Annotated in this window: 112 protein-coding genes, 1 tRNA gene and 2 pseudogenes (1 of these 115 only partly in view); 87 read left to right on the top strand and 28 right to left on the bottom strand. The window is 54.2% G+C overall.

Annotated elements, in window-relative coordinates:
• The 25 genes from FLS37_RS07795 to FLS37_RS07680 form a co-directional block, all read left to right on the top strand.
• Positions 1–252: the end of a hypothetical protein gene (locus tag FLS37_RS07795; RefSeq protein ID WP_157669299.1), read on the top strand. Its footprint begins 327 nt before the window's first position; 252 of the gene's 579 nt are visible here — the last part of the coding sequence; its start codon lies off the left edge, out of view; the stop codon is at positions 250–252.
• 6 nt (positions 253–258) lie between these two features.
• Positions 259–2265 (top strand): phage terminase large subunit family protein, encoded by a 2007-nt coding sequence (locus tag FLS37_RS07790; RefSeq protein WP_157669298.1) that lies wholly within the window; start codon positions 259–261, stop codon positions 2263–2265.
• Positions 2266–2268: 3 nt separating this feature from the next.
• Entirely contained in the window at positions 2269–2457 is a 189-nt protein-coding gene (locus tag FLS37_RS07785; RefSeq protein ID WP_157669297.1) for a hypothetical protein, read from the top strand.
• Positions 2457–2663 (top strand): phage head-tail joining protein, encoded by a 207-nt coding sequence (locus FLS37_RS07780; protein WP_157669296.1) that lies wholly within the window; start codon positions 2457–2459, stop codon positions 2661–2663. Before FLS37_RS07785 ends, FLS37_RS07780 begins: the two co-directional genes overlap by 1 nt.
• 2 nt (positions 2664–2665) lie before the next feature.
• Complete coding sequence (locus FLS37_RS07775; protein WP_157669295.1) at positions 2666–2842, top strand: hypothetical protein; 177 nt, start codon at positions 2666–2668, stop codon at positions 2840–2842.
• Entirely contained in the window at positions 2829–4283 is a 1455-nt protein-coding gene (locus tag FLS37_RS07770; RefSeq protein WP_157669294.1) for a phage portal protein, read from the top strand. Before FLS37_RS07775 ends, FLS37_RS07770 begins: the two co-directional genes overlap by 14 nt.
• Before the next feature lie 25 nt (positions 4284–4308).
• A complete protein-coding gene (locus FLS37_RS07765) occupies positions 4309–6324 on the top strand; it encodes a prohead protease/major capsid protein fusion protein (protein WP_157669293.1) in 2016 nt (671 codons plus the stop codon).
• Between the two features lie 59 nt (positions 6325–6383).
• On the top strand, positions 6384–6716 hold the full coding sequence (locus FLS37_RS07760; protein ID WP_157669292.1) for a DUF2190 family protein: 333 nt from the start codon (positions 6384–6386) through the stop codon (positions 6714–6716).
• Positions 6716–7021 carry a hypothetical protein gene (locus FLS37_RS07755; protein ID WP_157669291.1) on the top strand — a complete coding sequence of 102 codons (306 nt, stop codon included), beginning with the start codon at positions 6716–6718 and terminating at the stop codon, positions 7019–7021. The genes FLS37_RS07760 and FLS37_RS07755 overlap by 1 nt, the downstream gene beginning before the upstream one ends.
• A complete protein-coding gene (locus FLS37_RS07750) occupies positions 7018–7428 on the top strand; it encodes a hypothetical protein (RefSeq protein WP_157669290.1) in 411 nt (136 codons plus the stop codon). The genes FLS37_RS07755 and FLS37_RS07750 overlap by 4 nt, the downstream gene beginning before the upstream one ends.
• Before the next feature lie 73 nt (positions 7429–7501).
• Positions 7502–8146: a phage tail tube protein gene (locus FLS37_RS07745; protein ID WP_157669289.1), complete on the top strand. Its 645-nt coding sequence runs from the start codon at positions 7502–7504 to the stop codon at positions 8144–8146.
• A gap of 93 nt (positions 8147–8239) precedes the next feature.
• Entirely contained in the window at positions 8240–8551 is a 312-nt protein-coding gene (locus FLS37_RS07740; RefSeq protein WP_157669288.1) for a phage tail assembly chaperone, read from the top strand.
• A gap of 59 nt (positions 8552–8610) precedes the next feature.
• On the top strand, positions 8611–8916 hold the full coding sequence (locus FLS37_RS07735) for a DUF1799 domain-containing protein (RefSeq protein WP_198314534.1): 306 nt from the start codon (positions 8611–8613) through the stop codon (positions 8914–8916).
• Positions 8909–14074 (top strand): hypothetical protein, encoded by a 5166-nt coding sequence (locus FLS37_RS07730; RefSeq protein WP_157669287.1) that lies wholly within the window; start codon positions 8909–8911, stop codon positions 14072–14074. Before FLS37_RS07735 ends, FLS37_RS07730 begins: the two co-directional genes overlap by 8 nt.
• Positions 14071–14973 carry a hypothetical protein gene (locus FLS37_RS07725; protein WP_157669286.1) on the top strand — a complete coding sequence of 301 codons (903 nt, stop codon included), beginning with the start codon at positions 14071–14073 and terminating at the stop codon, positions 14971–14973. The genes FLS37_RS07730 and FLS37_RS07725 overlap by 4 nt, the downstream gene beginning before the upstream one ends.
• Positions 14973–15902, top strand: a complete 930-nt coding sequence (locus FLS37_RS07720) for a hypothetical protein (RefSeq protein WP_157669285.1) — start codon at positions 14973–14975, stop codon at positions 15900–15902. The genes FLS37_RS07725 and FLS37_RS07720 overlap by 1 nt, the downstream gene beginning before the upstream one ends.
• Positions 15903–16412: a DUF4376 domain-containing protein gene (locus FLS37_RS07715; protein ID WP_157669284.1), complete on the top strand. Its 510-nt coding sequence runs from the start codon at positions 15903–15905 to the stop codon at positions 16410–16412. It abuts the gene before it with no gap.
• A 46-nt stretch (positions 16413–16458) separates the two neighbouring features.
• Entirely contained in the window at positions 16459–16779 is a 321-nt protein-coding gene (locus FLS37_RS07710; RefSeq protein ID WP_157669283.1) for a phage holin family protein, read from the top strand.
• On the top strand, positions 16763–17221 hold the full coding sequence (locus FLS37_RS07705) for a CHAP domain-containing protein (RefSeq protein ID WP_157669282.1): 459 nt from the start codon (positions 16763–16765) through the stop codon (positions 17219–17221). Before FLS37_RS07710 ends, FLS37_RS07705 begins: the two co-directional genes overlap by 17 nt.
• 92 nt (positions 17222–17313) lie before the next feature.
• Entirely contained in the window at positions 17314–17826 is a 513-nt protein-coding gene (locus FLS37_RS07700; RefSeq protein ID WP_157669281.1) for a lysis system i-spanin subunit Rz, read from the top strand.
• Positions 17823–18152, top strand: coding sequence for a hypothetical protein (locus FLS37_RS07695; RefSeq protein ID WP_157669280.1), 330 nt, complete (start codon positions 17823–17825; stop codon positions 18150–18152). Before FLS37_RS07700 ends, FLS37_RS07695 begins: the two co-directional genes overlap by 4 nt.
• Before the next feature lie 2 nt (positions 18153–18154).
• Positions 18155–19342: a hypothetical protein gene (locus FLS37_RS07690; RefSeq protein WP_157669279.1), complete on the top strand. Its 1188-nt coding sequence runs from the start codon at positions 18155–18157 to the stop codon at positions 19340–19342.
• Positions 19339–19704, top strand: a complete 366-nt coding sequence (locus tag FLS37_RS07685) for a hypothetical protein (protein WP_198314533.1) — start codon at positions 19339–19341, stop codon at positions 19702–19704. Before FLS37_RS07690 ends, FLS37_RS07685 begins: the two co-directional genes overlap by 4 nt.
• Positions 19682–19816 carry a hypothetical protein gene (locus FLS37_RS16980; RefSeq protein ID WP_255446428.1) on the top strand — a complete coding sequence of 45 codons (135 nt, stop codon included), beginning with the start codon at positions 19682–19684 and terminating at the stop codon, positions 19814–19816. Before FLS37_RS07685 ends, FLS37_RS16980 begins: the two co-directional genes overlap by 23 nt.
• Before the next feature lie 42 nt (positions 19817–19858).
• Positions 19859–21151: a hypothetical protein gene (locus FLS37_RS07680; protein ID WP_232522539.1), complete on the top strand. Its 1293-nt coding sequence runs from the start codon at positions 19859–19861 to the stop codon at positions 21149–21151.
• Between the two features lie 59 nt (positions 21152–21210).
• Here the strand turns inward: FLS37_RS07680 and FLS37_RS07675 are convergent, their stop codons facing one another.
• From FLS37_RS07675 to FLS37_RS07655, 5 genes are all read right to left on the bottom strand, one after another.
• Complete coding sequence (locus FLS37_RS07675; RefSeq protein WP_157669277.1) at positions 21211–21609, bottom strand: type II toxin-antitoxin system HicB family antitoxin; 399 nt, start codon at positions 21607–21609, stop codon at positions 21211–21213.
• A 55-nt stretch (positions 21610–21664) separates the two neighbouring features.
• Positions 21665–21847, bottom strand: a complete 183-nt coding sequence (locus FLS37_RS07670; protein WP_157669276.1) for a type II toxin-antitoxin system HicA family toxin — start codon at positions 21845–21847, stop codon at positions 21665–21667.
• 86 nt (positions 21848–21933) lie between these two features.
• A complete protein-coding gene (locus FLS37_RS07665) occupies positions 21934–23124 on the bottom strand; it encodes an integrase arm-type DNA-binding domain-containing protein (RefSeq protein WP_157669275.1) in 1191 nt (396 codons plus the stop codon).
• A gap of 444 nt (positions 23125–23568) precedes the next feature.
• Positions 23569–23659 (bottom strand) — tRNA-Ser (locus FLS37_RS07660).
• Positions 23660–23740: 81 nt separating this feature from the next.
• The gene (locus tag FLS37_RS07655) at positions 23741–24565 is read right to left on the bottom strand and encodes an SAM-dependent methyltransferase (protein ID WP_157669274.1); all 825 of its coding nucleotides are present in this window, start codon (positions 24563–24565) and stop codon (positions 23741–23743) included.
• A 362-nt stretch (positions 24566–24927) separates the two neighbouring features.
• On the opposite strand from FLS37_RS07655, the gene FLS37_RS07650 reads away from it, so the two are divergent.
• The 5 genes from FLS37_RS07650 (at position 24928) to FLS37_RS07630 (ending at position 31119) form a co-directional block, all read left to right on the top strand.
• Positions 24928–26277 carry a peptidoglycan DD-metalloendopeptidase family protein gene (locus FLS37_RS07650; RefSeq protein WP_157669273.1) on the top strand — a complete coding sequence of 450 codons (1350 nt, stop codon included), beginning with the start codon at positions 24928–24930 and terminating at the stop codon, positions 26275–26277.
• A 22-nt stretch (positions 26278–26299) separates the two neighbouring features.
• On the top strand, positions 26300–27409 hold the full coding sequence (locus FLS37_RS07645; protein WP_157669272.1) for an anhydro-N-acetylmuramic acid kinase: 1110 nt from the start codon (positions 26300–26302) through the stop codon (positions 27407–27409).
• Positions 27410–27561: 152 nt separating this feature from the next.
• Complete coding sequence (locus tag FLS37_RS07640) at positions 27562–28158, top strand: Rrf2 family transcriptional regulator (protein ID WP_232522537.1); 597 nt, start codon at positions 27562–27564, stop codon at positions 28156–28158.
• A gap of 273 nt (positions 28159–28431) precedes the next feature.
• Positions 28432–30714: a nitric-oxide reductase large subunit gene (locus tag FLS37_RS07635; protein ID WP_157669271.1), complete on the top strand. Its 2283-nt coding sequence runs from the start codon at positions 28432–28434 to the stop codon at positions 30712–30714.
• 78 nt (positions 30715–30792) lie between these two features.
• Positions 30793–31119, top strand: coding sequence for a DUF2249 domain-containing protein (locus tag FLS37_RS07630; RefSeq protein WP_157669270.1), 327 nt, complete (start codon positions 30793–30795; stop codon positions 31117–31119).
• A gap of 103 nt (positions 31120–31222) precedes the next feature.
• Here FLS37_RS07630 and FLS37_RS07625 read toward each other — a convergent pair whose 3' ends face one another.
• Positions 31223–32344 carry an HPP family protein gene (locus tag FLS37_RS07625; RefSeq protein ID WP_157669269.1) on the bottom strand — a complete coding sequence of 374 codons (1122 nt, stop codon included), beginning with the start codon at positions 32342–32344 and terminating at the stop codon, positions 31223–31225.
• Between the two features lie 108 nt (positions 32345–32452).
• Positions 32453–32845 carry a YbaN family protein gene (locus FLS37_RS07620; RefSeq protein ID WP_198314532.1) on the bottom strand — a complete coding sequence of 131 codons (393 nt, stop codon included), beginning with the start codon at positions 32843–32845 and terminating at the stop codon, positions 32453–32455.
• Positions 32846–33215: 370 nt separating this feature from the next.
• On the opposite strand from FLS37_RS07620, the gene FLS37_RS17140 reads away from it, so the two are divergent.
• Positions 33216–35783 carry a methyl-accepting chemotaxis protein gene (locus FLS37_RS17140; protein WP_198314531.1) on the top strand — a complete coding sequence of 856 codons (2568 nt, stop codon included), beginning with the start codon at positions 33216–33218 and terminating at the stop codon, positions 35781–35783.
• A 60-nt stretch (positions 35784–35843) separates the two neighbouring features.
• On the opposite strand, the gene FLS37_RS07610 is transcribed toward FLS37_RS17140, so the two are convergent.
• Positions 35844–36683, bottom strand: coding sequence for a carbonic anhydrase (locus FLS37_RS07610; protein ID WP_157669267.1), 840 nt, complete (start codon positions 36681–36683; stop codon positions 35844–35846).
• Between the two features lie 116 nt (positions 36684–36799).
• Between FLS37_RS07610 and FLS37_RS07605 the strand changes: the two genes are divergently transcribed.
• The 6 genes from FLS37_RS07605 to FLS37_RS07580 all read left to right on the top strand — a co-directional run bounded on the left by FLS37_RS07605 (position 36800) and on the right by FLS37_RS07580 (position 42402).
• On the top strand, positions 36800–37306 hold the full coding sequence (locus FLS37_RS07605; protein WP_157669266.1) for a hypothetical protein: 507 nt from the start codon (positions 36800–36802) through the stop codon (positions 37304–37306).
• A complete protein-coding gene (gene ung / locus FLS37_RS07600; RefSeq protein ID WP_157669265.1) occupies positions 37303–37998 on the top strand; it encodes a uracil-DNA glycosylase in 696 nt (231 codons plus the stop codon). The genes FLS37_RS07605 and ung overlap by 4 nt, the downstream gene beginning before the upstream one ends.
• An 8-nt stretch (positions 37999–38006) precedes the next feature.
• Positions 38007–38894 carry an ROK family protein gene (locus FLS37_RS07595; protein ID WP_157669264.1) on the top strand — a complete coding sequence of 296 codons (888 nt, stop codon included), beginning with the start codon at positions 38007–38009 and terminating at the stop codon, positions 38892–38894.
• Between the two features lie 51 nt (positions 38895–38945).
• Positions 38946–40727, top strand: a complete 1782-nt coding sequence (locus tag FLS37_RS07590) for a glycoside hydrolase family 9 protein (protein ID WP_157669368.1) — start codon at positions 38946–38948, stop codon at positions 40725–40727.
• 118 nt (positions 40728–40845) lie between these two features.
• On the top strand, positions 40846–41850 hold the full coding sequence (gene rfaD, locus FLS37_RS07585; RefSeq protein ID WP_157669263.1) for an ADP-glyceromanno-heptose 6-epimerase: 1005 nt from the start codon (positions 40846–40848) through the stop codon (positions 41848–41850).
• Between the two features lie 117 nt (positions 41851–41967).
• Positions 41968–42402 carry a DUF4124 domain-containing protein gene (locus FLS37_RS07580; protein ID WP_157669262.1) on the top strand — a complete coding sequence of 145 codons (435 nt, stop codon included), beginning with the start codon at positions 41968–41970 and terminating at the stop codon, positions 42400–42402.
• Between the two features lie 54 nt (positions 42403–42456).
• Here FLS37_RS07580 and FLS37_RS07575 read toward each other — a convergent pair whose 3' ends face one another.
• Positions 42457–44367: an MFS transporter gene (locus FLS37_RS07575; RefSeq protein ID WP_157669261.1), complete on the bottom strand. Its 1911-nt coding sequence runs from the start codon at positions 44365–44367 to the stop codon at positions 42457–42459.
• Positions 44368–44609: 242 nt separating this feature from the next.
• Between FLS37_RS07575 and FLS37_RS07570 the strand changes: the two genes are divergently transcribed.
• From FLS37_RS07570 to FLS37_RS07560, 3 genes are read left to right on the top strand one after another with little or no spacing between them, the layout of a single operon-like run.
• A complete protein-coding gene (locus FLS37_RS07570) occupies positions 44610–45416 on the top strand; it encodes a DUF1338 domain-containing protein (protein WP_157669260.1) in 807 nt (268 codons plus the stop codon).
• The gene (locus FLS37_RS07565) at positions 45413–46567 is read left to right on the top strand and encodes a saccharopine dehydrogenase family protein (RefSeq protein ID WP_157669259.1); all 1155 of its coding nucleotides are present in this window, start codon (positions 45413–45415) and stop codon (positions 46565–46567) included. Before FLS37_RS07570 ends, FLS37_RS07565 begins: the two co-directional genes overlap by 4 nt.
• Positions 46564–48141: an aldehyde dehydrogenase family protein gene (locus FLS37_RS07560; protein ID WP_157669258.1), complete on the top strand. Its 1578-nt coding sequence runs from the start codon at positions 46564–46566 to the stop codon at positions 48139–48141. The genes FLS37_RS07565 and FLS37_RS07560 overlap by 4 nt, the downstream gene beginning before the upstream one ends.
• Before the next feature lie 62 nt (positions 48142–48203).
• On the opposite strand, the gene dcd is transcribed toward FLS37_RS07560, so the two are convergent.
• The gene (gene dcd, locus FLS37_RS07555) at positions 48204–48779 is read right to left on the bottom strand and encodes a dCTP deaminase (RefSeq protein ID WP_157669257.1); all 576 of its coding nucleotides are present in this window, start codon (positions 48777–48779) and stop codon (positions 48204–48206) included.
• Positions 48780–48933: 154 nt separating this feature from the next.
• Here dcd and FLS37_RS07550 point away from each other — a divergent pair, with 154 nt between their 5' ends.
• The 3 genes from FLS37_RS07550 (at position 48934) to FLS37_RS07540 (ending at position 51367) form a co-directional block, all read left to right on the top strand.
• Positions 48934–49392: a peroxiredoxin gene (locus tag FLS37_RS07550; protein ID WP_157669256.1), complete on the top strand. Its 459-nt coding sequence runs from the start codon at positions 48934–48936 to the stop codon at positions 49390–49392.
• A 56-nt stretch (positions 49393–49448) separates the two neighbouring features.
• Complete coding sequence (locus FLS37_RS07545) at positions 49449–50852, top strand: PhoH family protein (RefSeq protein ID WP_157669255.1); 1404 nt, start codon at positions 49449–49451, stop codon at positions 50850–50852.
• Between the two features lie 158 nt (positions 50853–51010).
• Entirely contained in the window at positions 51011–51367 is a 357-nt protein-coding gene (locus FLS37_RS07540) for a carboxymuconolactone decarboxylase family protein (RefSeq protein ID WP_157669254.1), read from the top strand.
• A gap of 119 nt (positions 51368–51486) precedes the next feature.
• Here the strand turns inward: FLS37_RS07540 and FLS37_RS07535 are convergent, their stop codons facing one another.
• On the bottom strand, positions 51487–52269 hold the full coding sequence (locus FLS37_RS07535; RefSeq protein ID WP_157669253.1) for an RNA methyltransferase: 783 nt from the start codon (positions 52267–52269) through the stop codon (positions 51487–51489).
• A 71-nt stretch (positions 52270–52340) separates the two neighbouring features.
• Between FLS37_RS07535 and FLS37_RS07530 the strand changes: the two genes are divergently transcribed.
• The 3 genes and pseudogenes from FLS37_RS07530 to FLS37_RS17135 all read left to right on the top strand — a co-directional run.
• Positions 52341–53123, top strand: a complete 783-nt coding sequence (locus FLS37_RS07530; RefSeq protein ID WP_157669252.1) for an inositol monophosphatase family protein — start codon at positions 52341–52343, stop codon at positions 53121–53123.
• A gap of 221 nt (positions 53124–53344) precedes the next feature.
• Positions 53345–54784 (top strand): annotated as a pseudogene (locus tag FLS37_RS07525) (PAS domain S-box protein); the annotation flags it as partial.
• An 87-nt stretch (positions 54785–54871) separates the two neighbouring features.
• Positions 54872–55007: pseudogene (locus FLS37_RS17135) on the top strand (methyl-accepting chemotaxis protein); the annotation flags it as partial.
• Positions 55008–55197: 190 nt separating this feature from the next.
• On the opposite strand, the gene FLS37_RS07520 reads toward FLS37_RS17135, so the two are convergent.
• From FLS37_RS07520 to FLS37_RS07510, 3 genes are all read right to left on the bottom strand, one after another.
• Complete coding sequence (locus FLS37_RS07520; RefSeq protein WP_157669250.1) at positions 55198–55548, bottom strand: ArsC family reductase; 351 nt, start codon at positions 55546–55548, stop codon at positions 55198–55200.
• Between the two features lie 70 nt (positions 55549–55618).
• Positions 55619–56764, bottom strand: coding sequence for a PilT/PilU family type 4a pilus ATPase (locus tag FLS37_RS07515; protein ID WP_157669249.1), 1146 nt, complete (start codon positions 56762–56764; stop codon positions 55619–55621).
• A gap of 19 nt (positions 56765–56783) precedes the next feature.
• Positions 56784–58451 carry an AMP-binding protein gene (locus FLS37_RS07510; RefSeq protein WP_157669248.1) on the bottom strand — a complete coding sequence of 556 codons (1668 nt, stop codon included), beginning with the start codon at positions 58449–58451 and terminating at the stop codon, positions 56784–56786.
• Positions 58452–58686: 235 nt separating this feature from the next.
• Between FLS37_RS07510 and rimP the strand changes: the two genes are divergently transcribed.
• The 7 genes from rimP to pnp all read left to right on the top strand — a co-directional run bounded on the left by rimP (position 58687) and on the right by pnp (position 67578).
• Positions 58687–59121, top strand: a complete 435-nt coding sequence (rimP, locus tag FLS37_RS07505; protein ID WP_157669247.1) for a ribosome maturation factor RimP — start codon at positions 58687–58689, stop codon at positions 59119–59121.
• A 93-nt stretch (positions 59122–59214) separates the two neighbouring features.
• On the top strand, positions 59215–60687 hold the full coding sequence (gene nusA / locus FLS37_RS07500; protein ID WP_157669246.1) for a transcription termination factor NusA: 1473 nt from the start codon (positions 59215–59217) through the stop codon (positions 60685–60687).
• Between the two features lie 18 nt (positions 60688–60705).
• Positions 60706–63396 (top strand): translation initiation factor IF-2, encoded by a 2691-nt coding sequence (gene infB / locus FLS37_RS07495; protein WP_157669245.1) that lies wholly within the window; start codon positions 60706–60708, stop codon positions 63394–63396.
• A 163-nt stretch (positions 63397–63559) separates the two neighbouring features.
• Positions 63560–63952, top strand: coding sequence for a 30S ribosome-binding factor RbfA (gene rbfA, locus FLS37_RS07490; protein WP_157669244.1), 393 nt, complete (start codon positions 63560–63562; stop codon positions 63950–63952).
• The gene (gene truB / locus FLS37_RS07485) at positions 63939–64844 is read left to right on the top strand and encodes a tRNA pseudouridine(55) synthase TruB (protein WP_157669243.1); all 906 of its coding nucleotides are present in this window, start codon (positions 63939–63941) and stop codon (positions 64842–64844) included. The genes rbfA and truB overlap by 14 nt, the downstream gene beginning before the upstream one ends.
• A gap of 85 nt (positions 64845–64929) precedes the next feature.
• Positions 64930–65199 (top strand): 30S ribosomal protein S15, encoded by a 270-nt coding sequence (gene rpsO, locus FLS37_RS07480; protein WP_157669242.1) that lies wholly within the window; start codon positions 64930–64932, stop codon positions 65197–65199.
• A gap of 237 nt (positions 65200–65436) precedes the next feature.
• Positions 65437–67578: a polyribonucleotide nucleotidyltransferase gene (gene pnp, locus FLS37_RS07475; RefSeq protein WP_157669241.1), complete on the top strand. Its 2142-nt coding sequence runs from the start codon at positions 65437–65439 to the stop codon at positions 67576–67578.
• Between the two features lie 83 nt (positions 67579–67661).
• Here pnp and FLS37_RS07470 read toward each other — a convergent pair whose 3' ends face one another.
• The gene (locus tag FLS37_RS07470; protein ID WP_157669240.1) at positions 67662–68228 is read right to left on the bottom strand and encodes a phasin family protein; all 567 of its coding nucleotides are present in this window, start codon (positions 68226–68228) and stop codon (positions 67662–67664) included.
• Positions 68229–68438: 210 nt separating this feature from the next.
• Between FLS37_RS07470 and phaR the strand changes: the two genes are divergently transcribed.
• A complete protein-coding gene (gene phaR, locus FLS37_RS07465) occupies positions 68439–69101 on the top strand; it encodes a polyhydroxyalkanoate synthesis repressor PhaR (protein ID WP_232522535.1) in 663 nt (220 codons plus the stop codon).
• A 103-nt stretch (positions 69102–69204) separates the two neighbouring features.
• Positions 69205–69996: a tRNA cyclic N6-threonylcarbamoyladenosine(37) synthase TcdA gene (gene tcdA / locus FLS37_RS07460; RefSeq protein WP_157315519.1), complete on the top strand. Its 792-nt coding sequence runs from the start codon at positions 69205–69207 to the stop codon at positions 69994–69996.
• A 96-nt stretch (positions 69997–70092) separates the two neighbouring features.
• Here the strand turns inward: tcdA and rplI are convergent, their stop codons facing one another.
• The 5 genes from rplI to fdxA form a co-directional block, all read right to left on the bottom strand.
• Entirely contained in the window at positions 70093–70545 is a 453-nt protein-coding gene (gene rplI / locus FLS37_RS07455) for a 50S ribosomal protein L9 (protein WP_157315516.1), read from the bottom strand.
• Between the two features lie 21 nt (positions 70546–70566).
• Positions 70567–70794, bottom strand: coding sequence for a 30S ribosomal protein S18 (gene rpsR / locus FLS37_RS07450; RefSeq protein ID WP_157315514.1), 228 nt, complete (start codon positions 70792–70794; stop codon positions 70567–70569).
• Between the two features lie 10 nt (positions 70795–70804).
• Positions 70805–71110 (bottom strand): primosomal replication protein N, encoded by a 306-nt coding sequence (priB, locus tag FLS37_RS17130; protein WP_157315512.1) that lies wholly within the window; start codon positions 71108–71110, stop codon positions 70805–70807.
• Positions 71111–71120: 10 nt separating this feature from the next.
• Positions 71121–71483 carry a 30S ribosomal protein S6 gene (rpsF, locus tag FLS37_RS07440; protein ID WP_157315510.1) on the bottom strand — a complete coding sequence of 121 codons (363 nt, stop codon included), beginning with the start codon at positions 71481–71483 and terminating at the stop codon, positions 71121–71123.
• A gap of 108 nt (positions 71484–71591) precedes the next feature.
• On the bottom strand, positions 71592–71915 hold the full coding sequence (gene fdxA / locus FLS37_RS07435; RefSeq protein WP_157315508.1) for a ferredoxin FdxA: 324 nt from the start codon (positions 71913–71915) through the stop codon (positions 71592–71594).
• Positions 71916–72000: 85 nt separating this feature from the next.
• Between fdxA and gluQRS the strand changes: the two genes are divergently transcribed.
• The 13 genes from gluQRS (at position 72001) to FLS37_RS07370 (ending at position 86492) form a co-directional block, all read left to right on the top strand.
• Positions 72001–72948, top strand: a complete 948-nt coding sequence (gene gluQRS / locus FLS37_RS07430; RefSeq protein ID WP_157669366.1) for a tRNA glutamyl-Q(34) synthetase GluQRS — start codon at positions 72001–72003, stop codon at positions 72946–72948.
• A gap of 169 nt (positions 72949–73117) precedes the next feature.
• Positions 73118–75940, top strand: coding sequence for a FimV/HubP family polar landmark protein (locus FLS37_RS07425; protein ID WP_232522533.1), 2823 nt, complete (start codon positions 73118–73120; stop codon positions 75938–75940).
• Between the two features lie 3 nt (positions 75941–75943).
• Positions 75944–76573, top strand: coding sequence for a hypothetical protein (locus FLS37_RS07420; protein ID WP_157315504.1), 630 nt, complete (start codon positions 75944–75946; stop codon positions 76571–76573).
• A complete protein-coding gene (truA, locus tag FLS37_RS07415) occupies positions 76564–77355 on the top strand; it encodes a tRNA pseudouridine(38-40) synthase TruA (protein WP_198314529.1) in 792 nt (263 codons plus the stop codon). Before FLS37_RS07420 ends, truA begins: the two co-directional genes overlap by 10 nt.
• An 8-nt stretch (positions 77356–77363) precedes the next feature.
• Positions 77364–77993, top strand: a complete 630-nt coding sequence (locus tag FLS37_RS07410; protein WP_157315502.1) for a phosphoribosylanthranilate isomerase — start codon at positions 77364–77366, stop codon at positions 77991–77993.
• Positions 77994–77995: 2 nt separating this feature from the next.
• Complete coding sequence (gene trpB / locus FLS37_RS07405; protein ID WP_157315500.1) at positions 77996–79201, top strand: tryptophan synthase subunit beta; 1206 nt, start codon at positions 77996–77998, stop codon at positions 79199–79201.
• A 61-nt stretch (positions 79202–79262) separates the two neighbouring features.
• Complete coding sequence (gene trpA / locus FLS37_RS07400) at positions 79263–80066, top strand: tryptophan synthase subunit alpha (RefSeq protein ID WP_157315498.1); 804 nt, start codon at positions 79263–79265, stop codon at positions 80064–80066.
• Positions 80067–80117: 51 nt separating this feature from the next.
• Positions 80118–80984 (top strand): acetyl-CoA carboxylase, carboxyltransferase subunit beta, encoded by an 867-nt coding sequence (accD, locus tag FLS37_RS07395; protein WP_157315496.1) that lies wholly within the window; start codon positions 80118–80120, stop codon positions 80982–80984.
• Positions 80984–82282 (top strand): bifunctional tetrahydrofolate synthase/dihydrofolate synthase, encoded by a 1299-nt coding sequence (folC, locus tag FLS37_RS07390; RefSeq protein ID WP_157315494.1) that lies wholly within the window; start codon positions 80984–80986, stop codon positions 82280–82282. The genes accD and folC overlap by 1 nt, the downstream gene beginning before the upstream one ends.
• A gap of 4 nt (positions 82283–82286) precedes the next feature.
• Complete coding sequence (locus FLS37_RS07385) at positions 82287–83105, top strand: SPOR domain-containing protein (protein WP_157315491.1); 819 nt, start codon at positions 82287–82289, stop codon at positions 83103–83105.
• Positions 83102–83593, top strand: coding sequence for a CvpA family protein (locus FLS37_RS07380; protein ID WP_157315489.1), 492 nt, complete (start codon positions 83102–83104; stop codon positions 83591–83593). Before FLS37_RS07385 ends, FLS37_RS07380 begins: the two co-directional genes overlap by 4 nt.
• Before the next feature lie 27 nt (positions 83594–83620).
• Positions 83621–85156: an amidophosphoribosyltransferase gene (purF, locus tag FLS37_RS07375; RefSeq protein ID WP_157315487.1), complete on the top strand. Its 1536-nt coding sequence runs from the start codon at positions 83621–83623 to the stop codon at positions 85154–85156.
• A gap of 163 nt (positions 85157–85319) precedes the next feature.
• A complete protein-coding gene (locus FLS37_RS07370) occupies positions 85320–86492 on the top strand; it encodes an O-succinylhomoserine sulfhydrylase (protein ID WP_157315485.1) in 1173 nt (390 codons plus the stop codon).
• 154 nt (positions 86493–86646) lie between these two features.
• On the opposite strand, the gene FLS37_RS07365 is transcribed toward FLS37_RS07370, so the two are convergent.
• The 6 genes from FLS37_RS07365 to FLS37_RS07340 form a co-directional block, all read right to left on the bottom strand.
• Entirely contained in the window at positions 86647–87657 is a 1011-nt protein-coding gene (locus tag FLS37_RS07365; RefSeq protein ID WP_157315483.1) for a LacI family DNA-binding transcriptional regulator, read from the bottom strand.
• 134 nt (positions 87658–87791) lie between these two features.
• Positions 87792–88721, bottom strand: a complete 930-nt coding sequence (gene rbsB, locus FLS37_RS07360) for a ribose ABC transporter substrate-binding protein RbsB (protein ID WP_157315481.1) — start codon at positions 88719–88721, stop codon at positions 87792–87794.
• A 103-nt stretch (positions 88722–88824) separates the two neighbouring features.
• A complete protein-coding gene (gene rbsC / locus FLS37_RS07355) occupies positions 88825–89775 on the bottom strand; it encodes a ribose ABC transporter permease (protein ID WP_374756834.1) in 951 nt (316 codons plus the stop codon).
• Complete coding sequence (locus tag FLS37_RS07350) at positions 89772–91247, bottom strand: sugar ABC transporter ATP-binding protein (RefSeq protein ID WP_157315479.1); 1476 nt, start codon at positions 91245–91247, stop codon at positions 89772–89774. The genes rbsC and FLS37_RS07350 overlap by 4 nt, the downstream gene beginning before the upstream one ends.
• Before the next feature lie 9 nt (positions 91248–91256).
• The gene (gene rbsD, locus FLS37_RS07345) at positions 91257–91655 is read right to left on the bottom strand and encodes a D-ribose pyranase (protein WP_157315477.1); all 399 of its coding nucleotides are present in this window, start codon (positions 91653–91655) and stop codon (positions 91257–91259) included.
• Complete coding sequence (locus tag FLS37_RS07340; RefSeq protein WP_157315474.1) at positions 91652–92554, bottom strand: ribokinase; 903 nt, start codon at positions 92552–92554, stop codon at positions 91652–91654. The genes rbsD and FLS37_RS07340 overlap by 4 nt, the downstream gene beginning before the upstream one ends.
• Positions 92555–92795: 241 nt before the next feature.
• Between FLS37_RS07340 and FLS37_RS07335 the strand changes: the two genes are divergently transcribed.
• The 19 genes from FLS37_RS07335 to FLS37_RS07245 all read left to right on the top strand — a co-directional run bounded on the left by FLS37_RS07335 (position 92796) and on the right by FLS37_RS07245 (position 109258).
• Positions 92796–92996, top strand: a complete 201-nt coding sequence (locus tag FLS37_RS07335) for a hypothetical protein (protein WP_157315472.1) — start codon at positions 92796–92798, stop codon at positions 92994–92996.
• 111 nt (positions 92997–93107) lie between these two features.
• Positions 93108–93602, top strand: coding sequence for a low molecular weight protein-tyrosine-phosphatase (locus FLS37_RS07330; protein ID WP_232522532.1), 495 nt, complete (start codon positions 93108–93110; stop codon positions 93600–93602).
• Between the two features lie 306 nt (positions 93603–93908).
• Positions 93909–94478, top strand: a complete 570-nt coding sequence (locus FLS37_RS07325) for a TMEM165/GDT1 family protein (protein WP_157315470.1) — start codon at positions 93909–93911, stop codon at positions 94476–94478.
• Positions 94479–94579: 101 nt separating this feature from the next.
• A complete protein-coding gene (locus FLS37_RS07320) occupies positions 94580–95872 on the top strand; it encodes an NCS2 family permease (protein ID WP_157315468.1) in 1293 nt (430 codons plus the stop codon).
• A gap of 9 nt (positions 95873–95881) precedes the next feature.
• Positions 95882–96445, top strand: coding sequence for an adenine phosphoribosyltransferase (locus tag FLS37_RS07315; RefSeq protein ID WP_157315466.1), 564 nt, complete (start codon positions 95882–95884; stop codon positions 96443–96445).
• A gap of 25 nt (positions 96446–96470) precedes the next feature.
• Entirely contained in the window at positions 96471–97019 is a 549-nt protein-coding gene (locus FLS37_RS07310) for a hypoxanthine-guanine phosphoribosyltransferase (RefSeq protein WP_232522542.1), read from the top strand.
• A gap of 44 nt (positions 97020–97063) precedes the next feature.
• Entirely contained in the window at positions 97064–98719 is a 1656-nt protein-coding gene (locus tag FLS37_RS07305; protein WP_157315462.1) for a hypothetical protein, read from the top strand.
• Positions 98720–98815: 96 nt separating this feature from the next.
• Positions 98816–100063, top strand: coding sequence for a serine hydroxymethyltransferase (gene glyA / locus FLS37_RS07300; RefSeq protein ID WP_157315460.1), 1248 nt, complete (start codon positions 98816–98818; stop codon positions 100061–100063).
• 308 nt (positions 100064–100371) lie between these two features.
• Positions 100372–100839 carry a transcriptional regulator NrdR gene (nrdR, locus tag FLS37_RS07295; RefSeq protein ID WP_157315458.1) on the top strand — a complete coding sequence of 156 codons (468 nt, stop codon included), beginning with the start codon at positions 100372–100374 and terminating at the stop codon, positions 100837–100839.
• Between the two features lie 2 nt (positions 100840–100841).
• Positions 100842–101984, top strand: a complete 1143-nt coding sequence (gene ribD / locus FLS37_RS07290) for a bifunctional diaminohydroxyphosphoribosylaminopyrimidine deaminase/5-amino-6-(5-phosphoribosylamino)uracil reductase RibD (protein ID WP_157315455.1) — start codon at positions 100842–100844, stop codon at positions 101982–101984.
• Position 101985: 1 nt separating this feature from the next.
• On the top strand, positions 101986–102168 hold the full coding sequence (locus FLS37_RS07285; protein WP_157315453.1) for a zinc-ribbon domain-containing protein: 183 nt from the start codon (positions 101986–101988) through the stop codon (positions 102166–102168).
• Between the two features lies 1 nt (position 102169).
• Positions 102170–102802: a riboflavin synthase gene (locus FLS37_RS07280; protein ID WP_157315451.1), complete on the top strand. Its 633-nt coding sequence runs from the start codon at positions 102170–102172 to the stop codon at positions 102800–102802.
• Positions 102799–103893 carry a bifunctional 3,4-dihydroxy-2-butanone-4-phosphate synthase/GTP cyclohydrolase II gene (ribBA, locus tag FLS37_RS07275; protein WP_157315449.1) on the top strand — a complete coding sequence of 365 codons (1095 nt, stop codon included), beginning with the start codon at positions 102799–102801 and terminating at the stop codon, positions 103891–103893. The genes FLS37_RS07280 and ribBA overlap by 4 nt, the downstream gene beginning before the upstream one ends.
• Positions 103894–103969: 76 nt before the next feature.
• Positions 103970–104440: a 6,7-dimethyl-8-ribityllumazine synthase gene (gene ribH, locus FLS37_RS07270; protein ID WP_157315447.1), complete on the top strand. Its 471-nt coding sequence runs from the start codon at positions 103970–103972 to the stop codon at positions 104438–104440.
• Between the two features lie 38 nt (positions 104441–104478).
• The gene (nusB, locus tag FLS37_RS07265) at positions 104479–104925 is read left to right on the top strand and encodes a transcription antitermination factor NusB (RefSeq protein WP_157669358.1); all 447 of its coding nucleotides are present in this window, start codon (positions 104479–104481) and stop codon (positions 104923–104925) included.
• A gap of 115 nt (positions 104926–105040) precedes the next feature.
• Positions 105041–106018, top strand: a complete 978-nt coding sequence (thiL, locus tag FLS37_RS07260) for a thiamine-phosphate kinase (protein ID WP_198314528.1) — start codon at positions 105041–105043, stop codon at positions 106016–106018.
• Between the two features lie 5 nt (positions 106019–106023).
• Positions 106024–106542, top strand: a complete 519-nt coding sequence (locus FLS37_RS07255; RefSeq protein ID WP_157315445.1) for a phosphatidylglycerophosphatase A — start codon at positions 106024–106026, stop codon at positions 106540–106542.
• Between the two features lie 233 nt (positions 106543–106775).
• Complete coding sequence (locus FLS37_RS07250) at positions 106776–108692, top strand: ATP-binding cassette domain-containing protein (RefSeq protein ID WP_157315443.1); 1917 nt, start codon at positions 106776–106778, stop codon at positions 108690–108692.
• 80 nt (positions 108693–108772) lie between these two features.
• Positions 108773–109258 carry a TIGR02281 family clan AA aspartic protease gene (locus FLS37_RS07245; RefSeq protein ID WP_157315440.1) on the top strand — a complete coding sequence of 162 codons (486 nt, stop codon included), beginning with the start codon at positions 108773–108775 and terminating at the stop codon, positions 109256–109258.
• Between the two features lie 31 nt (positions 109259–109289).
• Here the strand turns inward: FLS37_RS07245 and FLS37_RS07240 are convergent, their stop codons facing one another.
• Both FLS37_RS07240 and adhE read right to left on the bottom strand, forming a co-directional pair.
• Positions 109290–109598, bottom strand: coding sequence for a hypothetical protein (locus FLS37_RS07240; RefSeq protein ID WP_157315437.1), 309 nt, complete (start codon positions 109596–109598; stop codon positions 109290–109292).
• Positions 109599–109623: 25 nt separating this feature from the next.
• The gene (gene adhE, locus FLS37_RS07235; protein ID WP_157315435.1) at positions 109624–112233 is read right to left on the bottom strand and encodes a bifunctional acetaldehyde-CoA/alcohol dehydrogenase; all 2610 of its coding nucleotides are present in this window, start codon (positions 112231–112233) and stop codon (positions 109624–109626) included.
• Positions 112234–112656: the final 423 nt, after the last annotated feature.

Here is a 112656-nt window from a genome sequence, read left to right as displayed (position 1 = left end):
CTCGATGAGCGCCAGCGGCTGGGCCAGCTGGTCGATATCAATATCGTGATGCAGGCCATCACCGATCTGGCTGCTGCTTTTCGCGCCGCTATCGAGCGCTTGCCTGATCGTATCGCGCCAGTGCTGGCAGCAGAGTCTGATCCAAAGATTATTTACCAACTGCTCGATGATGAAGGTGCCCGCATGCTTGATGAGCTGGTTCGTAACACCGAGCAGTTGCCCGCCACGATTAGCGCGGCCAAAAAATCATAAGCCACCATGAACCCACACGACCTGCCCGATGCCTACAAGATCGCATGCGAAGCTTGGGCGGCCGGATTGCGTCGTCCGCCTCGGGTCTCGGTCAGCCAGTGGGCTGATGAAAATCGCGTACTGACCGAATCAGAGACCAGTGAGCCGGGCTTGTGGCGTACCGATCGCGTGCCGTTTATGCGCGAGATCATGGACAACCTCAGCCCATGGTCGGATGTTGAGCGCACGGTATTTATCAAGTCCACGCAGGTGGCGGGTACCGAAGCGCTGATCAACTGGATCGGTGCGGTGATGGATCGCTACGGCGGCCCCATGCTCGTGGTCGAGCCGACCATTGAAGTGTCCGAGCTGCTGAGTCAGCAGCGCTTGAGCAATATGCTCTCTGCGTCGCCTTCGCTGTCCAAAAAATTTGCCCAGCAAAGCCGCGACAAGAAAAACAAAGCGCTGCTCAAAGAATTCCCCGGCGGTATTTTGCGGCTAGCCGGTGGCAATTCCGCTGCCAGCCTGCGCTCGATGCCGGTGAAATACCTTGGCCTCGATGAAGTCGATGCCTATCCGGGCGATCTGGACGGCGAGGGTGATCCGGTTGGTCTGGCTGAAGAGCGGACCAACAACTTCCCGCGCCGTAAAGTACTGCTGGTTTCAACGCCCACCATCAAGGGCGCCAGCCGGATCGAAGTTGAATACGAGCGCTCAGATCAGCGCCGCTACCATGTGCCATGCCCGCATTGCGGCGAAATGCAGCATCTGGAATGGGGCAATCTGCGCTGGTCGCAAAATGCCGCGGGTGAAGTAGACCGCGCTTGGTACATCTGCCGCGAATGTGGCTGCCACATTGAAGAGCACGAAAAGCCCAAGATGCTGGCCGCCGGGCAGTGGGTCGCCAAATACCCTGAGCGCACCACCCGAGGCTATCACATCAATTCGCTGTATTCGCCGCTGGGGCTAGGGCGTACATGGCGGGAACGGGCGCAGCAATGGCTGCACGCGCAAGGCGATGTGGTCGAGCTCAAGCGCTTTGTAAACACCTGCTTGGGCGAAACTTGGGAAGACCGCCGCGGCGCGCTTGATGCCGATGAGCTCAAAGCCCGCGCAGAGCCGTTCAAATTCCGCACCATTCCGGTCGGCTGCTTGCTGCTCACGCTCGGTGTCGATACGCAAGATGACCGCTTGGAGCTGCAGCTGCTCGGCTGGGGTCGTGATGAAGCTAACTGGGTGATCGATTACCACATCATTCACGGCAGCCCAACACTCGATGAAACATGGGACAAGCTCACCGAATACCGCCAGCGCGCTATTTACAACCAGTTCGGCATCCCAATGCGCATCATGGCCACGGCCATCGACTCAGGGGGGCATCACACGCATGACGTTTACAACTATTGCCGGAAATGGCAGCACGAGCGCGTATTTGCAATTAAAGGCAGCTCAACGCCCAATAAAGCCATCCTCGGCAAGCCCAGCTTGCAAGATGTCGATTACAAAGGGCAAATGCACAAGCAAGGCGTGCAGCTGTGGCTTGTCGGGGTCGATACCGCCAAGTCTACGCTCAGTGAGCGCCTGAAAGCCGACGCAGAAATCGAGATCACGCGCCGCAAGGTGCATTTCTCGATTGATCTAGGCGAGGATTACTACAAGCAGCTCACCGCAGAAGCCTACGACCCCGAGAAAAACCGCTGGGTCAAACGACGCGGCCGCCGCAATGAAGCGCTCGATACCTGGGTGTATGGTTACGCCGCCGCGCTGCACCCTGATATTCGGATTCACGCCAGCCGTGAAGCCGACTGGATGCAGCTGGAAAACCTATTGCAGCCGAGAGTTGGCGATTTATTTGCCGCATTACCTAGTCAGGGTATTGAGCCAGAAGGCAATAGAGAATTAGTTCAGAAAGATATACCCAAAGAAATAACCCCAAGCAACCCGCCCGATGGCGGGTTTTTTAATGCCGCCGAGAATAGCGAGCCAGAAACCGACTGGCTCGCGGGTCGGGGCGATGACTGGTTGGAGAGATAAATCATGTTCGGGCTTTTGAATCGCGCTGTCTCTGTTGCGGTGAATGTAGCGGTAGTACCTGTTGCCGTGGTCGCTGATGTGGTGACGCTAGGTGGGTCGCTAACTGACCAATCAAAGCCATATACGGCTCAGCGAGTCGGTAAGGCGTTTGATCAGGCAATGAAAATGGCTGATGAGGTAGGTAAAGACTGATGGCCGCCACTCAAGCCCAGCTCGATGCGCTGAACGCCACGATTGCCAGCGGTGAGCTGGAAGTCGAATACGACGGCAAGCGCATTCGCTACCAAAGTACCCAAGCCCTGCTGCTGGCGCGCGCTGATCTTGTAAGTCAATTGGCCGCGCAAAACGCTCAGTTTTATACACCGACCTCGGCCGTGGCCGAATTTTCGAGGGATTAACCATGTTCATGCGCATTCTGGCCGCCATGGCCTTCGCATTTCGCGGCGCTTTGCCGGTGTTCCAAGTGCCAGCTGGTTACCCGCTTGGCTCGTCGCGCCGTTCTGGTGCGGCAACGTTCAAGCGTGCGGCCAGAAAGCGCCGTAATCAGTTAAAGGCGCGTCGTCATGTGGCTCGATAACGTTATTGGCTACTTCTTGCCGCGTGCTGGGCTAGATCGCTTTGCGGCTCGGCAGGCCTTGCAGCAAGTGCGCGCTTACGAGGGCGCAAAATCGGGGCGGCGCACCTCGGGCTGGAACACCACGGGCGGCTCGGCTAACGCCGAAATCAGCGCATCAGCCCCAAAGATTCGCGAGCGTAGCCGCGATCTGGCGCGCAATAACCCGTATGCGGTGAGCATCTTCGACAAATTTGTCGCGCATGCCATCGGCACCGGCATCAATGCGCGCTGGTCGGACGATGGCGTCAATGAGTTGTGGAAGCGCTGGATGAAAGTCGCCAGCGCTGAAGACGGGCTGGATTTCAACGGTCTGCAAGAGCTGGCTGCCCGCACGATTGAAGAATCGGGTGAGGTCATTGTGCGCTTGCGCACCCGCCGCCCCGAAGACGGCATGGAGGTGCCACTGCAGATTCAGTTGCTGGAGCCAGATCACCTCGATCACCTCAAGACCGAAGATCTGGCGGGCGGTGGCTACATTATCAACGGCGTCGAATTTAACTCGATTGGCAAAGTGGTTGCTTACTGGCTGTTTGACCGTCACCCCGGCGAAGTGGGGCGGCTGTTCAAATCCATGCAGGCCAAGCGGGTCGATGCCGCCGATGTGTTGCTGGTGTTTCGCAAGAAACGCCCAGGGCAAGTACGCGGCATGCCGCGCCTGGCGCCGGTGATTATGAAGCTGCGTGATCTGGATGATTACGAAGACGCCGAAATCGTCCGCAAAAAAATCGAGGCCTGCTTTACCGCCTTTGTGACGACTTCCGACGCTAGCCGAGCGCTCGGGCAGCAAACCGATGATGGCAAAGGGGGTGGTCCACGCAAAAGCCGCGTGGCGCCGGGGCAGATTGAATACCTCAAGCCGGGTGAAAGCGTCGAATTCGGCCACCCAACGCCATCCGGTGATGGTGAATTCAGCCGCCGCCAGTTGCGGGCGGCATCGGCAGGCGCGGGCTCAACGTATGAAATGACCACTGGCGATCTCTCGCAAGTCAATTACAGCTCGGCACGGATTGGGCTGATCGATTTTCGGGCGCTCACCGAGCAGTGGCGCTGGTTGATGTTTGTGCCGCTGTTTTTAACGCCGATTGCCGACCGCTGGCTATTGCTGGCCAAGCTCAGCGGCAAGATTAAAGCCCCAGCCAAGATCACGGTCGAATGGTTTACGCCGCGCTGGGAATACGTCGATCCGGTCAAAGACGCCAAAGGTGAGCTGATGCTGGCCGCAGCGGGCGTGTATGACCTGACCGACCTGCAGATTGGTCGCGGTCTGGATCCGAAAACCCAATGGGCCAAGATCGTCGCCACACACAATCTGGCCAAAGCCGCAGGCATTACGCTCAATTATGGCGGCGTGCCGATTGCCGAATCAGCGGCCGAGCCAGATCAACCTAACAACCCCGCCTAGTGCGGGGTTTTTTATTGGAGTGGGTATGTCGCAAAGCAATACGACACAAGCCAACACCCTGCCACTCGCCACCCGATCCGCGCCGGTGCTTAGCGTCGATGGTGATCAGCGCAATTTGACATTGTGCTGGACCACGGGCGCCGCGGTGCGGCGTTACGACTGGTATCGCGAGCGCTATTACACCGAAGTGCTTGATGTCTCGCCGGATGCCATTGATATGACCCGGCTGAATGCGGGTGCGCCGCTGCTCAATTCGCATTACAGCTGGTCGCTTGAATCGGTGTTGGGCTCAACCCAACGCGCCTGGCTTGATGAGGCAGAAGGGCTGGCCGAAGTTAAGTTTTCCAAGCGTGAAGACCGCACCGGCCTGTGGCAAGACATTCAGGACCAGATCATTCGCCATGTTTCGGTTGGCTACGTGATCAACCGGGTGCGCATGGAGCAGGACGAAGAAGGCAACTGGACTTACACCGCCACGCGCTGGACGCCCTACGAAATCAGTCTGGTGCCGATTCCGGCTGATGTGGGTTGCGCCGTGCGCTGCGAGCCGCCACCCAAGCCCGATCAGCAGCTACGGGAGTTTCCCGTAGACATTGAAATCATCCAGCGTGCGGCGGATGCCGGACCTGATGAGCGCCCACCCAAGGGCGAAAACGCAGTAAACCCTCCGGCATCCGCCGATCTTGAATCACAACGTAATGAGGAAATCATGGATAAAACCCCAGAACAATTGGCCGCAGAGCAAACCGCGATTCGTGAAGCGGCTAAGCAGGAAGAGCGTCAGCGTTCCGCAGAGATTCGCGCCAATGTGCGCTCGGCAGGCTTGGATGCGGCTATTGCCGATGATCTGGTCGAGCGTGGTGCCAGTGTTGCTGATGCCAATACCGAAATCATCAAGCAGCTGGCCGCGCGTAGCGAGAAAAACCCAACGCGCACACCGCATGTGCAAACCACGGTCGATGAAACCGAAACCCGCCGCGCAGGCATGCAGGAAGCCTTGGCGCATCGTGCCGACCCGAGCAAAGCGCTGTCGGATAATGCTCGTCAATATCGTGGTATGCGCCTGTCGGATATGGCGCGCGCCTGCGTGGAAGCGGCTGGCGGCAATACCCGTGGCCTGACCGTCGATGAGATCGCCGCGCTCGCGCTCAATCAAACCCGCGCGGCAGGTATGCACAGTAGCAGTGATTTTGGCTTTATCACCGCCGCCACCATCAATCGCAGCCTGCGTGAGCACTACGAAGCAGCAGGCCAGACCTTCTGGCCGCTGGTTAATCGTGCTACCGCTACCGATTTCAAAGACAAGTACATTGTCCGCATGGGTGGTCAGCTCAAGCTGGAAAAAGTCGGTGAACACGGCGAATACAAGTACGGCAAGCTGTCTGATAGCGGTGAAAAATACGCGGTTGAGACCTACGGCAAGATCATCGCCATCACCCGCAAAACCATCATCAACGATGATCTGGATGCGTTCAGCCGCATTCCGCGCTTTTTCGCGCAAGAAGCGGCCGATCTGGAAAGCGATCTGGTCTGGGGCTTGATTACCGGTAATCCAACGATGATGGATGGCAAATCTCTGTTCCACGCCGACCACGGTAACGTTGCTGGCGCGGGTGGCTCACTTTCCGAGGCCACGTTGTCTGAATTGCGCCAGCTATTGGCGCTGCAGAAAAACGAATCGGGCAAGCCGATGAATCTGCAGGGTAATTTCCTGCTCTGCCCAGTGGCACAAATGACGACGGCGCAAAAGCTACTGACCGCGGTGGCCGCGGCCAAAACCGGCGATGTGAACGTATTCCAGAATGCCTACACGCCGATTTTCGAGGCGCGCCTGGATAACGCCAACAATAAATCGTTCTATCTGGCCTCCGGCCCAGCCCGTACCGACACCATCGAGATTGCCTATCTCGAAGGTCAGGAAGGCCTCTACACCGAAACGCGCGAAGGCTTCAACGTCGATGGCATCGAGATTAAAGCGCGCCTCGATGTGGGTGTGGGCCTTGGTGATTACCGCTGGATTACCCGTAACGTCGGCGCTTAATCGCGCATGAATCAGCCCACTTCGGTGGGCTTGTTTATTTCTACTCAAGGATATTGAACATGAAAAATTTTATTCAGCCTGGTGCAGTCATCACGCTACTGGCGCCAGCGGCATTGGCCAGCGGTGATGCGGTGTTGGTGGGCTCGGTGTTCGGTGTTGCCGCCACGGCGGCAGCCAATGGTGCGCCCGTCGAAGTGAAGCGGGAAGGGGTATTCACCTTGCCTGCGCTCAATACCGATACCGCCACCGTGGGTGCCAAAGCCTATTGGGACAATACCAATAAGCGCACAACACCCACCGCCAGCGGTAACACCTTGATCGGCGCTTATGTTGCCGCCAAGTCCAGCGGCGATACCACAGCCGCCGTGCTGCTTGACGGCACTATCCGTTAATGACTCCGGCGCGCTTCTTTACTGCGTTTGCGCGGCATGGGCTGTTGGAGTGGGTGCGCATTTTTACTGAGCAAGGCTCCGTCGATGTTCAGTTGGGTGTTAGCGAAGAAAGCCAGCCTCAGTTCGGCTTTCAGGCGTTGACGGTTCGTTTGGAATGGCCAACCAGCCTTGATGTCGTGATCGATGTGGATACCGAGCTGATTTTGCTGCACGAACGCTGGCAAAACCAGCGTTGGCGGGTGTCAACGCCGCCCGCAGGTAATGGTTTTTTAAGCGCCTCACTACAAAAGGTATCCCCCCCATGACCGCACTCGAACGCATCCGTAATGCCCTCACCGACACGATCCGCGCCACGCTGCCCACGGTGGCGATTGCGCCTACCGAAGACGCCGCTTTTGCGTCAACGGTACCGCTGGCGGTGATTGTGGTGCCGCTTGATGCCGAGCCATCGGCGCTAAAGGTGTGTGGGTATACCGTGGCCGATCAGCCTTATGCCATTTCAGTGCTGGCGCGCGGGGTTGATCCGGTCGCGATGATCGAGGCCGCTGATGCGCAGATTTATGCCGCGATTCATGCGGCTGATCGGCTCGGTGATGCGCGCTGGGTATGGAAAGGAGATCGCTGGGAACACTCGCAGATGGGTGATGGCAGCTATGCCATCAAGCGGGTGATTTTCACGGCCACCTACCAGCTGCCACTCGGCCAGCGCTAGTTTTTCCTGTTTTTTCCCTTCCAAACCGCCAGTTGATCTCGATTAGTTGGCGGTTTTTTTATGGAGTTTGAAAATGTTCTTCCCTGATGAAACCCGGATTTACTTCCAGTCTGCAGAATCTGCTGCGCAAAACCTCACTGCGGTTACCGCGGGCAATCCCGCTGTGATTACCTATGCCGGTACTGATCCGGTCAATGGCGATCTGGTGGCCTTGTACGATGTATTCGGCATGACTCAGATCGACCAGGCGCTGGTACAGGTATCGGCGGTCAACGGCACGGCCAATACCTTTGAAGCCAAAGATCAGGACTTCACTGGCTACGACGCCTTCACGTCCGGCAAGATGAAGGTGGTGACGCTGGGCAATGAGATCACCCTCGCCACGGGCTTCTCCAGCTCGGGCGGTGAGCCAGAGTATGCGGAATGGAAGCTACTGTGGGATAAGGTGAAACGCCGCAAGCAGATCTCCACCAGCGCCATCAACTTTGAAATCCCACTGTTGTGGAAGCCGCTCGATCCGCAAATGAAGGCCATCCAGCAAGCGGCCGATAGCGGCAAAACACTGGCGTTCAAATTTCGCTTCAAAGGCGGCATGGACATGCTGTTCTTCGGCGAGATTGCTTCCAATTCGCTGCCTACCGGCATTTCGGACGGCAAGCCAGTGGAAACCAAAATCAGTATTTCAATGAATAGCCGCCCGCGCTACGTGTCGTATTAATCCGCGACCCAAGCACAAATCCAATTCAATCCAGTTTAACCCCGCCCGCCCACTGATCGCAGTTGGCGGGCTTTTTTATGCCAGGAAAAAACCATGTTCAAACTCACACCAAACCCCACTTTTATCGCTGCTGTTGCGCTGTCTTTGCCGGGTGAAGCCAAGCCGGCCAATGTCAAGATCACCTTCAAACACCTGGTTCGCCCGCAGATCAAGGCCTTTTTTGAAGGTCTCGAAGGCAAGACCGATGGTGAAGCGCTGGCCGAGATTGTGACCGGCTGGGAAGGCTTTGATGCCGAGTTTAGCCCAGAAGCGCTGGCTGAACTGTGCAGCAACTACCCGAAAGCCGGGGGCGAGATTTTCACCGCCTTCAAGCGTGAACTTGTGGATGCACCCACAAAAAACTAAAAGCCATCGCGCGGCGCTTTGCCCAAAACCGGCTTAAAAAGGCGCCCGCCGCTGGCGGTGTGCCCGACGCCTTTGGTGATGTGCCGCCCCAGCTAATGGCCCTGTGGGCTACGCCGCGCGATGACGCCCCCGATCAGGTCGAGGTTTACCCCGAGCACTGGACTGCGCTGAGTGTGTTTTTAGCCATGCAAACCCAGTGGCGCGTGGGCTTTGGGGGTGAGACAGGGCTGGACTACAGCGCGCTGCCGATGGTGTACGACTGCATGGGCATTGAGCCCGGCGAGAAGTCCGCCGTGTTCGACGCCCTGCGCCAGCTCGAAATCGAAACGCTCACGGTCTGGGCGAAAGAGAAAAAAGATGGCTGATAATCAAGTCAAAATTAAGATTACTGCCGATACGCAGGGTGTGGAATCGGGCACCCGGCGTGCCAGTGATGCGATCAGCAAAATGGATCGTGATCTGGGGAGTGCCGGGCAGGGTGGGGGCGCTGTGGCGCGTGCTGCGCGCGAAATGGCAAACCAGCTCAATGGCTCTGCCGCTGCTGCTGCGGGCTTGGCCAATTCGCTCAGTCGTGTAGATGGCATGGCCGTGTCGGCGTTTCAAGGCAGTGGCGTTGCTGATTTTACTCAGGCTTTGCTTGGGGCTGGTGCCGCCGCTGCCGGCCTATCAAAGCTGGTGAGTGTTGAGCGCGAATTTGGCAATCTCAATGCCCAGTTGAAAACCGCAACCGGTTCGGCTGAGCTGGCTAAGGCCAAGTTTGCCGAGCTGCAAGGCCTTGCTGGCGATCTGCCCGAGTCGCTGGCTGATACAGTCGGTGCATTTGTTAAGCTGAAAAACCTGGGGCTTGATCCGTCTGCCAAGGCGATTGAGAGCTACGCCAATACCGCAGCGGCGGTGGGTAAGCCGCTGACCCAGATGATTGAAGCCGTCGCCGATGCCGCCACGGGTGAGATGGAACGGCTGAAAGAGTTTGGCATTACCGCGCAGAAGAATGGCGAGGAATTCCAGCTTACATTCCAAGGCGTCACCACCACAGTAAAAAACAACGCCCAAGAGATCGAGGGCTATTTGCGCCGCTTGGGTGAGGTTCAATTCGCCGGCGCCGCCGCCGAAAAAATGGCGACGATGGAAGGCGCGATTTCCAATCTGGGCGATGCCTGGGATGGTACTTTCCGCAAGATCAACGATTCTGGCGTTGGCGGCGCCATGACTGCGACCATTCGTGTGGTCGCGGATAATATGGATACCTTGGCTGTCGTCGCCGGAGGTCTGGCGGCTGTTTTGTCGGGGCGGGTGGTGGCAAGCATGGCGCAGGCAGCACAGGCTGCGCTGGCTACTTCAGTGGCGAGCCGGGAGGCGGCGCGTGATGCGGCCTTGCAGGCGCAATCGGCGCTGCAACGCGCCGCAGCTGAAAAGTCTGCGGCCGATGCAAAGCTGCTGGCGGCCCGTAATGCAACTCTGGCTACGCAGCAGCAAATCGCAGATGATCGTGCGCGCTTAGCTTCGACCATTCAGGTTATCAAGGCAGAAATAGAGCTTGAGCAAGTCCGTCTCCGGGCTCAAATATCTGACACTGGCCGTGCCGCCCGTGTGCGTGAAATGGCCGCGCTCAGTTTGCAGTTGGCTGCAGCTGAGCGAGCTCAGGCGTCTGTAGGGTCTCAGCTTGTTGCAGTGCGACAAGCGCAAACTTTGGCGACCGAAGCGGCAGCCGTGGCCTCTGGTCATCTTGCCCAAGCGCAAATTGTTGCGAATTCGACTGCGCAAGCCGCTGGTGCGGGTGTATCGATGTTGGGACGTGCGGTGGGGTTGCTTGGTGGTCCAATCGGTGTGGTTACCACTTTACTGATGGCAGGATCTGCTGCGTGGGCACTATGGGGGGATAGTAGCGAAGGTGCCATTGAACGGGCTGATGCGCGACTCAATGAGCTGCAGAAAGAGCGCAAATTTGGCACCGGTGTAGTGGGCGATCTCAATGAAGGATTGAGTGAGGTCAATAAGCAATTAGAAGCCCTGAATGAAAAGAAAAACCGCATTCAGGGATTAATCTCAACTGCAGATCCCGTCATGGCCGAGCGTTTGAAGGTCGGGCTTGCGGGGGTTGAAGGCGAAATCACAGCCGCTAGTGCGAAGCAGAAGCAATATAACGCTGAATTAAAGCTGGCTACCGATCAGGCGGCGGGTTTAAAAGCGCAGATGGGTGGTGTGGCAGCGGCAACTGGCAATGCCTTGTCTGCTTTTCTGGGGCTTACCCGTGCGGGTCGGTATGACGCTGCGGTGCAAGAATTGGGCGCGAAATACGGCAAGACGCTGGCCGAAGCTGCTGGTAATCCGGTGGCGATTGCGCAGGCCAAAAAAGCCTATCAGGAGCTGCGTGCCGAGCTGGATAATAGCTTCAAGCCTGCGGTTTCCAATGTTTCCAAGGGGGTGAGCGAAGCTCAGCGGGCATTTGAAAAAGCCACTGAAGCCGCCGCCAGCTTCGGCGAATCGCTATCCAAGCGCTTGGCTGAAGAGGGTTTAGATGAATTTGGCAAGCTGCGCCTCGAGGCTGAAAAGCTCGCTAAACCCTTGGCGGACAGCACCAAGCAGTTGGATGACTGGACCGCGCAAATCGACAAGCTGCGCAGCGCCAAGTTTGCGCGTGAAGAGCTTGATCGGTTGAACAAAACCTTTGCCGAGGCCGCCAAGGCCAATGCCGATCTGGTTGCGTCGGCGCGGCAGGAAGCGGAGATTTTCGGCTTGAGCAAAGTCGAAATCGCCCAGCTGAATTTAGCTAAAAAAGAGCTATTGCTCACCGATCTGCAGCGCGAAGCGGCCAGCGGCGCGGGCATTAATACGATGGATACCGAGCTGAAACTGCTCAAAGACCAGATCGCGGCAATGCGTGAGGCCTTGGGCTATCAGCAGCAGCTGGCCGATGCGGAATTTGGCGCTGAGCAAGCCAAAATCGCCGCCGATGCAGCGCGTAAATCACGGGAAGAGTGGCAAAAAACCGCCGATAGCATGACGCAAGGTATTAGCGATGCGCTAATGCGGGGATTTGAGAGCGGAAAAGACGCAGCCAAAAATTTCCGCGACTCGCTAGTCAATATGTTCAAGTCCACCGTGCTGCAGCCTCTGGTCAAGATTGGCGTGGTGGGTGGCATTAATGCGCTGGGGCTTGGGGGTATTGCGGGTACAGCAAATGCGGCCACGCAAAATACAGAAATGCTCAATACCCTGTCCAGTGGGCTGGGCACCTTGCTCACCAAGGGCGCTGGCTTGTTGGGTATCGGCCAGATCGGTACTTCGGCTTCCGCTTTGGGTTTAGGGCTGGGGACTGCATCAGTCGCTGGGCAGGGAGCCACAGCCGCCGCCAGCTCACTGGCCACTTCGCTGGGCGGCTTGGCTAGCGGCATTACCGCCGCAGTGCCCTATATCGGCCTAGCTATCGCCGCTTTTTCGCTGCTCAAAGGGGCATTCAAAGGCGAAACCCGCAGCGGCGCTGGCTTTAGCGCAAACGCAGCAGGGCAAATCTGGCAGTCAGAAGGCCCGAGTGGCGGCGATTTTACTGGCGGTGCGGCGGGCAAATCGCTGGCTGAAATGATCAAAACCGCCAACGGTATATTGAATGCCGTGGGTTCTACGGTTTCCGTCACCGGTGCTTACGGCGGGCTGGAAACCAGTACGCGCGGCAAAGGTGGCGTTTTTGCCGGGGGCACGCTCAGCGATGGCAGTGTGTTTGGTAAAACCTTTGCGCAGTCGTTTCGCGGTAATTTCAGCGCGGATGAGGCCGCCAAAGCATACTCTGCCGAGCTCAACGGCGCGATCATTGATGCGCTGAGCAAATCAGACATCCCCGCCGCGGTGCGCAGCATCATCGATGCCGGTGGCGATGTGGGCGAGATGGTCGCCAAGATCAGCGCGCAGGCCACGCAGGTGCAGCAGTTCAGCGCCCTGATTGCGCTGATGCCATTCGGCAATCTGGCCAATCTCGGCTACGACGCCAAAGATGCGCTGTTGGCGCTCAACGGTGGGCTGGAAGGCTTGTCGGGCAGTATCAATAGCTATTATCAGAATTTTTATTCTGAATCCGAGCGCAGCGCCCAAGCGCTGAAAAACATGACCGACAGCCTGTCCGGGGTCGGCGTGGCCGTGCCCGCGACCCGCGATGCATTCCGCGCGTTGGTCGATTCGCAAGATCTGACTAGCGAATCCGGCCGCAAGACCTACAGCACTTTGTTGCAAGTGGCAGGCACGTTTGCCGAGCTGAACCCGATCTTGAACGACACAGCCAATGCGGCCAAATCGTTTAAAGAAGTGGCCAGCGAGCGCTATGGGCTGGAAACTCAGCTGCTGCAGCTACAAGGCAACACGGTTGCGCTGCGTGAGCGGGAAAAAAACGCGCTCGACGCCAGCAATTGGGCGCTGTTTGACCAGATTACCGCGCTGCAGGATCAAAAAGCCGCACTCGATGGTCTGAGCGCTGCCGCCTCATCGGCCTTTGCTGGTTTAGAGCGCAGCGTGGCGGCTGAAAAAACCGCGGCTGGCAAAGCACTGAATGTGCGGCTTGATGCGCTGCAGGCGCAGAAAGACGCAGAGACCAAGGCGTTTGACGACCAAAAGGCTTTGCTGATCAAGCAAAACAGCGACCAGCTGCAGGCCATGCGTACGCAGGCCGACAATCTAGCTTCGGGTTATCGCTCGCAGATCGATGCGGCGCGGGGCGTGGCTGACCGCTGGCGCAGTCTGGCCGGGGAAGTGACGAGCGCTTACGACCGCGTGACTTCCGGCTCGGTGCAATTTGGCGAGCTGCGCTATGCGCAAGCCAAGCAGGCGCTGGCGCAAGCGCTGGATTTGTCACGCAAGGGGCAGTTTAACCCGAGCGAAGGCTTTGCCGATCAACTCAAGGGGCTGGACCGGCTCGACGAGGGTTTGTTTGGCTCGCAACAAGACTTTCTGCGCGAGCAATTGCGCGTGGCCGGCATGTTGCGTGAGCTGGGCAGCGCTGCAACTGGCCAGATCAGCAGCGCAGATCGTCAGATTGCGCTGCTGGAGCAAAGCCTATCGGCGGTGCAAAGCAGTGGCTCGGCCTCGATTGCCGCGTTTGAAAAGAGCTCGGCAGACCAGCTGGGCTTGCTTGATGCGCAGCACAAAGACAATCAGCAAAAGCTCGACGATCAAATCAAGCTGGAAAAAGACCAGTTTGACGCGAATATCGAGCGGCTCGATGGCCTGCTGGTCAACGCTAAAGAAGCCTTGGAAATCGCCAACGGCACCTGGCAAGAGACGCGCGATTTAAAAACCGCGCATCAGCAGTATGCCGAAGCACTGGTGGTATTGATGCAAGCCCAGGGCGAGCGCAGCAGCGCCGCCGAAGCGCGCATCGAGCAGCTGGCGCAAGCCAATGCCGATCTGCTGGCCGAGCTCAAAGCGCTGCGCAGCGATGCCGCCGCGCAAAATCGGGCGATTGCTGAAAACACCGCCAGCACGGCCAAAGTGCTCAAACGCTGGGAAAACGAAGGCCAACCCGAGGTGCGTACATGACGTTAAAAATTGTCGAGCCGCTGGCGGTGGTGGATAGCAAGCTCACCGCCAGCAATGTGCTTGAGACTGACTATCCCGCGTGGGTGTCGGGCTCGCCTTACGCCGTGGGCGCGCGGGTGATCCGCACGCAAACCCATTCGGTGTACGAGCGTGCAGCCGCAGGCGCGGGCACCACCGCGCCCGAGCTGGATACCACCAGCTGGCTGCGCGTAGGCCCAACGAATCGCTGGGCGATGTTTGACAGCATCAACAGCACGGCCACTACCCACGCGGGCAGTATCGTCGTCGAGATCACGCCGGGGCGGGTGTGCGATGCCATCGGCCTGCTCAATCTCGATGCCGATACGGCGCGCATTGAAGTGATCGACCCGCTGGAAGGTACGGTGTACGACCGCACGGTGCAGTTGATTGACAACAGCGAAGTGCTTGACTGGCGGTCATGGTTTTTTGCACCGATTCGTCGGCGAAAAACGCTGGTGCTCACCGATTTACCCGCTTACGCCACGGCCAAAATCCGTCTCACGCTCAGCGTCGCCAGCGGTAATGCGCAGTGCGGCACGCTGATTGTCGGGCGCGTCGTCAAGTTCGGCTACGGCGTTGAAGCCGGGGCGCGGCATACGTTGCTCGATTTCAGCCGCCGCGAGCGCGACCGCTGGGGCAATTACGATCTGAAAAAAGGCAATAACGCCCGCGAAGTGACGTGGGCCATGAAGCTGCCGAACAACCAGCTCGACGCCATGGATGCTTTTTTTACCCGGTTGCTCTCGGTACCGTGCTTGTGGATTGCCAGCGAGCAATACGATGTCACCGTGGTGTACGGCATTTTTGAGGATTTCTCGACCGTGATCCAGTACGCCGAGATCTCCGACTGCAATTTAACGATTAAAGGGTTGATTTAATGGACGAAATGCCAACTATTAATCCATTGCCGCCAGTGCCCGCGCGCACCGACGATGGGGATGTTTTTTCCGACAAAGCCAATGTGTTTGTGGCAGCGCTGGTGCCCTGGACAACGCAGATTAATGCGCTGGCCAGCTACTTGAGCGGTGCGTTTACAACGGCGATGACGGCGCTTAAAAACGCCGCCGCCGGTAGCGCCAGCGCCGCCAGTGCGAGCGAATTGGCAGCGGCGGGTAGTGCATCGGCGGCAGCGCAAAGCAAAGATCAGGCGCTGGCGTACAAAAATACAGCAGAAGCAGCAGCAGCGGCCGCCCAATCTGCTGCGGGCTTACCGAGTCTGACTGGTAACGCGGGGAAGGCTTTAGTCGTCAACGCCGCGGGTGATGGGGTTGAATTTTCTTTCCCTTACGCGGCAGCGGCCAATGTGCCATCAGCGGCCACCACTAATATCGGCGCAACGACTACAGAAAACATCACGATTACAGGCACGACAACCATCTCGTCATTTGGTGTGGCGAATGCGGGCCTGCGGCGTGTCTTGCGCTTTACCTCGGCTTTGACACTAGTTCGCAATGCAACAAGCTTAATTTTGCCAAACCCAGGGAATCTGGCCGTGGCAGCAGGCGATACGATGGAAGTGGTGTCTCTGGGGTCGGGCAATTGGTTGTGCCTTTGGTATCAGCCAGTGAAAGGTGTAGTCACTACCGACATTGGCTTTGGCGCGGTGGGCTCGTTTGCGCTTTGTTGTTGGAACGGAGCCTCAACTACGCTTGCCGCTGGCTCTGTCGTTGCGGGGAGTAGCCTTCTGACGGTTGAGTTGAATCAGGACCAGATTTTCCCATCTGGGGCTAGCTTCAGTGGCACGTGGCGTTTACTCAATGCCATTAGACCATCCTATCAGTTTGCACTCGCGCAAAGGATCGCATAAATGAAGATCAAAAATCCGAAACACAACAGCACGGGCGGGATTGATTGCGAAATTGAGCATCATTTATTGGGCTGGATTCCGTTCACCGCGACACCAGACGACACAGAAATAATGGGCCGCGAAATATACGCGGCGGCGGTGGCGGGTGACTATGGTGAAATTGCGCCGTACACAATATCCGACGAAGCCTTGCGGGCTGACTTGCACCGCCAAATCCAGCGCTGGCGCGACCAGCAAGAGAACGGTGGTGTTGATCACATGGGGCATCGCTGGGATACCGACCAAGCTGCGCGAGATCGCATTCAGTCTGCTTTGCTTGCGGGATCAAACCCACTGGGGTACTGGACGAGTGCCGACAATGTAAATGTGGCGATGGACATCGCTGGGTTGCAGCAGTTATGGAGTGTAGTCGTGCAGCGTGGCGCAGCGATCCATGCGCGGCAGCGAGAAATGAAAGATGAAATCGCAGCCTTGAGTGGGGTCGCCTTGCTCGACTATCAAATCAAGTAAACCCGCCCGCTCAATCGAGCGGGTTTTTTTACGTCCGGGAGGCGTAATGAGCGAAGAAATCAAAAATTTTTGGGAAACGATTGGGCTGCTGTTTGTGGTGGCCGCCATTGTGCCGGTCGCGCGGGCGCTGGCGACGGGCGCGGCGCCGAATTGGAAAGTGTTGCTCGGGCGCGCGGTGCTGAACGGCGTGCTGGGCATGACGGCACTGGCACTGCTGCTGTGGTTTGCTGCGCCATCACTCGCCCTGGTGGGGGTGGCTTGTGGGCTGGGCACGCTGGGTCAGTCTGGGGTCGAGCACTGGGCCCGGCTGTTTCTGGAAAAAAAAGGTTGGATCAACAAGAGGACAAGTGATGAGCAAGCTGAGTGATGCAGCATTAAAGCTGGCCGTGGCCGACGAGGGTAAGGGCGAAGTGCCCAAGGGCAGCAATTGGGGTGATTACGTCAAAGGTCTGCTGGCCGCGGTGGGGGTTGGTTTTCCGGCGGCGTGGTGCGCGGCTTTCGTGTACGCAAAATTTATGCAGGCGGCCAGCCAGCTCAAGATCAGCAACCCCGTGCCGCGTACTGGCGGCGTGTTAGCGATGTGGAACCAAGCCAAGGCTCATCGCGTGCAAGGTGCGCCACAGGCGGGTGATGTATTCATTATGGATTTTGGCGGCGGCAAGGGGCATACCGGCATTGTGGAAGCCGTGATCGGGATTTATGTCTTCACCATCGAAGGCAATACCAACGATGAGGGCTCACGCGAGGGCTTTGAAGTGGCGCGGCGCAAGCGAAAGATCGCCGATTGCAAGGGCTTCTTGCGGTTTTAACTCACAAAGCCAGTGGATAACTTTGCCCGCTGCATCGCAGCACCCGCGTAGGGCTTGGCGTCTATTGGCTTGCTTAAAAAGGTATCGAACGAATGTTCAAGATCAGCCTTATTCCCACGCCGTACAAAATCCTGCTCGGTGTAGGCCTGCTCGTCGCTGCTGCATTGGGCGGTGCGTGGCTGGGTTCGACGCAGACAGAAAAAAGCTGGCAGCTCAAAGACACCAAGCGCATCGCGGCTGAGCAGCAAGCCCGGCTAGACGCCCAAGCCGCGCAGCGCACGCGGGACAAGCTGCAGGCCAGCAAAGCGGCCGCGCTTGATGCCCAACATCAGAAGGAAATGACCGATGCACAGACCGAAATCGACAAACTGCTGCGTGATGCTCGCACTCGTGCTGTGCGGCTGTATGCAAAACCCGCAAAGCCCGCCACCCTCGGCGCCTTCGATTCAGCCGCCGCCAGCAGCGTTAATGCAGAAGCGCGATGCGAACTTGACGGCGAGACTTCTGCAGACCTTATCAGCATCACGGCCGACGGCGACATCGCCATCCGGCAACTGACCGCATTGCAAGACTACGTTTCAATCATTACAGGGGCAGCACCATGAGCTATCCAGGCTACTTATTTAATCTCGGCACGCGCACTGCAATCGGTATTGCCGATGGTGGTGGCACGCCCACGCGCATCGATGTGCCGGTCAATTTTTGGGTGATTGCATCGGCATCAGGCGCGCTCTCAGCCACAGTCGATATTCTGGTCTCGCCCGACGGCGATCCGGCCAAAGAAGTGTCGATTCTGCCTGCGCCGCTGGCTCTGAGCGGTTCAAATGTTGTTGAATCCTACAGCGAAAAAGTCACGCTCAGCGGCTTTTATCGCTTCAGTGTCACCGCCATCGGCGCGGGCACAACCGTCAACGTGCAGGCGCGGGTGTAATCATGGGGTTCCCGATCAAGCCGGGCTTTCCCATTAACAAAGGCTTCGCAATCAAACCGGGCTTTGCGGTGAATAAAGGCTTTGCCGTTGATCCCGCCGCCGCATTAAAAACCAGCTTGCTCGCCCAGGCTCTGGCCGTGGTGCAGCAAAAGCAGGGCAGCTTGTGGGTGCCCAGCCCGCAGTACAACTTTGTCGAGTCAAATGGGACTGGTGCATCGGCTGCAGATACGCCGCTCGGATTCGCGACCGATCTGAATGGTTTGCGACCGATGACGCAAGCCACTTCGGCCAACAAAGCCATGCTGCGGCGTGTTCCGCTGCGCCTAGGCCCAGAGCTGGTGACGAATGGCGATTTTTCGGCGGGTTCGGCGGGGTGGGCTTTGCAATCCGGTTTTTCAGTGGGTGTTGGTGTGTTGTCGATAGCTAACCCAGCGAGCGGAAATTACGCAAACCAAACGGTCGGAATAGTGAACAGCAAACATTACCTAGTCACTTATGAGATTAAAAACTATGTAAGCGGGATCGTTCGTGTGAATCTGGGTCGCATGGGGGCTACCGTCGGTGCTAGTCGTACCGCGACTGGTGTTTACTCTGAAGTTTTAGTCGCGGCAGGCACATTTCAAGAAATCGTTGTTCAGGCTAATGCGGCGTCTACTGTGGCTGATGTAGACGGCATCAGCGTCCGCGAGGTATTGGAATGGACGTGGGCGTGGGATTTTGACGGCGCAAACGACTCAATCGCTACGGCTACGTTGCCAGCGGTGGCGGCTGAGTCGATGATTGTTGCGAAGGATTTTGATAAGCAAGCTGTTTCTGGCCACATTATGTCCAAGGGTGTTGGCAGCAACGGAATGACTGTTTACACCGACCCAACTGCTTTCTGCGGCGTCGCGACGGGAACTGGGGCGGGGCAAGTGTATGGTGGTGGCATGCTCCGCAATTCTATTCTGAGCGCGGTAGCGGCCACTGGTTTGCGCAAAGTCAGAGAGAATGGGGCAACAATCAGAAATGCGTCCGATGTGTATAGCTCGTTGATCAGGCCTTTGTCGATTGGAGCAAATAACAGCGGCTTGAGCCCCGCAAAAGGCTTAGTTTTCGGCGCTGCTTACTTCCCCGCCGCACTCACCGACGCCGAGTGCCTGATCATCGAGCGCTATCTTGCCAGCCTGACTCCGGGGGTGACGTTATGAGCTACACCGCGAGCATCAAGCTGACCGCGCCGACGTCACTGACGGAAATCTGCGCCAAGATCGGCAAGGCTTTCGACCCAGACACGGGTGGGGAGTATAGCTTCTATGCCGTTTACCCCGTTGGCCACAGCGGGGATACCCCATTGCCTGCCGTGCAAATCCAGACGCAGTTCTACGCCGTGCCGGAGTTTGCCGCGTCACTGCCGTATCTACTAGCCGACCCCGAGCTGCTGCACGCCAGCTGCGAGCTCGACTACTCGCGCCGCTGGCCGGAGCTGACCGCGCCCACGTTGACCGAGTGCCAGGCTTTCTGCGCACAAACGAATTTGGAGGTGGACGATGGTCACGATCACCCCGTTTGAATTTAGCTTACTGCTCTTCTTCGCCTTCGCGCTCGGCCAGATGTTTTTCTTCTGGCTGGTGTTTGTGGTGCCGAGCCGACGGGATTGCGCCTGCGTGAGCCGACTCGAATAACCCAGCCGCCTTCGGGCGGTTTTTTTGTCACAAGGAATTGCTATGGCTGAAAAGCTCACCGATGCGCAAAAGCGTGTCGTTCAATTTTGGAACAATCTGGCCGAGTACCCGCTGATTTTGGATGTTGCGAAGGCGCTGGGGGTGACGCGGCAATCACTGGATGCTTCGCGTAACCGCATCAAGGCCGTTGACCCCAAGGCTTTGATTGATCGCCCGCGAGTGGCGCCCCAGCCCAAAAAGCCTGCGGTCAATGATGCTGCCCAGCCCGCTGCGGGCGGCAAACCGGATGCGGCGGCGGTCGATCCCGAGGTGCGCACGCTGCGCGCACAGATCAAGGCGATGCAGGCCGAAACGCTGGATGCCGAATTCATCAAGCGCAAGATTCTGCAGCTGGCAGAAACCAAATTCGAGCTGCCCAAGTGGCTGATCGACCCGCAAATCGAGGAGGGCAGCTTGGGTGTGCCCACGCTGTTTGCCTCCGACTGGCACTGGGCCGAAGTGGTTGACCCGCGCCAGATCAACGGCTGCAACGAATACAACCTCGAAATCGCCCACCGCCGCGCCAAAGCGCTGATCGAAAAAACCATCGGCCTGCTGCGCAACGAATTCACCCGCCCATGCCATCCGGGCATTGTGTTCGCGCTGGGCGGTGACATGGTTTCTGGTGACATTCACGACGAGCTGCAGGCGACGAATCAAATCGAAATCATGCCGACGGTGGATGATCTGATCGGCGTGCTGGCGTGGTGTATCAAGACGCTGGCCGACGAATTCGGCGCGGTGTTCGTGCCGTGTGTGTCCGGCAATCATGGCCGCAATACGCACAAAATCCGCGCCAAGGGGCGCAACTTCACGTCATTCGACTGGCTCACGTATGTGATGCTGGCGCGGCTTTTCGAGAACGACAGCCGCGTCACGTTCTACATTCCCGACGGCCCTGATGCGTATTACCGTGTATTTGGCACTCGTTACCTATTAACCCACGGCGATCAATTCCGGGGTGGTGATGGCATGATCGGCGCGCTGGGCCCGATCCTGCGCGGCGACCACAAAAAGCGCGGCCGCAATGGTCAAATCGACATGGCCTACGATGTGATGCTGCTCGGCCACTGGCACCAGTACATCCATCACCAGCGCGTGATCGTCAACGGCTCGCTCAAAGGCTACGACGAATACGCCTTTGCCAATAACTTCGGCTTTGAACGCGCCCGCCAAGCGCTCTGGCTCACTCACCCCAAGCACGGCATTACGTTTCCTTTCGCGGTGAACGTGGACGACGACCAGGCTGAGATCGTGACGGACTGGGTGAGCGTGCCGGATGCGCAGGCGGCTTAATTATTTGGAGGCTGTGATTTTGGGCAAAAATAAACCCGCAATAGCGGGTTTATTTCTTATTAGGCCGTTCGACTTAGTGCTTTCAAGGCCGATTCAACCAAAAACGCTGATCGTTTCCCTTTGCCTACGTTCTGATCAATGGTCGCCAATACCCAGCGCGGCATAGTGATATTCACGCGCTCAACCTGGGCATCAAGTTTCGACATGTCGATATCGACCACCGCCCAGATTGCCCCTGCAAAGTCGGGATTTTGCTGATGGGTTTCAATATCGGCAGGCAAGGCCGGCATAGGCATGTTTTCCTGCAGCAGCGTGGATAAATGCAGCAAAATTGCCTCTTTGGCGCTGTCCATTGCCTCATCCAGTGTGTCGCCGCCAGAAAAGCAGCCGGGCACATCCGGCACCGTTACGCCGTAGCTGCTGTCTGGATCTTTGTGTATTGCGATCGGATATTTCATGGTGTTCCCGATGAGATTTAAAACCCTGCTAGGACAACCGGCTTTCGCCGGTCTCCTATTTTAATCCTGCTTTTTTCCGGTGTTGGTTCAGTGTTCCGGTGGGGATGTCCTTTTGAGGATGTTTCACTGTAACCAACTCTTTGAAATCAGGGTGCTTGAAAGTTTGGTGGCTGCCTTTACTACTCACTAACTGCCACCCGTTTGCTTTCAGTATTTTGATCAGGGTTGTTGAATCCATCCGGCCTCTCTGTGTTTGTTGTTGATGTATGTATTATACACATCAATACACATTAAGCAAGAAAAAATACACATCAGTGTGTATCTTTAGGGTTTGATTTGGCGAGCGTTATCGAGATAATCAGCCCATTTTTGCAGCATGTCGCGGCGCTCGGGCATGTACTCGGCGTGGTTGTAGGCCGCTTTGACCCGGTTGCGCTCTAAGTGGGCCAGCTGGCGCTCGATGATGTCGCTATTGATGCCTTGGCCGTGCAAGATGGTTGAGGCGGTGGCGCGAAAGCCGTGCCCGGTGGCGCGGCCTTGGTAGCCCATCATTTGAATCACGCGCAGCAGCGTGGTAGAGGTGATGCAGGCATCAGCGCGGCGCATATTCGGAAATAAATATGGGCTACCGTGCCTAAAATGAACTGCTTTGATTTGCTCGATGACGTCCAGTGCTTGGGTGGATAGTGGCACGATATGCGGGCTGCGCATTTTCATTTTTTCAGCTGGTATCGTCCACGTCTTCGCCTCGAAATTAAATTCACTCCATTCGGCCATCCGCAGCTCTTGGGTGCGCACCATGGTGAGCATCAGCAGCTTGATCGCAAGGCCGGTGAGGCCGTAGCCTTGGTACTGGTCGAGTTTGCGCAGAAAATCAGGCAGCTCGTTGGCGTCTAAATGGGCGTGATGTTTGGGCGGCGGCATGCGAATCGCGCCACGCAGGGCGTAGGTGGGGTCTGCGTCGCAGCGTAGTGTGGCAATCGCGTAGCGGAAAATCCCGCCCGCCCACTGGCGTACCAGCACTGCTATCGACTTTGCGCCACGCTCTTCGATTTTGCGGATGCAGCCTAGAATGTGCGCGCTGCTGACTTCCTTAATCGGCATATCGCCCACATGATTAAGCAGGTCGCGATCTAGGAATGTATTTACCTGGCGCAGGTAAGTTGGGCTCCAATGTGGCTTATTTTCCTCGATCCACTCTGCAGCGATTTCGCGCATCGTGTTCGATTTTTCGACTTTCTCGATCAGCAGCGCCGCTTTCTTTTCTTTGTTGGCGTTCAGGCCTTTAGCTGCCGACTCTTTGACTTTATCGCGCTCTTTGCGCGCTGCAGATAGCCCCATCTCTGGATACTCGCCCAGCGTGGCCAGCGATTCTTTACCGCTAATCCAAAAACGGCAGCGCCAGATTTTGGCGCCAGTCGTGCGGACATCGAGATAGAGCCCGTCTGCGTCGGTTAGCCGATAGGCTTTTTCTTTCGGCTTGGCACTGCGGATTTTTAAGTCGGTTAAAGCCATGGTGACCGTGTAAATTTTGAGCTAAAGCGTTACACGGTGGTTTACACGGTTACGCTATGGCTATAGATGGATTTGACCGCACTATGATGCACATATCGAACATGGGAAGGCAAGGAAAATAAGGCTTTTCGGTCATGCACGGGATTCGCCGGACGACAATCATATTTGTCGATCATCAGTAGCATAGGTGGCGTAACCCTTTGATTTTATGGTGTGTGTCGTATTGCGCCGCCAAATGATCCCCGCTTTGATTCCCGTTGCTGATGCCGGGCGTGGTGTCGGTGCAGACGGCACCGTTGATGCGGGTAAATTATGGCGTGTTGCCGCCAATGCGTCCAGCAAAACGCAGGCTGGCCGGGCGTGGGCGCTGCAGCTTAGGGGGTGGATTGCTGACGCGTGCAAAGCAAAAAGCCCTGACGAGTCAGGGCTTTTTGCAGGGCAATCTGGCGGAGAGAGGGGGATTCGAACCCCCGATAGGCTATTAACCTATACACGCTTTCCAGGCGTGCGACTTAAACCACTCATCCATCTCTCCGCGAAGGGAGGTCGCATGATACGCAGCACGGGCTGTTTTTACAAGCCCTGCGCCGCTGGCTGATTGCCCAGTCATGATGGCCTAGTAAATAAAGCGCGGCTGCATTTCTGCGAGTTGCAGCTCGGCCAGGATGTGCTCCATGCGTTCTTTGGCTTGCTTGCGCGGGGCGTTCGGGCTTTTGCTGGCGATAATCAGCTCATTTTTCATCGAATGCTCCCAGCCGACCAGCTCGGTGACGGTGACCTGATAGCCTTTCGATTGCAGCAGCAGGCAGCGTAAAACATTGGTGATCTGGCTGCCAAATTCGCGAGTGTGGATGGGGTGGCGCCAGATTTCGGCCAGTGGCGTTTGTGCCAGCGATTTGGCCTTGTGTTTGCGCAGTACGCTGGCCACTTCGGCCTGACAGCACGGTACCAGTACCATATGGCGGGCGTCTTTTTCCAGCCCGAAACGGATGGCGTCATCGGTGGCGGTGTCGCAGGCATGCAGCGCGGTCACAATATCAATCTGTGCGGGCATCTCGCGCGCTGCGGCGGCGTTTTCAACCAGCATGTCCAGAAAAGTCATCCGTTCAAAACCGCATTGCTGTGCCAGCTCGCGCGATTTTTGCACCAGTTCGGCCCGAAATTCGGTGCCATAGATATGCCCGGCGCTGCGAGCTTTGAAAAACAGATCGTAAATAATAAAGCCCAGGTACGATTTGCCCGCGCCGTGATCGACCAGTGTGATGTGCTCGTGCTGGGTGAGCACTTCATTGAGCAGCGGCTCGATAAAGTTGAACAGATGGTAAACCTGCTTGAGCTTGCGGCGGCTGTCCTGATTGAGTTTGCCGTCGCGCGTCAGGATGTGCAGGGCTTTGAGTAGCTCGATGGATTGGCCGGGGCGGATGTCTGGAATGGTTGTCATGGTGTTGATGTCGGGTATTGTCCCCTAGGCCAATTGGCGTATGGTCTGTGGGGAGATACCTGACTATGTATCCTGTGTTGAAAATGATCCTGCGCAGTGTTTCGTGCTTCGCGCTGTGCGCCGTAAATATTGCCAATTGGCCGCCGGAGCCGGAACTTGCGCCGCGGTATTCCGGTCTGTTGGCAGGGTATTTTGCCGCGCCAGCTGTGCAGACACGCCAGTGTGAACTGGATTACAATTGCAGCCCTATTGGGCACCCGGCAGAAATACTGAATATCGCAGTAAGTGTTTGTTGGGTAAGGGAAATTCGCGTTTCCTGCCAACTCTGTTAGTCTACCGCAAAGTTGTAATCGAGAACCTGCATGACGCCTATTTTACCGCAAAGCGCCGCATCCCACGCCCGGGATTTGTCTTCTGTTTCACGCCCGCGCCGTTTCGCCGCCTGGCAGCGTCAGCATCTGCAATGGTTAGCCGCCGCACTGATTCTACCGCTGGGTATGACGCTAACGGCCTATGGCGTCGTTGAGTTTGGCCCGCAAACGCAGGCCAATATCAGCGTCGTAAGCGAAACACTGGCCACGCCGGTGTTGAGTACGCAGACCGAAGCAATCAGCCCGCGCAGCCATCTGGAAGTCATTCGCAGCGGCGACACCATTGGCCGGGTGCTGGCGCGAATGGGGGTGGTCGATAGCCAGCTGCAGCAATTTATCAAAAGCGACGAGACTGCGCGCAAGCTGTATGAGCTCAGCCCGGGGCGCATTTTGCATGCCAGCAGCAATGCGGTCGGCGATGTGAGCCAGTTGAGCTATGTCACCAATGACGGTGAAGAAGTGCAGATCGTGCGCGAGGGTGATTACCTCAGCGCCAGCAGTGGTCCGGTGAGCACGCAAACACAGACGGTGATGAAATCCGGCCGGATCAATAGCTCCTTCTTTGCCGCGACCGATGCTGCCGATATACCCGATGCCATTACGCAGCAGCTGATTGATCTATTTGCCAGCCGGGTTGATTTTCACCATAAATTGCAAAAGGGCGATCAGTTTTCGGTGATTTACGAAACCGAGGTGCATCAGGGCAGCATGATCAAGCCGGGGCGGATTATCGCTGCGCAGTTTATTAATAAGGGCAATGTGCATGAGGCGATGTGGTTTGCCGATGGCAAGGGCGGCGGTGATTATTACGCGCTCGATGGCAGCAGCCTCAAGCAGGGTTTTATCAGCACGCCAGTTAAGTTCTCGCGCATCAGCTCGGGCTTTGCCATGCGCTTTCATCCGGTGCTCTTTACGTGGAAGCAGCATCGCGGCGTGGATTATGCCGCGCCTACTGGCACCGAAGTGCAGGCCACCGCCGATGGCGTGATTAGCCGTCTGGCAACTGACGCGGGCTATGGCAACTTTATCGAGATCAAGCACGACGGCAAATACAGCACGCTGTATGGGCATTTGTCGGCCTTTGCCAAAGGTTTGAAAGAAGGACAGGCTGTGAGCCAGGGCCAGGTGATTGGCGCCGTGGGACAAACTGGCCGCGCCACTGGCCCGCATCTGCATTACGAATTCAAAATCAATGGTGAGCAGGTCGACCCGCTCACTGTTGCGTTGCCACAAGGCAAAAAACTGTCTGTGCCCGAACTGCAAGTCTTTGCGCCGCTGGCGCGCAGCATGAAACGTCAACTTTCTCTGGCAGGACAGGTAGAATTGGCGCAACTTGAATAAGGCCATTAGGCCAAGGCGCACCATGACGATTGCAAAGCAGCCCAGCTATTTTATCGGCTTGATGACGGGCACCAGCCTGGATGGTATTGACGCGGTACTGGTCGATTTTTCTGTGCAGCCAGCGCGGCTGATCGCCAGTCACAGCATGCCCATGCCGGCCGATTTGCGCGCCAGCCTGCTGCAATTGCAATCAGCCTCGCCCAACGAGCTGCATCTGGCGCAGTTAGCGGCCAACGCGCATAGCACCGCGAGTGCTGAAGTGGTGGTCCGTTTGCTTGATCAGTGCGGTGTATCAGCCGCTGAAGTGCAGGCGATTGGCAATCATGGACAGACCATTCGCCACCGGCCCGAGCTGGGGTATACGCTACAAATCGGCAACCACGCTTTGCTGGCGGAATATACCGGCATAGAGGTGATCGGCGATTTTCGCAGCCGCGATGTGGCCGCCGGCGGGCAGGGCGCACCGCTGGTGCCAGCATTCCATGCCGATCTGTTCGCTGCGCCAGCCATCAACCGGGTGGTGCTCAATATTGGCGGCATTGCCAATCTAAGCTGGCTGGGCGCTGATGGTCTGGTCAGCGGTTTTGATAGTGGCCCGGGCAATGTATTGCTCGATTTGTGGATCGACCGCCATCAATCCCGCCCCTACGATGCGCTGGGGGCTTGGGCGCAGTCGGGCAAAGTGCAGACGGCCTTGCTGGCGCAATTCTTGACCGAACCCTATTTTGCACTGCCCGCACCCAAATCGACCGGGCGCGACCTGTTTCACGCGCAATGGCTGGATGCGCAACTGGCCTGCATGGGGGCAGCGCTTGATCCGGCGGACGTGCAGGCCACTTTATGCGAGCTGACCGCGATCAGTATTGCCCGCGCTATCGCCCAACTGGGCAAGGCCGACGAGGTCTTTGTCTGTGGCGGTGGCGCGTACAATCTGCACCTGATGCAGCGGTTGAATGTGCATCTGCCTTGCCGCGCACAAAGTACAGCGATATTGGGTCTGGATCCGTCCTGGGTGGAAGCGTTTGCTTTTGCCTGGCTGGCAATGCGCTGCAAGGCGGGGCTCAGCGGCAATCTGCCTGCAGTCACTGGTGCACGCGGCGAGCGCGTGCTCGGTGCCATCTATCCGCGCTAACGGATTTGTAAGCGGAGACTGGGTGCTCTTTCTTTGGCAGATTTAGATTTGCGCACAAATCCTTGCCTTTGGTATTGCCTTGAAGGTCAATCTAAATAATGGCAGTAGAGTAATACCCCCGTTTATTTGGCGAGAATTCGAATGCTTGTCGAATGGGTGATCCATCACTGTCGCTACGCCTGTGCTCACTTTCTCATTGCTGCAATGGCGCGATTGCCAGCGCGCTGAACAGCAATTGCAGTAATATGTATGCAAAATACGAGTTCGTTGGCGAGGATGTGATGCGGCTGAATGTGTTTACCGATTATTGTCTGCGCACCTTGATTTATGTGGCCATCAAGGACGGTGGCGTGGTGACGCGAGGTGAGATTGCCCAGGCCTATGCCATCTCGGACAATCACCTGATGAAGGTGGTCAATTTTCTGTCCCGGCAGGGCTTTATCGATACCATGCGCGGCAAAGGCGGCGGAATGCGGCTGGCGCGCCCGGCAACGCAAATCGGCGTGGGTGCTCTGGTGCGCCTGTGCGAGGCCGACAGCCCGATGGTCGAGTGCTTTGACCGCGAGCACAATCATTGCAATATCGTCAGCGTTTGCAGGCTCAAGCATGTTTTGCACGAAGCGCTGCAAGCCATGTATGCGGTACTCGATCGCTACACGCTGGCCGATCTGGTCAATAAGCCTGATGAACTTAACGCCATTTTTGCCATTACGCTGCGTCCGGCTGGCGCTGCGATGACCGAGCAATAAGGCTGCCGGCGATCGCTGCCAGCGGCCATTTCGTCCCATCCAGTTTCATTCAGGCCATGCGCTAAATAGCGCGGAACGCTGCCAAAGCGGCTGGCATGAATTGCTGGTGTTGGCTGATGCTATTTCAGTTTGCGCCTCTGCTGTATTCCCTTGGAGGTAGATGGGCCTTGTGTCCGAGTTTTAACATGTATTTTGTTTGCATATTATTAAAATATGCATGTAATATGCACATTAACAGCTGGAGTGCTTTTCCCACCTTCATGGAGCAACATCATGCAAAAAACGCGCAACCTCTGGCGCTGGCTTGCGATTGTGTTTTTCCTGTCTTTTGCCGCCTTGGGCTGGCTGGGCAGGGAGATCTATCTCGAAAAACCGCCGATTCCGCAGCAAATTGTCAGCAGTAGCGGCAAACTGCTGTATACCGCTGAGCAAATCCAGCGTGGTCAGCAAGCCTGGCTGTCCGCAGGTGGACAGCAAGTGGGTTCAGTCTGGGGGCATGGCAGCTATCTGGCGCCGGACTGGTCGGCCGACTGGTTGCATCGTGAAGTATTGGCGCTGCGCAATCTCTGGGCGCAGCAGCAGTTCAGGAAAAACTACGCGCAATTAAGCCGCGAAGAGCAGGCGCCAATTGATGTGCGCGTGGTATCGGTGATGCGCAGCAATACCTACGACGCAGCCACAGACACGGTGACGATACAGGCTGATCGTGCCGTGGCCATGGCGCAGGTAGCGCAGCACTATGAAAGCCTGTTTGGCACCGATCCGGCGCAGGATAAATTGCGCGAGCAGTACGCAATGATTGCTGGCTCGATTAAAGATGCCGACGATCTGAAAGCCCTCCCGGCGTTTTTCTTCTGGTCGGCGTGGGCGGCAGCCACCGATCGCCCCGGCGCTTCCCATGTGTCATACACCAGCAACTGGCCGCATGAGCCGCTGGTGGGCAATACGCCAACCACGGGAACCGGCCTGTGGTCGATTGCCAGTGTGATTCTGCTGATTGCCGGGATTGCAGCCATGGTGCTGTTTCACAATATGCAGCGGGGCGAAGAAGCCGCAGTCTGCCCTGAGCAAGACCCGCTGATCAACTTGCAACTCACGCCATCAATGAAGGCCACGTTCAAGTACTTTTATGTCGTGATTGGCTTGCTGCTGGCGCAGGTCGGCATGGGGATTGTTTCGGCGCATTACCAGGTGGAAGGTGGCAGCTTCTTCGGTATTCCGCTCGCTGAAACCTTGCCGTTTACAGTGAGCCGTACGATTCATACCCAGCTCGGCGTGCTGTGGATTGCCACCGCCTGGCTGGCGACGGGCTTGTTCCTCGCCCCCGTGCTGGGTGGCAAAGAGCCCAAATTTCAAAAGCTCGGCACCGATGCGCTGTTTTACGCCTTGCTGCTGATTGTGGTGGGCTCGATTGCCACCGGCTGGATCGGCACGCTACAACGCCTGGGCACTGAATACAGCTTCTGGCTGGGTAATCAGGGGCTGGAATACACCAGCATGGGTCGCGTGTGGCAAATCTTGCTGTTTATCGGTCTGTTGATCTGGGCAACGCTGCTGGGCCGTGGTCTGTGGCCTGCACTGCGTAAACCATCCGAGAGCCAGGGGCTGATCGCGATGGTGTTTATTTCTGCGGTGTGTATCGGTCTGTTCTACGCATCATCACTGGTTTGGGGGCAGAAAACGCATTACGCGATGATCGAATACTGGCGATGGTGGCTCGTTCACCTGTGGGTCGAAGGCTTCTTTGAAGTGTTTGCGACAGCCGTGATCGCCTTGCTGCTGAGCCGTCTGGGGCTTGTGCGCACTGCGTCGGCCAACCGCGCGATTGTGCTGGAAACCATCGTCTTTCTGTTCGGCGGCATTCTGGGCACTTTGCATCATCTGTATTTCACCGGTTCACCGACGTCGGTGATTGCCGTTGGCGCGATGTTCTCGGCGCTTGAAGTTGTTCCGCTGGCGCTGATTGCCGCTGAGGCCTATCACACTTATCGCCATACCCGGGCAACGCCGTGGGTGGCCAAATATCGTTGGGCGATTATGTGCTTTGTGGCGGTGGGTTTCTGGAATTGCGTCGGTGCTGGTCTGCTTGGTTTTGCCATTAATCCGCCGATTGCGCTGTACTACGTGCAGGGTCTGAATATGACCGCAGCCCACGGCCATGCCGCCTTGTTTGGCGTGTACGGCATGCTGGGGATTGGCTTGATGCTGTTCTGCCTGCGCAGTCTGGCACCGGCGGCGAAATGGAACGACAGTCTGCTCAAACCGGCTTTCTGGAGCATGAATATTGGCCTGTTTATGATGGTGTTCATGTCACTGCTGCCCGCCGGGATCTATCAGGCTGCGGCGAGTGTTGAGCATGGCCTGTGGTATGCGCGCTCGGCTGAGGTGATCCATTCATCGGTGATGGAAACGCTGGTGTGGCTGCGCGTGCCGGGTGACATTGTGTTTGCGGTGGGGGTGCTGTATCTGGCGCTGTTTGCGATTCGTTTGCTGGGGAAGGAGCGCAGTAAAACCGTAGCCGTGTCTGATACTCGGTTGGCTAAAAATCAGGCCTGATTAATCCATAGGGTATATGGCTGTAGACATTTTTAGCATTGCTCTACAGTCATATACCCATCAATAAAAGGAAATAGTATGTCTTCATGTGCAAGCTCTCACGTCACTCTGGATGGTGTCTATGGTTTTGATGCGCGTGGCGTTGCCAAGCGCTTTCGCCATGCGGCGATTTTTGGCGCGCTCGAATCGCTTTCCGAGGGCGAAACGATGCGCTTTGTGAACGATCACGATCCCTTGCCGCTGCTGGCGCAAATCGAGCAACGCTACGCGGGGCAAGTGAAAGCGACGTATTTGCAGCGTGATGCACAGGCGGTGGTGATTGATTTTTCCATCCATCCGGTACAAATTGCACCCGCTACGGGTGAAGGGTGCGGTAGCGGGGGTTGTGGCTGCAGCGGCCAGTAGTACGCTCAATAAGCCGCGCAGAACCGATCGGCGCTAAGCCTTGCTTGATGATCAAACAACAGCGGCGCCTAGGGCGCCGTTGCGGCATGGAGGGCGGATTCCGCTATTGATTCAGCGCACCTTCGACATCGCGGGCGGTATCACGGGCTGTATATTGAGCCAGCACGGCAATCATGTCCGATTGGGTAATCATGCCGACCAGCTCGCCGTCTGCCACCACCGGCAGATGGTGTACGCCGCCGTCGGAAAATAGCGGTACCAGTTCGAGCAAGGCCTGCTGGGGTGCTGCGGTGTGCACTGCGCTGGTCATCAGTTTGGACAAAGGCTGGCTGATTTGCTGGCTGGAACGCGCCTGCTGCGTGTGCGGGTCAACCATCAGGTCATGCAAAGTGACAATCCCGACCAGTTTTTCTGCACGGTCTACAACCGGCAGCGCCTGCACACGGTGAAAAGCAAGCTTGTGCCAGGCCTCGCTGCCGCTACTTTGCACGCCGATGCTGACGATGGAGCGGGACATCACGTCTGCGCAGCGCAGCGCACTCAGACTCTGTTCCCGGGCGTGGCGTTGCGCGTCCTGCAGGACGTGCTGCAAGTCTTGCGGGCTGATATCGAGTAACTGTTCCTGCTGTTCAAGCGCGTAGGCAATGTCTTCTTCGCGCATGCCCATCCGCTGACTGGGCAGCGGATCACTCGTGTGGTGTGGTGCTGGCGGTGGGGTGTAATTCGGGTAGCGTCGCCCGGCCAGCCGGCTATAGAGTAGTGCAATCAGCAGTAGCAGGGCTGAATTGATCGCGACCGGCGCCAGTACATACTGAAAAGCCAGTGCACTGATCTCGGGGCCACCAATAACGGCGCTCAAGGCCACTGCGCCGCCGGGCGGGTGCAGGCTACGCGTGAGCAGCATCACGGCTATCGCCAGCATGACGGCCACGCCCGAGGCCAGCGCCATATTGTCGATCAGCATGGCGCAACTCACGCCAACCAGCGCAGACAACGTGTTGCCGACGATCAGCGACCAGGGTTGCGCTAGTGGGCTGGCGGGGGCGGCAAATAACAGCACCGCCGATGCGCCCATCGGGGCAATCAGCCAGTGCGGCCGCACGCCCAGCAGCCATTGGCACAACAGCTCGGTACCGATCAGCCCCAGCGCCGCACCCAGCGCGCCAAGCAGGCATTCCTTGCGGTGAGTCGGAGGTAGGGCGGGTAGAAAGGCTTTGGGTGACATCAGCTTGGGCCGAAGATAAAACCGTCATCTTACAAGGCTTGCCGGTTTTTGCGCTGCGCATTGTAGGTAGCTGCGCTTGTGTTTGTGCAAGCGTGGCGGTGAGCTGGGTTATTGCCTCTGCCCGGCTATCCTGCTGCGGGTAGGGATACGGATCACGGTGAGCGCACCGATCAAGGCCACGATCAGTATGGAGACCTGAGCCAGTGGTTGACTCGACAGCTGCCAGATCGACAGGCCGGACATCAGCAGCATCAGGCCGATGGCCAGATATTTCAGCCGTAGCGGCAGGCTGCGGTGTTGCTCCCAATCTCGAATCAGTGCGCCACACCAGGGGTGATCGAGCAGGCGTTGGTGCAGACGATGCGAGCCTTTGGCAAAGCAATACGCCGCCAGCAGGATGAAAGGCGTCGTCGGCAGCCCCGGCAAAACTATACCGATCAGACCTAGTAGCAGCGCCAGCACGCCGCCGAGCGTAAACAGGATTTTATAGATCGGTTTCATAGCGATGACCTGTACCCAACAATGAGTGATGGCTAAAGCATAGCGCAAGCAGCACGGCGATGGCATGAATTTGCAGGTGATCATGGGGTATCTTGATTTAGACATTGATTCAACTGTAGTTTGGGCATATACCCATTGGCTCTATTCTGGGTGCTTGACGGCTGTTTTTTTCTTAACAGCCAGGCTGCAGGCGTGGATACATATCACCGCTATTTGCCAGCTTGGAATGACTATTTTATGCCTTGGATCAAATTAATTAACCTGATTGTCAGCAAAGAGCTTATTCATGTGCCTAAATAACTTTCGTGCGGCAATAAACATTGCACGCGGGGAAGCGGGTTTTTTCGTCGGGCTATCTTGGAGGTGTGCAATGTCTGGCACTCGGTCTATGAAGGTGTCAACCCAGCTGGGGCTGGGTTTTGGTGTGGTGATTGTATTGCTGCTGCTGATCGGGCTGATGTCGATTAACCGGCTCAATACACTCGATACGACGGTTGACAAGCTGGTGCATGATCGCTACCCCAAGGTGGTGACGACCTATGAGTTGATCAATACCATGAGTCAGGTCGCCATTAGCAATCGCAATATGCTGATTATGGCTAACGAACGTGATGTCCAGCAGCAGCTGGATCATGTTGCACAATACCGCGCTAAATTGAGCGCCGGTTTTGCCGAGCTGGAGAAAAACGCCAGCAATGAGCAAGAAAAAGACATGATCGCTAGCGTCCTCGAGGTCCGCGCAATGTATGTTCAAAATCTAGAGCGGTATCTGGATATGATCAGGGCAGGACAGAAAGAGCAGGCGGGGGTATTTATTACCGCAGATCTGGCTACAAGCTTCAAGGCTTATGTTGAAGCCTTGCAAAAGCTAATTGCCTATCAATCCCAGGCGATGAACACGGCGGGTGACGAAACTGAAAAAGTAGGTGAAACGGCCAAATGGCAGATTATGACACTGGGTTTGGTGGCTGTACTGCTGTCGGTGCTGGTCGCTTGGCTGATTGTACGGGTCTTGATGAAGCAGCTCGGCGGTGAGCCAGCTCAGGCCGCTGCGGTGGCGCTGGCAGTGGCTAATGGCCGTGTAGATAACCAGATTCCGCTGCAGGCGCAGGACAACTCCAGCGTGATGTACGCGATGAAGCACATGCAGGATGCCATCCGTGCCTTTATTGCCGAGCAGCAATTGATGGCCGATCAGCATGAGCAGGGCTGGATCAAGGTGCAGATGGATGCCAGCAAGTTTAATGGCCAGTTCGCCATGATGGCCGAGCAGATCAACAAGCTGGTCAATGCGCATATCGCCGTCAAAATGAAGGTCGTTCAGGTCATTAGCGAGTACGCGCGCGGCAATTTTCAGCCGGATATGGATAGGCTGCCTGGCGATAAAGCCCAGATTACCGAGGCGATTGATCAGGTCAAAGCGTCGCTACTGGCCATTAGCAACGACGTTAAGCTGCTGGCCGAGTCAGGCTCGCGCGGTGATTTCAGTCCGCGGGCTGATGCCAATAAATATCAGTTCATGTTCAAAGCCATGATTGACGATCTGAACCAGTTGATTGCCACCTGCGATCTGGGCTTTAACGACGTTTTGCGGGTGTCCAATGCGCTGGCAGCGGGTGATCTGAGTCAGTCGATAACCAAAGAATACCCTGGCTTGTTTGGCGCTACCCGTCATGGGGTGAATGCAACGGTTGAGGCTTTGCGAAAAGTAGTGGCGCAAATCGAGCAGGTCGTCGAAGCCGCTGCCATGCAGGGGGATTTCAGCCGCAAAATCGATTTGAGTGACAAGCAAGGCTACACACGGCGTCTGTCAGAGCTGCTTAACCAGCTCTCCGAAGTCACCGACACTGGCTTGCGCGATGTGATGAGGATTGCCAATGCCCTGGCTGCTGGCGATTTGACGCAGAGCATCAGCAAGGATTATCCGGGCCTGTTTGGCGAAACCAAGCAAGGCGTCAATGCGACGGTGGAAAATCTGCAGCGTTTGGTGAGTGAGATTCAGTCTTCCGGCGCGTCGATTAACGCTGCGGCTAAAGAAATTTCACTCGGAAATAGTGACTTGTCACGCAGGACGGAAGCGCAGGCGGCCAGCCTTGAAGAAACCGCTTCCAGTATGGAAGAGCTGACCAGTACCGTGAAGCAGAATGCGGAAAATGCCATTGTAGCCAGCCAGCTGGCGCGTACTTCTTCTGATGTGGCAACCAAGGGTGGCGAGGTGGTGAGCAAGGTGGTTGAAACCATGAGCTCGATTAATGATTCCTCACGCAAGATTGTCGACATTATCAGCGTAATCGACGGTATCGCCTTTCAAACCAATATTCTGGCGCTCAATGCCGCTGTCGAGGCTGCGCGCGCAGGCGAGCAAGGGCGCGGGTTTGCGGTCGTGGCGGCCGAGGTTAGAAATCTGGCGCAACGCTCGGCACTGGCCGCCAAGGAAATCAAAAACCTGATTGGCGATTCGGTCTCCAAGGTTGAAGGTGGCGCCAAACTGGTTGCTGAAGCCGGGAGCACCATGAGCGAGATCGAGAGCAGTATCAAGCGCGTGACCGACATCATCGGCGAAATTTCGGCCGCGTCTGCCGAGCAAAGCGCCGGTATAGGCCAAGTTAATCAGGCGATTATCCAGATGGACGAAGTGACGCAGCAAAATGCAGCGCTAGTGGAAGAAGCTTCTGCCGCTGCCGAGTCGCTGGAAGAGCAGGCACAATTGCTGGCCGAAGCAGTCAGTGTCTTTAAATTAAACCACGCCCAGTCGATTACTTTACAAGGCCCCCGACCTGCCGTTTCTGGCAATCCCCATATCGCTCGCCTTGCGTCAATCAGCCAATCGAAGCCTCCTGCAAGCAAGAGAACTTCGGCATCACGCCCTGTACCGGTATCCTCGCAAGGTGCACTAGCGCGGCATACGGCTCAGGATGAACACTGGGAAGAGTTCTAATTGCTCGTCCTGATTGCTTGGTAAAGGGTAGGCCAGACCTAGGCTGACCTACCCGCCGGTTTATTGACCGCTATCGATGACGGCCCGTTCAAACAAGCCTTGCAAGGGACGGGCATTCATTGCAAATTCCCGTTTGAAGCGGCTGATTTGCTGGGCTGACAGATGAATGGGCTGCTTTAAAACAAACCAGCGTACGCCTTCAGAGCACGGCGGGGTGGTCAATGAGCCCATGAATGTCCAGTAGGCCCGATTGCCCGGCAGCAAGTTGGCTGCACTGTATTTGCTCTGGTCAAAAATCCGCGTTTCATAATGTTCTCCAGGCAATTTGGCCCAGAATTGCCGAATCAGTGCGTGCTCGCTCTTGCCCTGATTGATCAGGACAGCGACCACAGCCAGTTGGCCTGCATCATTTCTATGCACCATATGGGCAACCATAGGATAACGCTTGCCACCCACGGCCTCTTCGCTCGGTGTGTGAAAGTGAAATTGCAGCAATTGATATTTATCTTGGCCCACCATCAGAAAACTGCCCGGATCGTAATTGAGCTGTATCGTGTGGCCATTGTTCTGAATATTCAGTTTGCTGGGTTGGTAATCAAACTGCAGCTTATCAAGCGGCTGCGAATACACTTCATTGATATTGATAGGCGATTGCTGGGTGCCCGATTTGCACAAGGCAAATTCAGGCTTCATATTGCCCCAGTGTTCTGCACCTGTGCTGCCTTCGTAGCTCCAGTGAGATGGATCATGCGGCGCGGCATGCTTGGCTTTGCTATGGCTGACGCTGCTGGCCAGTGATAAACCGGGGAGTAAAAACACGCTGCTACAGAGTAGTGTGGCAAGGCGGAAGGTTGGCATGATGATTGGGCTCGGCTGTAAGTGGTACTGCATTTTAGTCATAACATCAGTGCTGTGAACTATTTCGGGCTCGCTCTTCGTATTTACTCGTTGAATCCACCCCCGAAAGCACTTTTTCAACGATATAATCGCCCAAAACTATTGAGGTCTGTTTGCGTGTGATCAATCCCATCTCAGGTCCGGCTTTTTCCGCAAGCTTGCCTTTTTGCTGGCAGGCGCAAGACGGCGGCGTACATGATTGCGGTAGTGATGAATGGGAGGCCATTCGTTACTTGCTGGTGCTGGCTGATTTTGAGCAAAACAGCGAATCCATTGAGCTGGCGCAAGCGAGGCAGGATTTACTCTTGCTCTGGCTGGCCAGAAGCCAGACTATGCAGCTGCCTGAAGCGCAGGCGCTGACGGTTGGTTTGTCCCAGCTGGCCTGGCAGGCGCGCACTGCGCCCCGGCTGGGTGAACAAGGGCTGGTTCGCTTGGCGTTTTCTAGCCGCTTTCCGCTGGTGCTGGGTATTGAGGCCAAAATCTGTGCGGTACAGCCTGATGAACAGGGTGCTTTGTGCATCGCCGAGCTGATCTTCAATAGCCCGCAGTTGCAAGACCAGTTTGAACAAACGGTATTTCGTTATCACCGGCGTGCCATTCAATTAGCGAAACAGACTCAACCATGAATTTGTCGTCATTGATTCCTGCTGACTGGCAAGCGCCACTTGCTCAAGCATTATCCCACCCCAAAATCGCCAGTCTGGAGCGCTATCTGGCGCAGGAAATCACTGAGCAGCAGGTTTTCCCGCCGCGTGAGTGCTGGTTTAATGCCTTGGCGAGCTTGTCACCCGCGCAGGTGAAAGTGGTTATTTTGGGGCAAGATCCATATCACGGCGCAGGCGAAGCGCACGGGCTGGCTTTTTCTGTGCCGCATGGCGTGAAAACTCCGCCGTCTTTGCGCAATATCTGGCAGGAGCTGGCGCGCGATTTTGGCCTGACGCCGCCGCAACACGGCAATCTGGCTGGCTGGGCAGAGCAGGGCGTTTTATTGCTCAATACCTCGCTGACCGTGCGTGCCGATTGTGCCGGTTCGCACGGCAAGCTGGGTTGGGAGGTGATTACCAATGCGATCATCGCGCATCTGGCACACACGCAGCGCAATCTTGTTTTTGTATTATGGGGCGCGCATGCGCAGAAGCGGGCAACCCTGATTGATGAATCGCAGCATTGCGTGCTCAAATCGGCGCATCCATCGCCTTTGTCGGCGTATCGGGGCTTTCTGGGCTGCGGCCATTTTTCTGCCGCAAATGCCTATCTGGCCGAACACAATAAAACCCCGGTTGACTGGGCTCGCGCTCATATCATCGGGCAGGCTTGAGGTAAGAGATGAATCTAATTGCTTTTGATATTGGTGGCACGCAAATCAAATACGGCATCGTGGATGAAGCCGGGCAGGTATTGTCTGCCGAATTGTGCGACACCCCCAAGCTGGGTGGTGGCGCGGGCTTGCTCAAGGTGCTGATTGCGCTGGCCGAGCCACTCAAGGCGGCCTACCAGCCCGCCGGGATCGCGATCAGCAGCTTTGGGCTGATTGACGCCAAAACTGGCGTCGTACTCGGCGCAGCCGAAGCGATAGCTGGCTATACCGGCACGCAAGTTAAAGCCGAGCTGGAAGCTGCCTTGCAATTGCCTGTGGCCATTGATAATGACGTCAATTGCGTTGCGATTGCCGAGGGCTGGCGTGGCGCGGCGCAAGGTGTGGAAAACTATATTGCCGTTGCCATCGGCACCGGCATTGGCGGCGGCATTGTGATTAATGATCGCATCTATCGTGGCCACCGTGCGGCGGCGGGTGAATGGGGTTATATGCTGGTCGATGGCCTGATCTGGGAAGACTACGCGTCAATGCGCGGCTTGCAGCACCGGGTACAGGTGCTGGATGCTGGCCGCTCGCTTGATGGTCGCGCTATTTTTGCCCTGTACGATCAGGGTGATGCGCAAATTAGCCAGGTTGTTGATCAATGGTTTGCTTTTCTGGCGACTGGGTTGGCCAATCTGATTTATGCGCTTAATCCGGAGCGACTGGTAATTGGCGGTGGAATTACCGCGCGTGGCCCGGTGTTTCTGGCTGAACTCAGTGCTGCAGTTGATAAGGTTTTGCTGCCCGATTTTAAAAACATGAGCCAGATCGTACTCGCTAGTGCGGGCAATCATGCCGGCATGATCGGCGCGGTGAAAAACTGGCTCAATACCTACCCTGCTGCGGTACGCTAAGCGGGTGCGGACAAGCCGTTTTATTGATTGAAATTATCTAGTGAGCCAATTTTGAAAATCATTCTGAATCACCTCGGTTTCGAACCGCGTGCCCGTAAAGCCGCCACTATTGATGCGCCTGCTGATGTATTGAATGGCAAGTCCTTCACCGTATATGACGCCAGCACGCGCCTGGCTGTGCATCGTGGCTCAATACTCCCGCAGGGTACTGTGGCCAACTGGACGCATGATGGCAAAAAACGCCATTACTGGCAGGCCGATTTTTCTGCGCTCGATACCGTGGGCGAATATTTTATTGCGGTTGACGAGATGCAGCCGCCGCTGGTGTCGAGCTCATTCAAAATCGCCGCGCATCTTCTGGGCGAGTTGCTGATTTCCGACATTGTGCATTACATCAAAGGCCAGCGCTGCACCGGTATTTTTGACGCCGCTGATCGGACTGCGCCGGTGGTCGAGTCGGACAAAGTACGCGATGTCCACGGTGGCTGGTACGACGCTTCGGGCGATGTGTCCAAATACATGTCGCATCTATCCTTTGCGCAGTACATGAATCCGCAGCAAACGCCGCAAGTCGTCTGGAATCTGATCGACGGTTTGCAGCAATTTCCAGCGCGCCCGGTCTGGATTGAAGACCATATCAAGCTGGATTTAATCCCTGATGACGCAGAAAAAATCGCCTTTTTTAATAAATGGTTTTACGAGCGCATTACCGATGAAGCCAGCCACGGCGCTGATTTCCTGCTGCGCATGCAGGATGACGCTGGCTTTTTCTATATGACGCAGTTCGACCAGTGGAGTAAAGATCCGGCGCGCCGCTCGCTGTGCGAATATAAAACCAATAAGGGCGATAAATACGCCTCGTATCAATCGGCGTATCGTCAGGGCGGCGGCGCAGCGATTGCAGCGCTGGCGCGCGCGTCAAGCCTGAATCGCGACGGCGAGTTTACCCGCGCAAACTATCTGGCTGGCGCCAAAAAAGGCTTTGCCGATCTGGAAAAAAATAACGTCGCTTACCTTGAAGACGGCGTTGAAAACATCATCGATGACTACTGTGCTTTGCTCGCCGCCAGTGAGTTGCTAGCCGCCAGCGGCGACGCGCAATATCAGGCCGCTGCCGAGCTGCGGGTGAAAAGCCTGCTCGCTCGCCAGCAAGCCGAGGGCTGGTTTGTTGCCGATCATGCAGGCCAGCGCAGCTTCTTCCACGCCGCAGAAGCGGGCTTGCCGTATATCGCGCTGATGCGCTTTATCGAAGTTTGCCCAAGCAGCGTATTGGTTGAGCAAATCAAAGCAGCGCTGCGCAAGGCATACGAGTATGAATTCAGAATTACCTTTGCTGAAGTGAATAACCCCTTTGGGTATCCGCGCCAATACGTTATGCAGCAAGGCGTACAGGGTAATACCCAGTTCTTTATTCCGCATGACAATGGTACAGGCTACTGGTGGCAGGGTGAGAATGCCCGGCTGGGCTCGATTGCCGCTGCGGCTGCGCGTGCGCAAGTGCTGTTTTCTGGTGAAACCGAGTTTGTTCAGCAATTAACTCGCTATGAGCAATCTGCGCTTGATTGGGTGCTGGGGAATAATCCGTTTGATGCCTGCATGCTGCAAGGCTGGGGCCGCAATAATCCACGTTACGAGCCGGGCTTCTTTAATGCGCCGGGCGGCGTCTGCAATGGCATTACCAGCGGACTGGACGATGAAACCGACATTGATTTCCGCCCAAGCGAGATTGCGACGATGGCCAATAGCTGGCGCTGGACCGAGCAGTGGATGCCGCACGCAGCGTGGCTTTACCTCGCCCTATGTACGCGGATTAAAACAACAGCAACTCTTTAAATAACCATCCAAACGTTCTTACGCAAGGCACGAAGTCGAAGACAGTACACTCGTACGTCGAGACGAAGTAACGATGCGTGAGGACTTTTGTCTTGCTACTTAGCAATAAGGATAAATCATGGCGATCATCGTTACCGGCGCAGCCGGTTTTATCGGCTCGAACATAATCAAGGCGCTCAATGAGCGCGGCGAAACCGACATTATTGCAGTCGACAATCTGACTCGCGGCGATAAATTCCGCAATCTGGCCGATCTGCAAATTGCGCACTACCTCGATAAGCACGACTTTATCGAAGAACTTGCCGCCGGTACGTTTGACGGCATGGTGACTGCCGTACTGCATCAGGGCGCTTGCTCGGACACGATGGAGCACAACGGCAAGTACATGATGGACAACAACTATCAGTACACGCTGAGCCTGTTTGAATGGTGTCAGGCCGAGGAAGTGCAGTTTCTCTATGCTTCGTCGGCAGCGACGTATGGCAATGGCGAAAACGGCTTTATCGAAACGCCCGATTGCGAGCAGCCGCTGAATGTTTATGGCTATTCAAAGCTGCTATTCGATCAGGTTTTGCGTCAGCGCATTGCCGCGGGCGAGATTACCGCACAAGTGGCCGGTTTCCGTTATTTCAACGTCTACGGCTCGCGTGAATGGCATAAAGAGCGCATGGCGTCGGTCGCTTTCCATCATTTCAATCAGTATCGGGCTAGCGGCAAAGTCAAATTATTCGGCGAATATAACGGCTACCCTGCGGGCGGCCACACGCGCGATTTCGTTTCGGTTGAAGACATTGTGAAGGTCAATCTGTGGTTTCTGGAAAATCCCGAAGTGTGTGGCATTTACAATGTTGGCACTGGCCGCTCGCAGCCGTTTAACGACATCGCAATTACCGCCGTCAATACGTGCCGCGCTGCCGAGGGCAAGCCGGCGCTCACGCTTGACGAAATGCTCGCGCAAGGCATTCTGGAATACACCGAGTTTCCCGAGGCCTTGAAAGGCAAATATCAGTGCTTTACCGAGGCCGATCTGACCCTGCTGCGCGAGGCCGGTTATCAGGACAAATTCCTGACGGTTGAAGAGGGCGTCAAACGCTACGTTGAAAGCCTGCTGGGTTTGCGCTAGAACGGTATTTTTGCGGCACCGCTCAGGGCTCAGGTGCTGAGAAATACCTCATCGTGCCTTGTCAGCTTTCTGTGTTAATGTCGGCGCATCTTAGTGCGCAATTTGGGAGTTAATCGCATGCGTATTACTACATGGCTTTTGCTGGCGGCCAGCCTTGGCACCATCTTGAGTGCGCAGGCTCAGGTGTATAAATGGGTCGATGCCAATGGGCGCGTCATTTATTCGGATCAGCCCCCGCCTGCTGGTGCGGCCAAGGCCAAGACGGTAAATGTTAAAGATACCGCAGTGACCAGCGTGGCAGCGCCCAAAAAGGCTGATGCCTCGGCGGTGCAAGCCTCTGCGCCCCAAGCGGCAAGCGCACCAGCACCTAGCGCCAAACCCGTGCGCGATGAAGCGGCGTGTTCGCAAGCGCAGAAAAGGCTGAGCTTTCTGAATAATGCAAAACTGTTTAAAGAGCGTAACGAGAAAGGCCAGTTGGAGTTTCTGGATGCCGAGCGAAAAAAACAGGAAATAGCCGAAAAACAGGCGTTTATCGAGAAAAACTGTCGATAAATAGCTGATCAATAAAAAGGGTGCTTCTTCAAGCACCCTTTTTATTTATTTAAATCATTTGTGCTCGCCGCGCAGTAGCCGAACCTGATCTTCCAGCGCTTGCCGGTCAGCCCGCTCGGCCGCAATCGGTGTAGCGACCACCAGTCCTATCCGCGCAAATAGCCGCCGTGGAATTTTCATCATCGCCGCGCCATCCTTGCGACTGAAAAAGCTGCCCCACAAGCCTTGCAGCGCCATCGGGATCACCGGTACGGGGGATGTTTTCAAAATGCGCTCAATGCCGGGCATAAAGCGGTTCATCTCGCCAGTATGTGTAATTCGGCCTTCAGGGAAAATGACCACCAGATCTCCGGCTGCCAGCGCGTCGGCAATGGCAGCAAAGGCCGCTTCCTTGATCTCCGGGTGGTCTTTGGCTGTGCCGATCGGGATCGTACCCGCGGTGCGGAAAATGAAATTGAGCAGCGGGATTTTATAGATCTGGTAATCCATCACAAAGCGCACCGGGCGACGGATTGATCCGGCAATCACCAGAGCATCCATATAGCTGACATGATTGCACACCAGTACAGCCGCACCTTGCTGTGGAATGTGCTCCAGCCCGGTTTTGCGCACCCGATACAGCGTATGCGTGAGCATCCAGATCAAGAAACGCATCAAGAATTCCGGAATCAGCGTGTAGATATACACCGCAACGATGATATTGAGCACGGCGACGATCAGCAGCAGCTCGCGCAAACTGACACCCGCGCTGAGCAAGGCGATGCTCATCAGCGAGGCAATCACCATAAAGAGCGAGTTAAGGATGTTATTGGCCGCAATGGCGCGCGAAGTGAATTCGCGCTCGGTGCGCGTTTGAATCAGTGCATACAGCGGCACAATAAAAAAGCCACCAAAAACACCAATCAGCAGTATATCGCCCAACACCCGCCAATGCGCCCAGTACGAGATAAACCCCTCCAGGGTATATTGGGTTGGCAGCAAACTGGCCGTGGCAAAATACAGATCAATGCCAAATAGCGACAAGCCAATCGAACCAAACGGCACCAGCCCCAGTTCGATCTGGCGACCAGAAAGTTTTTCACACAATACCGAGCCCAGCCCCACGCCCAGCGAGAAAACCGCCATCAGCAAGGTATAGACATCGGCATTACCGTGTAGCACCGATTTGGCAAAATCCGGAAATTGCGTCAGGTAAACGGCGCCAAAAAACCAGAACCAGGAAATGCCCAGCAGTGAATTGAATACGGTCTTGTTCTGTTTGACGTGCCGGACGATTGCAACCGTTTCACTGAAAATATTCCAGTTGATTTTTAAATCTGGCGCGGTGGGAGGCGCAGAGGGCATGGCGCGGCTGGTGAAGTAGCCCGCGATGGCCACACCGACGCAGGCAAAGACAATCATGGCTTCGCCGGTACTACCCGGGTCAGTTGATCCTCCCGATTGGACAATCATCGTGCCAGCAATCTGGCCGAGCAAAATAGCAATAAAAGTGCCCATTTCAATCAGGCCATTACCACCCAGTAGCTCCTGCTCTTTCAGATATTGGGGCAAGACCGAATACTTGAGCGGGCCAAACAGCGCCGAATGAACGCCCATCAGAAACAGGCAGAACATCAGCAATGATGCGTTGTGCCAGATAAAGCCAGCACCAGCGGCCAGCATAATCCAGATTTCCAGCGCCTTGATCCAGCGCGCCAGCACCGCTTTGTCGTATTTCTCGGCCAGCTGGCCTGCCAGCGCGGAAAACAGGAAAAACGGCAGCATGAAAATACCGGCGCTCAGATTCACAATCGTTTGCGCATTCATGCCCATCATGGCCAGACCATGAAATGTCACCAGCACCAGAAAAGCATTTTTAAACAGATTGTCGTTAAACGCGCCCAGAAACTGGGTTAGAAACAAGGGCAGGAAACGCCGTTGCCGGAATAGATCAAACTGGTTGTCCTGATGCTGGGGCTGGCTCATTCGATGTGCTCTGCGCTAATTGGGTGGCTAAAGTCTAATTGAAAGCGCTCTCTTCGGCATATTTTTCCAGCGTGTAATTTTCTATTTAGTCGGCTTCACTGCACGCCAGCCTTGCTGGTGCGACTGCTTGCCGCTCTGCCTTGATAACACCATTTGCCCTGTGCCGCTAGTCGGGATGTTGCAGCTGCACACGGTGTTTGCTGACTATCTTGGCAGCAAGTGATGGCAACAGGGGAAAGCCAATGCCAACGAGCACATTCTTTGCTGCGCTGTGGGCAGACTATCTGGCGCTGGCACCGCAGGCCGCCGATATTCGCCAGCTGTTTGGTGGTGAAAACGTCATCAACGATCATGTGGCTTTTCGCACTTTTGATCATCCGGCTATCTGCCTCACTGTACTCGAGCAGCCTTTGCTTGAGCTGGGGTATCGACGCGATGCGCATTACGAGTTTCCCGACAAACACTTGTCGGCTTGGGGTTATATTCCTGCCTGCGCTGATGATCCGCTGATTTTTCTGAGCCAATTGCATCTGGCGCAATTATCGGCGGCGGCACAGGCAATCGTCGCGCCCTTGCTGTCACAGCTGCCGGTGCCATGTGTGACGGGGGCTGATTTTTTCTACTCGGGTCGCCACTGGCCAGCACCCAGCTGGGCGCAATATCAGGCGCTGGCCGCTGAGAGTGAATACGCGGCCTGGCTGGTCTTGCATGGTTTTCATGCCAATCATTTCACCATTGCAGTGCACCGCCTTGGGGTATCGCTCGCTGAGGTAGTTCAGAAAATAGCTATAGCCGGATACCCTATGAATACTGCAGGCGGCGTGATTAAAGGTAGCGAAGACGTGCTGCTGATGCAAGCCGCCACGCTGGCCCAGACTGTGCCATTTGATTTTGCCGATGCGCCCGGCCAGCTGGTGCCGGGTTGTTACTATGAATTTGCGCAGCGTTTTGCCGATGAGTCGGGGCAGCTGTATCAGGGGTTTGTGGCGGCCAGCGCCAACCGTATTTTTGAGTCAACCCACTTGCAGCACGAGCGGGGTGCAAGATGAGTGCGCCGACCCTCGCGAATTCTGCGCCCAATTCAGCCCCCATCCCGGTCACCATTGTGGGGGCCGGTAAAATTGGCAGCAGTATCGCCAAGCTGCTGGCTTTGAGTGGCGACTATCAGCTTCGCGTACTTGATCCCAATGCCGATGCGCTCAAGGCCTTGCACAGCAAGGTGACGGTAGAAACGCGGCAAATCAGTGCCAATGAGTCTTTGCTACCCTATCTGGAACAGCAGGCCGCCGTACTGGCCGCCACCGCATTTGATAAAAATCCGGATATTGCCCGGGCTGCGCTGCAAGCTGGGTGCAGCTATTTTGATCTGACCGAAGATACCGCCACTACACAGACCGTCCGCGAGCTGGCGCAATATGCCCGCGCCGGGCAGATTTTTATGCCGCAATGTGGCCTGGCTCCAGGTTTTATCGGCATTCTGGCGCATGATATGGCCAAGCGCTTTGAGCAGGTCGATACGGTGAAAATGCGCGTCGGTGCGCTGCCGCAGTATCCGAGCAATGCCTTGAAATACAATCTGACCTGGTCTACCGACGGGCTGATTAACGAATACTGCAACCCATGTGATGCAATCCGCCACGGTCAGCTGCTTAGCGTTCAGGCACTCGAAGGGCTGGAGCATTTTGCGCTCGATGGGCTGGAGTACGAAGCTTTCAATACCTCGGGCGGTTTGGGCACCTTGTGTGAAACCTGGCTGGGGCGCGTGGCCAATATGGATTACAAAACGGTGCGCTACATCGGGCATCGCGATTTGATGGATTTTGTGATCAATGGGCTGCGGATGGGTGCTAGCCCCGCCAATCGGCAGCAGCTAAAGCAGATTCTGGAAGCGGCCATTCCGCTGACGCTGCAAGACGTTGTGCTGGTCTTTGTTACGGTATCGGGCTATCTCGATGGCCAGTACCGGCAGATCAGCGATGCGCGCAAGGTGTATCACCGACAGCTGCATGGCGAGGCCTGGAGTGCGATCCAGCTCTCCACCGCCAGTGCGGCAGCGACGGCGCTGGATCTGCATTTTCAGGGGCAATTGCCCACAAAGGGTTTTGTCAGTCAGGATGCGATTGCGCTTGATCAATTCCTGGCCAACCGTTTTGGCCAGCACTATGCCATTGATCGCTACGCTGAGGAGATTCCGGTATGAGCGCCCGAAAAACCGGCTATGCCCTGCCTGCTGTGTGCGAGGCACTTCAGATTGCTGAGTGGCAAAAATCCGGCCTCTGGCCAGCGGCCATCATTGCGGGTACGCCGTGCTATCAGCACACGGCAAGCTGGGAACTATCGAGCCCGATTGATGGTGTCTCGCACGGCAAAATGGCGCTGGCTGAGCTTGATGATGCAGCGCTGGCGATTAGCGAGGCGCAGGATGCTTTTATGCAGTGGCGCAGCTGGCCAGCACCGCGGCGCGGTCTGGTGATCAAGGCGATTGCCGAGCGGGTCAGCCAGCATAAAACTGCTCTGGCGCGGCTGATTGTGCTTGAAGCCGGGAAAATTGAATCCGAAGCGCTGGGCGAGGTGCAGGAGTGGATCGATCTGTGTGATCTGGCGCTGGGGCAATCGCGCCAGCTCTATGGCTTGGTGATCGCCAGCGAGCGTGCCGAGCACCGGCTAATCGAACAATGGCATCCGCTAGGCGTGGTGGGTGTGATTACGGCGTTCAATTTTCCGGTGGCCGTCTGGGCGTGGAATGCGATGCTGGCGCTGGTTTGCGGCAATGCTGTGGTCTGGAAACCATCAGAGAAAACCCCGCTGTGTGCACTGGCGTGTACCCGGATTGTCGCGACAGTCCTGCAGGAGCAAGGCGCGCCAGCCGCTCTGGTCTCCGTCGTGCAGGGCGATGCCGCTCTGGGGCAAAGTCTGACGCAGCATCCAGCGATTGCCTTGCTCTCCGCTACAGGATCGTGTCGGATGGGGCGTGCCGTGGCGCAGCAAGTAGCGGCGCGTTTTGGCCGCAGCCTGCTCGAGCTGGGCGGGAATAATGCTCTGATTGTGACGCCAAGCGCAGATCTGGCACAGGCGCTGCCCGCGATTGTGTTTTCGGCGATCGGTACTTGCGGCCAGCGTTGCACCAGCTTGCGGCGGCTGATTGTGCACGAGTCGCTGGCCGATCAGTTGTGCCAGCGTCTGGTCGGTCTGTATGCGCAGTTAAAAATTGGCGATCCGCGCGATCCGGCCACGCTGGTGGGGCCAATTATTGATGGTATTGCCCTGCAGAATATGCGTAATAAGATCTCTGAGGCAATACATGATGGTGGTATCTTGCTGTATGGCGGCCAGATTGTGGTTGGCGTCCCCACGGGCCATTATGTGCAGCCCGCCATTATCCGCATGCCGCAACAGAGCGCGACGATGATGGAAGAGACTTTTGCCCCCATCCTGTTTGTGCTGACTTATTCCACATTGGACGAAGCCATCGCCTTGAATAATGAAGTGCCGCAAGGTCTGTCTTCGGCAATCTTCACCCGAGATCAGCGCGAGGCCGAGCTATTTATCGGTAGTGCCGGTTCGGATTGCGGGCTGGCCAATGTGAACGCTGGTACCAGCGGAGCCGAGATTGGCGGCGCGTTTGGCGGCGAAAAGGCCACTGGCGGTGGGCGGGAGTCGGGCTCTGATGCGTGGAAAAATTATATGCGCCGTAGCACCAATACCATTAACTACGGGCGGGGCCTGCCCTTGGCGCAGGGCGTGAACTTTTCGCTTGATGGTCAGATTGATTAGGGGTATATCACTGGAAGGTAATTTTTAATTAACCTGCAGCAATATACCCCTGGTTTTGAGAGTCAGGTCTTAGGCAGCGTTACGCCATGTTGGCCCTGATACTTGCCGCCGCGATCGCGGTAGCTGGTTTCGCAGATGTCGTCCTGATCGGCTTCAAAAAATAGCACTTGCGCCACGCCTTCATTAGCGTAAATTTTGGCCGGTAGCGGCGTGGTGTTGGAAAACTCCAGCGTGACATAGCCTTCCCATTCCGGCTCGAATGGCGTCACATTGACGATAATGCCGCAGCGCGCGTACGTTGACTTACCCAGGCAAACAGTCAGCGCATTGCGCGGGATGCGGAAATATTCCACCGTGCGCGCCAGTGCAAACGAGTTGGGCGGGATAATGCAATAGCCCTTGCCGGATACATTCACAAAGCTGTTTTCGTCAAAATTTTTCGGGTCAACGATGGTTGAATTCAGATTGGTAAATACTTTGAATTCATCAGCGCAGCGGATGTCGTAGCCATAGCTGGACGTGCCGTAAGACACAATGCGCTCGCCATTCACTTCCTTGACCTGACCGGGAATAAACGGCTCGATCATGCCGTGCTCTTGCGCCATGCGGCGAATCCACTTATCTGACTTAATGCTCATGCTGTCACACGCCTGTAAATATTTTGCCCGTATTGTACTCGCAAAGCGTGTTCAGGCTAAAGAGAGTTGCTGTGGACGGATTGCAGCTTGATTCGCCGTTCACAATTGCCGACAATAAAGCAAGGCATACACGCTGTAAGACTATGGAGAATTCATGAGCTCTGCCCTTTGTACGGCACTTCAACAACCCACCACCAACGCTGGCCATTTCGATTTATCCCAACTGGCCACGCCCTATGCAGTGATTTATTTTTACCCTAAAGACAATACGCCGGGCTGCACAACGGAATCTGCCGATTTTCGTGACCAGCACGCGCGATTTTTAGCCGCAGGCGCTTCGGTATTTGGTGTTTCCCGCGACAGCATGAAAAGTCATGAAAACTTCAAAGCCAAATTGGGGCTGGAGTTCGAGCTGATTTCCGACCCTGAAGAAACCGCCTGCGAAGCATTCGGCGTGATGAAGCTGAAAAACATGTATGGCAAGCAAGTGAGGGGTATCGAGCGCAGTACCTTTGTGATCAATAAGTCTGGAGAGATACTCCGTGAATGGCGCGGCGTAAAAGTGCCGAATCATGTAGCCGAAGTGCTCGGCTTTGTTGAGAGTTTGCAGTAAATATCAGCGGCCATTGAGCCGCTTTTTTGTTGTTCAATCAAGTGGAGGAACGCATCATGGCTGCCAAAAAAGCACAGAAAGTCAGCAAACTATTCGTACTTGATACCAATGTTCTGATGCATGACCCTACCTCGTTGTATCGTTTTCAGGAGCACGATTTATTTGTGCCGATGATGACGCTCGAAGAGCTCGATTCCAACAAAAAGGGCATGACCGAAGTTGCCCGTAATGCGCGGCAAGCCAGCCGTTTTATGGAAGAGCTGGTCGCCGGAATGGAGCACAATCTCTATGACGGTGTTTCGCTCGAAGCAGCCAGCAAGGGGCAGGCAACCGGGCGGCTTTTCCTGCAAACCGAGGCGATAACTAGCGTCTTGCCGTCACAATTACCGATGGGCAAGGCCGATAACCAGATTCTGGGCGTCGTCCATCATCTGCAGGCGATGCAACCCAAGCGCGAAGTGATTCTGGTTTCCAAAGACATCAATATGCGCATCAAGGCGCGCACGCTGGGCTTGGCGGCCGAAGATTATTTCAACGACAAGGTGCTGGAAGACACTGATCTCTTGTACAACGGCATGCGCGAGATCGATCAGAAATTCTGGGAGCGCAATAGCAAGGATCTGGAGAGTTGGCAGGAGGGCGGGCGCAGCTACTGGCGCATCAAGGGGCCGGATGTCGCCGAGCTATATGTCAATCAAATGCTGTACCAAACTGGCGATACACCGCTGCAGGCGCGGGTGCTCAGCATAGATGGCAAATCGGCGGTGATTGAAAGCCTGAAAGATTACAGCCATCACAAAAACGCCATCTGGGGCATTACCGCCCGCAACCGCGAGCAGAATTTTGCGCTTAATCTGCTGATGAATCCAGATGTTGATTTTGTCTCCCTGCTGGGGCAGGCCGGTACCGGCAAAACGCTGCTCACGCTGGCGGCGTGTCTGGCACAGACGCTGGAATCGAAAATCTACACCGAAATTATTATGACGCGCGTCACGGTGCCGGTGGGTGAAGACATTGGTTTCCTGCCGGGCACGGAGGAAGAAAAGATGCTGCCGTGGATGGGGGCGCTGGAAGATAATCTCGATGTGCTCAATCAAACCGATGCTGAAGCGGGCGATTGGGGCCGGGCGGCGACGCGCGATCTAATCCGCAGCCGGATCAAGGTCAAATCGCTCAACTTCATGCGCGGCAGAACTTTTTTGAATAAGTTTCTGATTATCGACGAGGCACAAAACCTGACGTCAAAACAGATGAAAACGCTGATTACCCGCGCCGGGCCCGGCACCAAAGTCGTCTGCCTAGGTAATATCAGCCAGATCGATACGCCGTATCTGACCGAAGGCTCGTCAGGTTTGACTTATGTGGTCGATCGCTTCAAAGGTTGGGATCACTCCGGGCATATTACGCTCACGCGCGGCGAGCGCTCGCGTCTGGCTGATTACGCGGCTGAAGTGTTGTAACTCTGAAAAGCTGCAACTCTGAAATCTGGTGTCTGTCGCTGCTACTTTTAACCGCGCTATTTCCGCAGTGAATGGCGCGGTTTTGTTTTTGCGCAAAGCGGCATCTTGAAATTAATAGTATATTTATTTGTATATTATTGGGCTGCAAGGAGTAAAAAATGAGTGAGCAATATCACCAAATCGTGCGCGACATCACTGGCAAGCTGCGCGAGTTTCATAAAGAAATCCCCGATACCGCGCAGGCATTTAACGCCATGGCCAAAGCGACGCATGGCGACGGCGCATTAAGCAAAAAACAGAAGGAACTGATGGCAATGGCCATTGCAATTGCCGCGCGCTGTGAAGGCTGTCTTGGTTTTCACGCTCAGGCTTGTGTGAAACTGGGCGTTACACGCGCTGAATTTCTGGAAATGATCCAGGTTGCGGTTTACATGGGTGGTGGCCCAAGCATGATGACTGGCGCTGAGGCGCTAATGGCCTATGAAGAATATGGCGGCGAGAAAGCGGTAGATTGATATTTTGGGTATATGCCTGTGGGCTATGTTGAATATGACCTGCAGGTATATACCCTTATGATTGCACGCTAAAGGGCGAGCATGCTGCTCACACCTCACACACGCCGCTCACGAAGGCCTCAGGGTTTGCGATCAAACTCGGTGGTGGCTTTCAGAATTCCGCGCAGAATATCAACCTCTTCCCGCTCCAGCTCGGCGCGTACATACAGGCGGCGCAGGCGTGGCATCAGGCGTTTTGGCGCGTGCGGGCGCAAAAAGCCGATTTTCAGTAACACTTCTTCCATATGCTCGAACAGCTTTTCCAGCGACTCATGCGTCGCCAGTTCGCGCTCTTCCTGCAAATGCTGCACATCAACCCAATCGGTCTCGTAGCAACTGGTGCGCAGCTCGTAGCACAGCACTTGCACGGCTTGCGAGAGATTCAGGCTGGAATATTCCGGATTGGTCGGAATCGTCACGCGATCGCTACATAGCGATAGCTCGTCGATGGTTAGCCCGCTGGTTTCTGCGCCAAATACCAGTGCGACTTCTTTATCCGAGCGCGCGGTGTTGATGATTTCGGGGGCAATCTGGCGCGGCGTTTGTAGGGGTTGCGATAGCTCGCGGCGGCGCGCTGTGAGCGCCACTTGCATGGTGGTACCAGCCAGCGCCTCGGCCATGCTGCTGACCACTTTGGCGTTTTGTAGAATATCGTCGGCGCTGGAGGCCAGTGCGGTCGCCACTTCGGATGGAAATTCTTTCGGATTGATCAAATACAACTCGGTCAGCCCCATGGTTTTCATCGCCCGCGCAGTTGAGCCGATATTGCCGGGGTGGCTGGTGTGCGATAAAACCACGCGAATTCGCGGTAAACACTCGGTTTCGCTACCTTGGTAGAGATTTTTCTTGATTTCTTTATTCATTGTCGGGTTTATTCTGGAGCCAGAGGCGGGTAGAATACGTGCTTAATTACGTTCTTTCAAATTGAGAAACCATGCATCCAATGCTCAACACCGCGGTGCGCGCTGCGCGCCGTGCTGCGACTGTTATCCAGCGTGCCTCCAATAACCTGGATTTGATCACCCCCGAGAAAAAAGGCCACAACGATTTTGTGTCCGAAGTGGATCGCGCTGCCGAGCAGGCGATTATCGACACCATCCTTGAGGCTTATCCGAATCACGCGATTTTGGCCGAAGAATCTGGCTCGCGCGGCAATTCCGAATACGTATGGATTATCGATCCATTGGATGGCACGACCAACTTCTTGCATGGTTTCCCGCAATACGCGATCTCGATTGCACTTGAGTACAAAGGCGTGATCACGCAAGCCGTGGTTTACGATCCAAACCGCAATGACTTGTTCACCGCCACCCGTGGCGTTGGCGCTTTCTTAAATGATCGTCGTATCCGTGTTTCCAAAGTGCGTGAATTGTCTGACGCACTCGTTGGCACTGGTTTCCCGTACACCAAGTTCGACAATCTCGAAACCTATCTGAATATCTTCCGCGATATGGCGCAAAAATCCGCTGGCGTTCGTCGCCCGGGCGCTGCTGCGCTGGATCTGGCTTATGTCGCTTGCGGCCGTTTTGACGGTTTCTTCGAATTTGATCTGAAACTGGTTGATATTGCTGCTGGTACGCTCTTGGTGCAGGAAGCAGGTGGCCTAGTGACCGATATGAACGGCGAAGAAAAATTCCTTGAATCAGGCGACGTGCTATGCGGTACACCACGTGTTTTTGGTCAGATGTTGTCGGTGATTCGTCAGCATTTGAAGTAGGCGGGCAAATCGGCGGCAATCGCTTCGCTTTTTGCGCATCTGCCGATTGTTTGCAATGCAAACCGACCTTAGGGTCGGTTTTTTTACGCCTGTAGCGGGATAGGGCCTTGGCAATCATTAATGATATCTATCTTGCTTGCGCACTTGATTTGCATTCTGAATTTGGCCTTACTAAAGTAAGGAGTATTCAAACTGTGTCGCATTGATGGTGGAGAGGTTTTATGCTGGGTTGGGTCTTGCGGTGGCTATCGGCTCGCGATGTTGTTAAGGCAATTAATAGTGCGCAGGCTGTGATTCAATTTCGCGCAGACGGTGTTATTGAAGATGCCAACCCTATTTTCCTGCAATTGATGAATTACACGCTGTCCGAAATTAAAGGCCAGCATCATCGGATTTTTGTCGATCCTGCTGAGGCCCGCCAGCCTGATTATCAGGCGTTCTGGAATCGCTTGCGTGCCGGTACAGCGCAGACAGCTCAATTCAAAAGGCTGGCCAAGGGCGGCAAAGAAGTCTGGATTCAGGCCTCCTATGTCCCTGTGTTCTCACGAGGCAAAGTGTGCAGGATTATCAAATTTGCCACGGATGTGACTGCCCAGGTGATGGCGCAGGCTGATATGCAAGGGCAGATTGAAGCCATTGGTCGCGCTCAGGCGGTGATTGAATTTGATCTGGATGGGCGGATTTTGACGGCTAATGATAATTTTCTGCGTTTGATGGATTACCGGTTGGCGGAGGTGCAGGGGCAGCATCATCGACTGTTTGTCGCGGCAAATGAGGCTTCCTGTTCGCAGTATGCTGCATTCTGGGAGGCATTGCGCCGTGGCGAATATCAAACCGCCGAATTTCGCCGGCTGGCCAAGGGCGGGCGAGAAGTCTGGATTCATGCGACTTACAACCCGATTTGCACCCCGGATGGTCGAGTTGTCAAGGTGATTAAATACGCCAGCGATATTACTGAAGAGGTTGCACAGCGAGCCCAATTTAAACTTCTGTCGCTGGTGGTGGATCAAACGGATAATGCAGTGCTTGTTTGCGGTGCTGATCTGCGGGTTTTGTATGTGAATCAAGGCTTTGAGCGACTGACTGCTTATCGCCAATCTGATGTTCTTGGAAAAGATGTGGCCACTTTGTTGACAGGCAAGCAAACCGATCCTGTCGAGTTGAAATCCTTGCAAGATGCCATGCGCAAGCAGCAGGCGTATGTGGGTGAGTTGCTGAATACGTCGCGCGATGGGCGAGACTATTGGGTTTCGGTGGCCATCAATCCGGTGTTCTCTGCGTCGGGTAGCTTGACGCATCAGGTGATGGTGTTAAGCAATATTTCGCATACCAAAGAGCGTGAGCAGGAATTTACCAAGCGCTTTGTAGCGATTGGCCGAACCAATGCGGTCTGTGAATGGGACTTGGCAGGACGCCTTGTCGAGGCCAATGCCTATCTGATTGAGCACTTGCAAGAGCCAAATTTTGCCGCCTTGCAGGCTAGAAGTCGCCTGCTGCCGGAGATCATTGGCACAGACCTGTTTGCGCGCCTCCTGGCTGGCGAGCAGGTCAATGGCGAATTCCGGATGTATCGCGCGGATGGCAGCGAAGTATTAATGAACGGCACGGCTTGCCCGATCACGAATGCGGTGGGCGAGGTCAGACACATTGTCAGTTATGGCGTTGATGTGACGTCCAAAATCGAAGCCGAAAGGGTGACGGATCAGGAAATGAGTCAAGTGATTGCGTCAAGCGAGAAGATTCGCGTCATTATCGAGGTGATCAACCAGATTTCATCGCAGACTAATTTGCTGGCGCTTAATGCCGCGATTGAGGCTGCCAGGGCTGGCGAGCAAGGACGGGGTTTTGCTGTCGTGGCCGATGAGGTGCGCAAGCTGGCCTTGCAGTCATCAGAGTCGGCCACCGAGATTTCTGCTCTGGTGGCCGAATCGATTGAACGTATCCGCAATCTGGAAATTTCACTGCGTCGGCTCAGTGGTAGTGATTAAGGTTCTTGTAGGTTAATTTCTATTGCGGTGGGTATATTGCACTGGCCATTGTTGAGTGTGGCTTGTAGCCGTATACCCCGGAAAGGCTAACGAGTAAGTAATTGCTGGTAAATTTCTGGCTTGAAGCCGACTTGAATCTGTTGCCCGCTCATAAGTATCGGGCGCTTGATGACCGAAGGGTTGGCAAGCATTAGCCGGATTGCGCTATCGGCATCCGCCACGCTTTCCTTGCTTGCTTCATCGAGTTTTCGCCAGGTGGTGCCTTGCTTATTGATCAGTAGCTCCCAGCCGGTGACATCAATCCATGCTTGGATTTGTTCGGCGCTCAGGCCTTGTTTTTTAAAGTCGTGCCACTCGTATTCAAAGCTATTTTCATTAAGCCAGCTGCGGGCTTTTTTCACGGTGTCGCAATTGGGGATGCCAAATAATTTAATCATCGATAGTCGTGCTCGCTAAAAATAAAACGGCGTAAGACGATTTGAACGCCTCACGCCTCACGCCTCACGTCTAGTGGAGCGGCATGTCAAAACTCAGATCGTGCTCGGGGGTGTTTTCCTTGGGTTTGCTGATTTTGCTGGCCTCCTGCTCATCAATGCTTTGTGCGTTGTTGACCATCCATGAGAGATTGGTCGCCGAATCGGCATTGCGTAATGCTTCGTCAAGCTCGATTTCGCCAGCACGGTACATGCGATACAGCGATTGCTCGAATGTTTGCGATCCTTCCGCTAGCGATTGCTCCATTGCGTCCTTGATGTCGGCCAGATCGCCGCTGCGGATTAATTCGGCAATGCGATTGGTGTTGAGCATGACTTCAACCGCGGGTTTGAGCTTGCCGGTTTTGGTTTTAACCAGTCGCTGCGACACGATCGCCTTGAGTGATGTCGACATATCGTAGAGCAGCGATTCGCGCGCTTCTTGCGGGAAAAAATTCACAATCCGGCTTAAGGAGTGATAGCTGTTGTTGGCGTGCAAGGTGGAAATGCATAGGTGACCTGCCTGCGCGTATTGCATGGCGTAAGTCATGGTTTCCTGATCACGAATTTCGCCCAGCATGAGTACATTCGGTGCTTCACGCATGGCGTTGCGCAGCGCATCGTGATAGCTGTGCGTGTCGGTGCCCACTTCACGCTGGCTGACAATTGATTTTTTATGTGAATAAATAAATTCAATCGGGTCTTCAATCGTCAGGATGTGGCCGCTATGGTGCTCATTGCGATGTTCCAGCATGGCCGAAACGGTGGACGATTTGCCAGAGCCGGTGGCGCCGACCAGAAGAATAATTCCGCGTTTCTCCATGATCAGGTCTTTAAGCAGCTCCGGCATGAATAACTCTTCCAGTGTGGCTGCTTTGGTCTTGATGTAGCGGGCAACCAGCGCCACCGAGCCGCGACTTTTGTATACGTTAATCCGGAAGTTGCCGAGCTCTGGAACCGGGTAGGCCATATTCAGTTCCAGATCTCGTTCAAAGGTGGCAACCCGCTCGGGGCCCATCAGTTGATAGGCCAGTTGTTTGACGTGCTCGGCGCTTAAGACCTGATTATTGACCGGGTGGCAGACACCCTGAAGCTTGATCACAATCGGAGAGCCTGCCGCTAGGAATAAATCGGAGGCACTGCGCTCGGCCATGAGTTTGAAGAAGGGTAATAAATTCATCTCGGGCTCGCTGTTTTAATTATGTTCGCAGTTCTCTGCGTAATATTTTGCCGACATTGGATTTAGGCAGGCTGTCGCGAAACTCTATCACGCGCGGTATTTTATAGTTGGTTAAATGTGCGCGGCAATGTTGAAGGACGGTCTCGCTGGTCAATGATGGGTCTTTCTTGACAATAATCACTTTCACCGCTTCGCCGGTTTTTTCATCTGGTACGCCAATGCAGGCCACCTCCAGTACACCATCGAGTTCGGCGACCACATTTTCGACTTCATTCGGATAAACATTGAAGCCGGACACCAGCACCATATCTTTTTTGCGATCAACAATCTGGAAGTAGCCGGTGGCTTGCATGATTGCGATGTCGCCTGTCGCTAAAAAGCTGTCCTCACCGAGGACTTCCTTGGTTTCTTCCGGTCGTTGCCAATACCCTTGCATGACTTGCGGGCCGCGAATAAAAAGCTCGCCGGTTTGTCCTGGCGCGAGCACGTTTCCTTCGCTATCGCGGATTTGGGCGTCAGTGTGTGAAATAGGCAGGCCGATCATGCCATTGTATTCTTTGATATTGATCGGATTGATGATCGCGGCGGGTGAGGTTTCGGTTAAGCCATAAGCTTCGGCCAATGTGACGCCAGTTACTTTTTTCCAGCGGTCAGCTACCGCATGCTGAACCGCCATGCCGCCACCTAGTGCCAGCTTCCATTTGGAGAAATCCAGCTTGGCAAAATCGGGATTATTCAATAGTGCATTAAAGAGCGTGTTGACGCCGGTCATGCAGGTCACCGGATAAGCGGCGATGGTTTTCACGAAATCAGGAATGTCGCGCGGGTTGGTGATTAGCAGATTAGTTGCGCCGATTTTGCTAAATACCATGCAATTAGCGGTGAGCGAGAAAATGTGATACAGCGGCAGTGCGGTCACAATCAGCTCTTTGCCTTCTTCGACCGCAGGATTAATCCAGGCGTGTGCTTGCTGCATATTGGCGACAATATTGCCGTGGCTGAGCATGGCGCCTTTAGCGAGGCCCGTTGTGCCGCCAGTGTATTGCAAGAATGCTAAGCTGCTATGGTCTAGTTTGGGTTTGTTGAGGGTATATTGCTGACCGTAGCTTAAGGATTGATTGAATTTAATATGCCCTGGTAGGGTATATGCTGGCACCATTTTCTTAATGTATTTGACAACGTTGTTAACAATCCAGCCTTTGGGTTGCCCAAGTAGATCGCCAATCTGGCAAAGCACAATATGCTCAACGTCGGTCTGCTTGATGATTTGCTCTAGCGTGTGAGCAAAGTTGGCCAGAATAACGATCGTTGTAGCGCCAGAGTCTTTGAGCTGATGCTGTAATTCACGTGGGGTGTACAGCGGATTAACATTGACGACCACATAGCCGGCACGCAGGATGCCGAAAATAGCGACGGGGTATTGCAGCAAATTGGGGAGCATGACCGCAACGCGGCTGCCAGCAGGGAGTTTCAGGTGTTGCTGCAAGTAGCTGGCAAATTGCAAGGAAAGGCGATCTAGTTCTTGGTAGGTGATCGCTTTGCCCATATTAATAAAGGCCGCCCGATCGGAGTATTTTTTGACACTTTGCTCGATGACTTCGGGTATTGAAGCAAATTCATCAAGATTGATTTCTGCAGGTACGCCTGTTTGATAATTGGCCAGCCATGCTTTTTCAGTGCTATTCATAACCACTCTCCGTTGCGACTTTTTCTAATGTAGGGTGAAACGGCGTTTGAATTCAACTGATTTGCGTGCCAGTGGTGTTTCGTTGACAGCAAGTTTCTGTTAGAATCGGCAAAAATCTCGTAGTTCCAACAAAAAGTGGGTGCATATAATGTTCCCGCCGAGGAGCTCGGGAGTGCTTACAAATGGGCGCAGGTATTGCAGCCCATTTTTTGTTTCTGGAGTTTACATAGAAGCCATGGCGGTTAATTTACAGTCTGTTTTAGATAACACTTTGCCCGGTTTGGGCTACGAGCTGGTCGATTTTGAGCTGGGCGGCAATGGCTTGATGCGGATTTTTATCGACAAGGAAGGCGGCGTCACGATTGACGACTGTGTGGCGGTGAGCAATCACCTCACACGCTTATTCATGGTTGAGGAAATTCCGTATGACCGCTTGGAAGTGTCATCACCAGGCTTGGATCGCTTGATTAAAAAACCGGCTGATTTTGAGCGATTTGCCGGTCAAATGGTGAAAGTAAAGCTGCGCTTGCCGTTGCCGGATCGTCGGCGCAATTTTGTTGGTCAGCTCAAGGGGCTGGTTAATGATTGCGTGGTGGTTGAGGTGAATGGCGAGGTGTTGAACCTGCCATTGTCGCAAGTGGATCGTGTTCGCATAGAGCCTCAGTTTTAAAGCTCAGATTAAACTCGTTTGCCGCAGTTTTAATGCGCAGTATTTACAGTTTGCCCGACTATAGGCATAGCATGACGCCGGAGGAAAATATCAATGAATCGTGAAATTCTGGTGCTGGTTGAAGCACTTGCACACGAAAAAAATGTTGCTAAAGAAGTGGTGTTTGGCGCGCTGGAAATGGCGCTCGCTTCTGCTACTAAAAAACGCTACGAAGAAGAAGTTGAAGTTCGCGTTTCGATTGATCGTGTAACCGGCGAGCATCGCAGTTTCCGTGTATGGGAAGTGGTTGAAGATAACGACCATGAAGAGCCATCGCGCCAGATCGCCATTACTGACGCACCTGACTATAGTGCCGACTTGAAAGTGGGCGATGTATGGGAAGTTGAATTAGAGCCTATCGAGTTCGGCCGTATCGGCGCACAAGCCGCGAAGCAGGTGATTTTGCAAAAAATCCGCGATGCCGAGCGTGAGCAAAATCTGAACGACTTCTTGCAGCGTCGTGAGCATATTATTTCCGGCAGCATCAAACGCATCGAACGTGGCAATGCCATTATCGAGATGGGCAAGCTAGAAGCCGTTCTGCCGCGCGATCAGATGATTCCAAAAGAAAATCTGCGTGTGGGTGATCGCATCAAGGCTTTCCTGTTGCGTATTGATCGCATGGGCCGTGGCCCGCAGCTAGTGTTGAGCCGTGTTGCTCCAGAATTTATGGCCAAATTGTTTGAGCTGGAAGTGCCAGAAATTGAAAACAACCTGATCGAGCTAAAAGGTGTTGCGCGTGACCCTGGTATGCGCGCCAAGATTGCCGTTAAATCGAATGATCAGCGTGTAGACCCGCAAGGCACTTGCATCGGTGTGCGTGGCACCCGTGTCAATGCCGTAAGTAACGAGCTTGCTGGCGAGCGTGTCGATATCGTATTGTGGTCTAGCGATGCGGCCCAGTTTGCCATTAACGCGCTGTCACCCGCTGAAGTGAATTCGATCATCGTTGATGAAGATAATCACAGCATGGACGTCGTGGTTGATGAAGACAATCTGGCAATGGCGATTGGTCGTGGCGGTCAGAATGTGAAATTGGCTGCGGAGTTGACGGGCTGGAAGCTCAATATCATGACTGTTGATCAGGCTGAGCAAAAGCACGAAGAAGAGTTCACCAAAGTACGCGCCTTGTTTGTCCAGGCGCTCGATATTGATGAAGATGTGGCCAATGTGCTGGTTCAGGAAGGTTTCAATACGCTGGAAGAAGTAGCGTATGTGCCGTTGAACGAGATGTTGGAAATTGAAGCGTTTGATGAAGAAACCGTAAACGAGCTGCGTTCCCGTGCTCGCGATGCTTTGCTGACGCAAGCCATCGTGCGCGAAGAGAAGCTGGAGCACCAGTCGGAAGACCTGAAAACGCTGGAAGGTATGACGCCAGACTTGGCTGCAGCATTGGCCGAGAAAGACATACATACCCGTGATGATTTGGCAGAGTTGGCTGTCGATGAATTGACCGAGATGACCGGTATCGACACGGAAGCTGCCAAACAACTAATCATGAAAGCGCGCGAACATTGGTTCGCTTAAGGCGCGGGAGAGTAATCTATGAGTGAACCCAAAGTCAGCCAATTTGCTGCTGAATTGAAAATGCCAACGCAAGAGCTGATCGAGCAATTGCGTGCGGCTGGCGTTGAAAAGCGCACTGCTGAAGATACATTGACAGCCGATGACAAAGCTCGTTTGCTGGATCATTTGAAGCAGAAGCATGGCCAGGCGGGCGATAAGCCAAAAATTGTAATTGCGCGTAAAGAAACTACGGAAATTCGCAAAACAGATGCCACGGGCAAAGCAAAAACCATTCAGGTTGAAGTGCGTAAGAAGCGAGTTGTTGCACCCGAAGTCATTGCCGCTGCTGCTCCAGCTGTTGCACCGATACAAGCTGCCACTACCGTAGTTGCTGCGCCGGTTATTGACGAGGCGGAGCGTCAGGCCCGTGAAGCTCAAGCCAAGCGTCAGAACGAGCTGGCCGAGCGTCAGGCCGCTGAAATGCGCGCCAAGCAGAATCGTGAAGCCAAGCCTGCAGAAGCTGCCAAAGTTGGGGCTGCTGCCCCTGTTGAAGTGAAAGCAGAAGTTGCTGTTGTGGCAGTTGAGGCCGTAGCTGCTGTCGAGACTAAGATCGAGGCAAAACCTGAAGTAGCCGCCCCTGCGCAAAAGCCAGCGGTTAAGCCACACGTCAAGCCGGGTCATGAAGCGGATCGTCCGCGTATCGGTGCACGGGTAGATTTCCGTCGCCCCAAAGATACGCCGATGCAGGCACCGGAAAAAGCTGCGCCAGCGCCTGTTGCCGCCAAACCTGCTGATAAAAAGCCAAGCGCACCCAAGAAAGATGAAAAAGGTGGCTGGAATGATGGCCGCAACAAAAAAGGTATTAAAACCCGTGGTGGCGATGCCGGTAATGACTGGAAAAGTAAAAAGGGTGGCAAGAAGCAATCGCATCAGCAAGACAATAATGCGCATGCCTTCCAGACGCCAACCGAGCCTGTAACGCATGAAGTTGACGTACCGGAGACGATTTCGGTTGCTGACTTGGCGCACAAAATGGCCGTTAAAGGCGTTGAAGTTGTCAAAGCGCTGATGAAAATGGGCATGATGGTCACGATCAATCAGGTGCTGGATCAAGAAACAGCGATGATCGTCGTTGAAGAAATGGGTCATATTCCAAAAGCAGCCAAGCTGGATGACCCGGAAACCTATTTGGGTGATGAAGAAAAATCCGATCACACCCAGGTTTCACGCGCTCCGGTTGTAACGGTGATGGGCCACGTTGACCACGGTAAAACTTCGTTGCTCGATTACATCCGTCGTGCCAAAGTGGCTGCGGGTGAGGCGGGCGGCATTACTCAGCATATCGGTGCCTACCACGTTGAAACTGGCAAGGGTATGATTACCTTCCTAGATACCCCTGGTCACGAGGCGTTTACCGCCATGCGTGCCCGTGGTGCCAAGTTGACCGATATCGTGGTTCTGGTCGTTGCTGCCGATGATGGCGTAATGCCGCAAACGATTGAGGCGATCCACCATGCGAAAGCTGCAGGTGTGCCGATAGTTGTTGCGGTCAATAAAATTGATAAGCCAGAAGCCAATCTTGAGCGTATTCAGCAAGAGCTGGTTGCGCAGGAAGTGGTTCCGGAAGAGTGGGGTGGTGACACCCAGTTCATTCCGGTATCGGCCAAAAAAGGCATGGGTATCGATGAGTTGCTGGATGCGATTCTGTTGCAGGCCGAGGTGCTGGAGTTAACTGCGCCGGTTGATGGTCCAGCCAAGGGTATCGTGATCGAGGCTCGTCTGGATAAAGGCCGCGGTCCTGTGGCTTCAATGCTGGTTCAGTCGGGCACGTTGCGCAAAGGCGACACTGTATTGGCGGGCCAGGTTTATGGCCGTATCCGTGCGATGCTGGATGAAAATGGTAAGCAGATTAACGAAGCGGGTCCGTCGATTCCGGTCGAGATCCTGGGTTTGTCGGAAGTGCCGGCCGCAGGTGAAGACGCGATGGTTCTGGCTGACGAGAAGAAAGCCCGTGAAATCGCCTTGTTCCGTCAAGGTAAATTCCGTGATGTGAAATTTGCCCGTCAGCAAGCTTCGAAGCTGGAAAACATGTTTGCCCAGATGGCCGAAGGCGAAGTGCAAAACCTGCCTATCATTATCAAGGCCGACGTTCAGGGCTCAAGCGAGGCTCTGGCGCAAAGCTTGCAAAAATTGTCGACCAGCGAAGTTCGTGTTCAGGTTCTGCATTGTGCGGTGGGCGGCATTTCCGAGTCCGACGTGAATCTGGCCTTGGCGTCAAAAGCGGTGGTCATCGGCTTTAATGTGCGTGCCGATGCTGCTGCGCGCAAGCTGGCGGAAACTGAAGGTGTTGATCTGCGCTACTACAACATCATCTACGATGCGGTTGATGAAGTGAAAGCAGCCCTGTCCGGCATGTTGGCCCCTGAGCGTCGTGAGCAGATTCTGGGTATGGTTGAGATCCGTCAGGTCTTCACTGTGTCGAAAGTGGGTACAATTGCTGGTTGCTTGGTGATGGAAGGTCTGGTTAAACGCTCGGCAGGTGTACGTTTGCTGCGTAATAACACGGTGATTCATACTGGCGAGTTGGAAAATCTGAAGCGCTTCAAAGATGAAGCGAAAGAAGTGAAGGCCGGTTTCGAATGTGGTTTGCAGCTCAAAAACTACAACGATTTGCAAGTGGGCGACCAGCTGGAAATCTTCGAAGTCATCGAAGTGGCCCGTACGCTGTAATATGTGGAATGTGAGGAGGGAGGTGTAATGCTTTCCTCTCGCACGCAGGCGCAGATTGTTCTGCGCCTTTTCCTTTTTGTAAAACATCCGGTTTTTATCAACACCAGGGTGATGGTGGATGCACCTCACACCTCACACCGCACCCTTACTCCTCACAGAGAAAATGGCTAATAAACAATTTACCCGTGCAGATCGTGTGGCACAGCAAATTCAGCGCGATTTGGCGCAAGTGATTCGTGCCGAGCTCGATCATCCGCAAGCGTCGCTAATCACGATTACCGACGTTGAAGTGACGCGCGATTATTCGCACGCCAAGATTTTTTACACTATTATGGGTGATGAAGCATTGCGCGAAGAGATTGCCGCCTTGCTGTTGCGTGCAAAAGGCTTTTTGCGTGCACAAATTTCACGCGGCATCTCGCTTTACAAAATGCCCGAGCTGCATTTTGAATATGATGTTTCAATTGAATATGGTGTGAATCTGGCCAGAAAGATCCAAGAAGCCAATGCTTTGCCCAAAGCCGCTGACGATGGCGAAGACGATGGCCAAGCGTAAACTTAACGGCGTCTTGCTGCTCGATAAGCCATTTGGCATCAGCAGTACGTCGGCGCTGAATAAATGCCGCTGGCTGTATCAGGCGGAAAAGGGGGGCCACACTGGCGTGCTTGATCCATACGCAACGGGCTTGCTGCCTTTGTGTTTTGGCGAAGCGACCAAGTTTGCCCAGCGCATGCTGGATGCTGACAAGGCGTATCGTGCACATGTGCGCTTTGGTGAAACCTCAACAACGCTGGATGCCGAAGGTGAAATTACCGTCACTGGCACGGCGCCTGAATCGATTGAAGCGGTAAAAGCGGCGATTGCCCAATTTATCGGCCCGATTATGCAAACGCCCCCGATGTATTCGGCGCTGAAAGTTGCTGGCAAACCGATGTACGAATATGCCCGGGAAGGTATTGAGCTGGAGCGCAAAGCGCGGCCGATTACAATTTACGCTATCGAACTCATTTCCTATGATGCGCCCAACCTAGTGATTGATGTGCGTTGCTCCAAAGGGACTTACATCAGGGTATTGGCTCAGGACTTAGGCGAGGCTTTGGGTTGCGGCGCATACCTAACTGGTTTACGCCGTACCTTGACGGGGGGCTTCACGCTGGAAGACGCCATCTCGCTTGATGAATTTATTGCCCTGGATCTTGAGGCGCGCGATAGCTTGTTGTTGCCTGAAGAATCCTTGTTGAGCAATTTGCCTGTGCTCCAATTAACTGCGGCACAAACAAAGTTAATTTGTAACGGCATGCCGGTGCGCGACCTGCAAAGCGGGGTAGTTGGTGAAGTTAAACTTTACGCTGCCCTTGAAAATCAGGATAATGCTCGTTTTGTCGGTTTGGGTGAAGTGGGCGCTGATGGCGTGCTGCGATCCAAACGTCTGCTGGCGACCGCTTAACTGGCGCCAGTTAATGGAGCCATATCGGGCGCAAGCTCAGATATGGCTTGTCTAGTGGCCTAGCCACTTCTTGTGGAGTAGTAAAATGTCTGTAACAGTTACACAGAAAGCTGACATCGTTAAAGAGTTCCAACACGCTGCTGGCGATACTGGTTCTTCTGAAGTTCAAATCGCATTGTTGACCGCACGTATCAACGATCTGACGCCTCACTTTAAAGAACACAAAAAAGACCACCACTCACGTCGTGGTTTGTTGAAAATGGTTTCTCGCCGTCGTCGTTTGCTGGACTACCTCAAACGCACTAACGTAGACAGCTACCGCAATGTGATTGCCAAGCTGGGTCTGCGCAAGTAATCAGCCCCAAAGTCGCAGCCGCAAGCTGCGACTTTTTCATTTCTAGTCTTTCCCAGTTTATCTCCAGATTTCTCTTTCTTTGCTTCTACCCAATAGCGATTCCGGCGGTAGAGCAGAGGTCAGTTGTGCCGGAATCGGCCTTGGGCAAATCACCTCGCTTTCTTATTGATTTGGCTGACCCCCATCGCAGCAATAAACCATTATCCAGGTCGCGGATATATTGAAAGAGGACAGAACGTGTTCAATAAAATCAGCAAATCTTTTGCCTTTGGCAAACATAATGTCACCATTGAAACTGGTGAAATCGCACGTCAAGCCACTGGCGCTGTGATGGTCAATATGGACGACACTTGCGTTCTCGTAACTGTTGTTGCTGCTCGTGATGTAAAACCGGGCCAAGACTTTTTCCCGCTGACCGTGGATTACCAAGAGCGTACTTATGCCGCCGGTAAAATCCCGGGCGGTTTCTTCAAGCGCGAAGGCAAGCCTAGCGAAAAAGAAGTATTGACTAGCCGTCTGATCGATCGCCCGATCCGCCCGCTATTCCCAGAAGGTTTCTATAACGACATCCAAATCATCGCTACCGTGATGTCGATTAACCCAGAAGTTGATTCTGATATTCCAGCCATGATCGGCGCGTCTGCTGCCTTGATGATTTCTGGCGTGCCATTTGATGGCCCAATCGGCGCTGCGCGTGTGGGTTACATCAACGGCGAATACGTATTGTGCCCAGATCTGTCGGAAATGAAAGACAGCGAAATGGACTTGGTTGTTGCCGGTACGAGCCAAGCGGTATTGATGGTTGAGTCTGAAGCGAACGAGTTGTCAGAAAGCGTGATGCTCGGCGCGGTGGTCTTCGGCCACGAACAAATGCAAGCGGCGATCAATGCGATCAATGAACTGGCTGATGAGGTGAATCCAGAATTGATGGATTGGTCTGCGCCAGTGAAAAACGAAGAATTGATCGCTAAAGTACGCGCTATTGCCGCTGAAGGCGTTGCGCAAGCGTTCAAACTGCGTCACAAACAAGTTCGTACACAAAAAATCAATGAAACTTGGGCTTTAGTTAAGGCTGCGTTGATTACTGAAGAAACCGGTACGCTTGAAGCCAATGAAATCAAATCGATTTTCAAAGGCCTGGAAGCTGAAATCGTTCGTGGCCAAATTTTGGCAGGCGAGCCACGTATCGACGGTCGTGATACGCGCACTGTACGTCCTATCAGCATTCGCACTGGTGTATTGCCACGCGCGCATGGTTCGGTACTGTTTACCCGTGGCGAGACACAAGCGATTGCTGCTGCGACTTTGGGAACAAAGCTGGACGAGCAAAAAATCGACGCATTGCACGGTGGTTACACCGACAGCTTTATGCTGCATTACAATTTCCCTCCGTACTCGACTGGTGAAACTGGCCGCGTAGGCGTGCCAAAACGCCGCGAAATCGGCCATGGTCGTCTGGCCAAGCGCGCTCTGGTTGCGATGTTGCCAAGCAAGGAAGACTTCGCATATTCAATGCGCGTTGTGTCTGAGATTACTGAATCAAACGGTTCATCTTCAATGGCGTCGGTGTGTGGCGGTTGTCTGGCTTTGATGGACGCTGGTGTGCCGATGAAAAACCACGTTGCCGGTATCGCAATGGGTTTGATCAAGGAAGGTAATGCTTTCGCTGTCTTGTCTGACATCCTGGGCGACGAAGATCACCTCGGCGATATGGACTTTAAAGTAGCGGGTACTGAAAACGGTATCACTGCGCTACAAATGGACATCAAGATTACCGGTATTACCAAAGAAATCATGTCGGTTGCACTGGATCAGGCCAAAGAAGGTCGCGTGCATATCATCGGCATCATGAAGGGCGCTCTGGATGGCGCGCGTGAAGAAGTGAGTGAGCACGCTCCGCGTCTTTACACGATGAAAATCAATCCAGAGAAAATCCGTGATGTAATCGGTAAAGGTGGCTCGGTGATTCGTTCGTTGACCGAAGAAACGGGTACACAAATCGACATTAGCGAAGATGGCACAATCACGATTGCTTCAACGTCATCAGAAGGCGCTTCCGAAGCGCGTCGCCGCATCGAAGAAATCACTGCTGAAGTTGAAATCGGCCGCATCTACGAAGGCCCGGTTGTGAAAATTCTCGACAAGAACGTCGGTGCAATCGTTTCAATCATGCCCGGTAAAGATGGTCTGGTGCATATTAGTCAAATCGCGAATGAGCGTATTGCCAACGTGGCTGATCACCTGCAAGAAGGTCAGATCGTTCGCGTAAAAGTGATCGAGCAGGATGAGAAAGGCCGCATCCGTCTGTCGATTAAAGCCGTTCTGAATGATGAAGCTCCAGCCGCTGCGCCAGCAGAAGAAGTGCCTGCAGCAGAGTAATTGTTGGGGAGGGCGCGCAAGCGCCCTAAATAAAAAAGGCACCGCGAGGTGCCTTTTTTGTGGTCTATTGCAGCTGGTATTGATTAATTGCTGCCATTGGCTGAGCTAGCTTTTTTGGCTGCAGTTTTTACTGCGTCTGCAGTCGCGGTTGATGCCGCTTTCACCGAAGCATCCGCAAATTCAGCAACTTGTTTCGCGGCTTTGGTCATGCTGTCAACGGCTGCGGCAGTGGCTTGTACCGTTGATTTTACGGCAGCAACTGCGGCATCGGCGCCAGCCGGTGCATTTTTTACGAAGCGATCCAGGCCTGATACGACGTTCTTGTTGAAGTCAACATTGCGCTCGTCGATCAGTTTTGAGTATTCGGCCTGAGCTTGAGAAGAAATCTCGTACAGGCTGCGTGAATATGCGGTCGCTTGCTCAATGGCGGTGTCAGCAATTTTTTGGCGTGCAGCCAAGGCTTCTTGAACGTCTTTGATCGCGCTTAGTTGTTTGAGTGTTTTGGCGCTTTCTTCGAGTGTGGTTTTGGCTGTTTCTACTTGCAGCTTGGCTAGGCGATCGAGTGAGTCCAGTGAAATGCGTGCAAAACGTAGCGCTGTTTCTACTTGCTCTGTGGCAAAATTGGTGTACTGTTGTTGTGCTGTGGTCATGTCGAAATCTCCAAGGATAGGTTTATCTGTAAAGCTAACCGGAAGACCCGGTTGTATGGTGCGATGCACAATGCAAACCTATTCTGGTACAGCTTGCCGGTGTTGTCAAATGTATTTTGCTGCGCTGCAGCATGTGTTTGTACTGGCATTGCGCAGCTTATCGCTAGATAATAGAAGTCTGCATAAAATCGGCGAAAAGGATAGGTGAGTATGGAAAAGCGGGTCATTAAGAAATACCCAAATCGTCGTCTCTACGATACGACAACAAGCTGTTATATCACTTTGGCTGATGTTAAACAGTTGGTACTTGACGGTATCGATATTGCGATTCAGGACGCCAAAACGAACGAAGATTTGACCCGCAGTGTTTTGTTGCAAATCATTCTGGAAGAAGAGGCTGGCGGCATGCCGATGTTCTCTTATGATGTGCTGACGCAAATTATCCGTTTTTACGGGCATGCCATGCAGGGCTTGATGGGTAACTACCTTGAAAAAAACATGCAGCTGTTCGCTGAGATGCAATCAAGGCTGCAAGATCAGACTAAATCCACGCTGGGTGCTGATAATCCGATGTTCAGCAATGCCAATTTGTGGGGCGAATTTATGAAATTCCAGGGGCCGGCCATCCAGAATATGATGGGCAATTACCTGGAAAGCAGTACCAATATGTTTGTTGAAATGCAGCAACAACTGCAGGAGCGTGCCAAGCATCTGTTTACGGGTTTTGGTATGCCTGGTGGGCCAAAATCAGCGCCTGCTGGTGATGATGCCTTGCATCCCACTGCGCCGCCCCCGGCAATGCCGGATGAGCCTGCTGTTGCTGCAGCCAAACCTGCTGCGCGCAAACGGACTGTGAAGAAAGCACTTGAGTAGGGTATTGCCATCAAGGTCATGGTCTGATTAATCATCAGGTCAATACGCCACTAGAGTATATTCAGCCCCTTGTGGGGCTGATTTGTTTTGAAGGGAAGGATTTGTGAGTTTGGAAAGTGATTATCAGCGTCGTTTTGCCGGTATTGCCCGCTTATATGGCGTGCAAGCATTAGCGCAATTTGCGCAGGCTAAAGTGTGTGTGATCGGTATTGGCGGTGTTGGGTCGTGGGTCGCTGAAGGCTTGGTGCGCTCTGGCATTGGCGCGCTAACGTTAATAGATTTGGACGATATTTGTATTTCCAATACCAATCGCCAATTACCGGCTTTGGAAGGTCAAATCGGCCGAATGAAAGTGCATGCCGTTGCCGAGCGGATGGTGGCGATTAATCCGCAAATTCAAATCAATGCGATTGAAGATTTTGTTGCTGAAGATAATTTTGCGCAATATTTGGCCGATCATGATTACGTGATTGATTGTATTGATAGTGTGAAAACCAAGGCTGCTTTAATTGCTTATTGCCGGCGCAATAAAATAAGAATCATCACAATTGGCGGCGCTGGTGGGCAAATCGATCCGACGCAAATTAAAGTGGATGATTTAAGTAAAACGATTCAGGATCCGCTGGCAGCCAAAGTGCGCAGCATTTTGCGGCGCGATTTTGGTTTTGCAAAAAATGGCAAGAAAATGGGGGTTGAGTGTGTTTATTCAACCGAGCAGCTGGTTTACCCGCAGGCGGATGGCTCGGTGTGTGCGGCCAAGCCGTCTATGGGTGAGGGTGTTCGCCTTGATTGTGCGGGTGGCTTTGGTGCGGTGATGACTGTCACTGCCACATTTGGTCTGGTGGCCGTGTCACGGGTTTTGAAATACTTGCAAACAAAAGCGCTAAAGCAATAAAGGCAGCATTGATTGCCGCAAAATAAAAAGCCACGAATTAATCGTGGCTTTTTATTTTGCATGCGCTTAATAAATTAAGCGCCAGCGTACTGGCTATTAAGCAGCAGCGCCTACAACTTGCAATTTGATGGTGCTAACTACGTCATGGTGCAAAGCCAAAACAACTTCGTATTCGCCGATTGCTTTGAAAGGACCATTTGGCAGACGCACTTCAAATTTTTGAACCGCAACGCCAGAAGCAGTGATTGCTTCAGCGATGTCGTGGTTTGTTACTGAGCCGAACAGACGGCCATCAACACCCGCTTTTTGAGCGATAGTGATTTCAGCGCCTTCCAATTTAGCTGCACGAGCTTGCGCTTCAGCCAAGATTTCAGCTTGTTTCGCTTCCAATTCCGCGCGGCTAGCTTCAAATGCGGCCATATTGGCTTCATTTGCACGTTTAGCTTTGCCTTGTGGGATCAAGAAGTTACGAGCGTAACCATCTTTAACTTTAACGATGTCACCCAGTGTACCCAGATTCGCTACTTTTTCGAGCAGGATAATTTGCATGATAAGTTTCTCCCGTCCGTCTTAGTGTTGGTCAGTGTAAGGCAACAATGCCAAGAAGCGAGCCAATTTAATAGCAGTCGACAACTGACGTTGATATTTAGCTTTAGTACCCGTGATACGTGCAGGAATGATCTTGCCGTTTTCAGAGATAAAATCTTTCAGGATGGCTACGTCTTTGTAGTCAACTTGAGCGATACCTTCGGTTGTAAAGCGGCAGAATTTTCTGCGCTTGAAGAGTTGGCGAGACATTGTCTAATCCTCAATTCAAATATTCAAAAGCGGTAATGTGTAAAACCAAGCTCTGCCGATATTTACTGCTGCGCGCGGCTAAAAAGCCTTTGCACTTAATGCCTTGTTTGCTAGGTGTCTTGAGCAATTTCTCGCAAATTTCACCGAGTGCAACAAATGGCATTTCACAATCGACTTTGCGTTGCAATCCAGCTTCGTGCTGCTCTGATTGATGAATAATCCATCCTTCAATCATTGCAATCCCAGCTGGGGTGCGGCGAATTGCGTCGGTGATCAGTAAATGACCTTCGACTAAAACTTGATTTCGTAAATTCAATTTTTCCGAATTAGGCGGCTTGAACTTCAGCGCCTTGAGTCAGAGATTTTGATTTCTCTTCTTTCATCATCGGAGATGCTTCAGTTACAGCGCCGTCTGTTTTCAAAGTCAGGTGGCGAAGAACTGCATCGTTGAATTTGAATGCGTGTTCGATTTCTTCCAAAGTTTCTTGGCTGCATTCGATATTCATCATCACATAGTGCGCTTTGTGGATTTTTTGAATTGGATAAGCCAATTGACGGCGGCCCCAATCTTCCAAGCGGTGGATAGAACCAGCACCAGTTGTGATCAGTGATTTGTAGCGCTCGATCATTGCTGGAACTTGTTCGCTTTGATCTGGGTGCACGATAAACACGATTTCATAATGTCGCATGTATTGCTCCTTGTGGTTTGTAGCCTGCCGTTAGCGACCACGGTCAGGCAAGGGTCGGAAGTCCGCGATAATAGTCGCTTTTAGTTGCTAAATCAAGGTTTTGACGAATTAACGCTCAATTTGGTCTATTTTGCCTTGAACCGCTGCCCATTCCGCATGCTCTGGCAATGGGGGCTTTTTCTGGATGATAACGGGCCATTCCTTGGCTAGGGTGGCGTTGATGTTGATGTATTCCTGCATATCTGCGGGTACGTCGTCTTCTGCGTAGATGGCCTCTACAGGGCATTCGGCGACGCATAATGTACAGTCAATGCATTCGTCAGGGTCAATAACCAGGAAATTGGGGCCTTCTCGAAAGCAATCAACTGGGCATACATCTACGCAGTCAGTGTATTTGCATTTCACGCAAGCGTCGGTCACAACGTAAGTCATTGCTTGTCCTTGTGCTTAAAAAAAGTAAAATTGGCAGCGTCTATTCTAACAGAGCATCGGTCCGGGCATGTCTTGCTTGATCGAGATGAGCGGGGATGTGGTGATTAAGTCTGCGTATGTGGGGCGCTTTGCCCCTAGCCCTACGGGTTTGTTGCATATGGGGTCGCTCATGGCGGCTGTCGCAAGCTATTTGGATGCTAGGTCGGCTGGCGGGCGGTGGTTGTTAAGAATCGAGGATCTTGACCCTCCTCGTGAGTTACTAGGGGCATCGAACTTGTTTATTGAGACGCTACTTCGTTTTGGCTTTGAATGGGATGGCGAAATTGTTTGGCAAGGTCAGCGAGGTGCACGCTACCAGCAGGTTCTGGATTCCTTGCTTGAGTGCGGGTTGGCGTACCCCTGTTCTTGCACACGAAAAATGCTACAAGCGGCGGGGCGACGAGGGGTTGATGGTCTGGTTTATTCCGGGCTATGTCGTTCTGGCGCATCTCCTTGTGCTGATCAGCTTGCTTATCGCCTGAAGGTTCCTGATGAAGTAATTAGTGTTGCTGATCGGATTCAGCAAGTAACAGTGCACAATTTGTTTTGTGATGTGGGTGACTTTATTCTTAGGCGGGCCGATCAACTCTGGGCCTATCAGTTGGCAGTCGTGGTGGATGATGCAGATACAGGTGTGACTGATGTTGTGCGCGGTGCGGATTTGCTGGATTCGACCCCGAGGCAGGTGTATTTGCAGCGGGTATTGGGCTTTCCTGTTGTTCGATATCTGCATATTCCGGTTATTACCAATATGCAGGGGGAGAAATTGAGTAAGCAGACCTGTGCGCCCGCCTTGCGGGATGGGCGTGAGGTTGAGCAGCTGTGGCTTGCCTTGAGTCTGCTGTATCAAAATCCGCCACTATCGCTACGCCGTGCTTCGTTGGCCGAGTTGTGGTGTTGGGCTGTTGAGGCTTGGGATGTTGCAAAATTCCCGCAAAAACGTAGCGTAGCTGTGACGATTGATGACAATTATGAATTTAAATTTCAGCTCTAGATTGAAATGTCCGTATTATTGGCTTTATTCTTAAATAACTGTGCATTTAAAATGCGTGTGCAGATTATTGCTTTCCCGCTGCGAAAGATTTTCGTTTGTGGACATAAATCAGTATATGCGCATGCGCCTACTGATTGATGAAAGCGCTGCCTCATTTCGGAGATTGCTCGTGCAAAAAACACCTCGATTTAAAGCTTGTGTTCTGGCTGTCGCCTTGGCAGCGCTACCCCTGTTTGGGCATGCTGCCGGATTGGGGCGATTGAATGTTTTATCGGGGTTGGGGCAGCCGTTTCGAGGCGAGATAGATCTTGTTTCCGTGCAGCCCAATGAGGCTGATTCTCTGGTTGTTAGCTTGGCCCCACCAGAGAGTTACAGCAATGCACGCATCGAATACCCTTCTGCGTCATTGGGCTTGCGCTTTAATATCGAGAAGCGCCCGAATGGCCAGTATTATGTTGTCGTTAACTCCTCCCAGCCTATTGCGGAACCGTTTCTTGATTTGCTGGTTGAGCTCAACTGGGCTACTGGTCGTATCCAGCGTGAATACACCGCTTTAATTGATCCGGCCGATTATGCTGGTGGCGTTAATTCGAACGATAAGACCCGATATGCCAGCTCAGATCTTCCTGGTACGCAAACGCGGGGGGGCATCAAAGGTGTAAAACAAAAGCGCACCAAGCCCGCCACAAGTAATCAGACCCCGGCGAACGCAAGTCGAGATGAGCCAGCTTCTTCAGATGATGCAGTTAGCACTTCGACCACAGCAGATTCGCATCGTGTTCGATCCGGGGAAACGCTAGGCTCGATTGCCCGCCAAGTTCAGCCATCTGGCGTAAGTCTGGAGCAGGTGCTACTGGGCCTGTACAAGGCCAATCCATCGGCCTTTGATGGCAATATGAACCGCTTGAAAAGTGGCAAAATTCTGAATGTGCCAAGTGTTGCTCAGTTGCAGCAAACTTCAAAATCCGAGGCCGCCAAAGAAATCCAGGTTCAAGCTGCAGACTGGAGTGCCTATCGTGGCAAACTGGCTGAGTCCGTGTCCAAAGGCCCAGCCAAGGTATTGGGTGAGCAGTCCAGTGCTGGCAAAATTACTGCCAAAGTTCAGGATCGGGGCGCGAACACCAGTGATGCAAATAAAGATGTTCTAAAACTGTCAAAAGCTGCTGATGCAGCCAAGAAATCCGGTGATCAGGCCAAGCTGAAAGCTCTGGAAGAGGAAATCGCGACCCGACAAAAAGCGCTTGATGAGGCCAATCAACGCGTAGCCGCTTTGCAGAAGAATGTCAGTGACATGGAAAAGCTCGCGGCCTTGAAGGCTAGTGCGACGGCATCACCAGTCGCAACTGCACAGGCTACTTCTGATCCTGCACTGGTAGCTAGCGTCGCCAGCGAAGTGGCAAGCGAAGCCAGTTCGGAGGTGGTTGCCAGCGTCGCCGCTACTGCCAAGCCTAAGCGTAGGGTGCAAGTAGAAGCCCCTGTGGTTGAAGAACCGAGCTTGTTTGATAGCTTGCTCGATAATTCGCTTGCCTTGGGTGGCGGCGCTTTGGCGCTGGTTCTCGGTGGGGTGGGATTGTTATGGGCGCGTCGCCGGCAAAATCCAGGCGTGTTTGAAGACAGCATTATTACTGGCGGCGATCTAAAGGCAAATACAGTGCTTGGCAGTACCGGCGGCGGTGTAATCAGCACACAAGCGACTGAGAATTCGTTCTTGACCGACTTTAGCCGTCAAGGCTTGGGTACGATCGATACCGATGAAGTCGATCCGATTGCCGAAGCAGAAGTTTATATGGCTTACGGTCGCGATGCGCAGGCCGAAGAAATTCTGAAGGACGCCCTGCATAAAGATCCTTCCCGCCATGAAATCCGAATGAAACTGCTGGATATTTATGCTGCAAGACGTGATGCAACTTCATATGAAGAGCATGCTTCTTCATTGTTTGCGGTGACTAACGGCCAGGGTGATCTATGGCGTGAAGCGGCTGCCAATGGCCGTGCTATTGATCCGGACAATCCTTTGTATAGAAAAGAGCCTGCAGGGGTGGTTGATACCAGCTTGGCTGCTCCGGCTGTTGTGGTTGGTGCATCCGCGCTTGAGGAAGTCACTGCGCCGGATTTGAGTGCCGTGGCAAGCAACGAGCTGGACTTTGAGCTGGACTTTGATGCCGAGCAAGGTGCTGCGCCCGAGGCGCTGGATTTATCTGCGTCGCCTGTCGATCTCGATCTTGTCGTTGAAGCGTCTCCTGGCCCTGCTGAAGCTACGCTAGACACTGGGAATGATTTGGCGTTGGACTCGGTCTTGGATCTTGATGTTGTCGAGCCTGAAAGCGCAGCTGTCGAGTTGACCTCAGGTACAGATGACGCGCTGTTGTCTCTGGATCTGCCAATTGATACGGGTTCCGCGACTGAAGAGCTTTCAGCGATTGACCAGTTGCTTGATCTGGATCTGGATGCCGAATTGAATATGGGTGCGTCAGAGGTTTCGACAGCTACTGCTGCGGTTGATTTGACTGAGGATTTTGCCGCGACGACCGAACTTGATGCATTCGGGGGCTTTGAGCTGGATGCGGATAAAGAAGCCACTCAATTGGCTGAGTTGCCTGTTGAGTCTTTGTCTTCGCTTGAGTCTGCGATTGAACCGTTACCACTTGCCGAAGATTTGGCCGCTGCAGAGGGCGATCTGAAGCTTGACTTCAATTTTGATCTGGAATCGGCAGAAGAGGTGTCAGCATTCGATGTGGCTAACGCCAGTGAAGCGCCAGCTCTTGATATGGACAGCACCTTTGGTGATATCAGCCTTGATTTGAGTGAGGCCGCTGCCGCTGGTGATCTTGATTTTGCTGCTGACGATCCTGTGCAGACCAAGATTGATCTGGCTAAGGCCTATATCGACATGGGTGATGTTGAAGGCGCGCGCGAGATCTTGCAAGAGGCTCTTCAGGAAGGTTCGGATGCACAGCAGCAACTGGCAAAAACACTGTTGGCTGATCTCTGATAATTGAAATTACACGCTGTTAATATTCTGGCGCTCTGGTTCTGGCTGCTTTCTGTGCTGCCATGGCTTGGGCGCCTTTCTCTTTTTCTGCTTGCCGCACTGCTGTTCTGTACGGCACTGTTTGTTGCCGGGGCGCGGCTACGCAAAAGCCTGCCTAGAATGCGTTGGCTGTTGCTGGCCGTTTTCATTATTTATGCCTGGTCTACGCCGGGGGTATATTTATGGCCGCACGCACTTTCTCCTACTGTAAATGGTATTAGCCTGGCAATCGAGCAGCTTGCCCGCCTGATTTGTGTCGTGGCCAGCCTGCAAATCATGCTGACGTTTTTGTCGAAGAGCGCTATAGTCGCGGGTCTGTATTATTTGCTTTTGCCGTTGGCCTGGATTGGATTTAGTCCTGAGCGGATGGCTGTGCGCCTGAGCTTGACGCTAAACTATGCAGAACAATTGCTTGAGCAGAAAAATCGATTTGCCGATTTGCTTGGCGACTTGATGCAAGCCCCTGAGTCATCAGGCGAGCAGTTTGCCATTGAGTTCAATGGTTTGTCTCTGGTACAGGCCGTGTTTCTGATGGTGCAGTTAGGGGTAATTGCACTAACTATTTTGATTGGGAATGCCGCGCTTTGGAATTGAAACGCTACGCTTTAGCTGTTGAGTATGATGGCCGGGCTTTTAATGGCTGGCAAATTCAGCCTGACGTTGCAACGGTGCAGGGTGAAATGGAGAGGGCAATCGGCCGAATGGCTGGTCACGCCTTGCGTGTGCACGCAGCCGGGCGGACCGATGCCGGAGTGCATGCCACACGGCAGATTGTCCATTTTGATACAGCTGTTAACCGGCCGATTACTGCGTGGGTGCGCGGGGTGAATAGTTTTTTGCCATCGGGTATCGCCGTTCTTTGGGCGCAACAGGTGCCGGATGATTTTCATTCTCGGTTTGTCGCAACGGCCAGACATTACCGCTATCTATTGTTGCAGCATCCGGTGCGTCCTAGTCTGCTGGCTGGGCAGGTAGGCTGGATTCACAATGCTCTCGATCTGGAAAAAATCTCTGCGGCCAGCCAGTTTTTGCTGGGTGAGCACGATTTCAGCAGTTTTCGTGCCGCTGAGTGTCAGGCGCTCTCGCCGGTGAAGCAAATGCTGAAAATCGATATTGGTCAGCAGGGCGACCTGATTTATTTTGATTTTTCGGCCACTGCTTTTTTGCACCATATGGTTAGAAATATCATGGGTGCCTTGCTGCACATCGGCAAAGGCAATGAGTCGCCGGAATGGATGCAGTGGCTTATTGCGCAGCAGAACCGCAGTGTGGCACCGCCGACCTTCATGCCCGATGGTTTGTATCTGACCGGGGTGAGTTATCCCGAGAAATACGGTTTGGCGACTGAGCCGATCCAGCGTTTTGGTCTGATTTGAGGTTTTTCATGCCTGTTCCCCGTATTAAAGTTTGCGGTCTGCGTGATCGCGAGACGCTGCTCCAAACTATTGCATTGGGTGCCGATGCGATTGGTCTCGTTTTCTACCCGCCTAGTCCACGCTTTGTCACCATCGAGCAAGCCAAAGAGCTGGCCGCAGCCTTGCCTGCATTTGCAACTGTGGTGGCCTTGTTTGTGAATGCAGAGGCTGGTTTTGTCAGCTCTGTGTTGGAAAGTGTGCCGATCGACTTACTGCAGTTCCACGGTGACGAGGATTTGGCCGATTGTGTGCAATTTGGTCGCCCATTTATCAAGGCGCTCAGGGTAAAACCTGACATAAATTTGGTAGAATACGCGCAAAGTTATGTTCATCCTTTGTGTCGAGGCGTTTTGCTCGACGCTTGGGTTGATGGCGTTCCCGGTGGGACAGGTGAAGCATTTGATTGGCAGGTTTTGCCCGAGAGTTTACCGCTGCCGCTGATTTTGTCAGGTGGTTTGCATCCTGATAATGTGGCGAATGCAGTGCGGCAAGTTAAACCCTGGGCTGTTGACGTTTCCAGTGGCGTCGAGAGCAGCAAGGGCGTTAAAGATTTAGAGCGGGTTTGTGCATTTATTAATGCTGTACACAGTGTGAGATAAAGATGAACGATAAATATCAGCAACCGGATCAGCGTGGACACTTTGGTCAGCATGGCGGCATTTATGTCGCTGAAACTTTGATGCCTGCGCTGGATGAACTCAAGCAAGAGTTTGAAGCTGCAATTAAAGACCCGGTATTTATGGCCGAATATCGCCATGATCTGAAACATTACGTTGGCCGTCCAAGCCCGATTTATTATGCCGAGCGTTGGTCTAATGCGATTGGCGGCGCGCAAATCTATCTCAAGCGCGAAGACTTGAATCACACTGGCGCGCACAAAGTGAATAACACCATCGGTCAGGCCTTGCTAGCGCGCCGCATGGGAAAAAAACGCGTGATTGCCGAAACTGGCGCAGGCCAGCACGGTGTTGCATCTGCTACGGTCGCAGCGCGTTATGGTATGGAGTGCGTCGTGTATATGGGCGCTGAAGACGTTGCGCGCCAGGCACCGAATGTGTTTCGCATGAAATTGCTTGGTGCAACGGTGGTTGCCGTTGAATCGGGTACGCGCACACTGAAGGATGCGATGAATGAAGCTATGCGCGACTGGGTCACCAATGTGGACTCGACGTATTACATCATCGGTACTGCAGCCGGTCCGCATCCGTATCCGCAATTAGTGCGCGACTTCCAGGTTGTAATTGGCGAAGAATGTAAAGCACAAATGCAGGAAATGCTTGGCCGCCAGCCTGATGCGGTGATTGCCTGTGTAGGCGGCGGTTCGAATGCGATTGGTATTTTCCATCCGTATATCGAAGTGCCAGGCGTGCGCCTAATTGGCGTTGAAGCGGGTGGTGACGGTGTGGAAACCGGTCGTCATGCTGCACCACTAACATCAAACGCCAAAGCCGGTGTGTTACACGGCCAGCGCTCTTACCTGATGCATGATGAAAATGGCCAGATCTCTGAGACGCATTCGATGTCGGCGGGCTTGGATTATCCGGGTGTTGGCCCTGAACATAGCTATTTGAAAGACATTGGTCGCGCTGAATATGTGGCGATCAATGACGATGAGGCGATGCAGGCTTTCCACGATTTGTGCAAATTTGAGGGCATTATTCCGGCGCTTGAGTCCAGTCATGCACTGGCGCAAGCGTCGAAAATGGCCGCCACCATGCGCCCGGATGAAATCCTGCTGGTGAATCTGTCTGGACGCGGCGATAAAGATATTCCGACGATTGCGAAAAAACTCGGCATTCAACTCTAAATGTGATCTAGGGGTATGTGCCCCTAGCTCAATCTCAGTATAGCTTTGGTAGATATACCCTATGTCACGTATTGAATCGGTAATGCAAAACCTCAAGGCGGCCAATCGCCAGGCCTTAATTCCGTTTATTACTGCGGGCGACCCTGCTCCTGCCAGTACCGTGGGGCTGATGCATGCGCTGGTGGCTGGCGGCGCTGATATTTTAGAATTGGGCGTGCCTTTCTCTGATCCGATGGCCGATGGCCCGGTGATTCAGCGCGCGTCCGAGCGCGCCTTAAAGCACAATGTTTCGCTGCGCGATGTGTTGGCTTATGTTGCCGAATTTCGCCAAACCAACACGAGCACGCCAGTGGTGCTGATGGGCTACGCCAATCCGGTTGAAGCCATGGGCTACGAAGCATTCGCTACTGCAGCGATTGCCGCCGGCGTTGACGGTGTTCTCACTGTTGATATGCCGCCTGAAGAGGCCGAAGAATCTGTCACTGTATTTAAAAAACACGGCCTTGATCCGATTTTCCTTTTGGCCCCAACAACGCCGGAATCGCGCGTCAAAGAAGTGGCGCGCATGGCCAGTGGCTATGTGTATTATGTTTCACTCAAAGGCGTTACCGGCTCGGCTAATCTGGACGTCGCCAACGTGGCCGAAAAGCTTGATTTTCTAAAGCAATATCTGAATATTCCAATTGGTGTCGGCTTCGGTATTCGCGATGCCGAGTCGGCAAAAAATGTCGCCAAAATTGCCGATGCCGTGGTGATCGGCTCGCGTTTGGTGCAAGAAGTCGAGCAGGGTGAAGCAGGGCTTGCACGCCGCCTCACTGAGTTCCTGTCTGGCGTACGCGCTGCAATGGATACGGCCCGGGTTTAAGACTCTGGCTAGAATTAAATGCCCCGCGCGTGATGGGCAGTGGAGAATAAAATGAGTTGGTTGCAAAAATTATTACCGCCGAAAATCAAAAGCCGCACCACGCCGAATACCTCGGCCGTGCCGGAAGGCTTGTGGAGCAAATGTTCGGCGTGCAGTGCGGTGCTGTATCGCTCTGACTTGGAAAACAATCTGGAAGTCTGCCCGAAGTGCAATTTTCATAATGCCGTTCCGGCGCGTGCCCGCTTGAACCAGCTGCTGGATGTTGAAGGGCGCTACGAAATCGGCTCCGAAGTCAAACCGGTCGACGTGCTCAAGTTCAAAGCCAATAAACGCTACAGTGACCAATTAACCGCTTCAGCCGCTTCAACTGGCGAAGATGATGCGATGGTCGTGATGCAAGGCAGTATTTTGTCGGTGCCGGTGGTGGTGGCGGCGTTTGAGTACAAATTTATTGGCGGCTCAATGGGCTCGGTGGTTGGCGAGCGTTTTGTGCGCGGCGTTAAAGTCGCGATCGAAAACGATTTGCCCTTTATTTGTGTCTCGGCTTCAGGCGGTGCGCGGATGATGGAAGGCCTCAACTCCTTGATGCAGATGGCCAAAACCAATGCCATCCTGACCAAGCTGGCCGACAAAAAACTGCCATTTATTTCCTTGCTGACTGATCCGACCATGGGCGGTGTTTCGGCTTCATTCGCCTTTATTGGCGACGTAGTCATGGCTGAGCCGGGAGCGCTCATCGGTTTTGCCGGTCCGCGCGTGATCGAGCAGACCGTGCGCGAAACGCTGCCGGAAGGCTTTCAGCGTTCGGAATTTTTGCTGGAAAAAGGCGCAATCGACATGATCGTCGATCGTCGCGAATTGCGTCAGCGTCTGGCTGATGTACTGACCTTGCTCAATAATCAGGCAGCCGTGAATTAATGAATGTAGCAACTGGGGCAAGTCTGGGCCGTGAAGCCACCTTGGCCGAATGGCTAAATTATCTGGAACAATTGCATCCTGTCGCCATTGACATGGGTTTGAGCCGGGTCAAAACGGTGCAGGAGCGCATGGCGCTTATTCCTGTCTGCCCGGTGATTACGGTGGCCGGAACCAATGGTAAAGGCTCGGTTTGTGCGATGTTGACGCGCATACTGACCATCGCCGGTTATAAAGTGGGTACTTACACTTCACCCCATCTTTTGCATTACAACGAGCGCATAGCGATCAATGGCGTGCCGGTGGGTGACGCGGCGATTGTGGACAGCTTTGCGGCCATTCAGGCCGCGCGTGGCGATATTTCTCTGAGTTACTTTGAATTCGGCACGCTGGCCGCAGTGCATCAGTTTATGGCGCAACAAGTTGACGTGGTGGTGCTTGAAGTAGGTCTTGGTGGCCGGCTCGATGCGGTGAATATTTTCGAGCCGACCGCCTCTGGTGTGGTGAGTATCGGGATTGATCATCAGGCCTATCTGGGTGATACCCGTGAGGCAATTGCTGCCGAAAAGGCGGGTATCTACCGCCAAGGCAAGCCAGCTCTCTGCTCTGACCCTATACCCCCGCAAACACTGATTGATGTTGCGCATACTGCAGGCGCTGATTTGCAATTGATCGGCCAGCACTTTGGTTTTGAAATGCAAGCCGAAGGTCAGCAGTGGGTGTGGTGGCATCGCAATGGATCGCGCAAAAATGCCTTGCCGATTCCGGCGCTGCGCGGCAAATACCAGATGAGCAATGCGGCAATGGCGCTGGGTTTGCTTGAAGCGGTGAAAGAACAGCTTCCTGTTAGTCTGGGTGACATCAAGCGTGGCCTACTGGAAGTGGAATGGCCAGCGCGTTTCCAGGTATTACCCGGCAGACCCACCGTAGTGCTCGATGTGGCGCATAACCCCCATGCGGCAGCGGTATTTCGTGCCTCGCTCGATAATATGGGCTTTCATCCGGTCACGCATGCCGTGCTCGGCATGATGCAGGATAAGGACATCGACGGGGTTATCAAGCTGGTGGCCGACCGGATCGACGTCTGGCATCTGGCCGCGCCCCAATTGCCACGTGCGGCCACTGCGGCGTCTTTGGCGCAAACCGTGCTGGCGATCTCGCCACGCGCCAGGGTGGTCGAGCATGAAAGCGTAGAAAAAGCCTACCGTGCAGCCTGTGAGGCGGCGGACGAAGCTGATAGAATTCTGGTCTTTGGTTCTTTCTTCACCGTGGCTGAAGTCATGCAGGCACGTGGACAGTAAAAATATGGCGAATGTTAGCGACGAGTTGTTGCAGTTAAGAAAACGCGCGCGCCGCCGCCTGCTCGGTGCGATTGCCCTGGTGGTTTTTGCGCTAACGGTGCTATGGACCGCGCTGGATGGCGAGCCGCCCAAGTCGCTGCTGGAAAATCAGTCTGTCGAAATTATTTCCAGCGCGCCTGCGCTGTCATCGGTGGTTTCGCTCGATCAGCCGCAAGTGGCGGTAGCGCCCGTAGCCTCCGAGTCGGCGGTGCAGGCGGTACAAGAAGTAGTGCCAGTGGAGAGCGTTGACGCCTCCCGTATTGCTCCCGTTGCGCTACCGGGTAAACTGGTTACGCATCAGGAGGCCGCCCCGCAGGTGGTAGCCGCTAATGAATCGGTGAATGCCGCCCAGCGCGCCGCCACCAGTGAAGCCGCCAAGCCTTCGGCTAGGCCCGACATTGTGGCTACGGCCAAACCTAGCGCACGTCCTACCGCGCCAGCTAAAGCTAGCCCCAAGCCTAGTCCAAAGCCGACTACCAAACCTGCGCTGGATCCCAAAGCCATTCTCGAAGGCGCGCTGGATAAAACTGCCGCACCAAAAACCGGCAAAGTCTATTACATCCAGATTGGTGCTTACGCCGACCCGGATAAGGCCGCGCAAACGCTTAAAAAATTGAAAGACGCCGGCATTCCGGCGCGCAGCGAGCAAGTGTCAACGCCCAAGGGGGAGCTAACGCGTGTACGCATTGGCCCGGGAAATGACGAAGCCAAAGCCAAAGCCTGGATGCAGCGTCTGGATACGCTGGGCGTACCGGGTACGCTGGTGGTCAAGGCCGCACAATGACGCAGTTTGACTATATCGCGCTGGGCATTCTGGGCTTGTCGATGCTGCTCTCGGTGATGCGCGGGCTAACGCAGGAAGTGCTGGCGCTGGCAGCCTGGGTGCTGGCTTTCTGGGCCGGGACGCAATTTGCCGAAGATGCTGCTGGCCTGATGCCATCGGCGCTGTCGTCGGACAGCTTGCGGTATATCGCCGGTTTTATCGTGGTGTTCTTTGTAACCTGGCTTTTATCTGCCATTGTTCGCATTACCCTCAACCAGTTTCTGAAAGCCAGTGGCCTCAAACCGGTGGACCGGTTTCTGGGTGCATTTTTCGGCGTGGTGCGTGGATTTTTGCTGATGTTGACGCTGGTGGTCTTGTCCGGTTTAACTAGTTTTCCCAGTACGGCGGTCTGGCGTGATGCCATGTTTAGCCCACTGTTCGAGCAAAGCGCGGAATTTGTAAAACCGTGGTTGCCCGAAGTGCTGGCGTCACGGATTAAGTTTGAATAATTTTTGTAAGTCTAAGGGTCTGAGCTAATGTGTGGCATTCTAGGTGTGGTCGCCAAAACGCCGGTTAATCAAATGTTGTACGACGGTCTGCTGGTGCTTCAGCATCGCGGCCAGGATGCAGCCGGTATCGTTACAGCCGAGCAACAGGTGTTGCATATGCATAAAGGGCAGGGGCTGGTGCGCGATGTATTTCGCACCCGCAATATGCGCTCTTTGCAAGGCAATGTCGGCATTGGTCATGTGCGCTACCCGACTGCCGGATCGGCGTCGAGTCTGGCTGAAGCGCAGCCGTTTTATGTCAATAGTCCGTTTGGTATCGTGCTGGCGCACAATGGCAATCTGACCAATGACAAACAGCTTAAAGAAGATATGTACCGCACCGATCTGCGCCATATCAACACAAATTCGGATTCCGAAGCGCTGTGTAATGTGTTTGCCCATGAGCTGTCGCGCCGTGTATCAGGCCCGCAGCTTGATGCCCAGACGGTGTTTGACGCGGTCAAAGCGGTGCATCGCCGCGTAAAGGGTGCCTACGCGGTGGTGGCGATTATTGCCGGTTTTGGCATGGTGGCTTTCCGTGATCCGCATGGCATCCGTCCACTGTCGCTCGGCGTGCATGACACGGCTGATGGTCGTGAATACATTGTGGCCAGCGAATCGGTGGTGCACGATGTGCTGGGCTTTAAATTCGAGCGTGATATTGCGCCGGGTGAAGCGGTTTATATCACTTTTGACGGTGAATTCTCCAGCCAGCAATGCCATGCATCGCCAACGCTGATTCCCTGTATTTTCGAGCATGTGTATTTTGCCCGCCCTGATACCGTTATCGATGGCATTTCGGTGCATGAAGCCCGTCTGAAAATGGGCGAGCAGCTGGCAGAAAAAGTACGCAAGCAAGTCCCTGCGCTGGATATCGACGTGGTGATTCCAATTCCCGATACCAGCCGCGATTCGGCGCTGCAACTGGCTGATGCACTGGGTCTGCCGTATCGCGAAGGCTTTATGAAAAACCGCTATATCGGCCGCACCTTTATCATGCCTGGGCAGGCTAGCCGGAAAAAATCGGTGCGCCAGAAGCTCAATCCGATTGCCGTCGAGTTTCGTGGCAAAAACGTGATGCTGGTTGACGACTCGATTGTGCGTGGTACGACTTCCAAAGAAATCGTGCAGATGGTGCGCGATTCGGGCGCGAAAAAAGTTTATCTGGCATCAGCCGCACCGCCAGTTAAATTCCCGCACGTTTACGGCATTGATATGCCAACGCGCAATGAATTGATCGCCACAGGCCGTGACGCGGCGCAAATCGCTGCCGAAATTGGTGCCGATGGCGTGATCTATCAGGATCTCTCCGCGCTGATTCAGGCGTGTACCGACGCCAGTGGCGGCAAAATCACGCAATTTGAAACCTCGTGTTTTGATGGACACTACATCACCGGCGATATTACCGACGCTTATCTGGACGAGCTGGAAGCCAAACGCCTCTCGCCATTGTCTACCAAGGCAGACAATGTGGGCTCGATTGTCGATCTCAATATTGGCGTTGCCGAACAAAATTTGATTTAATTGTGCAAAGCACACAAAAACGGGAGCTACGGCTCCCGTTTTTATTTAAGTATCAAGGCAGAAGTTCTCCCGCAAGACCTCGGGTACAGTGAGTACAAGCAAGTACAACGGTATAACGAGGCAGCAAAGCGTGAGCACTTTTGTCGACTTACAAGGAAAAAACATGCTCGATTTTGACGACCTTCATCCCGAAACCCTCGCCGTACGTGCCGGTACGATGCGTTCCGAATTTGGCGAACATTCGGATGCCATGCATTTAACGTCGAGTTTTGTCGTTGGGTCGGCCGAAGAAGCGGCGCTGAAATTCACTGGCCAAGTGCCCGGCTATATTTATTCGCGCTTTACCAACCCGACGGTGAGTGCTTTTGAGCAGCGTCTGGCGGCGCTGGAAGGCGGCGAGCGTTGCGTGGCCACGGCATCGGGAATGAGCGCGATTTTGTCCTTGTGCATGGGCTTGCTCAAGTCGGGCGATCATATCGTGTCGTCGAACAGCCTGTTTGGCGCTACGATCCAGCTGTTTAACGCCTACCTTGGCAAATTTGGCGTCACGGTGACGTATGTCTCGCCAACTGACGTCAATGCTTGGGCTCAGGCCGTTACCCCCGCGACCAAATTATTTTTCCTTGAGACGCCGTCCAATCCTTTGACCGAAATCGCCGATGTAGCTGCGATTGCCGCCGTTGCGCATCAGCACAATGCCTTGCTGGTGGTCGATAACTGCTTCTGCTCGCCAGCGCTGCAGCAGCCGCTGAAACTCGGCGCCGACATCGTTGTACACTCGGCGACCAAATACATCGACGGGCAGGGGCGGGTGCTCGGTGGTGCAGTAGTCGGCAATCACGCGACGCTGGAGCCCATCTACTTATTCCTGCGCACGGCAGGCCCGACGCTGTCGCCATTCAATGCCTGGGTCATGCTCAAAGGCTTGGAGACGCTGGGTATCCGCATGAAAGCGCATTGCGAGAAAGCGCTGGAATTGGCCACCTGGCTTGAAGCGCAACCGCAAGTCGACAAAGTGTATTACCCAGGCCTAAAATCTCACCCGCAGTACGAGCTGGCGCAGCAGCAACAAACCGGCGGTGGTGGCGTGGTGTCGTTTGATCTGGTTGGCGGCAAAGACGCCGCCTGGGCCCTGATCGACAAAGTCGAGCTAATGAGCCGCACCGCCAATCTGGGCGATACCCGTACTACTATTACACATCCGGCGACCACCTCGCACGGCCGCCTGACACCAGAAGCCCGAGCCGCAGCCGGAATTGGCGATGGTCTGGTGCGGATTTCAGTGGGGCTGGAGCATGTTGGGGATTTGATCAAGGATTTGCAACGAGGCTTTTAATTGCAATCAATCGTAAAACGGCGCTAAGCGCCGTTTTTTGCATAAAGTTGGCTTCTAGGTTTCTGGCAATGCTGAGTATTGCTCTGTAGGTCAATTCAGATAATGCTTCTGGGTATATACATTGCTGGGTATGTTGGCACTTTATGGTGTGGCATTAAGCAAAGCTCTGTCGCCAATTGATGTGTGCGGGTATCCAGACTGATTCAATGCTCTCGCCAGCCAGTAGTGCAATGATGTGGTGCAGGCTTTGTGCGGCCAGTTGTTGGCTGTCTTGTACCACAGCGTTGATCGGCCGTGGCATGCAATCGAGCAGGCGGTGGTCGTCAAAGCTGAGCAAATGCTGGGGCGATGTTCTGAATCGGTCTTTTTCATTGATGAAGGCGAGTACGCCTTCCAGTAGTGAGATGGACGCAGTAAATACCGCCTCCGGGTAGCGCCCCAGTTGCTGGTAACACTCGGCCATCATCGCGTAGCCGCTGTGCTGCTGGTAGTCGCGATGAAAGATCAGTGCTGGGTTGGCTTCTGCATGCCTTGCCTGCCAGGCTTGCTGAAAGCCCGTCAGCCTGTCCACACTGGGCGAGAGCGCAATTTGCCCGCCAAAGTAGGCAATTTCGCGCACGCCATGTGCCAGAGCACTGCCGATCAGCTCCTGTACTTTGTCCTGTGCATTGCTCACGACAAAGGGCAGGGTGCTGCCGATGACGCGGCGGTCAACCAGCACCAGCGGTAGTCGTTTGGCCCACTTGGCATAGAGTTTGGCGTTGGTGGTACACGGCACCAGCATCAGTCCGTCTACCTGGCGCGCCAGCAATTGCTCGACGGCGGTAATTTCCATCTCGGCCTGATCATTGCTGCAGACCACAAACAGCTGAAATCCGGCGTCGCGGCACAGCGCTTCCAGCGCCTGCGCCAGCATGGCATGGGCAAAATTGCCCAGCTCGGGCACGACCAGGCCCAGCGTGCTGCTGCGCCGGGTGCGCAGCGAGCGCGCGGATGTTGAGGGCTGGAAATGATGCTCGGCGGCAATCTGCTTGACGCGCTCCACCGTGGCCGGGGCGATGCGGTATTGCTCGGCGCGATCATTCAGCACCATGCTGGCCGTGGTTTTTGACACCCCGGCCAGGTGGGCGATGTCGGCAATGGTGAGGCGTTGGTAGGCTGTCATTTGATTCCTGTTGAGCCCAGCTGGGCGCCGATGTACATATCGGCTGGGTCGTCTTGCCGGGGCGAAGCAGGGGGGCTAAACCACTTTTCCACTACCACTTTTCAGCTTCTTCGCCCGGCAAAATTGATTGCTGCTTATTGTTTCACCACATCCAGCGGCACGGGGATAAAGGCATCAACCGCTTCGCCCTTGCTCAACTTGATGGCCGTTTCGACGCCCATTTTACCAATCAGCTCGGGTTTTTGCTGCACTGTGGCGGCCAACTGGCCAGCTTTCACTGCATTAACCGCGTCGGTGGTGGCATCAAAGCCGACAACGACCACATTTTTCAGTCCTGCCGCTTCGATGGCTTTCAGTGCGCCCAGTGCCATTTCATCGTTGTGGGCAAAAACGCCTTTAACGTCCTTATTACCTTGCAGGATGTTTTCCATCACCGAGAGGCCTTTGGCGCGGTCAAAATCAGCGGCCTGCTTGGCGACCAGTTTCACATCCGCTTTGCCATCAACGACTGAATGGAAACCCTGACCGCGCTCACGCGCTGCTGATGAGCCGGGGATGCCTTCAAGTTCGACGATATTGCCTTTGCCGCCGATTGTCTCCAGCAGAAATTCCGCCGCCATTTTGCCACCAGCGATATTATCCGAGGCAATATGGGCACTCACTGGTGCGCCATTGACGCTGCGATCGAGCGATACCACTTTGATCCCGGCTTTGAGTGCTTCATTCACTGCGCCTGCCACGGCATCCGAATCAGTCGGGTTGATCAGAATGACCTGAACCTTTTTCTGAATCAGATCTTCAATATTTGAAATCTGTTTGGCTGAATCATCCTGGGCGTCGACAGTAATCAGCTTGACGCCTTGCGCGGTGGCTTCAGCAGCCGCACCGTCTCGCAACGCGACAAAGAAGGGGTTGTTCTGGGTAGAAATGGCCAAGCCTACGCTCAGTTGGGCGTTGGCCGCAGCAGGCTCGGCAACGGCCTGGGTATCCGGGCCTTGTTTTGAGCAGGCGATCAGACCAGTGGCCAGCAGGCCAATCAGTAGGGGAGAAAGAATGCGTTTCATGGGTGACTCCGTCAATTGTGAGAGAAAGTAAAGCAGGGTATTTCGCTCTGTATCAATCAAATCAATATTTACTGGGCAATACCTCTTGTTGTCCTGATAAAAATCAGGCTTTTTTTCCTGAGCGATCAAGCAAAACCGCCAGCAAAATCACGACACCTTTAATCACCTGCTGGTAGAACGACGACACGCCCAGCAGATTCAAACCATTATTCAAAATCCCGATCAACAAAGCGCCAACCAAGGTGCCGAAGATCCAGCCACGGCCACCTGTCAGGCTCGTGCCGCCGAGCACCACTGCGGCAATCGCATCCAGTTCATAGCCTGTACCCGCAGTCGGTTGGGCCGAATTTAAACGTGAAGTCAGAATCATCCCTGCAGTGGCGGCCATTGCGCCCGAAAGCGTGTACACCCAGATTTTGATGCGATCGGTTTTAATGCCCGACAAGGCCGCTGCCTCTTCATTGCCGCCGACCGCATAAACATGGCGGCCAAATACCGTGCGTTTAAGCACAAACCAGAACACCGCAAACATCACCAGCATCAGGATGACCGGCACCGGAATAAAGCCCGCGACATAGCCACCACCGAGCATCGCGAAAAAGTCGCTATTGAGCCCCGTAATCGGGCGGCCTTCGGAAAACACCAGTGATAAGCCGCGCAAAATCGTCATCATGCCTAGGGTGGCAATAAACGGCGCTACTTTGCCCTTACTGATAATCACGCCATTAATCATCCCCATGCCGGCACCGGCTAAAATACCCACGCTGGCGGCCACCACCGGATCAACCCCGTGGCTAAGCATCAAGGCGGTGAGTACGGATGAAAGCGCCAGAATCGAGCCCACCGACAAATCAATCCCACCGAGCAAAATCACCAGCGTCATGCCAAAGGCGATCAGCGCATTGATCGACACCTGGCGGAACACATTCAGTAAATTGCCGACGGTCATAAAGTCTGGGCTGGTGATTGCCAAACCGGCCACCAACACCAGCAGCGCCAGAAATGGGCCCAGTTTTTGTAGGGTCGCTTTGTGTTGTACGTTCATATTCATCATTTCAAACCTCCAGTTGCAGCAGTCATTACCGTTTCAGCATCGGGCTGGTGAAAAATCCCTGCCTGCTTACCCTGATGCATCACCAAGACGCGATCACTCATGGCCAGAACTTCTGGCAATTCGGACGACACCATCACAATCGCCACACCGGACTGCGCTAATTCATTAATGATTTGATAGATTTCAGCCTTACCGCCAACGTCGACGCCACGGGTTGGCTCGTCGAGGAACAAGACCTTGGGCGCAATGCCCAGCCATTTGGCAAACACCACTTTTTGCTGATTACCGCCCGACAGTGATTTCACCTCCAGCTCGGCATCGCGAGTGCGGATGTGCATGCGGTCGATTTCGCGCTGCACCACGGCCATTTGCTCGGCGTGGTTGATCACGCCAAAACGCGCGTATTTCGATAGATTGGCCAGCGTAGCGTTTTCGCGCACCGACAAGCCCAGCACCAAACCCTGGCTTTTACGATCTTCGGTGACAAAGCCAATGCCGGCGGCAATTGCTTCAGCGGGACTACGCGCATTGAGTGCTTGACCATCGAGCTCAACGCGGCCAGCCACTTTGCGATTAATCCCAAAAATAGTTTTCAGGATTTCACTGCGCCCCGCGCCCATCAGCCCGGCGATGCCGAGCACTTCACCGGCACGCACTGCAAAATTAATCCCGCTAATCGTAGCATCGGCCAGATCGCTAACTTTAAGTCGTACCTCGCCTAGCGTGGCCTGCCGTACCGGGAAACGATCACCAATCTCGCGACCGACCATCATGCGGACGATTTCATCAAAATCGGTCTGGGCAATCACCCGCTCGCCAACAAATTGACCATCGCGCAGCACCGAGATCTTGTCGCAAACTTTGAAAATCTCTTCCATCCGGTGCGAGACATACACAATCCCTACGCCGCGTGATTTCAGATCGGCAATAATCCCAAACAGTTTTTCGGTCTCGCGCTCGGACAACGCCGCAGTTGGCTCGTCCATAATCAGCGTTTGCGCGTTCAGCGATAGCGCTTTGGCGATCTCAACCATTTGCTGCTGGCCAATCGATAGCGTGCCGGCTTCCACATCGGGGTCGAGATTTTCAATACCCAGCAATTGCAGATATTCCAGACATTGCGTGCGCATCTTGATGGTGTTGATTACCCCAAAACGGCGTGGCTCGCGGCCCAGAAACATGTTTTCCATCACCGACAATTGCGGAATCAGGTTGAGCTCCTGGTGAATAATGGCGATGCCCTGCTTTTCGGCGTCGCTGGTATTTTTAATAGGGGTATCTTTACCATCAACAGCAATGGTGCCGCTATCAGCCTGATACACCCCGCACAAAATCTTCATTAGCGTTGATTTTCCCGCGCCGTTTTCGCCCATCAGCGCATGAATCTCACCACGCTCCAGCGCAAAATCAACGTCTTCCAGCACCCGGACCGGGCCAAAGGCTTTGCTGATGCCTTTCATTTGGATCAACATGCTTGGCTCCTAAAAAATCACGCCGGAATACAGTACGATATTGGCGTAAGGGCTGGCTTCACCGGTACGGATAATCGCGCGCGCATGGTGCGTCAGCTGTTTGAATTGCTCATGCGGCACGAATTCGATCTTCACGCCATGTTGCGCCATGCCCTCGGCTTGCTCGGCCACCGCCGGATTTTTGCTTTGGCATTCGCTGGCCAGTACCGCACGTTCCACCTGAAAATCGGCCAAGATGCTGTCCAGCGTGGCGAAATATGAAGGTGTGCCAATTTGTAGTGATAAATCGATGCACTCCACATGATCGGGAATCGGCAGGCCGCAATCGGCAATCACGATGCTATCGGTGTGACCCATGCTCGCCAGAACGCGGCTGATGTCACGGTTGAGATGACCTAGCTTTTTCATGCTGCTTCTCCTTGTTCATGCAGAAACGCCAGCAATTGCGCTTGGGTTGGCATGCCACCCTGAGCCCCGGCTTGGGTCACCGATAAAGCCGCAGCCGCACAAGCCATGCGGCTGGCTTGCGCCAAACCACTATCCCAGAAGGCGGCTAGCGCGCCATTAAAGGTGTCTCCCGCGCCGGTGGTGTCGAGCGCTTCGACTTTGAAACTCGCTTGCTGCTGCAGTTGTCCGTTTTCGTCGCAATACCAGGCACCATCCTGGCCTGCAGTCATCAGCACTTTGCCCAGGCGCTGCTGCAATGCGCTGCGCCATTCGCTTTCCGGTATTTGCAATGCCATGCCCAGCTCGAATTCATTGGGTGTTAGCAGGCTCACTTGCGCCAATAGCTCGGCGGGTAAAGCCATCGCCGGGGCAGGGTTGAGAATGAAGGGTTTGCCGTGACGCTGCGCCAGCTCGGCGACTTGGTAAATGGTGGGGAGCGGCGTTTCCAGCTGGGCGATCACCACATCGGTATCGATAAAGGCCGCTTCGGCCGCCAGAATGTCCGCAGGGCTGAGCATGGCATTGGCGCCGGGCACCACAATAATTGCGTTATCACTCCCCGCTAGCGTGATCATTGCGATCCCGCTGGCCATGCCTGTGCTGGTCTGCACCCAGCGCGCATCAATCCCTTCGGCGATCAGGCCTGCTGTGAGTTGCTGGCCGAATGCATCAGCGCCGACCCGGCCAATCATGCTGACCTGGGCGCCAAGCCGTGCCGCCGCAACGGCCTGATTGGCGCCTTTGCCGCCGTGGTAGGTGGCAAAGCCACTACCCAGCAAAGTTTCTCCTAGGCGCGGGTAGTGCCCCACCTGCGCGACCAGATCCATATTGATGCTGCCAACGACCAAGACCTTGCTCATGCTGCCTCCTGATATTTGCTGATTCGATTTAGCTTGCTGTTGGGTAAATGCTAAACCGTAATCAGCATTGCGGATTGATTTATATCAAGTATATGTAGTGAGAATATATACACTACATCCCTGATGCGAGAATCACTTATCGGTTGCTGGTTTGATCCTGATCTAGGTGCTGGGCCGTGTTTTGCGGTGCAATGCTGTTGCGCTTTTCATCCAGAAAAGGGCACGGATATGTGGAGGCAATATGCTGGCATTGGAAATGGCCGAACGCCTGGCGTCGGTGCAAGAGGGGGCTGGAATGGCACGCGAAAATCTACTGGCGATTGCCGACGAGTTGCGCAGGCTGGCTTTGGAAAACGAGCGCTTGCAGGCACAATGTCAGCAATGCGTGCAGTTGAAAAATATTGCCCTGACCATGGTGCATGATTACGCGGTCAGCGCCTGAGCGAGCTCAAGCCGGTCTGACTTAAGCCAAGTAGATTTGGAGATGCAAGGGGTATATGCACATAGCCTTTATTGATATTTTATTTCAAACATATACCTATGGATGTATCTAATGAGCGCCTTGTATTCGGTTTTAATGGTGTGCACCGGCAATATTTGTCGCAGCCCGACTGCTGACGGGGTGTTGCGGCAAATGCTGGCTGATCAGGATCTGGCGCAGCAGGTGATGGTCGATTCGGCTGGGATTGCCGACTATCACGTGGGCGAGGCGCCGGATCGGCGCTCCCAGCAGCATGCCAAAAAACGCGGCTATGATTTGTCCGGCTTGCGCGCCCGTGAAGTGCGCGCGGCTGACTTTGAGCGTTTCGATCTGATTCTGGCGATGGATCAGGGGCACTTTAATCATTTGCATCGTCGCTGCCCGGCGCATTTGCAGCATAAAGTGCAGTTGTTTCTGGACTATGCCAGCGAGGCGGGCGAGCGCGAAGTGCCTGATCCGTATTACGGCGGCTCTGATGGCTTTGAGCATGTACTCGATCTGATTGAAGACGGCTGCACGGGGGTGCTCAAATGGGCGCAGCAACGCCTGGCCGATCAGTCGCGATAATCCCTTACTTGTAAGTATTGCGCTGCCTGTTTTAGAATGTCGGCTTCCTTCGGGGGAGTAATCGCTGGCCGTTTGCAAAATGCAATTGAGCCAGGTTTGCGTCAACAAACTTGAAGCTGCTGATGCTCTGGCTGATGCTGCTTCATGGCGCCTACAGTGCGCTGAACTTTGTCTTTGCGGTCTGCCCATGTGCGACCAAGGCATCGTCAGCGCACCTGATGAGACCCGAGGCTAACCATGCGGTACCCTTGTGGGGTGGGCAGCATGGTTGGCCTCGTCTCGTTCGCCCACCCCGGAGCCTGTTCAATGTTTGATGCTTTACTGATTTCTACCGGTGTTGTAGCAGTGGCCGAAATGGGTGATAAAACCCAATTGCTGTCACTAATTCTGGCCGCCCGGTTCCGTCGCCCGCTACCTATTGTTGCGGGCATTTTTGTTGCTACAGTATTAAATCACTTTGCTGCCGGCTGGATCGGGCAGCAAGTGGCTGGGCTGATTTCCCCTGAGATCCTACGCTGGATCGTGGGCTTGGGTTTTCTGGCTATTGCGGCGTGGGCTATGATCCCGGATGTCATGGAAGAGGGCGAGGCCGTCGTCAAACCCTACGGCGCATTTATTGCAACCTGTATTGCCTTTTTTCTGGCCGAAATGGGTGACAAAACGCAAATTGCCACCGTGGCGCTGGCGTTAAAATACACGCCGCTGTGGCAGGTGGTGCTGGGTACCACCGTGGGTATGATGCTGGCGAATGTGCCGGCTGTTTATCTGGGCGACTGGATTGCCACGCGTATGCATATCTTGCGCATGGTGCGATTTGTGGCTGCGGCCATTTTTGCGCTGATTGGTGTTCTGGCCCTGAGCGGTATCGGGTATTAAGAAGGGCGCTTATATGATGGCGAGCGCAGGCGGCACAACACGCGGCCAGCGCTCGCTTTTTGTATCAATTTGATTCATTAAAACTGAAACGGGGAAGAGACATGCTGGACGCTTTTTTCAAGCTCAAAGAGCATGGGACTGATGTCAAAACCGAAGTCATCGCGGGTTTTACAACATTCCTGACCATGGCGTATATTGTGTTTGTCAATCCGTCCATTCTGGCGTTGACCGGCATGGATTTTAACGCGGTCTTTGTGGCTACTTGTCTGGCTGCGGCGCTGGGCACGGCGATTATGGCGCTGGTGGCCAACTATCCGATTGCATTGGCACCCGGCATGGGCTTGAACGCCTACTTCACCTTTACCGTGGTCAAGGGCATGGGCGTATCGTGGCAGGTGGCCTTGGGCGCGGTGTTTGTGTCCGGCATTATTTTCCTGATTGTTTCGCTGTTTAAGGTGCGCGAGGCGATTGTAAACGCGATTCCGCACTCGCTAAAGCTGGCGATCTCGGCCGGGGTGGGGATGTTTCTGGCGATTATCGCGCTGAAAAACGCCGGTGTTGTGGTTGGCTCTCCTGCCACGCTGGTGACTTTGGGCGATATTCATTCGCCGACCACCTTGCTGGCGATCTTTGGTTTCTTCCTGATTATTGCGCTGGAATACCGCAAGATTCACGGCTCCATCATTATTTCCATTCTGGCGGTAACGGCCATTTCAATTGCGCTGGGTCTGTCTGAATTTAAAGGCGTGTTTTCAGCGCCACCATCAATGGCCCCGACATTGATGCAAATGGACATCGTTGGCGCGCTCAATGTCGGCTTACTGGGGGTGGTGTTTGTCTTTTTCTTTGTCGATCTGTTTGATACCACGGGTACTTTGGTGGGTGTATCGCACCGTGCCGGTTTGCTCGACAAAGACGGCAAACTGCCACGCCTGAAAAAAGCGCTGCTGGCCGATTCGGTGGCCATTACTGCCGGTGCGGCCATGGGGACATCATCTACGACCGCGTATATCGAATCGGCTGCAGGTACTGCCGTCGGTGGGCGCACCGGTCTGACTTCTTTGGTGGTCGCGGTCCTGTTTCTGCTGGCGTTGTGGTTCTCGCCGCTGGCAGCTACCGTGCCGGCCTATGCCACGGCACCAGCGCTGTGCTACGTCGCGGTACTGATGACTCGCGGTCTGGCTGAAATCGAATGGAACGATCTGACCGAGTCAGCGCCTGCCGTAATGACCGCGCTGGCGATGCCGTTTACCTTCTCGATTGCCGATGGCATTGCTTTTGGTTTTATCAGCTATGCTGTGATCAAGTTGCTGGCGGGACGCCGGGAAGATTTAAGCCCGGCGGTACTGATTATTGCCGGTCTGTGGGTTGTTAAATTTGCCTTTTTCCACTGAGATTGACTGATGACTTCGCCACAGATTGTCGAGCCCCCGTACGCCGAATACATCCGCTCGCGGATACGTACCGTCCCGGATTGGCCGCAGCAGGGCGTGATGTTTCGCGACATTACGCCGCTATTGCAGGACCCAAAAACATTCCGGGTGCTAGTGGATATATTCGTGCATCGCTATATGGATCAGCAGCTGGATGTGGTCGCAGGCGTTGATGCACGAGGCTTTATTCTGGGTGCGGTTGTGGCCTACGAGCTCAATCTGGGCTTTGTGCCGGTGCGCAAAAAAGGCAAGCTGCCATTTGACACTGTGGCCGAAGAGTACGAGCTTGAATACGGTTCGGCCACCGTTGAGCTGCACGCCGATGCGTGCAAAGCGGGTGACAGAGTCTTACTGATTGATGATCTGGTTGCCACAGGTGGCACCATGATCGCGGCGGCCAATCTGCTTAAACGCATCGGCGCAAATGTGGTTGAGGCGGCTGCCATTGTGGATTTGCCCGAGCTGGGTGGCTCGAATCTGGTGCGCCAGCAAGGCATAGAATTGTTTACCGTTTGTGATTTTGCCGGTCATTGACCGGCCTGAGGATGTCATCGTGACTATGGAACTACCTGAAGCCCGTACCATTTTGGATAACGCCGATTGTCTGCATCCCGAATCCGAGGTGTTGGCAGCACTCGATCAAATGGGCGAAGCCATGTGCCAGGCTTTAGCGCACACCAATCCGGTGGTGTATACCGTACTGAACGGCGGGCTGATTGTGGCGGGGCATTTGTTGCCACGCCTGAAGTTTCCGCTGGAAATGGCTTACCTGCATGCCACGCGTTACCGCAACGAAACCTCAGGCGGCGAGCTGGATTGGAAGGTAAAGCCACGCGAAGACATGCGCGGCCGCACGGTGGTGATTGTTGACGATATTCTCGACGAAGGCCATACACTGGCGGCTATTGTTGATTATTGCAAGCAGCAGGGCGCCAGCGCGGTGCACGTTGCGGTACTGATCGACAAAAAACACAACCGTAAAGCAGCTGGCATCAAGGCCGATTTTGTTGGCATGGAAGTTGAGGACCGCTTTTTGTTTGGTTGCGGCATGGATTACCAAGGCTACTGGCGCAATACGCTGGCTGTTTACGCAGTCAAAGGGCTGTAAAGTCCTACTTTGCACTCGCCAGTATGTCCTTGCAAGGGGGAGATATGGCGAGCAGCGCAGATATTGTAGTCAAGCATTTTCGCCAGATCCTGATCTGGCCCTTGCAACTGATGCCGACTCCGCACAAGGATGGCGAGCACCGGGCGATGGGGCGGCAGTGGGAGGCCATGGAAGAGGCCGCAGCAGCGGGTTCGCCGTGGCAGCCGCGCCCGACCGAGTTTGATGGCGACCCAGAGCAGTTTGAAGAGCGCCATTACCGGGAATTCGTCACCTTTCTGCCTTATGTTCAGCGGTTTTTGTATGGCGAAAACAGGGCTTCCAATCTGGGGAGCTACGGCCATTCGCCGCTGCATGTTTTTCGCCGCACCGACATCAGCACCGTGTTAATGATGTTCAAAGATGGTGCGGTCCATCATTTCAAAGTTGCCCATATCGACCTGTATTTCTTCTACGACGTCGACGTGGTGATCCTCGCTTTTGAAATCATGGGGGATAATCTGCCGCTCAAGCGCGTGCAGGATGCGCTATTCCGGTTTGGTCGCGCCTTTCCGGCGCAGTGGGATGAAGACGCCACTGCGGCCAACTGCCTGCGTAAAGTGGCGTGGCTCAATGTGGACGGAGATGTCGTCGCCGAGTCTGATTTTGAAGACCGCGCGGGCTACCTGGCGCACCTAGGGCAGTATCGCGCTCCCCGTATGGCCGCACACTGGGATTTTCTGCTGCAGCCACTGGTTTTGCATCACTCGTCGGCCGTGGGTGCCTTGCGCTATCGGCAAATTGAATATCATCGCATGCCAATTCTGGCCTATCTGGCGGTGGATGATCCGTTCAAGCTCAGCGAGGAAGACTTTTACCGACTGGGCATGGTGACCCGACCCGGTCATAGCGATTCCCAGCCCTACACGAAGAAAATGTTCGACGAGTTTGAGCGTACTTGCTGCTATGACCGTTTCTGGGTGCCAGAGCGAGGCCATGCCACAGCCTCTACCCGGATGATGTGTAATGGTCACGCCTTTGTAATGGTGGGTATGCACGGCAACGAGTTCTATTCCAACCCCTACACGGGCATACTGGGGCAATTTCGGCACCAGCATTTTTTGATGGCGCTGATTGCGCACTTTCATAAAGCCGCTTTACTGATGTTTTCTGATCGCCTGGCCGTGGCTTTGTCCGAGCTTAATTTGAAAGATGTTCGTTCAATCAGGACTTTCAAGCGGGAAATCCGGCTTTTGCTGGAGGGTTTTTTGCGCTTCAACCAGCGCTACTGGTTTCGGGAAGTCTCCAATCAGGTGGTGTCCGATCAGTTGTTTCAAATGATTTCGCATCACTTGAGTACCGATAGATTGCATCAGGACGTCAAAGACTCGGTACAGAGCATGAATCAGTATCTGGAAAACGATGATTTGCGCCGACAAGCCGATACCGTTGTGCGTTTAACTGTGGTAACGGTTTTTGGTTTGATTGGTACGACGATTACCAGCTTTCTGGGGATGAATCTGTTTGGCTTGGCCGATGCATCCGGCTGGGTCAAGCTGGCGTACTTTGCGATGGTCAGTGTGCCGATTGTCTGGCTGATTTTTCTCACGGTGGCCAAATCCAAGGTCTTGTCCGAGTTTCTGGATGCCGTTTCGGACGAAAGAATCAGCTTTGTACATACGGTCAAGATTCTTGCAAATATCTGGCGCAAAAAGAAATCATGAAAATCTTGCATGGCAAGCTGATCACCGCGCATCTCGGTTTGCGTCAAGTCGTGTTAGAATCTCGCATCTTTCAACGATTACGGATGCTTCCCGCTCATGTTCTCGAAGTCCCAAACTATCGCCTCTTACGATCCAGATCTCGCTGCAGCGATTGCTGCTGAAGTTGTTCGTCAGCACGAACACATCGAGTTGATCGCGTCTGAAAACTACACCAGCCCAGCCGTGATGGAAGCCCAAGGCTCTCAACTCACGAATAAATACGCTGAAGGCTACCCAGGCAAGCGCTTTTACGGCGGTTGCGAACACGTTGATGTGATCGAACAACTGGCGATTGATCGCGTAAAAGCATTGTTTGGCGCTGAGTACGCTAACGTTCAGCCGCATTCTGGCTCACAGGCTAATCAGGCCGTTTACTTCTCGATCCTGAAGCCGGGCGACACCGTGATGGGTATGAACTTGGGTCATGGCGGTCATTTGACCCATGGCTCACCTGCTAACTTGTCAGGCAAATTGTTCAATATCGTCGCTTACGGTCTGAACGAAAACGAAGAAATCGATTACGACGATATGGAACGCGTCGCAATGGAAACCAAGCCAAAACTGCTGATCGGCGGCGCTTCGGCTTATGCTTTGCGTTTTGACTGGGCACGGATGCGTGAAATCGCCGACAAAGTCGGCGCTTACTTTATGGTCGACATGGCGCATTACGCCGGTCTGATTGCTGCTGGCGTTTACCCAAATCCAGTACCACACGCGCATTTTGTAACGTCAACGACGCACAAAACATTGCGCGGTCCACGCGGCGGTATCATTTTGGCTAAGGCCGAGTTTGAAAAATCACTGAATTCAAACGTATTCCCAACACTGCAAGGCGGCCCGCTGATGCACGTGATCGCCGGTAAAGCGGTTGCGTTCAAAGAAGCGGCGACGACCGAGTTCAAAGAATACCAAAAACAAGTTTTGCTGAACGCGCAAGCGATGGCAAAAACTCTGGCTGAACGCGGTCTGCGCATTATTTCTGGCCGCACCGAGTCGCACGTATTCTTGGTTGATCTGCGTCCTAAAGGTTTGACTGGTAAGGCGGCGGACGCTTTCTTGGGTAAAGCCCACATCACCGTCAACAAAAACGCGATCCCGAACGATCCGGAAAGCCCATTTGTGACTTCAGGTATCCGTATTGGCGCGCCAGCAATTACGACGCGTGGCTTTAAAGAGGCCGAAGCGATCCAAGTTGCTAACCTGATTGCCGACGTACTGGACAATCCGGAAGACGAAGCAAATATCGCCGCAGTTGCCGCCAAAGTGAAAGCCCTGACTGCGCAATTCCCGGTTTACGGCGCGTAACTTTTTACTCGCTGTACGCTGAAAAAGAGGTGGGGCTTAACGCTCCACCTTTTGTGTTTTTTACTTAAAGCTAAACCCAAAGTGCCCACGCAGCGTTGCTTTGTCTCGCTGTACGATTTGTACTATCTTCGACTTTGCGCCTTGCGTGGAAACTTTTGTTCAATTAATGAATGTATATCCTTGAGCTTGATGTGCAGCAATGCATACAGCCCAATACCTAACTAGAGTATCAATGGGCTTGAGATTTTTATGCTCGCCCTGATTTAATACTCACTGATCTTTTTCGATCTTTTGCCCGGGGTTCGTTAATGAAGTGCCCATTCTGTGGTTCCCCTGATACACAAGTCGTTGACTCGCGCGTATCTGACGAAGGTGACGTCGTTCGTCGCCGTCGCCGCTGCACGATTTGCGACAAGCGTTTTACGACTTTTGAAACCGCCGAAGTGCGCATGCCGCAGGTGGTCAAACAGAACGGCCAGCGCGCCGAATTTGATCGTGAGAAAGTGCGTACCAGCTTTCTGCGCGCCCTGCATAAACGCCCGGTGCCCACGCCTTTGGTCGACGAAGCCATTTCTCGCATTATTCAAAAAGTCCTCACCGTCGGTGAGCGTGAAATCATGTCGCGCCAGATTGGCGAAATGGTGATTGCCGAGCTGGCCAAGCTCGATAAAGTGGCCTATATCCGTTTCGCTTCGGTCTACCGCTCATTTCAGGATGTTGAAGACTTCCGCGACGTCCTGCGCGAAGTCAGTAATCGTGAAGTGACGAAGGAGTAAGCATGTTTACCGCTTTCGACCATGCCATGATGGCCAAGGCCCTGCAAATCGCAGCGCAAGGCGCACATTTGACAACACCCAATCCTTGCGTCGGTGCCGTGCTGGTTAATCACGGACAAATCATCGGCTTGGGCCACAGCCAGGCGGCTGGTGGTGCGCATGCGGAAATCATGGCGCTGAAAATGGCGAAAGCCCGTGCGCCCGAGCAGATTGTTGGTGCCACAGCCTACGTCACGTTAGAGCCTTGCAGCCATTTTGGCCGCACGCCACCGTGCGCCAATGCGCTGATTGGCGCGGGCGTTGATCGGGTGATCGCTGCGCTGCGCGATCCGAATCCGCTGGTGGCGGGTCAGGGCCTGGCGCGGTTGGCGACGCATGATATTGCCGTTGCGCATGGCCTGCTGGCCGCACAGGCCCGCGAACATCACAAAGGCTTTCTGTCGCGCATGATCCGTCAGCGCCCTTGGTTGCGCGTCAAGCTGGCTGCCAGTCTGGATGGGCGCATCGCGCTGGAGAATGGCCAATCGCAATGGATTACCGGCGCGGCGGCGCGAGCTGATGTGCAAAAGTTGCGCGCCAGATCGTGCGCAATGCTCACAGGCATCGGCACCGTGCTCGCCGACGATCCGCAGCTGAATGTGCGCGATTTTCCGGTTTCACAACAAGTTCGTCAGCCGCAGCGAGTTGTGCTCGACAGCCAGCTACGCACCCCAGCCAGCGCCAGAATTCTGGCCGATGGTGGCAAAACACACCTGTTGACCACGCTGAATGTATCGCAATCGGCCAGTCCTTATGATGCGGCCAATATCACCGTTGCCACGCTACCCGCGCAAGATGGCAAGCTTGATTTGCATGCCGTGTCTGCCTATCTGGGCCAGCAGGGCTTTAATGAAGTCACTATCGAGGCGGGTGGCAAGCTGGTTGGTGCTTTGCTGCAAGCCGGGCTGGTCGATGAAATCATCCTGTATCAGGCGATGAGCCTGATCGGCAAGGGGCAGGCGATGGCCGATTTCAGTCTGGCCGATTTAAACGATCAGTACCGCCCGAGCGTGATCGAGCGCCGCATGGTCGGCGACGATCAGCGCATTACATTGCGCTTGACCGACCCGAACAGCATTTTCGCAGAAAGCACTTCAGGAGCGTGAAATGAGCGATAACAAGCAATTACTTTGCCCGGATTGTGGCAAGGAAATCGAGATTTTGGCCGCTTGCGGCGCGAAAAGTTATTTCTGCAATCACTGTAATGAATTGAAATCATCGGCACGAGTTCGCGCAGGAAATCCGGCATTGTTTCCTGAGCCGTCATTATTTCCCGAGCACAAGGATTAATATGTTCACAGGCATTATTCAGGCCGTTGGCCAGATTGAAGACGTTAAAGCGTTTAGCGGCGGCGTTCAGCTGACCGTGAATGCAGCTGATCTTGATATGTCCAATGTGGTACTTGGGGATAGTATTGCCCACAATGGCGCATGTATGACCGTGATTGAGCTGATACCCCCATGTCGTTACAAAATTGACGTTTCCGATGAGTCTTTGCGCTGCACGGTGGGTTTGAGCGAGGCGGGTGGCAAGGTCAATCTGGAAAAAGCGTTGCGTCTGGGCGATATGCTCGGTGGGCATATGGTGTCCGGTCACGTTGATGGCGTGGGCAAGGTGATCAGTTTTGAGCCAGTCGGTGAAAACCGCGAACTGGTGATTTGCGCACCCAAAAATCTGGCCAAATATCTGGCCGCCAAAGGCTCGGTAGTCGTTAATGGTGTTTCACTGACGACCAATACCGTGACGGATACGGCGGAAGGCTGTGTGTTTTCAATCAATCTGATCCCGCACACGCTGACCGTTTCAACGCTGGGGCAATTAATCGCTGGCGCGAGCGTCAATCTGGAGATAGACCTGATTGCGCGCTATGTTGAGCGCATGGTTTCATCGGGTACCGTTCAAACAGGAGTGACCTCAGCATGAGCCAGATTTCCCCCGTCCATGAAATCGTTGCCGAACTCAAAGCCGGACGCATGGTGGTGCTGGTCGATGAAGAAGATCGTGAAAACGAAGGCGATCTGGTACTGGCGGCTGACTTTGTTACGCCTGAAGCGATCAACTTTATGGCCAAATTTGGCCGTGGGCTGATTTGCCTGACCCTTACCCCCGAGCGCTGCAAAACGCTAAATCTGTCGACGATGGTCTCAAGCAATGGCTCATCATTTGGCACCAATTTCACCGCATCAATTGAAGCGGCCGAAGGCGTCAGCACCGGGATTTCAGCGCATGATCGAGCACTCACGATCCGCAAAGCCGTGGCTTTTGACGCCAAGGCCAGCGATGTTGTGTCGCCTGGTCATATTTTCCCGGTGATGGCGCAGCCCGGTGGCGTGCTGGTCCGCGCAGGCCACACCGAGGCCGGTTGTGATCTGGCGATGATGGCTGGCTTGACGCCCGCGTCGGTGATTTGCGAAATCATGAACGACGACGGCACGATGGCACGCCTGCCTGAATTGCTGGTTTTTGCTCAGCAGCACAATCTGAAAATCGGCACGATTGCTGACTTGATTAACTATCGCAGCCGCACCGAAACGCTGATTGAATGCGTTGGCCGCCGCCCGGTGCGTACCTTTGCTGGCGAGTTCGATCTTGCCGTGTATCGCGACAAACTCACTTCGGCAACGCATCTGGCGCTGGTGAAAGGTCAGCCCTGCGCCGATGAAGACACGCTGGTTCGCGTGCACGAGCCGCTGTCGGTGATTGACTGGCTTGATCTGGATGCACGCAGCCATTCATGGAATATCGAGTCGGCATTGCAGACAATTGAAAAAGCGGGCAAGGGCGTTGTGGTGCTACTGCATCGCTCAGAAGATGGCAGCGATCTGCTGGCGCGGGCATTGCCTGAGCTCAAGCTGAATAAACCGCAGAAATGGGATATGCGTACCTACGGCATTGGCGCGCAGATGCTGAAAGATCTGGGCGTTGGGCGCATGCGCCTGATGTCGCCCGAGCGCAAAATCCCGAGCATGACCGGCTTTGGCCTGGAAATTACCGGCTTTTATCAGCCCGAATAAGCGATGTTTAATGACTAATCTGAGCGCATTGCCGCTGGCGGTGAGCAAGTAAAACGAATATTGAAAAGGATAAAAAATGAGCGTGGAAGGCATTGCATTGATTAAACCCAATTTATCTGGCACTGGCCTGCGCATTGGCGTGGTAATGAGCCGTTTTAATACGCCGATTTGCGAAGGCTTGCGCGACAATTGCCTGGATGAGCTCAACAAGCTGGGCGTTGCGCCGCAAGATATTTTGCTCAGCAGTGTGGCTGGCGCGCTGGAAATCCCGCTAGTGCTGCAAACCATGGCGGCCAGCGAGCGTTTTGACGCACTGATCGCACTGGGCGCGATTATTCGCGGCGAAACCTATCATTTTGAACTGGTGGCCAACGAGTCCGGCGCAGGCGTTACGCGTGTGACGCTTGATTTTGGCTTGCCGATTGCCAATTGCATTTTGACCACCGAAACGGACGAGCAAGCTGAAGTCCGTGTTATCGAAAAAGCGCGCGAAGCCGCGCGTGTTGCGGTAGAAACCGCTAATTTAGTAAAGGCATTACAAGCATGACCGAAGAACAGAAAACACCTCCCGCAAAAAAACCGCCGATGAAATCAGCGCGCCGCCGTGCGCGCGAGTTTGCGGTGCAGGGGGTGTATCAGTACCTAATGAGCCACGATACGGTGAATAATATTGATCTTTACCTGCGTGGCAGTAGCACTTATTTCACCAAGGCCGACGCCAATCTTTACCGCGCCATCCTGTTCGGCGTGATCAAGGATGCGGCCAAACTCACGACCGCGCTTGAGCCTCACGTTGATCGCCCGCTGGAGGAAGTCAGCACGGTTGAGCTGGCGGTACTCTACACCGGCGCGTTCGAGATTATGTCGATGCCAGAAACACCATATCCGGTGATTATCAATGAAGCCATTGAGCTGACCAAAACCTACGGCGGCTCAGATGGCCATCGTTTCGTTAATGGCGTACTCGACAAGCTGGCTGAGCTGGTGCGCAGCACCGAATTTGCCGCCATTCGCGCCAAACGTCAGGGTTGATTGGCAGCTCGGAAGTCATTGACCAAAAGTTTTCGTGCCAGGCATCGAGCCGAAGACAGTACACACGTACGGCGAGGCGAGATAACGATGCACGGAAACTTTTGGCTTAATACTGATGAATGAATTCGATCTGATTGCCCGGTATTTCACCCGCCCAACGCGGCCTTTGCAGCACGCCGATTTGGGTGTGGGTGATGATGCCGCATTGATGACGGTGAGTGAAGGCCATCAACTGGCTGTGTCGGCCGATATGCTGGTTGCTGGCCGGCATTTTTTTGCGGATGCCGACCCGGAGCGGCTAGGGCATAAATGCCTAGCGGTGAATCTCTCTGATCTGGCTGCGATGGGCGCGCGGCCAACGTGGTTTACGCTGTCGTTGGCGCTGCCGCAGATCGACCCCGACTGGCTGGCGGCTTTCAGTCGGGGCCTGTTTGCGCTGGCCGACGAGCATCAGATCGAGCTGGTCGGCGGCGATACCACACGGGGTCCGCTCACCATCGCGATCCAGGTGGCTGGCGAAGTGCCGCAGGGTCGCGCCATGCTGCGTAGCGGCGCACAAGCGGGTGACGACATCTGGGTGACAGGGCCTTTGGGGGGCGCAGCGGCAGCGGTGATGCACCGAACCGGGCGTACCCAGCTGCCCGTCGACATTGCCCGCCAGTGCGATTTAAGGCTTGATTTGCCACAGCCGCGAGTGGCATTTGGGCGCGCCATTGCCGCATATGCGCATGCCGCGCTGGATATTTCGGATGGTTTGGCCGGTGATCTGCGGCATATTTGCCAGCGCTCGCAGTGCCGCGCACAAATCCGAATTGATGATGTGCCTGTGGCACCACAATTAAGTTACTTGCCTGCTGCATTGGCGCGGGAGGCCAAGCTGGCGGGTGGCGACGATTATGAATTGTGCTTTACCGCACCACAGTCTGCCCGCCAGCAAATCACTACCATTGCGAGCCACTGCGGGCTCAGCGCCAGCCGCATCGGCAGCATTTTGCCTGCCGCAGCACAAGCCGAGTTGCTGCAGTTTCTAGACTCGAACGATCAGCCGCTTGCGCTGTCTTTCGGCGGATTTGACCATTTTAAAACGACATAAACGCAATGCCGATTTTTGCCTGCAGCGATAAAAAACAGCCCCCTCAGCTCAAGCCCGATTTTGCCTTTGTTTTTTCCCATCCGGCGCACTGGCTGGCCTTTGGCTTTGGCAGTGGCCTGGCCCAAAAAGCCCCCGGCACCTGGGGAACGCTGGTGGCCTTGCCCATCATGGCCGCTTTGCAATGGCTGCTGCCCAATCCGGTGATTTTCGCTTTTTGCATCCCGCTGTTCGCCTTGGGTGTCTGGGCTGCGCAGATCACAGGCAAGGCGCTGGGCGTGAGCGATTATGGTGGCATCGTCATCGACGAAATTGTGGCCATGCTGATGGTGCTCTGCTTTACGCCGACCGATCCGCTGGCGTGGCTGGTCGCCTTTGCGCTGTTCCGCCTGTTTGATATTGTCAAGCCCTGGCCGATCAGCTGGTTTGACCGCCGTATTAAAGGTGGATTGGGCGTGATGCTGGACGATCTGATTGCGGCTTTTTTTGCGATTGTCGGTATCTTGCTGTATTCAACCCTAATCTGACTTTTCTCTGTGTAGGGTATATGCTTGTAGGACTTGCTGGGCATTGAATGCAGGCTAATACCCTGTGCCGAGTCTGTGTAGATATCGCACGTTCAACTTATTCAGATCTAGCCGACGGCCTGCAAGCAGGCCGAGTACGAGCCAAATCTGCTTTTCCCATTCAGCCCGGCGCGGGCTGATTTATTCTCGGCTTGGGTCGGCAGCAAGGCGCTCAGCTCTGTTAAAATCGGGGCATGATCAGACTAAAATCCCTTACCTTGCGTCGCGGTGTCAAAGTTCTGCTGAACCGCGTTGATTTAACCTTGAACCCCGGCTCGAAAACCGGCGTGGTTGGCGCCAATGGCGCTGGCAAATCCAGCTTTTTTGCGCTGTTGCGCGATGAAATTCATGCCGACGAAGGCAATCTGGAAATGCCGCCGCGCGCGGCCATCGCGCATGTTGCGCAGGAAACCCCGGCGCTGGCCTGCTCGGCACTGGATTATGTCCTCGATGGCGACGTTGAATTGCGTCGCATCGAAGCCGATTTACTGGCTGCGGATGCCAGCGAAGAACATGATGGCCTGCGTCACGGTGAATTGCTGGCCCAGCTTGAAGCGATTGATGGCTATTCCGCACCTGCGCGCGCAGGCAAATTGCTCGCAGGCTTGGGCTTTAGCGTCGAAGAGATTTCCCGCCCGGTTTCCAGCTTTTCTGGGGGCTGGCGCATGCGCTTGAATCTGGCACAAGCGTTGATGTGCCGCTCTGATTTGCTCTTGCTTGACGAGCCGACCAATCACCTGGATCTGGAAACTGTCGTCTGGCTGGAAAACTGGCTTAAATCCTATCGCGGCATGTTGCTGATTATTTCGCATGACCGCGATTTTCTGGATTCAACCGTCGGGCAAATTCTGCACGTCGAGAATGCCGAGCTGGTGCTCTACACCGGCAATTACGCCGATTTTGAAAACCAGCGCGCCGAAAAGCTGGCGCTGCAATCGCAATCCTACGAAAAACAACAACGGCAGATTGCTCATCTGGAAAGCTTTATTACCCGTTTTAAAGCCAAGGCCAGCAAGGCCAAGCAGGCGCAAAGCCGGGTCAAAGCGCTGGAAAAGATGGAACGCATCGCCGCCGCGCACGTTGATTCACCATTTACTTTTGCTTTTCGCGAGCCAGACTCTTCGCCTAGCCCGCTGGTGCGGCTGGAAGACGCGCAAGCTGGCTATGCGGCTGACAAACCGATTTTGCGCGATCTGGAACTAAGCCTGGAAAACAAAGCCCGCCTTGGTCTGCTGGGGGTCAATGGCGCGGGTAAATCGACCTTTATCCGCTCGCTCGCTGGTGAGCAGCCGCTACTCAAGGGCGTGCGCACCGAAGGCAAGGGGTTAAAAGTGGGCTATTTTGCCCAGCATCAGCTCGAATATCTGCGCCTTGAAGAGTCTGCGCTGTGGCATATGCAAAATCTGGACCCCAAAACACGCGAGCAGGAGCATCGCAATTTTCTGGGGGGCTTTAATTTTCATGGCGATATGGCCACTTGTCCGGTGGCGCCGTTTTCCGGCGGCGAAAAAGCCCGGCTGGCGCTGGCCTTGCTAATCTGGCAAAAACCCAATTTATTGCTACTCGATGAGCCGACCAACCACTTGGACATCGAAATGCGCGAAGCACTGACTTTTGCTTTGCAGGATTTCGAGGGCGCGCTGATTGTGGTCTCGCATGATCGTCACTTGCTGCGCGCAACGGTGGATGATTTCTGGCTGATTGAAAATGGCACGGTACGCCCCTTCGATGGCGATCTGGATGACTACACGCGCTACAGCCAGGAGCAGCGCAACGCTCAGGACAAAGCAAGCAAACCCCTTGCACCAGCTGCTTCGGGTGAGGTGGTAAATCGCAAAGAGCAAAAGCGCCAGGAAGCGCAAGAACGCCAGAAGCTGGCCGAATTGCGCAAGCCGCTGGAGAAAAAGCGCGAAAAAAACGAAAAGGAAATGGCCAAAGCGCACGAATTACAAGCACAAATTGCCGGGCAGCTCGCCGATGAAACCTTATACAGCGTCGAGAAAAAAGACCAGCTGCAACAGGTGCTCAAACAGGAAGCCGATTTGAAAGCCAAGGTTGAGACGCTGGAGCTGGAATGGTTAGAGCTGACCGAGCAGATTGAGGCGATTTAAAGTTAATTTCTAAGTTGGGGGGTATTGCTAATTAGATCAAGGTTGAATTGATCTTCGTGGCAATACCTAAGGAGAGTATTTTGCGTTCAACCACATCGATTGTGCTGGTTTGGTTGCTGGTTTGCGGTCTGATTTACTGGGCCTTTGATGCGCTGATCTTAAAGCAGCACAATCCCAATTCGCTGCGTATTACCGCCAATCAGGGCCAGACGCTGGTTTTGAAACGCTCGCGTGATGGGCATTTTCGCTTGAGCGCCACAATGAATCAGGAGCCGGTGGTCTTGTTGATTGATACCGGTGCCAGCATGGTCACTGTGGGCGAGGCGCTAGCTAATCGGCTCAAGTTGCCGCGTGGCGAAGCGTTTATTACGCAAACGGCCAATGGCGAAACCAGCGCGTATTGGTCGCAGGTGACGCAAATGTCACTAGGGCCATACATGCTTGAAAACGTCAGAGTAGGGGTGGTGCCGCGTTTGGGCGATGAGGCTTTGCTGGGAATGAATGTTCTGAAGAATTTCTCGGTGCAGATTGCTGGCGATCAAATGACTATTAAGTCATTGGAATGAAGCCGAATTATTAGAATTATTATTAGAATTATTAAAGTGCAGCCAGCTCGATTTCTGGTAACTGATCCATGAGTTCCAGATGCAATAAGTGATCGACCCGCTTCATCACTTCATTCGCTGCAATCAGATATTGCGCAATCGCAGCACTTAAATCATCACCGTATTCGCTAGGGCGTAAAGGCATTTTCCAATCCGAGAAAACAATTGCTATGCCTTTTATATCGGCATTTGCACGGTTTTCTTTAGCTTTTTCGCCGCCTTTGCTGTGATCTGCCTCATATAAAACACTGATCTGATTCAAGAGAAAAGCCCCTTGGACAATGCAAGGGGCTTTTTGCACTTACTGTTTTAGTGCTTGGGCGTGATTACTGGCCGTAGGTTTCTTTGTATTCACGACCGTAGAAGCTATCGAGCAATACTTGTTTCAATTCGCTAATCAATGGGAAGCGTGGGTTAGCACCGGTACATTGGTCATCAAACGCTTCTTCCGCAATGCGATCGACTTTAGCCAAGAAGTCAGCCTCGTTCACGCCAGCATCTTTAATTGAAGCTGGAATATTCAAGGTCGCTTTCAGCTCATCAACCCAAGCAATCAATGCTGCCACTTTCTGGTCGTCATTTTTGCCTTGCAGGCCCAAATGCTCAGCGATGTCAGCATAACGGCATTTCGCTTGTGGTCTATCGTATTGGCTAAACGCAGTTTGTTTAGTCGGAATATCAACCGCGTTGTAACGAATGACGTTGCTGATCAGCAAGGCATTGGCCAAACCGTGCGCTAGGTGGAACTCGGCACCGATCTTGTGCGCCATTGAGTGACAAACACCCAAGAACGCATTGGCAAACGCCACACCGGCGATCGTTGCTGCATTATGCACGCCTTCACGAGCGGCTGGATCTTTCGCGCCATTAATGTACGCCGATGGCAAGTGTTGCTGTAGCAGTTTCAAGGCTTGCAGCGCTTGTGGATCGCTAAACTCGTTCGCCAATACGGACACATAGGCTTCAAGTGCGTGTGTCACCGCATCGATACCGCCAAAGGCAGTCAACGATTTGGGCATATTCATCACCAGATTAGGATCGACGATGGCCATGTTTGGCGTCAATTCGTAATCGGCAATCGGGTATTTCATACCGGTTTTTTCATCAGTCACGACCGCAAATGGCGTCACTTCCGAGCCAGTTCCTGAAGTGGTTGGAATCGCAACGAGTTCTGCTTTCACACCCATTTTCGGGAATTTATAAATCCGTTTACGGATATCCATAAAGCGCAGCGCCAAATCTTCAAACGCGACATCTGGGTGCTCGTACATTACCCACATGATTTTCGCCGCATCCATTGGTGAACCACCACCCAAGGCAATGATCACGTCTGGTTTGAAGCTATTGAGCATCGCCACGCCTTTGCGCACTACGGCCAGTGTTGGGTCAGCTTCAACTTCGTGGAACACTTCAACTTCCAAGCCGTTTTGCTTCAGGATACGAATGGTTTCATCAACGTAACCGTTATTAAACAAGTAACGATCAGTCACAATCGCAGCGCGTTTTTTGTTTGACAGCTCTTCAAGAGCTACTGACAAACTGCCACGGCGGAAATAAATGCTTTTTGGAAGTTTATGCCACAACATATTTTCAGCTCGCTTAGCGACAGTTTTCTTGTTGATCAGGTGTTTTGGACCCACGTTCTCAGAAATTGAGTTGCCACCCCAAGAACCGCAACCCAAAGTCAGTGAAGGTGCCAGTTTAAAGTTGTACAAGTCACCGATGCCACCTTGTGAAGACGGGGTATTGATCAAAATACGTGCCGTTTTCATTTTGTCGCCAAAGTAAGCAATGCGCTCGCCTTGCAAGTCTTGGTCGGTATAGAGTGATGAGGTGTGGCCAATCCCGCCCAGCGCCACCAGTGCCTCAGCTTTATGCACGGCATCAAAGAAGTCTTTGGCACGGTACATAGCGAGGGTAGGGGAGAGCTTCTCGTGGGCAAATGCTTCTTCTTCGCCCACTGAGGCCACTTCACCGATCAGTACTTTGGTATACGGTGGCACTTTAATGCCAGCCATATCGGCAATTTTCAGCGCAGATTGACCAACGATATTGGCATTCAAATTGCCATCTTTCAAAATCACTTTGCGCACAGCTTCAGTGTCTTTCTTATTCAGAATGTAGCCACCGTTCGCGTTAAAGCGCTCTTTCACTTGATCGTAAATGCTGTCTACGATGATCACGGATTGCTCGGAAGCACATACCACGCCATTGTCGAATGTTTTTGACATCAAGATCGATGCCACAGCACGTTTAATATCCGCAGTTTCATCGATTACAACTGGGGTATTGCCCGCGCCAACACCAATAGCGGGCTTTCCAGAGCTATACGCCGCCTTCACCATGCCTGGGCCGCCAGTGGCCAAGATCAGATTCAGGTCTGGGTGTTTCATCAGGTGGTTAGACAATTCAACGGTCGGTTCGTCAATCCAGCCAATAATATCGCGTGGCGCACCAGCAGATACGGCCGCTTCCAATACCAAACGCGCAGCTTCGCAAGTTGATTTGCGCGCGCGTGGGTGTGGGCTGAAGATAATACCGTTACGAGTTTTCAGCGCAATCAACGCCTTGAAAATGGCCGTTGAAGTTGGATTGGTCGTTGGCACGATGCCGCAGATAATCCCGATTGGCTCGGCAATCGTCATCGTGCCGAATGCGTCATCAACCGACAAAATGCCGCAGGTTTTTTCATTTTTGTAAGCGTTGTAGATGTATTCGGAAGCAAAGTGATTTTTGATTACTTTGTCTTCAACAATGCCCATGCCGGTTTCGGCTACGGCCATTTTAGACAATGGCAAGCGCGCATCAGCCGCCGCCAGCGCGGCAACACGGAAAATTTCATCAACTTGCTCTTGCGAAAAAGTAGAGAACAATTGCTGTGCTTTTTTTACACGAGCAACCAGTGCGTCGAGTTCTTGAACATTGGTAACAGCCATTTTTAGCTCCTGACTTGCGATGTGAGTATCTGTGGTTGATATGCTATGCCTGACGCATCTTTGTTTCTGTGCTTTATTCACACGTCATTGTGATGATATCCAAATTCAGCCAAGGATGTATGTGCAGACCGCATCTTTCTCATGAACGCATCATAGCGCCAGCCATAAAGCCAAAGTTTGATATTTCTCATGGTTTTCGATTAAAGCTGCTAATAAAACGCATAATGTATATTATGTAAAGTCATCCTTACGAGCCATCCGCCGCACCATCGCCAAAATCACCGCTTTTTTTGGCCGAAAATATTTTTTCAGCAAGTGCTAATTTGTCGCACTCCTACAACAGCCGCCAGCCATGGCGGCTTTTTTACGAGGTGCATTTATGCGCAAATTTCCTAAAGCTGACTTTCCTTGCAACTCTAACGA

Origin of the sequence: Chitinibacter sp. GC72 (assembly GCF_009760905.1) — a bacterium.
Taxonomy (GTDB): domain Bacteria; phylum Pseudomonadota; class Gammaproteobacteria; order Burkholderiales; family Chitinibacteraceae; genus Chitinibacter.
The sequence above is the reverse complement of the archived record's forward strand: the minus strand, read 5'-3'. Positions and strand labels throughout refer to the sequence as shown.

What these genes read in the sequence shown, in the direction of transcription:
- FLS37_RS07790 (WP_157669298.1), top strand. Translation starts at nt 259, where the DNA reads ATGAACCCACACGACCTGCCCGATGCCTACAAGATCGCATGCGAAGCT.
- FLS37_RS07785 (WP_157669297.1), top strand. Translation starts at nt 2,269, where the DNA reads ATGTTCGGGCTTTTGAATCGCGCTGTCTCTGTTGCGGTGAATGTAGCG.
- FLS37_RS07780 (WP_157669296.1), top strand. Translation starts at nt 2,457, where the DNA reads ATGGCCGCCACTCAAGCCCAGCTCGATGCGCTGAACGCCACGATTGCC.
- FLS37_RS07775 (WP_157669295.1), top strand. Translation starts at nt 2,666, where the DNA reads ATGTTCATGCGCATTCTGGCCGCCATGGCCTTCGCATTTCGCGGCGCT.
- FLS37_RS07770 (WP_157669294.1), top strand. Translation starts at nt 2,829, where the DNA reads ATGTGGCTCGATAACGTTATTGGCTACTTCTTGCCGCGTGCTGGGCTA.
- FLS37_RS07765 (WP_157669293.1), top strand. Translation starts at nt 4,309, where the DNA reads ATGTCGCAAAGCAATACGACACAAGCCAACACCCTGCCACTCGCCACC.
- FLS37_RS07760 (WP_157669292.1), top strand. Translation starts at nt 6,384, where the DNA reads ATGAAAAATTTTATTCAGCCTGGTGCAGTCATCACGCTACTGGCGCCA.
- FLS37_RS07755 (WP_157669291.1), top strand. Translation starts at nt 6,716, where the DNA reads ATGACTCCGGCGCGCTTCTTTACTGCGTTTGCGCGGCATGGGCTGTTG.
- FLS37_RS07750 (WP_157669290.1), top strand. Translation starts at nt 7,018, where the DNA reads ATGACCGCACTCGAACGCATCCGTAATGCCCTCACCGACACGATCCGC.
- FLS37_RS07745 (WP_157669289.1), top strand. Translation starts at nt 7,502, where the DNA reads ATGTTCTTCCCTGATGAAACCCGGATTTACTTCCAGTCTGCAGAATCT.
- FLS37_RS07740 (WP_157669288.1), top strand. Translation starts at nt 8,240, where the DNA reads ATGTTCAAACTCACACCAAACCCCACTTTTATCGCTGCTGTTGCGCTG.
- FLS37_RS07730 (WP_157669287.1), top strand. Translation starts at nt 8,909, where the DNA reads ATGGCTGATAATCAAGTCAAAATTAAGATTACTGCCGATACGCAGGGT.
- FLS37_RS07725 (WP_157669286.1), top strand. Translation starts at nt 14,071, where the DNA reads ATGACGTTAAAAATTGTCGAGCCGCTGGCGGTGGTGGATAGCAAGCTC.
- FLS37_RS07720 (WP_157669285.1), top strand. Translation starts at nt 14,973, where the DNA reads ATGGACGAAATGCCAACTATTAATCCATTGCCGCCAGTGCCCGCGCGC.
- FLS37_RS07715 (WP_157669284.1), top strand. Translation starts at nt 15,903, where the DNA reads ATGAAGATCAAAAATCCGAAACACAACAGCACGGGCGGGATTGATTGC.
- FLS37_RS07710 (WP_157669283.1), top strand. Translation starts at nt 16,459, where the DNA reads ATGAGCGAAGAAATCAAAAATTTTTGGGAAACGATTGGGCTGCTGTTT.
- FLS37_RS07705 (WP_157669282.1), top strand. Translation starts at nt 16,763, where the DNA reads ATGAGCAAGCTGAGTGATGCAGCATTAAAGCTGGCCGTGGCCGACGAG.
- FLS37_RS07700 (WP_157669281.1), top strand. Translation starts at nt 17,314, where the DNA reads ATGTTCAAGATCAGCCTTATTCCCACGCCGTACAAAATCCTGCTCGGT.
- FLS37_RS07695 (WP_157669280.1), top strand. Translation starts at nt 17,823, where the DNA reads ATGAGCTATCCAGGCTACTTATTTAATCTCGGCACGCGCACTGCAATC.
- FLS37_RS07690 (WP_157669279.1), top strand. Translation starts at nt 18,155, where the DNA reads ATGGGGTTCCCGATCAAGCCGGGCTTTCCCATTAACAAAGGCTTCGCA.
- FLS37_RS07685 (WP_198314533.1), top strand. Translation starts at nt 19,339, where the DNA reads ATGAGCTACACCGCGAGCATCAAGCTGACCGCGCCGACGTCACTGACG.
- FLS37_RS16980 (WP_255446428.1), top strand. Translation starts at nt 19,682, where the DNA reads ATGGTCACGATCACCCCGTTTGAATTTAGCTTACTGCTCTTCTTCGCC.
- FLS37_RS07680 (WP_232522539.1), top strand. Translation starts at nt 19,859, where the DNA reads ATGGCTGAAAAGCTCACCGATGCGCAAAAGCGTGTCGTTCAATTTTGG.
- FLS37_RS07675 (WP_157669277.1), bottom strand. Translation starts at nt 21,609, where the DNA reads ATGAAATATCCGATCGCAATACACAAAGATCCAGACAGCAGCTACGGC.
- FLS37_RS07670 (WP_157669276.1), bottom strand. Translation starts at nt 21,847, where the DNA reads ATGGATTCAACAACCCTGATCAAAATACTGAAAGCAAACGGGTGGCAG.
- FLS37_RS07665 (WP_157669275.1), bottom strand. Translation starts at nt 23,124, where the DNA reads ATGGCTTTAACCGACTTAAAAATCCGCAGTGCCAAGCCGAAAGAAAAA.
- FLS37_RS07655 (WP_157669274.1), bottom strand. Translation starts at nt 24,565, where the DNA reads ATGACAACCATTCCAGACATCCGCCCCGGCCAATCCATCGAGCTACTC.
- FLS37_RS07650 (WP_157669273.1), top strand. Translation starts at nt 24,928, where the DNA reads ATGACGCCTATTTTACCGCAAAGCGCCGCATCCCACGCCCGGGATTTG.
- FLS37_RS07645 (WP_157669272.1), top strand. Translation starts at nt 26,300, where the DNA reads ATGACGATTGCAAAGCAGCCCAGCTATTTTATCGGCTTGATGACGGGC.
- FLS37_RS07640 (WP_232522537.1), top strand. Translation starts at nt 27,562, where the DNA reads ATGGGTGATCCATCACTGTCGCTACGCCTGTGCTCACTTTCTCATTGC.
- FLS37_RS07635 (WP_157669271.1), top strand. Translation starts at nt 28,432, where the DNA reads ATGCAAAAAACGCGCAACCTCTGGCGCTGGCTTGCGATTGTGTTTTTC.
- FLS37_RS07630 (WP_157669270.1), top strand. Translation starts at nt 30,793, where the DNA reads ATGTCTTCATGTGCAAGCTCTCACGTCACTCTGGATGGTGTCTATGGT.
- FLS37_RS07625 (WP_157669269.1), bottom strand. Translation starts at nt 32,344, where the DNA reads ATGTCACCCAAAGCCTTTCTACCCGCCCTACCTCCGACTCACCGCAAG.
- FLS37_RS07620 (WP_198314532.1), bottom strand. Translation starts at nt 32,845, where the DNA reads ATGAAACCGATCTATAAAATCCTGTTTACGCTCGGCGGCGTGCTGGCG.
- FLS37_RS17140 (WP_198314531.1), top strand. Translation starts at nt 33,216, where the DNA reads ATGTCTGGCACTCGGTCTATGAAGGTGTCAACCCAGCTGGGGCTGGGT.
- FLS37_RS07610 (WP_157669267.1), bottom strand. Translation starts at nt 36,683, where the DNA reads ATGACTAAAATGCAGTACCACTTACAGCCGAGCCCAATCATCATGCCA.
- ung (WP_157669265.1), top strand. Translation starts at nt 37,303, where the DNA reads ATGAATTTGTCGTCATTGATTCCTGCTGACTGGCAAGCGCCACTTGCT.
- FLS37_RS07595 (WP_157669264.1), top strand. Translation starts at nt 38,007, where the DNA reads ATGAATCTAATTGCTTTTGATATTGGTGGCACGCAAATCAAATACGGC.
- rfaD (WP_157669263.1), top strand. Translation starts at nt 40,846, where the DNA reads ATGGCGATCATCGTTACCGGCGCAGCCGGTTTTATCGGCTCGAACATA.
- FLS37_RS07580 (WP_157669262.1), top strand. Translation starts at nt 41,968, where the DNA reads ATGCGTATTACTACATGGCTTTTGCTGGCGGCCAGCCTTGGCACCATC.
- FLS37_RS07575 (WP_157669261.1), bottom strand. Translation starts at nt 44,367, where the DNA reads ATGAGCCAGCCCCAGCATCAGGACAACCAGTTTGATCTATTCCGGCAA.
- FLS37_RS07570 (WP_157669260.1), top strand. Translation starts at nt 44,610, where the DNA reads ATGCCAACGAGCACATTCTTTGCTGCGCTGTGGGCAGACTATCTGGCG.
- FLS37_RS07565 (WP_157669259.1), top strand. Translation starts at nt 45,413, where the DNA reads ATGAGTGCGCCGACCCTCGCGAATTCTGCGCCCAATTCAGCCCCCATC.
- FLS37_RS07560 (WP_157669258.1), top strand. Translation starts at nt 46,564, where the DNA reads ATGAGCGCCCGAAAAACCGGCTATGCCCTGCCTGCTGTGTGCGAGGCA.
- dcd (WP_157669257.1), bottom strand. Translation starts at nt 48,779, where the DNA reads ATGAGCATTAAGTCAGATAAGTGGATTCGCCGCATGGCGCAAGAGCAC.
- FLS37_RS07550 (WP_157669256.1), top strand. Translation starts at nt 48,934, where the DNA reads ATGAGCTCTGCCCTTTGTACGGCACTTCAACAACCCACCACCAACGCT.
- FLS37_RS07545 (WP_157669255.1), top strand. Translation starts at nt 49,449, where the DNA reads ATGGCTGCCAAAAAAGCACAGAAAGTCAGCAAACTATTCGTACTTGAT.
- FLS37_RS07540 (WP_157669254.1), top strand. Translation starts at nt 51,011, where the DNA reads ATGAGTGAGCAATATCACCAAATCGTGCGCGACATCACTGGCAAGCTG.
- FLS37_RS07535 (WP_157669253.1), bottom strand. Translation starts at nt 52,269, where the DNA reads ATGAATAAAGAAATCAAGAAAAATCTCTACCAAGGTAGCGAAACCGAG.
- FLS37_RS07530 (WP_157669252.1), top strand. Translation starts at nt 52,341, where the DNA reads ATGCATCCAATGCTCAACACCGCGGTGCGCGCTGCGCGCCGTGCTGCG.
- FLS37_RS07520 (WP_157669250.1), bottom strand. Translation starts at nt 55,548, where the DNA reads ATGATTAAATTATTTGGCATCCCCAATTGCGACACCGTGAAAAAAGCC.
- FLS37_RS07515 (WP_157669249.1), bottom strand. Translation starts at nt 56,764, where the DNA reads ATGAATTTATTACCCTTCTTCAAACTCATGGCCGAGCGCAGTGCCTCC.
- FLS37_RS07510 (WP_157669248.1), bottom strand. Translation starts at nt 58,451, where the DNA reads ATGAATAGCACTGAAAAAGCATGGCTGGCCAATTATCAAACAGGCGTA.
- rimP (WP_157669247.1), top strand. Translation starts at nt 58,687, where the DNA reads ATGGCGGTTAATTTACAGTCTGTTTTAGATAACACTTTGCCCGGTTTG.
- nusA (WP_157669246.1), top strand. Translation starts at nt 59,215, where the DNA reads ATGAATCGTGAAATTCTGGTGCTGGTTGAAGCACTTGCACACGAAAAA.
- infB (WP_157669245.1), top strand. Translation starts at nt 60,706, where the DNA reads ATGAGTGAACCCAAAGTCAGCCAATTTGCTGCTGAATTGAAAATGCCA.
- rbfA (WP_157669244.1), top strand. Translation starts at nt 63,560, where the DNA reads ATGGCTAATAAACAATTTACCCGTGCAGATCGTGTGGCACAGCAAATT.
- truB (WP_157669243.1), top strand. Translation starts at nt 63,939, where the DNA reads ATGGCCAAGCGTAAACTTAACGGCGTCTTGCTGCTCGATAAGCCATTT.
- rpsO (WP_157669242.1), top strand. Translation starts at nt 64,930, where the DNA reads ATGTCTGTAACAGTTACACAGAAAGCTGACATCGTTAAAGAGTTCCAA.
- FLS37_RS07470 (WP_157669240.1), bottom strand. Translation starts at nt 68,228, where the DNA reads ATGACCACAGCACAACAACAGTACACCAATTTTGCCACAGAGCAAGTA.
- phaR (WP_232522535.1), top strand. Translation starts at nt 68,439, where the DNA reads ATGGAAAAGCGGGTCATTAAGAAATACCCAAATCGTCGTCTCTACGAT.
- rplI (WP_157315516.1), bottom strand. Translation starts at nt 70,545, where the DNA reads ATGCAAATTATCCTGCTCGAAAAAGTAGCGAATCTGGGTACACTGGGT.
- rpsR (WP_157315514.1), bottom strand. Translation starts at nt 70,794, where the DNA reads ATGTCTCGCCAACTCTTCAAGCGCAGAAAATTCTGCCGCTTTACAACC.
- rpsF (WP_157315510.1), bottom strand. Translation starts at nt 71,483, where the DNA reads ATGCGACATTATGAAATCGTGTTTATCGTGCACCCAGATCAAAGCGAA.
- fdxA (WP_157315508.1), bottom strand. Translation starts at nt 71,915, where the DNA reads ATGACTTACGTTGTGACCGACGCTTGCGTGAAATGCAAATACACTGAC.
- gluQRS (WP_157669366.1), top strand. Translation starts at nt 72,001, where the DNA reads ATGAGCGGGGATGTGGTGATTAAGTCTGCGTATGTGGGGCGCTTTGCC.
- FLS37_RS07410 (WP_157315502.1), top strand. Translation starts at nt 77,364, where the DNA reads ATGCCTGTTCCCCGTATTAAAGTTTGCGGTCTGCGTGATCGCGAGACG.
- trpB (WP_157315500.1), top strand. Translation starts at nt 77,996, where the DNA reads ATGAACGATAAATATCAGCAACCGGATCAGCGTGGACACTTTGGTCAG.
- trpA (WP_157315498.1), top strand. Translation starts at nt 79,263, where the DNA reads ATGTCACGTATTGAATCGGTAATGCAAAACCTCAAGGCGGCCAATCGC.
- accD (WP_157315496.1), top strand. Translation starts at nt 80,118, where the DNA reads ATGAGTTGGTTGCAAAAATTATTACCGCCGAAAATCAAAAGCCGCACC.
- folC (WP_157315494.1), top strand. Translation starts at nt 80,984, where the DNA reads ATGAATGTAGCAACTGGGGCAAGTCTGGGCCGTGAAGCCACCTTGGCC.
- FLS37_RS07385 (WP_157315491.1), top strand. Translation starts at nt 82,287, where the DNA reads ATGGCGAATGTTAGCGACGAGTTGTTGCAGTTAAGAAAACGCGCGCGC.
- FLS37_RS07380 (WP_157315489.1), top strand. Translation starts at nt 83,102, where the DNA reads ATGACGCAGTTTGACTATATCGCGCTGGGCATTCTGGGCTTGTCGATG.
- purF (WP_157315487.1), top strand. Translation starts at nt 83,621, where the DNA reads ATGTGTGGCATTCTAGGTGTGGTCGCCAAAACGCCGGTTAATCAAATG.
- FLS37_RS07370 (WP_157315485.1), top strand. Translation starts at nt 85,320, where the DNA reads ATGCTCGATTTTGACGACCTTCATCCCGAAACCCTCGCCGTACGTGCC.
- FLS37_RS07365 (WP_157315483.1), bottom strand. Translation starts at nt 87,657, where the DNA reads ATGACAGCCTACCAACGCCTCACCATTGCCGACATCGCCCACCTGGCC.
- rbsB (WP_157315481.1), bottom strand. Translation starts at nt 88,721, where the DNA reads ATGAAACGCATTCTTTCTCCCCTACTGATTGGCCTGCTGGCCACTGGT.
- rbsC (WP_374756834.1), bottom strand. Translation starts at nt 89,775, where the DNA reads ATGATGAATATGAACGTACAACACAAAGCGACCCTACAAAAACTGGGC.
- FLS37_RS07350 (WP_157315479.1), bottom strand. Translation starts at nt 91,247, where the DNA reads ATGTTGATCCAAATGAAAGGCATCAGCAAAGCCTTTGGCCCGGTCCGG.
- rbsD (WP_157315477.1), bottom strand. Translation starts at nt 91,655, where the DNA reads ATGAAAAAGCTAGGTCATCTCAACCGTGACATCAGCCGCGTTCTGGCG.
- FLS37_RS07340 (WP_157315474.1), bottom strand. Translation starts at nt 92,554, where the DNA reads ATGAGCAAGGTCTTGGTCGTTGGCAGCATCAATATGGATCTGGTCGCG.
- FLS37_RS07335 (WP_157315472.1), top strand. Translation starts at nt 92,796, where the DNA reads ATGCTGGCATTGGAAATGGCCGAACGCCTGGCGTCGGTGCAAGAGGGG.
- FLS37_RS07330 (WP_232522532.1), top strand. Translation starts at nt 93,108, where the DNA reads ATGAGCGCCTTGTATTCGGTTTTAATGGTGTGCACCGGCAATATTTGT.
- FLS37_RS07325 (WP_157315470.1), top strand. Translation starts at nt 93,909, where the DNA reads ATGTTTGATGCTTTACTGATTTCTACCGGTGTTGTAGCAGTGGCCGAA.
- FLS37_RS07320 (WP_157315468.1), top strand. Translation starts at nt 94,580, where the DNA reads ATGCTGGACGCTTTTTTCAAGCTCAAAGAGCATGGGACTGATGTCAAA.
- FLS37_RS07315 (WP_157315466.1), top strand. Translation starts at nt 95,882, where the DNA reads ATGACTTCGCCACAGATTGTCGAGCCCCCGTACGCCGAATACATCCGC.
- FLS37_RS07310 (WP_232522542.1), top strand. Translation starts at nt 96,471, where the DNA reads ATGGAACTACCTGAAGCCCGTACCATTTTGGATAACGCCGATTGTCTG.
- FLS37_RS07305 (WP_157315462.1), top strand. Translation starts at nt 97,064, where the DNA reads ATGGCGAGCAGCGCAGATATTGTAGTCAAGCATTTTCGCCAGATCCTG.
- glyA (WP_157315460.1), top strand. Translation starts at nt 98,816, where the DNA reads ATGTTCTCGAAGTCCCAAACTATCGCCTCTTACGATCCAGATCTCGCT.
- nrdR (WP_157315458.1), top strand. Translation starts at nt 100,372, where the DNA reads ATGAAGTGCCCATTCTGTGGTTCCCCTGATACACAAGTCGTTGACTCG.
- ribD (WP_157315455.1), top strand. Translation starts at nt 100,842, where the DNA reads ATGTTTACCGCTTTCGACCATGCCATGATGGCCAAGGCCCTGCAAATC.
- FLS37_RS07285 (WP_157315453.1), top strand. Translation starts at nt 101,986, where the DNA reads ATGAGCGATAACAAGCAATTACTTTGCCCGGATTGTGGCAAGGAAATC.
- FLS37_RS07280 (WP_157315451.1), top strand. Translation starts at nt 102,170, where the DNA reads ATGTTCACAGGCATTATTCAGGCCGTTGGCCAGATTGAAGACGTTAAA.
- ribBA (WP_157315449.1), top strand. Translation starts at nt 102,799, where the DNA reads ATGAGCCAGATTTCCCCCGTCCATGAAATCGTTGCCGAACTCAAAGCC.
- ribH (WP_157315447.1), top strand. Translation starts at nt 103,970, where the DNA reads ATGAGCGTGGAAGGCATTGCATTGATTAAACCCAATTTATCTGGCACT.
- nusB (WP_157669358.1), top strand. Translation starts at nt 104,479, where the DNA reads ATGAAATCAGCGCGCCGCCGTGCGCGCGAGTTTGCGGTGCAGGGGGTG.
- thiL (WP_198314528.1), top strand. Translation starts at nt 105,041, where the DNA reads ATGAATGAATTCGATCTGATTGCCCGGTATTTCACCCGCCCAACGCGG.
- FLS37_RS07255 (WP_157315445.1), top strand. Translation starts at nt 106,024, where the DNA reads ATGCCGATTTTTGCCTGCAGCGATAAAAAACAGCCCCCTCAGCTCAAG.
- FLS37_RS07250 (WP_157315443.1), top strand. Translation starts at nt 106,776, where the DNA reads ATGATCAGACTAAAATCCCTTACCTTGCGTCGCGGTGTCAAAGTTCTG.
- adhE (WP_157315435.1), bottom strand. Translation starts at nt 112,233, where the DNA reads ATGGCTGTTACCAATGTTCAAGAACTCGACGCACTGGTTGCTCGTGTA.